The 113,359-nt window shown below is 63.6% G+C and carries 102 protein-coding genes and 1 pseudogene (1 of these 103 cut by a window edge); 35 read left to right on the top strand and 68 right to left on the bottom strand.

All coding sequences use genetic code 11. The annotated features are described in order from the left end of the window. A protein-coding gene (locus tag J2X54_RS21590; RefSeq protein WP_310183533.1) for a threo-3-hydroxy-L-aspartate ammonia-lyase crosses the window boundary here: on the bottom strand, positions 1-961 show its 5' portion. The gene continues 8 nt to the left of window position 1, outside the view; 961 of the gene's 969 nt are visible here — the first part of the coding sequence; its start codon is at positions 959-961; its stop codon lies off the left edge, out of view. 234 nt (positions 962-1,195) lie between these two features. After that, a complete protein-coding gene (locus J2X54_RS21585) occupies positions 1,196-1,822 on the bottom strand; it encodes a PAS domain-containing protein (RefSeq protein WP_310183530.1) in 627 nt (208 codons plus the stop codon). 160 nt (positions 1,823-1,982) lie between these two features. Here J2X54_RS21585 and J2X54_RS21580 point away from each other — a divergent pair, with 160 nt between their 5' ends. Next, positions 1,983-2,441 (top strand): DUF2147 domain-containing protein, encoded by a 459-nt coding sequence (locus J2X54_RS21580; RefSeq protein ID WP_070249314.1) that lies wholly within the window; start codon positions 1,983-1,985, stop codon positions 2,439-2,441. A 128-nt stretch (positions 2,442-2,569) separates the two neighbouring features. On the opposite strand, the gene J2X54_RS21575 is transcribed toward J2X54_RS21580, so the two are convergent. After that, positions 2,570-3,358 (bottom strand): ThuA domain-containing protein, encoded by a 789-nt coding sequence (locus tag J2X54_RS21575; protein WP_310183528.1) that lies wholly within the window; start codon positions 3,356-3,358, stop codon positions 2,570-2,572. 101 nt (positions 3,359-3,459) lie between these two features. Here J2X54_RS21575 and J2X54_RS21570 point away from each other — a divergent pair, with 101 nt between their 5' ends. After that, positions 3,460-3,837: a YbaN family protein gene (locus tag J2X54_RS21570; protein WP_070249312.1), complete on the top strand. Its 378-nt coding sequence runs from the start codon at positions 3,460-3,462 to the stop codon at positions 3,835-3,837. On the opposite strand, the gene J2X54_RS21565 is transcribed toward J2X54_RS21570, so the two are convergent. The 13 genes from J2X54_RS21565 to tyrS all read right to left on the bottom strand — a co-directional run bounded on the left by J2X54_RS21565 (position 3,834) and on the right by tyrS (position 13,827). Next, positions 3,834-4,292: a YaiI/YqxD family protein gene (locus J2X54_RS21565; RefSeq protein WP_070249311.1), complete on the bottom strand. Its 459-nt coding sequence runs from the start codon at positions 4,290-4,292 to the stop codon at positions 3,834-3,836. The genes J2X54_RS21570 and J2X54_RS21565 overlap by 4 nt on opposite strands. Beyond that, positions 4,292-5,350, bottom strand: coding sequence for a Holliday junction branch migration DNA helicase RuvB (gene ruvB, locus J2X54_RS21560; protein WP_310183525.1), 1,059 nt, complete (start codon positions 5,348-5,350; stop codon positions 4,292-4,294). The genes J2X54_RS21565 and ruvB overlap by 1 nt, the downstream gene beginning before the upstream one ends. 172 nt (positions 5,351-5,522) lie before the next feature. After that, entirely contained in the window at positions 5,523-6,230 is a 708-nt protein-coding gene (locus tag J2X54_RS21555; RefSeq protein WP_070249309.1) for a phosphoribosyltransferase, read from the bottom strand. An 83-nt stretch (positions 6,231-6,313) separates the two neighbouring features. After that, the gene (ruvA, locus tag J2X54_RS21550) at positions 6,314-6,895 is read right to left on the bottom strand and encodes a Holliday junction branch migration protein RuvA (protein ID WP_070249308.1); all 582 of its coding nucleotides are present in this window, start codon (positions 6,893-6,895) and stop codon (positions 6,314-6,316) included. Positions 6,896-6,924: 29 nt separating this feature from the next. Further along, positions 6,925-7,497, bottom strand: a complete 573-nt coding sequence (gene ruvC, locus J2X54_RS21545) for a crossover junction endodeoxyribonuclease RuvC (RefSeq protein WP_310183521.1) — start codon at positions 7,495-7,497, stop codon at positions 6,925-6,927. A gap of 191 nt (positions 7,498-7,688) precedes the next feature. Further along, entirely contained in the window at positions 7,689-9,284 is a 1,596-nt protein-coding gene (gene purH / locus J2X54_RS21540) for a bifunctional phosphoribosylaminoimidazolecarboxamide formyltransferase/IMP cyclohydrolase (protein ID WP_310183518.1), read from the bottom strand. Next, positions 9,277-9,339, bottom strand: a complete 63-nt coding sequence (locus J2X54_RS25770) for a hypothetical protein (protein WP_371851795.1) — start codon at positions 9,337-9,339, stop codon at positions 9,277-9,279. The genes purH and J2X54_RS25770 overlap by 8 nt, the downstream gene beginning before the upstream one ends. Before the next feature lie 32 nt (positions 9,340-9,371). After that, complete coding sequence (locus tag J2X54_RS21535) at positions 9,372-9,605, bottom strand: helix-turn-helix domain-containing protein (RefSeq protein WP_008445162.1); 234 nt, start codon at positions 9,603-9,605, stop codon at positions 9,372-9,374. Positions 9,606-9,719: 114 nt separating this feature from the next. Continuing rightward, positions 9,720-10,736 (bottom strand): tRNA dihydrouridine synthase DusB, encoded by a 1,017-nt coding sequence (gene dusB, locus J2X54_RS21530; protein WP_310183481.1) that lies wholly within the window; start codon positions 10,734-10,736, stop codon positions 9,720-9,722. A gap of 70 nt (positions 10,737-10,806) precedes the next feature. Further along, the gene (locus tag J2X54_RS21525) at positions 10,807-11,454 is read right to left on the bottom strand and encodes a histidine phosphatase family protein (protein WP_310183479.1); all 648 of its coding nucleotides are present in this window, start codon (positions 11,452-11,454) and stop codon (positions 10,807-10,809) included. Beyond that, positions 11,451-12,119, bottom strand: a complete 669-nt coding sequence (locus J2X54_RS21520) for a YbhB/YbcL family Raf kinase inhibitor-like protein (RefSeq protein ID WP_310183476.1) — start codon at positions 12,117-12,119, stop codon at positions 11,451-11,453. Before J2X54_RS21520 ends, J2X54_RS21525 begins: the two co-directional genes overlap by 4 nt. Before the next feature lie 11 nt (positions 12,120-12,130). Then, positions 12,131-12,577, bottom strand: a complete 447-nt coding sequence (gene dtd, locus J2X54_RS21515) for a D-aminoacyl-tRNA deacylase (protein ID WP_310183473.1) — start codon at positions 12,575-12,577, stop codon at positions 12,131-12,133. Further along, the gene (gene tyrS, locus J2X54_RS21510) at positions 12,574-13,827 is read right to left on the bottom strand and encodes a tyrosine--tRNA ligase (protein ID WP_070249302.1); all 1,254 of its coding nucleotides are present in this window, start codon (positions 13,825-13,827) and stop codon (positions 12,574-12,576) included. Before tyrS ends, dtd begins: the two co-directional genes overlap by 4 nt. Before the next feature lie 160 nt (positions 13,828-13,987). On the opposite strand from tyrS, the gene J2X54_RS21505 reads away from it, so the two are divergent. Then, positions 13,988-15,382: a peptidoglycan DD-metalloendopeptidase family protein gene (locus J2X54_RS21505; protein ID WP_070249301.1), complete on the top strand. Its 1,395-nt coding sequence runs from the start codon at positions 13,988-13,990 to the stop codon at positions 15,380-15,382. A gap of 156 nt (positions 15,383-15,538) precedes the next feature. Further along, positions 15,539-16,636, top strand: coding sequence for an anhydro-N-acetylmuramic acid kinase (locus J2X54_RS21500; RefSeq protein WP_310183470.1), 1,098 nt, complete (start codon positions 15,539-15,541; stop codon positions 16,634-16,636). Positions 16,637-16,729: 93 nt separating this feature from the next. Here J2X54_RS21500 and erpA read toward each other — a convergent pair whose 3' ends face one another. The 4 genes from erpA to rplM form a co-directional block, all read right to left on the bottom strand. Beyond that, complete coding sequence (gene erpA / locus J2X54_RS21495) at positions 16,730-17,092, bottom strand: iron-sulfur cluster insertion protein ErpA (RefSeq protein ID WP_310183467.1); 363 nt, start codon at positions 17,090-17,092, stop codon at positions 16,730-16,732. Positions 17,093-17,188: 96 nt separating this feature from the next. Further along, positions 17,189-18,226 carry an N-acetyl-gamma-glutamyl-phosphate reductase gene (argC, locus tag J2X54_RS21490; protein WP_070249299.1) on the bottom strand — a complete coding sequence of 346 codons (1,038 nt, stop codon included), beginning with the start codon at positions 18,224-18,226 and terminating at the stop codon, positions 17,189-17,191. 175 nt (positions 18,227-18,401) lie between these two features. Further along, on the bottom strand, positions 18,402-18,794 hold the full coding sequence (rpsI, locus tag J2X54_RS21485; RefSeq protein WP_019924401.1) for a 30S ribosomal protein S9: 393 nt from the start codon (positions 18,792-18,794) through the stop codon (positions 18,402-18,404). A 9-nt stretch (positions 18,795-18,803) separates the two neighbouring features. Beyond that, complete coding sequence (rplM, locus tag J2X54_RS21480; RefSeq protein ID WP_019924402.1) at positions 18,804-19,232, bottom strand: 50S ribosomal protein L13; 429 nt, start codon at positions 19,230-19,232, stop codon at positions 18,804-18,806. Between the two features lie 213 nt (positions 19,233-19,445). Between rplM and J2X54_RS21475 the strand changes: the two genes are divergently transcribed. Continuing rightward, a complete protein-coding gene (locus J2X54_RS21475) occupies positions 19,446-19,868 on the top strand; it encodes an OsmC family protein (protein ID WP_310183462.1) in 423 nt (140 codons plus the stop codon). Between the two features lie 73 nt (positions 19,869-19,941). Here the strand turns inward: J2X54_RS21475 and coq7 are convergent, their stop codons facing one another. Both coq7 and J2X54_RS21465 read right to left on the bottom strand, forming a co-directional pair. Next, entirely contained in the window at positions 19,942-20,583 is a 642-nt protein-coding gene (gene coq7 / locus J2X54_RS21470) for a 2-polyprenyl-3-methyl-6-methoxy-1,4-benzoquinone monooxygenase (protein ID WP_310183460.1), read from the bottom strand. Between the two features lie 40 nt (positions 20,584-20,623). Further along, positions 20,624-21,031 carry a hypothetical protein gene (locus tag J2X54_RS21465; protein ID WP_310183458.1) on the bottom strand — a complete coding sequence of 136 codons (408 nt, stop codon included), beginning with the start codon at positions 21,029-21,031 and terminating at the stop codon, positions 20,624-20,626. A 168-nt stretch (positions 21,032-21,199) separates the two neighbouring features. Between J2X54_RS21465 and J2X54_RS21460 the strand changes: the two genes are divergently transcribed. From J2X54_RS21460 to J2X54_RS21445, 4 genes are all read left to right on the top strand, one after another. Then, positions 21,200-21,985 (top strand): ATP-binding cassette domain-containing protein, encoded by a 786-nt coding sequence (locus J2X54_RS21460; protein ID WP_070249296.1) that lies wholly within the window; start codon positions 21,200-21,202, stop codon positions 21,983-21,985. A 2-nt stretch (positions 21,986-21,987) separates the two neighbouring features. After that, positions 21,988-23,184, top strand: coding sequence for an ABC transporter permease (locus J2X54_RS21455; RefSeq protein WP_310183455.1), 1,197 nt, complete (start codon positions 21,988-21,990; stop codon positions 23,182-23,184). 170 nt (positions 23,185-23,354) lie between these two features. Further along, positions 23,355-24,251, top strand: coding sequence for an ABC transporter ATP-binding protein (locus J2X54_RS21450; protein WP_070249357.1), 897 nt, complete (start codon positions 23,355-23,357; stop codon positions 24,249-24,251). A gap of 26 nt (positions 24,252-24,277) precedes the next feature. Further along, the gene (locus tag J2X54_RS21445) at positions 24,278-27,841 is read left to right on the top strand and encodes a M1 family aminopeptidase (RefSeq protein WP_310183866.1); all 3,564 of its coding nucleotides are present in this window, start codon (positions 24,278-24,280) and stop codon (positions 27,839-27,841) included. A 333-nt stretch (positions 27,842-28,174) separates the two neighbouring features. On the opposite strand, the gene J2X54_RS21440 is transcribed toward J2X54_RS21445, so the two are convergent. The 5 genes from J2X54_RS21440 to J2X54_RS21420 all read right to left on the bottom strand — a co-directional run bounded on the left by J2X54_RS21440 (position 28,175) and on the right by J2X54_RS21420 (position 34,393). After that, positions 28,175-28,681 carry a hypothetical protein gene (locus tag J2X54_RS21440; RefSeq protein WP_310183454.1) on the bottom strand — a complete coding sequence of 169 codons (507 nt, stop codon included), beginning with the start codon at positions 28,679-28,681 and terminating at the stop codon, positions 28,175-28,177. Positions 28,682-28,749: 68 nt separating this feature from the next. After that, positions 28,750-31,434 carry a DNA topoisomerase III gene (locus tag J2X54_RS21435; protein WP_310183452.1) on the bottom strand — a complete coding sequence of 895 codons (2,685 nt, stop codon included), beginning with the start codon at positions 31,432-31,434 and terminating at the stop codon, positions 28,750-28,752. A gap of 199 nt (positions 31,435-31,633) precedes the next feature. Beyond that, entirely contained in the window at positions 31,634-32,098 is a 465-nt protein-coding gene (locus tag J2X54_RS21430) for a DUF494 family protein (RefSeq protein WP_070249292.1), read from the bottom strand. Between the two features lie 67 nt (positions 32,099-32,165). Beyond that, positions 32,166-33,281 (bottom strand): DNA-processing protein DprA, encoded by a 1,116-nt coding sequence (dprA, locus tag J2X54_RS21425; protein ID WP_310183448.1) that lies wholly within the window; start codon positions 33,279-33,281, stop codon positions 32,166-32,168. A gap of 8 nt (positions 33,282-33,289) precedes the next feature. Next, positions 33,290-34,393 carry a LysM peptidoglycan-binding domain-containing protein gene (locus J2X54_RS21420; protein ID WP_310183446.1) on the bottom strand — a complete coding sequence of 368 codons (1,104 nt, stop codon included), beginning with the start codon at positions 34,391-34,393 and terminating at the stop codon, positions 33,290-33,292. A gap of 144 nt (positions 34,394-34,537) precedes the next feature. On the opposite strand from J2X54_RS21420, the gene def reads away from it, so the two are divergent. The 3 genes from def (at position 34,538) to J2X54_RS21405 (ending at position 36,775) form a co-directional block, all read left to right on the top strand. Then, positions 34,538-35,080: a peptide deformylase gene (def, locus tag J2X54_RS21415; RefSeq protein WP_070251879.1), complete on the top strand. Its 543-nt coding sequence runs from the start codon at positions 34,538-34,540 to the stop codon at positions 35,078-35,080. Positions 35,081-35,094: 14 nt separating this feature from the next. Next, positions 35,095-36,042, top strand: a complete 948-nt coding sequence (gene fmt / locus J2X54_RS21410; RefSeq protein ID WP_070251878.1) for a methionyl-tRNA formyltransferase — start codon at positions 35,095-35,097, stop codon at positions 36,040-36,042. A gap of 94 nt (positions 36,043-36,136) precedes the next feature. Further along, positions 36,137-36,775 carry an NAD(P)H-dependent oxidoreductase gene (locus tag J2X54_RS21405; RefSeq protein ID WP_070251877.1) on the top strand — a complete coding sequence of 213 codons (639 nt, stop codon included), beginning with the start codon at positions 36,137-36,139 and terminating at the stop codon, positions 36,773-36,775. Here J2X54_RS21405 and J2X54_RS21400 read toward each other — a convergent pair. Both J2X54_RS21400 and J2X54_RS21395 read right to left on the bottom strand, forming a co-directional pair. Further along, on the bottom strand, positions 36,772-37,707 hold the full coding sequence (locus J2X54_RS21400) for a DUF2145 domain-containing protein (RefSeq protein ID WP_310183442.1): 936 nt from the start codon (positions 37,705-37,707) through the stop codon (positions 36,772-36,774). The two genes, J2X54_RS21405 and J2X54_RS21400, sit on opposite strands and share 4 nt — an antisense overlap. Before the next feature lie 12 nt (positions 37,708-37,719). After that, positions 37,720-38,199 (bottom strand): hypothetical protein, encoded by a 480-nt coding sequence (locus tag J2X54_RS21395; RefSeq protein WP_310183440.1) that lies wholly within the window; start codon positions 38,197-38,199, stop codon positions 37,720-37,722. A gap of 192 nt (positions 38,200-38,391) precedes the next feature. Here J2X54_RS21395 and metH point away from each other — a divergent pair, with 192 nt between their 5' ends. After that, positions 38,392-42,165 (top strand): methionine synthase, encoded by a 3,774-nt coding sequence (gene metH, locus J2X54_RS21390; protein ID WP_404990947.1) that lies wholly within the window; start codon positions 38,392-38,394, stop codon positions 42,163-42,165. A gap of 21 nt (positions 42,166-42,186) precedes the next feature. Here metH and J2X54_RS21385 read toward each other — a convergent pair whose 3' ends face one another. From J2X54_RS21385 to rsmB, 10 genes are all read right to left on the bottom strand, one after another. Next, complete coding sequence (locus J2X54_RS21385) at positions 42,187-43,509, bottom strand: ABC transporter permease (RefSeq protein WP_310183434.1); 1,323 nt, start codon at positions 43,507-43,509, stop codon at positions 42,187-42,189. A gap of 11 nt (positions 43,510-43,520) precedes the next feature. Continuing rightward, complete coding sequence (locus tag J2X54_RS21380) at positions 43,521-44,471, bottom strand: ABC transporter ATP-binding protein (RefSeq protein ID WP_310183432.1); 951 nt, start codon at positions 44,469-44,471, stop codon at positions 43,521-43,523. Between the two features lie 228 nt (positions 44,472-44,699). Continuing rightward, the gene (locus J2X54_RS21375) at positions 44,700-45,977 is read right to left on the bottom strand and encodes an EAL and HDOD domain-containing protein (protein ID WP_070251873.1); all 1,278 of its coding nucleotides are present in this window, start codon (positions 45,975-45,977) and stop codon (positions 44,700-44,702) included. An 80-nt stretch (positions 45,978-46,057) separates the two neighbouring features. Further along, positions 46,058-46,852 (bottom strand): class II glutamine amidotransferase, encoded by a 795-nt coding sequence (locus tag J2X54_RS21370; RefSeq protein WP_310183431.1) that lies wholly within the window; start codon positions 46,850-46,852, stop codon positions 46,058-46,060. Positions 46,853-46,954: 102 nt separating this feature from the next. Then, positions 46,955-47,212, bottom strand: a complete 258-nt coding sequence (locus J2X54_RS21365) for a DUF3567 domain-containing protein (RefSeq protein ID WP_019924426.1) — start codon at positions 47,210-47,212, stop codon at positions 46,955-46,957. Positions 47,213-47,331: 119 nt separating this feature from the next. Further along, positions 47,332-47,751 (bottom strand): GTPase, encoded by a 420-nt coding sequence (locus tag J2X54_RS21360; protein ID WP_310183430.1) that lies wholly within the window; start codon positions 47,749-47,751, stop codon positions 47,332-47,334. Beyond that, entirely contained in the window at positions 47,744-48,469 is a 726-nt protein-coding gene (locus J2X54_RS21355) for a response regulator (protein ID WP_310183428.1), read from the bottom strand. The genes J2X54_RS21360 and J2X54_RS21355 overlap by 8 nt, the downstream gene beginning before the upstream one ends. Before the next feature lie 92 nt (positions 48,470-48,561). Further along, complete coding sequence (locus J2X54_RS21350) at positions 48,562-50,856, bottom strand: ATP-binding protein (protein ID WP_310183426.1); 2,295 nt, start codon at positions 50,854-50,856, stop codon at positions 48,562-48,564. Positions 50,857-50,865: 9 nt separating this feature from the next. Further along, positions 50,866-51,504, bottom strand: coding sequence for a DUF4390 domain-containing protein (locus tag J2X54_RS21345; RefSeq protein ID WP_310183424.1), 639 nt, complete (start codon positions 51,502-51,504; stop codon positions 50,866-50,868). Further along, entirely contained in the window at positions 51,497-52,909 is a 1,413-nt protein-coding gene (rsmB, locus tag J2X54_RS21340; protein WP_310183422.1) for a 16S rRNA (cytosine(967)-C(5))-methyltransferase RsmB, read from the bottom strand. The genes J2X54_RS21345 and rsmB overlap by 8 nt, the downstream gene beginning before the upstream one ends. Before the next feature lie 240 nt (positions 52,910-53,149). Between rsmB and argS the strand changes: the two genes are divergently transcribed. From argS to J2X54_RS21305, 7 genes are read left to right on the top strand one after another with little or no spacing between them, the layout of a single operon-like run. Beyond that, positions 53,150-54,859: an arginine--tRNA ligase gene (gene argS / locus J2X54_RS21335; protein WP_310183419.1), complete on the top strand. Its 1,710-nt coding sequence runs from the start codon at positions 53,150-53,152 to the stop codon at positions 54,857-54,859. A 19-nt stretch (positions 54,860-54,878) separates the two neighbouring features. Then, positions 54,879-55,583, top strand: a complete 705-nt coding sequence (locus J2X54_RS21330; RefSeq protein WP_310183417.1) for an SPOR domain-containing protein — start codon at positions 54,879-54,881, stop codon at positions 55,581-55,583. Positions 55,584-55,612: 29 nt separating this feature from the next. Beyond that, positions 55,613-56,284: a thiol:disulfide interchange protein DsbA/DsbL gene (locus tag J2X54_RS21325; RefSeq protein WP_310183415.1), complete on the top strand. Its 672-nt coding sequence runs from the start codon at positions 55,613-55,615 to the stop codon at positions 56,282-56,284. Positions 56,285-56,320: 36 nt separating this feature from the next. Beyond that, positions 56,321-57,112: an SDR family oxidoreductase gene (locus J2X54_RS21320; protein WP_070251863.1), complete on the top strand. Its 792-nt coding sequence runs from the start codon at positions 56,321-56,323 to the stop codon at positions 57,110-57,112. Continuing rightward, positions 57,109-57,945, top strand: a complete 837-nt coding sequence (locus J2X54_RS21315; RefSeq protein WP_310183412.1) for a biotin--[acetyl-CoA-carboxylase] ligase — start codon at positions 57,109-57,111, stop codon at positions 57,943-57,945. Before J2X54_RS21320 ends, J2X54_RS21315 begins: the two co-directional genes overlap by 4 nt. Beyond that, positions 57,936-58,697 (top strand): type III pantothenate kinase, encoded by a 762-nt coding sequence (locus J2X54_RS21310; protein WP_070251861.1) that lies wholly within the window; start codon positions 57,936-57,938, stop codon positions 58,695-58,697. The genes J2X54_RS21315 and J2X54_RS21310 overlap by 10 nt, the downstream gene beginning before the upstream one ends. A 19-nt stretch (positions 58,698-58,716) precedes the next feature. Beyond that, entirely contained in the window at positions 58,717-59,463 is a 747-nt protein-coding gene (locus tag J2X54_RS21305) for an SPOR domain-containing protein (protein ID WP_310183409.1), read from the top strand. Positions 59,464-59,576: 113 nt separating this feature from the next. Here the strand turns inward: J2X54_RS21305 and J2X54_RS21300 are convergent, their stop codons facing one another. The 8 genes from J2X54_RS21300 to J2X54_RS21265 form a co-directional block, all read right to left on the bottom strand. Continuing rightward, the gene (locus tag J2X54_RS21300; protein WP_310183406.1) at positions 59,577-60,737 is read right to left on the bottom strand and encodes a septal ring lytic transglycosylase RlpA family protein; all 1,161 of its coding nucleotides are present in this window, start codon (positions 60,735-60,737) and stop codon (positions 59,577-59,579) included. A 13-nt stretch (positions 60,738-60,750) separates the two neighbouring features. Continuing rightward, positions 60,751-62,865 carry a penicillin-binding protein 2 gene (gene mrdA, locus J2X54_RS21295; protein ID WP_310183403.1) on the bottom strand — a complete coding sequence of 705 codons (2,115 nt, stop codon included), beginning with the start codon at positions 62,863-62,865 and terminating at the stop codon, positions 60,751-60,753. Then, positions 62,862-64,016 (bottom strand): rod shape-determining protein RodA, encoded by a 1,155-nt coding sequence (gene rodA, locus J2X54_RS21290; RefSeq protein ID WP_070251858.1) that lies wholly within the window; start codon positions 64,014-64,016, stop codon positions 62,862-62,864. Before rodA (J2X54_RS21290) ends, mrdA (J2X54_RS21295) begins: the two co-directional genes overlap by 4 nt. After that, positions 64,016-65,128, bottom strand: coding sequence for a rod shape-determining protein RodA (gene rodA / locus J2X54_RS21285; RefSeq protein ID WP_070251857.1), 1,113 nt, complete (start codon positions 65,126-65,128; stop codon positions 64,016-64,018). Before rodA (J2X54_RS21285) ends, rodA (J2X54_RS21290) begins: the two co-directional genes overlap by 1 nt. A gap of 9 nt (positions 65,129-65,137) precedes the next feature. Then, a complete protein-coding gene (gene mrdA / locus J2X54_RS21280; RefSeq protein ID WP_310183399.1) occupies positions 65,138-67,117 on the bottom strand; it encodes a penicillin-binding protein 2 in 1,980 nt (659 codons plus the stop codon). Between the two features lie 13 nt (positions 67,118-67,130). Continuing rightward, the gene (gene mreD / locus J2X54_RS21275) at positions 67,131-67,643 is read right to left on the bottom strand and encodes a rod shape-determining protein MreD (protein ID WP_070251855.1); all 513 of its coding nucleotides are present in this window, start codon (positions 67,641-67,643) and stop codon (positions 67,131-67,133) included. Next, the gene (mreC, locus tag J2X54_RS21270; protein ID WP_310183396.1) at positions 67,640-68,890 is read right to left on the bottom strand and encodes a rod shape-determining protein MreC; all 1,251 of its coding nucleotides are present in this window, start codon (positions 68,888-68,890) and stop codon (positions 67,640-67,642) included. Before mreC ends, mreD begins: the two co-directional genes overlap by 4 nt. A gap of 93 nt (positions 68,891-68,983) precedes the next feature. Beyond that, a complete protein-coding gene (locus J2X54_RS21265) occupies positions 68,984-70,027 on the bottom strand; it encodes a rod shape-determining protein (protein ID WP_008445008.1) in 1,044 nt (347 codons plus the stop codon). Positions 70,028-70,300: 273 nt separating this feature from the next. Between J2X54_RS21265 and gatC the strand changes: the two genes are divergently transcribed. The 5 genes from gatC to J2X54_RS21240 all read left to right on the top strand — a co-directional run bounded on the left by gatC (position 70,301) and on the right by J2X54_RS21240 (position 75,576). Further along, a complete protein-coding gene (gatC, locus tag J2X54_RS21260) occupies positions 70,301-70,603 on the top strand; it encodes an Asp-tRNA(Asn)/Glu-tRNA(Gln) amidotransferase subunit GatC (protein WP_070250953.1) in 303 nt (100 codons plus the stop codon). A gap of 186 nt (positions 70,604-70,789) precedes the next feature. Continuing rightward, the gene (gatA, locus tag J2X54_RS21255) at positions 70,790-72,274 is read left to right on the top strand and encodes an Asp-tRNA(Asn)/Glu-tRNA(Gln) amidotransferase subunit GatA (protein WP_310183390.1); all 1,485 of its coding nucleotides are present in this window, start codon (positions 70,790-70,792) and stop codon (positions 72,272-72,274) included. A 21-nt stretch (positions 72,275-72,295) separates the two neighbouring features. Next, positions 72,296-73,756 (top strand): Asp-tRNA(Asn)/Glu-tRNA(Gln) amidotransferase subunit GatB, encoded by a 1,461-nt coding sequence (gene gatB / locus J2X54_RS21250; protein WP_310183388.1) that lies wholly within the window; start codon positions 72,296-72,298, stop codon positions 73,754-73,756. A gap of 177 nt (positions 73,757-73,933) precedes the next feature. Beyond that, positions 73,934-74,308, top strand: a complete 375-nt coding sequence (locus J2X54_RS21245) for a BlaI/MecI/CopY family transcriptional regulator (protein WP_070250947.1) — start codon at positions 73,934-73,936, stop codon at positions 74,306-74,308. Beyond that, positions 74,305-75,576, top strand: coding sequence for a M56 family metallopeptidase (locus J2X54_RS21240; RefSeq protein ID WP_310183386.1), 1,272 nt, complete (start codon positions 74,305-74,307; stop codon positions 75,574-75,576). The genes J2X54_RS21245 and J2X54_RS21240 overlap by 4 nt, the downstream gene beginning before the upstream one ends. 15 nt (positions 75,577-75,591) lie before the next feature. Here the strand turns inward: J2X54_RS21240 and J2X54_RS21235 are convergent, their stop codons facing one another. Next, positions 75,592-76,566 carry a LysR family transcriptional regulator gene (locus J2X54_RS21235; RefSeq protein ID WP_310183383.1) on the bottom strand — a complete coding sequence of 325 codons (975 nt, stop codon included), beginning with the start codon at positions 76,564-76,566 and terminating at the stop codon, positions 75,592-75,594. Positions 76,567-76,675: 109 nt separating this feature from the next. On the opposite strand from J2X54_RS21235, the gene J2X54_RS21230 reads away from it, so the two are divergent. Continuing rightward, positions 76,676-77,611, top strand: a complete 936-nt coding sequence (locus J2X54_RS21230; protein WP_070250942.1) for a sodium-dependent bicarbonate transport family permease — start codon at positions 76,676-76,678, stop codon at positions 77,609-77,611. 2 nt (positions 77,612-77,613) lie between these two features. Here J2X54_RS21230 and J2X54_RS21225 read toward each other — a convergent pair whose 3' ends face one another. Continuing rightward, positions 77,614-77,985 carry a hypothetical protein gene (locus J2X54_RS21225; protein ID WP_310183379.1) on the bottom strand — a complete coding sequence of 124 codons (372 nt, stop codon included), beginning with the start codon at positions 77,983-77,985 and terminating at the stop codon, positions 77,614-77,616. 236 nt (positions 77,986-78,221) lie between these two features. Further along, positions 78,222-78,887: an orotate phosphoribosyltransferase gene (pyrE, locus tag J2X54_RS21220; RefSeq protein ID WP_310183375.1), complete on the bottom strand. Its 666-nt coding sequence runs from the start codon at positions 78,885-78,887 to the stop codon at positions 78,222-78,224. Positions 78,888-78,983: 96 nt separating this feature from the next. Here pyrE and J2X54_RS21215 point away from each other — a divergent pair, with 96 nt between their 5' ends. The 3 genes from J2X54_RS21215 to J2X54_RS21205 all read left to right on the top strand — a co-directional run bounded on the left by J2X54_RS21215 (position 78,984) and on the right by J2X54_RS21205 (position 80,944). Then, positions 78,984-79,757, top strand: coding sequence for an exodeoxyribonuclease III (locus tag J2X54_RS21215; protein ID WP_070250938.1), 774 nt, complete (start codon positions 78,984-78,986; stop codon positions 79,755-79,757). 87 nt (positions 79,758-79,844) lie between these two features. Further along, positions 79,845-80,534 carry a DUF433 domain-containing protein gene (locus J2X54_RS21210; RefSeq protein ID WP_310183373.1) on the top strand — a complete coding sequence of 230 codons (690 nt, stop codon included), beginning with the start codon at positions 79,845-79,847 and terminating at the stop codon, positions 80,532-80,534. Continuing rightward, entirely contained in the window at positions 80,531-80,944 is a 414-nt protein-coding gene (locus J2X54_RS21205; RefSeq protein ID WP_310183372.1) for a hypothetical protein, read from the top strand. Before J2X54_RS21210 ends, J2X54_RS21205 begins: the two co-directional genes overlap by 4 nt. A 4-nt stretch (positions 80,945-80,948) precedes the next feature. Here the strand turns inward: J2X54_RS21205 and J2X54_RS21200 are convergent, their stop codons facing one another. From J2X54_RS21200 to J2X54_RS21140, 13 genes are all read right to left on the bottom strand, one after another. Then, positions 80,949-81,857, bottom strand: coding sequence for a pseudouridine synthase (locus J2X54_RS21200; protein WP_310183370.1), 909 nt, complete (start codon positions 81,855-81,857; stop codon positions 80,949-80,951). Beyond that, positions 81,857-82,747, bottom strand: coding sequence for a M48 family metallopeptidase (locus J2X54_RS21195; protein WP_310183368.1), 891 nt, complete (start codon positions 82,745-82,747; stop codon positions 81,857-81,859). The genes J2X54_RS21200 and J2X54_RS21195 overlap by 1 nt, the downstream gene beginning before the upstream one ends. Then, positions 82,734-83,990: an AmpG family muropeptide MFS transporter gene (locus J2X54_RS21190; RefSeq protein ID WP_310183366.1), complete on the bottom strand. Its 1,257-nt coding sequence runs from the start codon at positions 83,988-83,990 to the stop codon at positions 82,734-82,736. The genes J2X54_RS21195 and J2X54_RS21190 overlap by 14 nt, the downstream gene beginning before the upstream one ends. Before the next feature lie 2 nt (positions 83,991-83,992). Further along, entirely contained in the window at positions 83,993-84,598 is a 606-nt protein-coding gene (metW, locus tag J2X54_RS21185) for a methionine biosynthesis protein MetW (RefSeq protein ID WP_070250930.1), read from the bottom strand. Beyond that, entirely contained in the window at positions 84,595-85,770 is a 1,176-nt protein-coding gene (locus J2X54_RS21180; RefSeq protein WP_310183364.1) for a homoserine O-acetyltransferase, read from the bottom strand. The genes metW and J2X54_RS21180 overlap by 4 nt, the downstream gene beginning before the upstream one ends. A 185-nt stretch (positions 85,771-85,955) precedes the next feature. Beyond that, positions 85,956-87,704, bottom strand: a complete 1,749-nt coding sequence (gene ptsP / locus J2X54_RS21175) for a phosphoenolpyruvate--protein phosphotransferase (protein WP_310183362.1) — start codon at positions 87,702-87,704, stop codon at positions 85,956-85,958. A 44-nt stretch (positions 87,705-87,748) separates the two neighbouring features. Further along, positions 87,749-88,018, bottom strand: a complete 270-nt coding sequence (locus J2X54_RS21170) for an HPr family phosphocarrier protein (RefSeq protein WP_070250923.1) — start codon at positions 88,016-88,018, stop codon at positions 87,749-87,751. Positions 88,019-88,087: 69 nt separating this feature from the next. Further along, positions 88,088-88,489 (bottom strand): PTS sugar transporter subunit IIA, encoded by a 402-nt coding sequence (locus J2X54_RS21165; protein ID WP_026637766.1) that lies wholly within the window; start codon positions 88,487-88,489, stop codon positions 88,088-88,090. Positions 88,490-88,560: 71 nt separating this feature from the next. Continuing rightward, on the bottom strand, positions 88,561-89,508 hold the full coding sequence (gshB, locus tag J2X54_RS21160) for a glutathione synthase (RefSeq protein WP_070250921.1): 948 nt from the start codon (positions 89,506-89,508) through the stop codon (positions 88,561-88,563). 235 nt (positions 89,509-89,743) lie between these two features. Then, positions 89,744-91,045, bottom strand: a complete 1,302-nt coding sequence (gene gshA, locus J2X54_RS21155) for a glutamate--cysteine ligase (protein ID WP_070250919.1) — start codon at positions 91,043-91,045, stop codon at positions 89,744-89,746. A gap of 179 nt (positions 91,046-91,224) precedes the next feature. Continuing rightward, positions 91,225-92,754 carry an ammonium transporter gene (locus J2X54_RS21150; RefSeq protein WP_310183355.1) on the bottom strand — a complete coding sequence of 510 codons (1,530 nt, stop codon included), beginning with the start codon at positions 92,752-92,754 and terminating at the stop codon, positions 91,225-91,227. 10 nt (positions 92,755-92,764) lie between these two features. Next, a complete protein-coding gene (locus J2X54_RS21145; RefSeq protein WP_008444920.1) occupies positions 92,765-93,103 on the bottom strand; it encodes a P-II family nitrogen regulator in 339 nt (112 codons plus the stop codon). 11 nt (positions 93,104-93,114) lie between these two features. After that, entirely contained in the window at positions 93,115-93,888 is a 774-nt protein-coding gene (locus J2X54_RS21140) for a TorF family putative porin (protein WP_310183348.1), read from the bottom strand. Positions 93,889-94,181: 293 nt separating this feature from the next. Here J2X54_RS21140 and J2X54_RS21135 point away from each other — a divergent pair. Then, positions 94,182-94,412 (top strand): annotated as a pseudogene (locus J2X54_RS21135) (accessory factor UbiK family protein); the annotation flags it as partial. Between the two features lie 143 nt (positions 94,413-94,555). Here the strand turns inward: J2X54_RS21135 and J2X54_RS21130 are convergent. From J2X54_RS21130 to J2X54_RS21120, 3 genes are all read right to left on the bottom strand, one after another. Continuing rightward, positions 94,556-96,199: a glycoside hydrolase 43 family protein gene (locus J2X54_RS21130; protein ID WP_310183345.1), complete on the bottom strand. Its 1,644-nt coding sequence runs from the start codon at positions 96,197-96,199 to the stop codon at positions 94,556-94,558. Then, positions 96,196-99,366, bottom strand: coding sequence for a glycoside hydrolase family 2 TIM barrel-domain containing protein (locus J2X54_RS21125; protein WP_310183344.1), 3,171 nt, complete (start codon positions 99,364-99,366; stop codon positions 96,196-96,198). Before J2X54_RS21125 ends, J2X54_RS21130 begins: the two co-directional genes overlap by 4 nt. Before the next feature lie 125 nt (positions 99,367-99,491). Next, complete coding sequence (locus J2X54_RS21120) at positions 99,492-101,300, bottom strand: hypothetical protein (protein ID WP_310183342.1); 1,809 nt, start codon at positions 101,298-101,300, stop codon at positions 99,492-99,494. A 149-nt stretch (positions 101,301-101,449) separates the two neighbouring features. On the opposite strand from J2X54_RS21120, the gene J2X54_RS21115 reads away from it, so the two are divergent. Together J2X54_RS21115 and J2X54_RS21110 are read left to right on the top strand one after the other, a co-directional pair. After that, positions 101,450-103,069 (top strand): YifB family Mg chelatase-like AAA ATPase, encoded by a 1,620-nt coding sequence (locus tag J2X54_RS21115; protein ID WP_310183340.1) that lies wholly within the window; start codon positions 101,450-101,452, stop codon positions 103,067-103,069. A 27-nt stretch (positions 103,070-103,096) separates the two neighbouring features. After that, positions 103,097-103,984 carry a DUF6624 domain-containing protein gene (locus J2X54_RS21110; RefSeq protein WP_310183338.1) on the top strand — a complete coding sequence of 296 codons (888 nt, stop codon included), beginning with the start codon at positions 103,097-103,099 and terminating at the stop codon, positions 103,982-103,984. A gap of 1 nt (position 103,985) precedes the next feature. Here the strand turns inward: J2X54_RS21110 and J2X54_RS21105 are convergent, their stop codons facing one another. Continuing rightward, a complete protein-coding gene (locus tag J2X54_RS21105; RefSeq protein WP_310183337.1) occupies positions 103,986-106,265 on the bottom strand; it encodes a hypothetical protein in 2,280 nt (759 codons plus the stop codon). A 215-nt stretch (positions 106,266-106,480) separates the two neighbouring features. Between J2X54_RS21105 and J2X54_RS21100 the strand changes: the two genes are divergently transcribed. From J2X54_RS21100 to J2X54_RS21090, 3 genes are all read left to right on the top strand, one after another. Then, positions 106,481-108,199: a M1 family metallopeptidase gene (locus J2X54_RS21100; protein ID WP_310183336.1), complete on the top strand. Its 1,719-nt coding sequence runs from the start codon at positions 106,481-106,483 to the stop codon at positions 108,197-108,199. Then, the gene (locus J2X54_RS21095; protein ID WP_310183335.1) at positions 108,196-108,738 is read left to right on the top strand and encodes a hypothetical protein; all 543 of its coding nucleotides are present in this window, start codon (positions 108,196-108,198) and stop codon (positions 108,736-108,738) included. The genes J2X54_RS21100 and J2X54_RS21095 overlap by 4 nt, the downstream gene beginning before the upstream one ends. Positions 108,739-108,904: 166 nt before the next feature. Further along, entirely contained in the window at positions 108,905-109,246 is a 342-nt protein-coding gene (locus J2X54_RS21090; protein WP_070250958.1) for a DUF1840 domain-containing protein, read from the top strand. A 16-nt stretch (positions 109,247-109,262) separates the two neighbouring features. On the opposite strand, the gene J2X54_RS21085 is transcribed toward J2X54_RS21090, so the two are convergent. After that, positions 109,263-113,168 (bottom strand): two-component regulator propeller domain-containing protein, encoded by a 3,906-nt coding sequence (locus tag J2X54_RS21085; protein ID WP_310183332.1) that lies wholly within the window; start codon positions 113,166-113,168, stop codon positions 109,263-109,265. Between the last annotated feature and the right edge of the window lie 191 nt (positions 113,169-113,359).

Raw genomic sequence — 113,359 nt, 5'->3', positions numbered from 1 at the left:
CCAGCAGCTCGGCGTAGCGCGCCACGTCGACATTACCGCCGCTGATGATGATGCCCACGCGCTGGCCTTGCAGTTGCGCCTTCATGGCGCGCGCGGCGGCCAGGCCCAGGCAGCCGGTCGGTTCGACCACCAGCTTCATGCGCGCGGCAAAAAAACGCATTTCGGCGCGCAGCTGGGCGTCGCTCACCGTCAGAATATCGTCGACATCGCGGCAGATGATGGGGAACGTCAGGTTGCCCAGGTGCTGGGTCTGAGCGCCGTCGGCAATCGTCTTCGGGGTGTCGATGTGGACGATGCTGCCGCTGCGGAACGATTGCTGACCGTCGTTGCCGGCCTCCGGCTCCACCCCGTAGAGTTTGGTCGCAGGCGACAGCGCGCGCGTGGACAGCGCCGAGCCGCTGAGCAGACCGCCGCCGCCCAGGCACACGAACAGCGCATCGAGCTGGCCGACCTCCTCGAACAATTCCTTGGCGGCCGTGCCCTGGCCAGCGATCACGTCGGCATGGTCGTACGGCGGGATCAGGGTCATGCCGCGCTGCTGGGCCAGGTCGCGGCCGATCTGTTCGCGGTCCTGGGTGTAGCGGTCGTACAGCACCACGTCGGCGCCATAGCCGCGGGTGGCGGCGATTTTCGACGGCGGCGCGTCGTGCGGCATGATGATGGTGGCCGGAATGCCAGCCAGCTGCGCCGACAAGGCGATGCCCTGCGCATGGTTGCCGGACGAAAAAGCGACAACACCGGCACGCCGCTGCGCCTCATCGAATTTGGCCAGCGCATTGTAGGCGCCACGGAACTTGAACGCCCCCATGCGCTGCAAGTTTTCACACTTGAAAAACACCTGCGCACCGAGCTCGCTATCGGCAGTGCGCGACGTCATCACCGGCGTGCGGTGCGCCACCCCGGCAATCCGCTCCGACGCCGCCACCACGTCGGCATAAATGGGCAAAACCTGTTCGTTCATGATTCTTCCTTTAGTTGTAAAGCGTGGTCAGGGCGAGGCGCAGCGCCGCAGACAGTGCGAACGCACGGCAAGGCGCTGCAACGACGCCCTGGCCGCGCTTTTAGCGGGCATCGTTGTAGACGGTGGCGCTGGAGACGTTAAGATACGCGGCAACGGCATTAGGGTCAGGGCAACGGCATTAGGGTCAGTGCCGACATTCAGACACGAGCTCTTCGCTATCTGCAGCCGGCCTTGTCAGCGGGCATCGTTGTAAACGGTGGCGCGGGAGACGTTAAGATACGCGGCAACGATATCCATCGCCCGCCTCACGTCGGACAGCCCACTGTCCTTGAGCTCACCCATCAGCGCGCGGCGCTCGTCGGTCTTGAGCGCGCGCGGGGTGGTGCCGTGGCGGGCGGCGAAGTCGTCGATGCGCAGGCGGATGGCTTCGGCCCCGGTGGGTTGCAGCGTGTCGTTGACGGCAGCGGCCCTATCGACGCTGCCGAATTGCGTGAGCATGGTGTTGAGGCTGCGGAACACGGTGAGATCGACGTTCAGGCACAGCGCGGCCACGTAGCGCCCGTCGCTGTCCTTGATGCCGACCGACGTGCTCTTGGCCAGGCGACCGTCGGGAAAGGTGTTCGGGTAGTTGGCGATCACCTGGTCGACGCCTGGGTCGGCGGCGCGCGCCAGGCCCAGCTCGGTGGCGGGTTCGCCCACGCTACGCCCGGACAGGTTGTTATGGATCGCCAGGATGGCGTGGTCCGGCTCGGTCAGGTCGTGCAGCACCACTTCGCAAAAAGGCGCCAGGGTCTTGCCCAGGCCATCGGCCACCTGCTGCAACTGGGCCAGCAGGTTGTGGTGTTCGGGAGTCTTTTTCATCAAAACATTTTATCTTCTTTTGGACTTTTTGTACAATACCCTTCCCGTGTCGAGGCCCGTGGTGCAGCGTTTCGATGTCATCCTCTAATCCAGCGCGCCGCAGCCCTGTTGCGCAGCACAGTTCGTATAATGGTTGCACAACAACCATTGGAGACCGATCATGAAACTGCTTGCCGCCACCGCTGCCGCCGCTACCGCCCTGTTCGCTTTTGCAGCCCCGCTTGCCCACGCCGCCGACCTGGCCTCGCCGGTGGGACTGTGGCAAAACATCGACGACGAAACCAACAAGCCCAAGGCGCTGATCCGCATCACCGACACCAACGGCGTGCTGCAAGGCCAGATCGAAAAACTGTACCGCGACGCCGGCGAAGACCAGAATCCGCTGTGCGTAAAATGCGAAGGCGCCAAGAAGGACCAGCCGATCACCGGCATGGTGATCCTCACCGGACTGAAGAAAGACGGCGACGAATACACGGGCGGCGAAATTCTCGACCCGGCCAAGGGCAAAACCTACAAGAGCAAGATGCACCTGACCGACGGCGGCAAGAAACTGAGCGTGCGCGGCTACATCGGCACGCCGATGCTGGGCCGCTCGCAGACCTGGGTGCGGCAGGACTAACGCAGGCTGCAGGCGGACCTTCGATGCGCCTGCTGGCGCACGGCAGCGCCAACTACGCGCCGGTGGCCAGCAACCACGCCGAACCGGGCCGCGCGCTCAACCGGCAGGTGGAGCTGGTGGCGCAATAGTTATGGCGCGATGCCCTTGCCGGTGGCGGTCCAGTAAATGCCGCCCAGCAGGTGCGCCAGGTATTGCGGGTCGCGGTACATCTCGCCGTTGTGGCCCAGCGCGGTGACGAATACCCGGCCGCCTTGTTGGGCACCTTCCAGCGTGTGATACCAAGCTACCGGGTGGTCGCGGCCCATGCCCTGGGTGGTCTGGCCGGGCCAGATTTTGGTCGGGTCGTAGGTGCTTTCATCGACGTTCAGTACCGGGTGGATCGCGATATTGTGCGGATTGTCGAAGATGTACCACTCGTCGCTCCAGATCCAGCGCTCGGGTATGCCGAACGTGGCCGGAAACTTTTTATCGACCACGTAGGCCACGCCGGTTTGCAGCATCGGGTGGTTGCCCACCCGGCGACCGATCAGCTTCTCGAACCATGGCCAGGTGTTGGGCGCAATGATCAACGAGCGGTGCACCAGCATGGCGTTGCCGCCGCTGCGCATATAGTCCTCGAATTTTTTACGGCGCGCTTCGCTGAGCTCTTCCCCGGGCGTGTTGAGGAACACGATGGTGGCGTATTGCTTCAAGTCGCCATCGAACAGCTCGGGACGATGCGTGTACACCACCTCGAACGAGTGCAGCTTGCCCAGTTTTTCCAGGCTGTCGCGGGCGATCGGGATGTATTCGTAATGGTATTTGCCGGGCATGGCGAACACCAGGATCTTGTACTGGTTGTCGGCGCGGCTGGGCGCGGCCAGCAGCAAGGCGGCGATGGCCAAAATGGACATGAGGGCCTGCAGGATTTTTCGCATGGTTGTCTCCGTGAATTTTTTACTTAGTTAGCGCTAACATCGGACCGTCCAATATACCCGTTTTCTCTGCGCAAGTGATACAGGTGTTACGATTCGCGACGATGAAAATATTTCTGATCCTGGTGGGATGGATCGCCGTGGCGCTGGGCGTGCTGGGCATCTTCCTGCCGTTGCTGCCCACCACGCCGTTCCTGCTGCTCGCGTCCGCCTGCTTCGCACGCGGTTCCTCGCGCATGCACAACTGGCTGCAAACCAACCGCGTGTTCGGCAAATACCTGCGCGACTACGAAAACGGCCACGGCATGCCGCTGCGCGCCAAGGTCTGGGTGCTGATCTTCATGTGGTGCTCGATGGGGTATTCGCTGTGGCGCCTGCAGCACCTGCCGGCACTGCAAGTGCTGCTGGTGGTGATCGGCGCCGGTGTGACGATTTATCTGACGCGCTTCGTGCCGACCATGGTGCCCAAAAAGCCTGGCTAAGCCGACGGCGTGGCGTGCTTGCGCAAGTGCCGATCCAGGCTGTTGGCAAAGCTCTGGCGGTCGCTCTGGCTGAACGCGGCCGGGCCGCCGGTATCGACGCCGCTGCCGCGCAGCTCGTCCATGAAGGCGCGCATGGTCAGCATCTGGGCGATATTGTCGTTGGTGTAGAACTCGCCGCGCGGATTCAGCGCATAACCGCCCTTCTTCAACACGTCTGACGCCAGTGGAATGTCGCCGGTCACCACCAGGTCGCCGGGCGCCAGGAGGCGCACGATTTCCTGGTCGGCCACGTCGGCGCCGGACGGCACTTGCACCGAGCGGATGAACCGCGACGGTGGCACCCGCAGTAACTGGTTGGCCACCAGCGTGACCTGCAACTGCATGCGGTCGGCCACGCGGTACAGGATGTCCTTGACCACGGCCGGGCAGGCATCGGCATCGACCCAGATCTGCATCACAGGTCCGTCCACAGTTCGCCGTTGGGGCTGGTGCGCGGGGGCGTCACGCCAAAGTGGCGGTACGCGGCAGGCGTGGCCACCCGCCCGCGCGGCGTGCGCTGCAAAAAGCCCTGCTGGATCAAATACGGTTCAAGCACGTCCTCGATGGTGTCGGCCGCTTCGCCGATGGCCGCAGCCAGGTTGCCGACGCCCACCGGGCCGCCACCGAACTTGAACAGCACCGCTTCGAGCAGCTTGCGGTCCATGACGTCGAAGCCGACGGTATCGACGTCGAGCATGACCAGTGCGGCGTCGGCCGTGGCCTTGGTGATGTCGCCATTGCTTTTGACTTCAGCGTAATCGCGCACCCGGCGCAGCAGGCGGTTGGCGATACGCGGCGTGCCACGGGCGCGGCGGGCAATTTCCACCGCGCCGTCGGGGTGGATATTGGCCTTGAGCAGTGCCGCACTGCGGGTGACGATCTTGGTCAGTTCCTCGGTATTGTAGAACTCGAGGCGGGCCACGATGCCGAAACGGTCGCGCAGCGGGTTGGTCAGCATGCCGGCGCGGGTGGTGGCGCCGACCAGCGTGAACGGCTGCAGGTCGAGCTTGACCGAGCGCGCGGCCGGGCCCTCGCCGATCATGATGTCGATCTGGTAGTCCTCGAGCGCCGGGTACAGAATTTCTTCGACCACCGGCGACAGGCGGTGGATCTCGTCGATGAACAGCACGTCGTTGGCTTCGAGGTTGGTGAGTATGGCCGCCAGGTCGCCGGGACGCTCGAGCACCGGGCCCGAGGTCTGGCGCAGGTTCACGCCCATCTCGCGCGCAATGATGTTGGCCAACGTGGTTTTACCGAGACCGGGCGGGCCGAACAGCAACGTGTGATCGAGCGCCTCGTTGCGGTTGCGCGCGGCAGCGATAAAGATCTCGAGCTGGTCGCGGATCTTGGACTGCCCGACGTATTCATCGAGGAGCTTGGGACGCAAGGCCCGTTCGATGGCCTCTTCGTTGGGCGACGTGGGCGCCGCGTCGATAATGCGCTGTTCGGTGAAGCTGTCGGTCTGGATGCTCATTCGTTACTTGGTTGGGGTGGTATTTAATATGCGCTCGACGTACGCGCCTGCCGCTTTCTTGGTGGCGCGTAATTGCTCCTGCTCTAGCGGTGACAGCATGCGTACCGGTTGATTCGGTTGATCCGTATCGGGCGAAGCAGGCAGCTGCACAACCAGCGATTCTACCTTGCCTTCAGCTATCAGCCGCTTCCAGGTTCGTAATGATTCTTTCGCTCGTTGGAGTTCGGCAGAGATATCGGGCTTCGGAGGCGGTAAGGCAGTCGAAACCGAATCCAAAACGTCGATACCACCAGTTTTCGATGTGGCCATGTTTTCTCCTTAACTCATCAATCTGCCCCCGGGCAGGCGTCAGACGCGCAGAATAGTCCTTACCTGTCAGAACGGTCGCGCCTATCACATGCGCGCCCTGCGCCATCATGTGGCCGCGCAAGTTGGCCAACGTGCCGCCCTGACCGATAAAGTCGTCCACCAACACGTAGTGTAGGCCAGATCGAGCGCTGCCACCGAAAAGTGCCTGCCCGCGCAGCCGGGCGAATCCGCTCGCGCCGGTATGGCTGACCTTGTTGATCTGGATGACCTCGCGCTCATAACGCCAATTGAGCTTGGTGGCGATGACGGTGGCCATCGCTTCGCCGATGGCATTCGTGCCTTGCGCTTCTTCCGCATGAACGCTGGCGAGTGCTGGATGATGGTGGTCAAACAAGCGCCATAGCTGTTCCAGCACTTGTAACGATAGCGCCTCCAGCACCAGTTCCACCGCTGCGGCCAAATTGCCTGCCTTGGCTGCCGCATAAGCGCGATGCTTTTTGACGAACAATTCGGGCGCGTGCATCAGCACATCGGGAAAACCGCCCCAGGGATAACGTGTCGGCTTGTCCATGCAGCCCTCCACCCAGGCTCACTAACAACCTTCGAGCGTAGGCTGCGGCTCCAGCACCGACAAGCATGCACATTTGAGCTATGTCACCCCTTCGACAACGCTTTCAACGCCTGCTTGATACCATCCGACACACCGGCACCAGCCGGGACGGTCTTGAGCGCCAGCAGCGCTTCCTTGTCGGAGTAGCCCAGCGCCAGCAGCGCGTTGAGGATGTCCGATTGCGCGTCGGGCACCGAGGGCGCGCCGCCTGCGCTGCCCAGGTCCGGGCCCAGCTTGCCCTTGAGTTCGAGCAGCAGGCGCTCGGCGGTTTTCTTGCCGATGCCGGGCACCTTGATCAGGCGGCCCGATTCCTGCAGCGTGACCGCCTGCGCCAGGTCGGCGATCGACATGCCGGACAGGATCGACAGCGCCGTGCGCGCACCGACGCCGCTGATCTTGATAAGCAGGCGAAACACGGCGCGCTCGTCGGCATGGCCGAAGCCGAACAGCAGATGGGCGTCTTCGCGGATGGCCTGGTGGGTAAACAGCACCACCTTTTCGCCGACGTTGGGCAGGTTATAAAACGTGCTCATCGAGACATCGACTTCGTAGCCGACGCCGCCGCAATCGACCAGCAATTGCGGCGGATTTTTTTCGAGCAAAATACCGGAGAGACGACCGATCATCGTGTGGAGACCTTGTGAGTTTGTGTGGATTAACCGACCAGGCGGCCGCGCTTCATGCGCAGGCCGGCCAGCGGGCCACCAGGCGCGGTAGCACCTGCCGTGGTGGTCTTGATGCCGGCGCTGGCGATCAGGGTCAGCGTTTCACGGCTGTGGGCGTGGCAGATGGCGATGCCGAGCGCATCGGCAGCATCGGTGCCGGGCAGGCCGGGCAGCGACAGCAGGCGCGCCACCATGTCCTGCACCTGCGACTTGACGGCGCGGCCGGTGCCCACGACTGCCTGCTTGATCTGGGTGGGCGAATATTCGGCCACCGCCAGGTTGGCCGACACCAGCGCGCAAATCGCCGCCCCCCGCGCCTGGCCCAGCAGCAGGGTCGATTGCGGATTGACGTTGACGAACACCTGCTCGATGGCCGAGCACTCGGGCTGGTAAATGCGCGCGACTTCAGCCACGCCGTCCAGGATCACCTTGAGACGCGTGGGCAAGTTGCCCTCGCCGCTCTTGATGGTGCCGGAAGCGATGTAGCGCAACTTGGCGCCCTGCTTGTGGATGACGCCAAAGCCGGTGGTGCGCAGGCCGGGGTCGATGCCGAGAATAATCATGCGGGGATTGTACTATGGCAAACGGCGAAAAGCGCGATGGTGAGTCATTCCTGCGAATGCAGGAATGACGAAAAAGCAGTAGCAACATCAGAGGCTGTCGCAAACCGTGTGCAGCGAGGCGCGCCGGTGAAGACAGTGCGTGAGCACGGCGAACCGGCGCAACGACGCTGCGCGCGGTTTACGACAGCCGATCAGTGGCGGAAATGACGGGTGCCGGTATAGACCATCACCACGCCGCGTTCGTCAGCAGCATCAATCACCTCCTGGTCACGCATCGAACCGCCCGGGTGAATCACGCAGGTCGCGCCGGCATCGACCACCACGTCGAGACCATCGCGGAACGGGAAGAACGCGTCCGACGCCACCACCGAACCGGCGAGCGACAGGCCGGCGTTTTGCGCCTTGATCGAGGCGATGCGGGCCGAGTCGATGCGGCTCATCTGGCCGGCGCCCACGCCCAGCGTCATGTTGTTGCCGCAGAAGACGATGGCGTTCGATTTGACGTACTTGGCCACGCGCCAGGCAAACATCATGTCCTGCAATTGCTGCGGGGTTGGCTGCAGCTTCGAGACCACTTTCAGGTCCGACACCAGCACGTTTTTCGCATCGGCCGACTGCACCAGCAAGCCGCCACCGACGCGCTTGAAGTCCATCGCGTTGACGCCCGCATTGGCTGCATCCAAAGGAATTTCCAGCAGCCGCACGTTCTGCTTGGCCGACAGGATTTGCTTGGCTTCGGCCGAGAAGGTCGGCGCGATCAGCACTTCGACGAACAGCTTGGCCAGTTCCACGGCAGCGGCCGCATCGACTTCCACGTTGAAAGCGATGATGCCGCCAAACGCCGAGGTCGGGTCGGTTTGCAGCGCGCGCTTGTAAGCGTCGGCAGCATCGCTACCGAGCGCCACGCCGCACGGGTTGGCGTGCTTGACGATCACGCAGGCAGCGCTCTGGTCGAAGCCACCCATGCTCTTCACGCATTCCCACGCCGCATCGGCGTCCGCGATATTGTTGAACGACAGTTCCTTGCCTTGCAGCTGGCGGTAATTGGCCAGCGCGCCTGGCGTTGCCACCACGTCGCGGTAGAACGCGGCCGACTGGTGCGGATTTTCGCCGTAACGCATGTCCTGCACTTTTTCAAACGCCACGTTCAGGTTCTTCGGATACGCGCCACGGGTAGCGTGGGCGCGGTCCGGGCCCAGGCTGGTCAGGTAGTTGGCGATGGCGCCGTCGTACTGGGCAGTGTGGGCGTAGACCTTGGTGGCCAGGCGGAAGCGGGTTTCGTAGCTGACGAAACCGGGAGTGTTGTCGGTGGTTTTCATTTCCGCCAGCACCACGCCGTAGTCGGCCGGATCGCAGATCACGACCACGTCCTTGTGGTTCTTGGCCGACGAGCGCAGCATGGCCGGGCCGCCGATGTCGATGTTTTCGATGGCGTCGTCGAGCGAACAGTCATCCTTGGCGACCGTGGCCTGGAACGGGTACAGGTTAACCACCACCATGTCGATGGTCGGAATGCCGTGTTCGGCCAACTTGGCCATGTGCTCCGGAAAATCGCGACGGGCCAGGATGCCGCCGTGTACTTTCGGGTGCAGGGTCTTGACGCGGCCATCGAGCATTTCCGGGAAACCGGTGTAGTCGGCCACTTCGGTCACGGCCAGGCCGTTGTCGGCCAGCATTTTGGCAGTGCCGCCGGTGGACAGGAGCTGAACGCCCATGGCGGACAACGCGCGGGCGAAGTCCAGCACACCGGTTTTGTCGGAAACGGAGATGAGAGCTGATTTAATCATGGCTGTGAAGGCTAGGTGGGTAATAAAGGTGGGAACAGTCGGCACAACGGCCGATTCCCAGCCGTCCACGCCGGAAAACGCAGGCCGTTACAGCAGGCCGTGCTCTTGCAATTTCTTGCGCAAAGTATTGCGGTTGATGCCCAGCATCTGCGCCGCGTGCGACTGGTTGCCGTCAGCGCGCGTCATGACCACTTCCAGTATCGGCTTCTCGACGGTCAGCACGACCATGTCGTAGATATTCGACGCCTGCTGCTCGCCCAGGTCGTTGAAGTAGTCTTCAAGGCTTTTCTGCACTACTTCCTGGATACTTTCTTTGCTCATTTTGTACGTTCTCAATAATCTGTTGAAGCTGGTAAATCGCCACCAGGCTTGTGGCCCGGACGCTTACCCTTTTGATATGACTTTTTTGATGCTGCGCTGGCTGTTTGCGATGGGCTAAGCGGCCTGCAAATCTTCGGAGAGGCGGTATTGTAACCGCTCGCCCCACTGTCGCTGAGATTCGAAGAACTGGTCCACCGCGTCGAGCTGCGTCTCGGTCGATTCCAGCAAGTTCATCCGTTGCCGGAATTCCTCGCCACCGGGCAGGTCGCGCACGTACCAGCCGATGTGCCTGCGCGCGGTGCGCACGCCCAGGTAGTCACCGTAAAAACCGTAGTGGGCGCGCAGGTGTTCGTCCATCAGCGCGCGCACCTCGGCAATGTAAGGCGCCGGCAAGTGCGTGCCGGTTTGCAGGAAATGGTCGATCTCGCGGAAGATCCACGGTCGGCCCTGCGCTGCACGCCCCACCATCACCGCGTCCGCACCGGTGTAGTCGAGCACGAACTTGGCTTTTTCGGGCGTGGTGATGTCGCCGTTGGCCACCACCGGGATCAATACCGACTGCTTGACGGCGGCAATGGTGTCGTACTCGGCGTCGCCGGTGTAACCGTCGGTGCGGGTGCGGCCGTGCAGGGTCAGCATGGCGATGCCGGCGTCTTCCGCAATGCGGGCAATTTGCAGGGCGTTCTTGTTTTCGCGGTTCCAGCCGGTACGGAATTTCAGCGTGACCGGCACGTCCACCGCGCCGACCACGGCAGCGAGGATCTCGCGCACCAGCGGCACGTTTTGCAGCAAGGCCGAACCGCACCAGTTGTTGCACACCTTCTTGACCGGGCAACCCATGTTGATGTCGATGATCTGGGCGCCGCGCTCGACGTTGAAGCGCGCGCAGTCGGCCAGGTCTTGCGGATCGGCGCCGGCAATTTGCACCGCTTTTGGCTCCATTTCACCGGCGTGGTCGGTACGGCGCGAGCTTTTTTCGGTGGCCCACAGGCGCGGATTGGACGCCGCCATCTCGGACACCGCGTAGCCCGCTCCCAGCTGCTTGCACAGTTGGCGGAACGGCCGATCGGTCACTCCCGCCATGGGGGCGACAAATACGTTGTTACGCAGCAGGTGGGGGCCGATTTGCACAGAAGTTACCTGGTTGGAAAGGAGGAACCTTCTATTTTACCCCAAGGTCTGCTCAAATAATAAGCACTATTTAGACTATGTCGTCGAGTGCTATTGCCAAGTGGGCAACGTCACCCCAGCTGTCGAGCGCCAGCTTGCCATCGGCATAGTGAAAACGGTTGATGCTGGCGTTCTTGACCTGGAAGTCGCGCGGACTGTCCAGTTGCATGCCCACCGCCTCGCGGTACGCGCATTCGAGCACGCCGCCATGGGCCACGATGGCAATCGTCTTGCCCCGATGCTCAACCGCCCAGCGGCCGATGGCACCGATGGCGCGCTCGTAGAACTGGCGGAAACTTTCGGCCACGCGGTCGCCCGCCGGCATCACGGCGTCGATATCGCGCGCCTGCCACAGCACGAAATCGTGCGGGTATTGCTGCTCGATCTCGCTGTACAACATGCCTTCGAAAACGCCGTAGCCGCGTTCGCGCAGGGCGGCGTCGGTGTGCACGGTGGCGTGGTCGTAGTGCACGGCCACGGCCTGGGCGGTTTGCAGCGCCCGTTGCAAGTCGCTCGAGACGACCAGGTCCAGCCCCTCACCTGCCAGCGCGTCGGCCAGGGCGCGGGCCTGGCGCTCTCCTTCGGCGTTGAGTGGAATGTCGATGTGGCCTTGCAGGCGACGCACGGCGTTCCACGCCGTCTCGCCATGGCGTATCAGTACTATCTTGGTAGTGTTCATGCAGTCTTCGGTTTGCCCTTGGCGGCCTTGGGCGCCAGGGCGGGATTGAGGGTATAGGTGGCGATCAGCTGGGCTTCGTCGATGATGTGGCCATGGATGGCATTTAACACGTCGGCGCAGGTGAAGCGCGCAGGCAAGTCCAGGCGCGGCACGTCGAGCGCGTACAGGCGAAAGATGTAATGGTGCACGCGCTCGTCGTTCCAGGGCGGATACGGGCCGTCGTAGCCGTGGTAGTCGCCAGCCATGGCCGGGTCATGCGCGAACCAGCCCGTGTAATCGTTGAGGCCCTGGCGCAGCGCCAGGTCGTCCAGCATCACTTCCGGTCCCGGCTTGCCGTGGGGCGTTACGCCGTTCGCTAGCGCGCCAGCCGGCAGTTCGCCGCGCGACGGCGGGAGATCGACCAGGCTCCAGTGGAAAAAGTCGCCGCGCGCCTCGACGGCCGCTACCGGCACATCGGCGCGGTTGGCATTGGAGGCATCGACCGGCGCATCGCCATCGATGCACAGCAGTACCAATGATTCGGTCCCGGCCGGCACGTCGGTCCACGCCAGGTGCGGGTTGCGGTTGCTTGATAGCACCACCTTGCCGTCCTGGTCCAGCACGCCCAGCGCGAACTCGGCCGGCAAGGGACGGCCGTTACGCACATTGTCACTCACCAGCTTCATTGCCACGTCCTTTACTTTGGATTGACTTGCAACCAGAACGTCACCGGTCCATCGTTGGTGAGCGTCACCTTCATGTCGGCGCCGAACTGGCCGGTTTGCACGACCGGGTGTTTCAGTTTGGCCTGGGCCACGAAATGGCTAAACAAACGCAAGCCGTCCGCTGGTGCGGCAGCCGGCGTCAACGACGGTCGGGTACCGGAGCGGGTGTCCGCTGCCAGCGTAAATTGCGGCACCAGCAGCAGACCGCCAGCGACATCGGCGACGCTGCGGTTCATTTTGCCGGCATCGTCGCCGAACACGCGGTAGCCGAGCAGCTTGGCCAGCAAGATGTCGGCTTCCTTTTCTGTGTCGCCGCGCTCGGCGCACACCAGCACCATCAGGCCGGCCTCGATGGCGCCGATGTTGGCGCCATCGACCACCACGCTGGCGCTACTGACCCGTTGCAGCAGCGCGATCATGCTGTCAGCGTGACGCGGGCGAACTTGCGCTTGCCCACTTGCAGCACGAAGGTGCCGGCTTCGACCTTCAGCGCTTTGTCGCTGAGCACGGTGCCGTCGAGGCGCACGCCGCCCTGGTCGACCATGCGCATCGCTTCCGACGTCGACGGGCACAGGCCGGCCTGCTTGAGCAGTTGCGGCAGGCCCAGCGGTGCGCCGGTGAGCGCCACGTCGGGCACGTCGTCGGGAATGCCACCCTTGGAGCGGTTGACGAAGTCGTTCAGCGCTTCTTCGGCAGCGGCCTGCGAGTGGAACCGGGCCACGATTTCCTGGGCAATCGCCACCTTGGCGTCGCGCGGGTTGGCGCCGCCGGCCACGGTCGCTTTCAGGGCGGCGATGTCGGCGATCGAGCGGAACGACAGCAAATCATAGTATTTCCACATCATCTCGTCGGAAACGCTCATGATCTTGGCGAACATGGTGTTGCCCGGCTCGGTGATGCCGATGTAGTTGTTCTTCGACTTAGACATTTTTTCCACGCCGTCCAAACCTTCGAGCAGCGGCATGGTCAAAATGCATTGCGGCTCTTGCGCGTAGTCTTTTTGCAGTTCGCGGCCCACCAGCAGGTTGAACTTCTGGTCGGTGCCGCCCAGCTCCAGGTCGGCCTTGAGCGCGACCGAATCGTAACCCTGCATCAGGGGATACAGGAACTCGTGGACCGCAATCGGTGTCCCACTCTTGAAACGCTTGGTAAAGTCGTCGCGCTCCATCATGCGCGCCACCGTGTAGCGCGAGGCCAGCTGGATCAGGCCGCGCGCGCCCAGCGGGTCGCACCATTCGGAGTTGTAGCGGATTTCGGTCTTGGCGGCGTCCAGTACCAGCGAGGCCTGCTTGAAGTAGGTCATGGCGTTTTGCTCGACCTGTTCCTTGGTCAGCGGTGGACGGGTGGCGTTGCGGCCGGACGGGTCGCCGATCATCGAGGTGAAGTCGCCGATCAGGAAGATCACCTGGTGGCCCAGGTCTTGCAGCTGGCGCATCTTGTTGAGCACCACGGTATGGCCCAGGTGCAGGTCGGGCGCGGTGGGATCGAGGCCCAGCTTGATGCGCAGCGGCACGCCCGATTGCTCGGAGCGGGCCAGTTTTTGGGCGAATTCGGTTTCGATCAGCAACTCGTCGACACCGCGCTTGGTGATCGCGAGTGCCTCCTGTACATTGTCGCTCAATGGCAGAGCTTTTGAGGGAACCGGCGGCGTCGAAGAAGAGGTAGTCATAACTTTTGAGAGGTTTTTTTTCAGAAAAAGGTAGCAGTTGCCAGGACTTTGTTATAATCCGTGATCCCATCAATCTTGCTCTACGAAAACGAACAACGATTAGAATTAGAAGAAAATAAACGTTCCTGAATAGTTCAAGCGGTAAATTCTAACTGATTGCATGAACCAAATACATAAATTCACGAGCTCACGCTTATATAAACTGGTCGGTTCCACGCCGAAGAAGCGCATCATTTCCGCTTCGGCTTTTGCCCTCACAGTCTGTGCTTTTGGCGCTGCCGCAGTAGCGCCGCTTGCTCCCGACGCGTCTGATTTGCCAGTGACCTCGATTCAGGAAACCGTTGCGATGCCGGATCTCGGCAAGCAGATTTCCGCACTCGAGCAGCAATCCTCCACCGAACAGTTCGTCCATGAAGAACGCGTACGCTCCGGCGATACGCTGGCCACGCTGTTGACCCGCCTTGGCGTGGACGACAACGATGCCGAGTCCTTCATCAAGAAGGACAAGATCGCCAAAGGCGTCATGCAGCTGAAAACCGGCAAGCGCGTACAAGCGCAAACCGATGAAATCGGCAATCTGCAATGGCTGCGGGCGACGGTGGTTGACGGCAAGGACATGCCAGTGAAAAACATCACGGTTACCCGCAAGGGCGACAGTTTTGTTGCACAGGAAGAAGCTGCGAAGCTGGAACGCCGCGTGGAAATGCACGCGCGCACCATCTCGAGCAACCTGTACGCGGCCACCGATTCGGACAAGGATGGCGCCAAGCTGCCCGACGCGATCGTCAAGCAGATCATTGAAATGTTCTCCACCAACATCGACTTCCGCGGCGATGTGAAACGTGGCGACCGTTTTAATGTTGTGTACGAGACCTTCTGGCAAGACGGCGAATTCGTCAAGGCAGGCCGCATCCTGGCTGGCGAATTCACCAACCGTGGCACGACCTACCAGTCGGTGTGGTACGAAGATCCGCAAAGCAAGCAAGGCGGCGGTTACTACAGCTTCGACGGCAAGTCGCTGAAAAAGGCGTTCCTGAAGTCGCCGGTGGAGTTCACCCGCATTTCGTCGGGCTTCTCGATGCGCGTGCACCCGGTATCGGGCCAGTGGAAAGCCCACAAGGGCATCGATTTCCCGGCGCCGATCGGCACGCCGATCCGCGCTGCTGGCGATGGCACCATCGAATTTGCCGGCACCCAGAACGGTTACGGCAACCTGGTCACCATCAAGCACTGGAATAACTACAGCACCGCCTATGCCCACATGAGCCGTTTCGGTTCGGGCATCAAAAAGGGGGGCAAAGTAAGCCAGGGCGACATCATCGGCTACGTGGGCAACACTGGCTGGTCCACCGGCGCCCACCTGCACTACGAATTCCGTGTGGGCGGCGAAGCCCGCGATCCGAACAAGATGAACGTGCAAGCCCAGGCACCGTTGACCGCTGCAGAAATGTCGCGTTTCAAGGTCTACGCTTCGGACATGACGCACCGCATCGCCCTGCTGCAATCGGGCCAGTCCGGCTTCAACGGTGGCACCACCCGCATGGCTGCCAAGTAACAACTTCCCGCTTTAAATCTTCACTCTAAAAACAGGCCGCCGCATCGGCCTGTTTTTTTATTATCATGCGCTTCGACAGCGTTCGCTTCCGTGCGACACCACACGCAAGGTCAGGCAAAATACATTTTTCCCAAAAAACAACGACGAGGACGCCACATGGCTCTGTATATCGGTTTGATGTCGGGCACCAGCCTCGACGGTGTTGACGGTGCGCTGGCCGACTTTTCGGGCGACGACATCACCACGCGCGGCGCCGCCTATATCGCTTTTCCGCCCGCGCTGCGCGCCGAACTGATGGCGCTGCAAGCGCCAGGCGACAACGAGATCGAACGCGAGGCCGCTGCCGCCATCCAACTGGCGCAGCACTATGCCGACTGCGTGGCAGCCCTGCTGGTCGATGCAGACCTCGCTGCCGAGGATATCGCAGCCGTTGCCGTGCACGGCCAGACCATCCGCCACCGCCCCGAACTGGGCTTTACGCGCCAGGTCAACCACCCTGCCCTGCTGGCAGAATTGTGCGGCATCGACGTGATCGCCGACTTCCGCAGCCGCGACGTGGCTGCCGGCGGCCAGGGCGCACCGCTGGTGCCGGCGTTTCACCAGGCGCTGTTCGGCAAAGCCGGCAGCACCCGCGTGGTGGCCAATATCGGCGGCATTGCCAATATCAGCGTGCTGGGCGGCGATGGCGCCGTGACCGGTTTCGATACCGGCCCCGGCAACGTGTTGATGGATGCCTGGATCGGCCGCCACCAGGACAGGGAATACGACGCCGACGGCGCCTGGGCCGCCAGCGGCGCGGTGCTGCCGGAGCTGCTCGATGAGCTGATGCGCACGCCGTACCTGGCGCTGCCGCCGCCGAAAAGCACGGGCCGCGACCTGTTCCACCTCGACTGGCTCGATGCGCGCCTGGCCGTGTACCGCGAGGCCGCGCCCGAGGACGTGCAGTGCACGCTGACGCGCTTTACGGCCTTATCGCTGGCGCAGGCCATCGCCGCCCACGGCGAAGGCGCCGAGGCCGTCTACGTGTGCGGTGGCGGCGCCTACAACAGCGTATTGATGAGCGAACTGGGCGCGGCGCTGGGCAAGCAGGTGGTCGTGGCGTCCACCCAGGCGCTGGGCGTAGCGCCGAACCGGGTGGAGGCGCTGGCGTTTGCCTGGCTCGGGTATCGGCTCACGGAGCGGCTGGCTGGGAATTTGCCAGCGGTGACGGGCGCACTGGGAGAGCGGGTGCTGGGGGCGTTGTACCCGCGCTGACGGTTTTAGGTTCAGGCATGAAAAAAGGCGGCACAACCGAGGTTGTACCGCCTTTTTTTACATGGCGCGAGGCGCCGCGTGCTTACGCAGGTTTTAGACCGAGAACGACGAACCGCAACCGCAGGTCGAGGTGGCCGACGGGTTCTTGATCACGAACTGGGCGCCTTCGAGGTCGTCCTTGTAATCGATTTCCGCGCCGACCAGGTACTGGTAGCTCATCGAATCGATCAACAGCTCGACGCCGTTCTTGACCATGGTGGTGTCGTCTTCGTTGACGATTTCATCGAACGTGAAACCGTACTGGAAGCCGGAGCAACCGCCACCCTGCACGAATACGCGCAATTTCAGGTCGGGATTGCCCTCTTCCTCGATCAGTTGGGCGACTTTTTCGGCAGCGCTATCGGTAAACACGATAGGAGCTGGGATCACGTCCAGGCTTTCAGCAACAGCATTCATTTGGGACTCCTACGAGTTAAACATTAGCGGCCATTATAGACCCCTACCGGGTTTCCTGCTCCGACACCCTCAGATTTGGTGACGGAACCCAACATATCAAGGCAACAGCGCGATTTGTTTCAGGCCGGTCGTTTCTTCAAAGCCAAACATCAGGTTCATGCACTGCACGGCCTGGCCCGATGCGCCCTTGACCAGGTTGTCCTGCACCACCAGCACGATCACCGTGTTGCCGTTGTCCGGGCGATGCAGCGCCAGGCGCAGCATGTTCGAGCCACGGGTGGAACGGGTTTCCGGGTGCGAGCCGAATGGCATCACGTCGACGAACGGGCTGTCCTTGTACTGCTCTTCGAACAATGCTTGCAGTTCCTCGTTGGTGACATCTCTGGTGAGGCGACCGTACAGCGTGGAGTGCATGCCACGGATCATCGGCACCAGGTGCGGCGTGAAGACCAGGCTGACCTTGTCTTCAGTGAACTTTTGCAGCTGGGCCGAGGTTTCCGGCGTGTGGCGGTGGCCGGCCACGCCGTAGGCCTTGAAGTTGTCGCTCGACTCAGAGAACAGGGTGCCGATTTCGGCCTTGCGGCCGGCGCCGGACACGCCCGACTTGCAGTCGGCGATCAGGCCGCCAGCGTCGATCAGGCCGGCCTTGAGCAGCGGGTAGTAGCCCAGTTGCATGGTGGTCGGGTAGCAGCCGGGGTTGGCCACCAGGCGCGCGCCCTGGATCGCTTCGCGGTTCAGTTCGGCCAGGCCGTAGGCGGCTTCGTCGAGCAGTTCCGGGCAGGTGTGCTCGATCTTGTACCACTTCTCGAAGACGGCCTTGTCCTTGATCCGGAAGTCGGCCGCCAGGTCGATCACCTTGACGCCGGCAGCGAGCAGCGCCGGCGCCTGGGCCATGGCCACGCCGTGCGGGGTGGCGAAGAACACCACGTCGCACTGGGTCAGGTCGGCCTTGTCCGGCGACGAGAAGGCGATATCGACGCTGCCGCGCAGCGAAGGGAACATATCGGCAACCGGCAAACCATCTTCCTTGCGCGACGTAATGGCCGTCAACTGCACGTCAGGGTGGACTGCCAACAGTCGCAGCAATTCCACGCCGGTGTATCCGGTGCCGCCGACGATGCCAACTTTGATCATGTTCTAATCCTTGAGTAATGATGCGTGAAGATGCGTGAAGAAATATTCGAGTGCCATTTTATCAGGCATGTACGACAGGCGTATTACGCCTGCCAGATAGCAAAAAAGCCGCCCGACACAAGGCCGGCGGCTTTTTGTACAGCATGCAGGCAAGCCCGCATGCCGGAAGCGAAAATTAACGCTTCGAGAATTGCTTTGCGCGACGTGCTTTGCGCAGACCAACTTTTTTACGTTCAACTTCACGTGCATCGCGGGTCACGAAGCCGGCTTTGGCCAGATCCGGTTTCAGCGCTGCATCGTAGTCGATCAGGGCGCGGGTGATGCCGTGACGCACAGCACCTGCCTGGCCGGACTCGCCGCCGCCGTGCACGTTGACTTTGATGTCAAAACGCTCGACGTTGCCGGTCAGTTCCAGTGGTTGACGAATAACCATCAGGCCGGTTTCGCGCGAGAAGTACTCAGCAGCTGGCTTGCCGTTAACGATGATTTGGCCAGTGCCAACTTTGATGAACACACGAGCTACTGCACTCTTGCGACGGCCGGTGCCGTAATTGTAGTTACCGATCATGTCAGTTCCTTAGATTTCGAGTGCTTTAGGTTGCTGGGCAGCGTGCGGGTGCGAACCTTCGGCGTACACTTTCAGCTTCTTGATCATGGCGTAGCCCAGTGGGCCTTTTGGCAGCATGCCTTTGACGGCTTTTTCCAGAGCACGGCCTGGGAAACGCTGTTGCATTTTCAGGAAGTTGGTCTCGTAGATGCCACCTGGGTAACCGGAGTGACGGTAGTACGTCTTCTCGGTTGCCTTGGTGCCGGTCACGCGCAGTTTGCCTGCGTTGATGATGACGATGTAATCGCCGGTATCGACGTGAGGAGTAAATTCTGGCTTGTGTTTGCCGCGCAGTCGGAGTGCCACTTCGCTGGCAACACGTCCGAGGACTTTGTCCGTCGCGTCAATCACGAACCAATCGCGCTGGACTTCGTGGCCCTTAGCGGAAAAAGTTTTCATGTTGACTTCCTAAATATTAAAACACGCTCAAATGGTGGTTCCGCCATGGTTTCAGCGGACTCGGCCTTCTTATTGTCTTTCCTGAGCGAACGGAAAGCCGGCTAGTATAAGCGGCGATGACCGGCCGCGTCAAGCACCGTGTAGCCTTCAAGCCCTGAAAACACAGGCGTTGCGCAGCCCATTACAATATGGAAAACACACTTGGAGAATGCGATGGAATGCAAAGTCAGCTGGAATGGCCCGTCGGGCATGAGTTTCCTGGCCCAGACCGGTTCTGGCCACCTGGTCAACATGGACGGCGCGCCCGAGGGCGGCGGCAACAACCTGGCGCCACGGCCGATGGAAATGGTGTTGCTCGGTACCGGTGGCTGCACCGCTTATGACGTGGTGCTGATCCTGAAAAAAGGCCGCGCCGACATCCGTGGCTGCGAATGCACGCTCAAGGCCGACCGCGCCGAGACCGACCCGAAGGTGTTCACCAAGATCAATTTCCACTTCACGGTGACTGGCAAGGGCCTGAAGCCGGAGGCGGTGGAACGGGCGATCGCGCTGTCGCATGACAAGTACTGCTCGGCGTCCATCATGATCGGCAAGACTGCCGAGATCACCCACTCCTTCGAAATCATCGAGATTTAACCCGCAGTGCAGACACTGGGGTCGGACCCTGTACAGGGTCCGACCCCATCGGTTTCGGGTTGTGGTCGGCTTTTTAAACGTAATACGCGGTATTGGTCATGACGCTACCCATCACGGTCATCACCGCTTTCACCGGCGCCGGCATCTCTGCCGCGCCCAGCGCCTGCGCTGCCGCGCCGTGCTCGATTTCGTCGAGCCGCATCTGGTCCACGATGGCGCGCGACTTGACGTCTTGCGGCGGCAGTTTTTCCAGGTGGCTTTGCAGGTGGGCTTCCACCTGGCGCTCGGTTTCCACCACAAATCCCAGGCTTTTCGCGTCGCCCAGCAAGGCCGCCACCGTGCCCAGCGCGTACGAACCGGCGTAGAACAGCGGATTGAGCACGCTGGTGTGCGAGCCCAGTTCGCCCAGGCGCTGCGCGGTCCAGGCCAGGTGGTCTTCTTCTTCGCGGCTCGAATGTTCGAATTGCTGGCGGATCTGCGCGGTGCGGGCAAACCGTGACTGCGAATTGTAGAGCGCCTGCGCGCACACTTCGCCCACGTGGTTGACGCGCATCAGGCCGGCCGCGTGGCGGCGTTCCTGCTCGCTGAGGTCGGCGTCGGGCGCGAACTGGCCCGGGGTCGGGCGCGACGCCGTAGCCACGCCGGCAATCACGCGCAGAGCCTTGTCGGCGCCGGTAATCAATCTGTCGAGGGGGGTGTGAAAATGGGCGGCCATGGTCAACTCGCTTGGTCAAAGCAGCATTATAAGACGGCAGTTACGATTCGGCCTCTTCGCGCAGTTGCCGCTGGCGCTCGATGTAGTCTGCCACCGGGCCGCGCACGTCGATTTTCGAGATGTCCTTGGCCACGCCCAGGTTCAGTCCCAGCAAAAACGGAATGCTCTCGACCGGCACCTCGGTGCACAGCTGGCCGAATGACTTGAGAAAGCGTTTCGATTCCACCACCGGCACCACCTTGGCCCCGCTCATGTATTGCAGGATGCTGGTGATGGTGTGGCCCTTGCCGAGCGCGTGGTAAATAAAGCGGTTGTAGTCGCGGTCGATCTGCTTGAAATCCAGGGTGTCCTTGGTCATCAGGCTCGACAGGTAGAACAATCCCAGCGCGGTACGGAAAAAGCCCGTCGCTTCGGTGCGGTCCACGCCGGCCTGCATTACCGCCAACATTTTGTCTTTTATTTCGGGAGTCAACATGAGCGCCTCGCTTTTGCAATCACTATAGCAAGCGTCGGATTCGATTTGTGGGCTCGCAGCCAACAAGGTGTGGCTAATTCCGAGGTTTTTTGCATGTCACGCATGTTACTCTTGAGAACATTTTAAAAAAAGGACAAGTTGATGATCGAGGTGAAAGGCCTGGCGAAGCGTTTCCGCTTGCCCAAGCGCGCTGCATCCACCAGCGACACCACAGCGCGCGACGTGCGCGAACAGGACGGCTGGTTCCACGCGGTGCGCGATGTCAGTTTCAGCTGTGCGCCCGGCGAAGTGCTGGGCCTGCTCGGTCCCAACGGCGCCGGCAAGACCACCACCTTGCGCCTGCTGTCCACCGCCTTGACACCCGACGCCGGCAGCATCCACGCCCATGGCGTCGATCTGCTGCGCGACCCGCTGGTGGCGCGCCAGCGCATCGGCTTCCTGTCCGGCAGCACCGGCCTGTACGGCCGCCTGACCGCGCGCGAAAATGTCGAATACTTCGGCAAGCTGCACGGCATGCGGCCCGACCACCTGAAACGCCGCTGCGACGAATTGTTCGCGCTGCTGGGCATGAACGAGTACGGCAACAAGCGCGCCGACCAGCTCTCCACCGGCATGAAGCAGAAATGCGCGATTGCCCGCACCGTGGTGCACGAGCCGCAAATCGTCATCCTCGACGAACCCACCACGGGCCTCGACGTGATGTCGGCCAAGATCCTGCTCGACTTTATCGCCAGCTACAAGGCGCTGAGGGTGCCGCTGATCTTTTCCACCCACCACCTGCACGAGGTGGAAAAAGTGTGCGACCGCGTGTGCATCGTCAACCACGGCGCCACCGCCTTCCACGGCACCGTGGACCAGTTGCGCCACCTGGGCGGCAGCGCCGACCTGTACGACGCCTTCGTTGGCGTCATTCATCGCGGAGCTTAACTATGTGGACCATCTACCTGAAAGAATTGCTGGAGCTGATCCGCGACCGCAAAACTTTTATTTTTACCATCGTCATCCCGGTGTTTGCCATGCCGCTGATCTTTGCCGCCTTCGGCATGCTGTCGTCGTCGATGTTCAAGCAGGCGCGCGAGGCCGAGATGGCGTATGCGCTGTTCGGCCAGGAGCACGCGCCGGCGCTGGCGCAGCGCTTCGCCGCCGAGCCGAGCTTCAAGCGCGTGGCGCTGGCCAATCCGGCCGACATCCGCGCCGCCATCGCGGACGACCGCATCAAGTTCGCGCTGGTGATACCGCCAGCGGCGCGGGATACGCTGGCGCGCCGCGAGCAAACCCTGATCGAACTTCATTACAACAGTGCCGCCACCGTGGACGTCACGCGCAAGCGCGTGATGGCGGTACTGGCACTGGAAAACAACGCCTTGCGCCAGCAGGCGCTGGCCGACATGGGGCTCTCGGCGCCGCAGCAGCGCTACGTGCTCGATCCGGTCGCCCTGCTCGACCGCTCCACCGCCAACAAGCGCGAGCAAATGGGCGCGGTGGTGGGCGGCATGGTACCGTACCTGCTGCTGATGGTGTGCCTGCTGGCGGCGATGTACCCAGCGATCGACACCGGCGCCGGCGAGAAGGAACGGGGCACGCTGGAAACATTGCTGCTTGCGCCAGTGTCGCGCACGGCCATCGTGCTGGCCAAGTTCCTGATGCTGTTTACGGTGGGACTGACCTCGGCGCTCTTGATGATCGCCAGCCTGGGCGCGGTGCTGGCCTTTGGCGGCCACCTGTTCAGCGGTGACCTGGCCCAGGTGGTGCGCTCGATCAACCTGCTCGACCTGGCGCTGCTGGCGCTGATGCTGGTGCCCACGGCAGCCATCTTCGCCTCGATCCTGCTGGCCATTTCGATCTACGCCAAGAGCTACAAGGAGGCGGCCGGCATGATTTCGCCGCTGATCATCGTCATCATCCTGCCCACCATGGTGGCACTGCTGCCCGGCGTGGAAATGAACTGGGGCTGGGCCATGGTGCCGCTGACCAACGTGGCGCTGGCCATGAAGGAACTGGTCAAGGGCACCATGGAATATCGCATGTTGTCGGCCATCATGCTGTCGTCCACCATTACTGCCGGGCTGCTGCTGGGCCTGTGCCGCTGGTGGTTCAACCGCGAGCAGGTGCTGTTCAGAAGTTAAACCTCGAGAAGCCCCGTTCCGGGGCGTCGTTTGCGCAATCTGGCTGGCGGTTTCGGCTGCCTGTCGCAAGCGGCCCCCAAGTATGGAACAAATTCAATACAATGCCATCATGTGAAAAGTGTATGGCCTTGCAGAAACAGGGCCTGCGCCGGCAGAATCGGGGAATCAATATGGAATTACGCATCAGCAACTTGTCCAAGACCTACGCCAATGGCGTGGTGGCACTGGACAATATTTCGCTCACCATCCCGGCCGGGATGTTCGGCTTGCTCGGCCCCAACGGCGCCGGCAAATCGACGCTGATGCGCACCCTGGCCACCTTGCAGGAATGCGATGCCGGTTCGGTCTTCCTCGACGACATCGACGTGCTCGACGAAAAAGACGCGGTGCGCCGCGTGCTCGGCTACCTGCCGCAGGACTTCGGCCTGTATCCGAAAGTGACTGCGTACGAAATGCTCGACCATTTCGCCCTGCTCAAAGGCCTGTCCAACCGCAACCGCCGGCGCGAGGTGGTCGATGGCCTGCTGCAGCAAACCAACCTGTTCGAAGTACGGCACCAGCGCCTCGGCGGTTTTTCGGGCGGCATGCGCCAGCGCTTCGGCATCGCCCAGGCGCTGCTGGGCGACCCCAAGCTGATCATCGTCGATGAACCGACGGCCGGACTCGATCCGCAGGAGCGGGTACGCTTCCACAACCTGCTGTCCGACATCGGCGACGACAAGACCGTCATCCTGTCCACCCACATCGTCAGCGACGTGGCGGACCTGTGCGCCAACATGGCCATCATCAACCAGGGCCACCTGCTGCTGTGCGGCCCCACCCAGGAACTGATCCACGATGTGAGCGACAAGATCTGGGCCCGCTTCATCGACAAGCGCGACCTGCCGTCGTTCCAGATCCGCCACCCGGTGATTTCCTCGCGCCTGCTGTCGGGCCGCACGCTGATCCACGTGTACAGCGAGACCGATCCCGGCGACGGCTTCGAGGAAGCGCTGGGCGACCTGGAAGACGTATACTTCGCCACCATCGCCGGGCGCCACCGCGCCGACGCCAGCTGCGACGCCTGAGCTTTACCATGTCCACCATGCCGACCATGTTTGCCATTGCCCGGTTCGAAGCGCGCCAGCGCCTCAAGCTGCTCTCCACCTGGGTGTACTTCGGCGGCTTCCTGGCGCTCACCCTGCTGTGGATGGCCACTGCCGGCGGCTACTTCAAGGGCTCGAGCATTGCCTTCGGCGCCAGCGCGATCAACTCGCCGCGCTCGCTGATGTTTACCGTCAGCGCGCTCGGCTCGCTGGGGGTGATCGTGATCGCGGCCATGATGGGGCGCTCGGTGCAGCAGGACTTCGAGCACGACATGCAGCACTTTTTCTTCAGCGCGCCCATCAAGAAATACCAGTACATGTTCGGCCGCTTTCTCGGCGCCTACCTCACCCTGGCCGTGATTTTCACCAGCATCATCCTCGGCACCTGGCTCGGCAGCCTGCTGCCCGGCATCGACCCCGAGCGGCTCGGCCAGCCTGGCGCGCTCGGCTACCTGGTCCCGTACCTGGTCGTGATCCTGCCAAACATCTTCATCTTCGGCGCCGTCTTCTTCATGCTGGCCGCACTGACCCGGCGCATGCTGCCGGTGTATATCAGCAGCGTGGTCATGCTGATCGGCTACATCATCGCCCCCAGCCTGGCGCGCGACCTCGACTTCAAAACCCTGGCCGCGCTGATCGATCCGTTCGGCACCACGGCAGTGATCCGCCTGACCGAATACTGGCCCATCGTCGAGCGCAACACGCGCATGTTCTGGCCCGAGGGCGTGTACCTGGTCAACCGCGCGTTGTGGTCGTCGTTTGCGCTGGCAGGTTTGCTGCTCGGTTACTGGCGCTTCCACTTCATCGCCACCAGCGACAGCGGCCGCCAGGGCAGCGCGGAAGCACCACGCGTGCTCACCGCTGCCGCCACCAATACCGCCGAGCCGCCCGACTTCGCCTCGCGCAGCCTGGGCCTGCTGCTGGTGCGCATGAGCTGGCTGAACCTGCGCGAAACCGTCAAGAACATCTATTTCCTGGTGCTGGTGCTCGCCGGCGTGCTGATGATGCTGGCCAGCGCACTGGAAATGGCGCCGCTGTACGGCACCAGCACCTACCCCGCGACTTACCTGGTGCTAGAGTCGGTGTCGGAAACCTTTGCGCTGTTCATGATGGTGATCACCACGTTCTACGCGGGCGAACTGGTCTGGCGCGAACGCGAAGCGCACATGGGGCAAATGCTCGACGCGCTGCCGGTGCCAGGCTGGCTGCCGCTGCTCTCCAAGCTGTTCGCGCTGGTGGGCCTGCAGGCGCTGCTGATGGTCGTGGTGATGTTGACCGGCATGGCGATCCAGATCGGCAAGGGATACTTCGTGCTGGAACCGGGCCTGTACCTGTACCACCTGTTCCTGCTGCAGCTGCCCGGCTACGCGCTGGGCGCCGTGCTGGCGATTGCGCTGCAAGTGCTGATCAACCAGCGCTACCTGGCGTACTTCGCCATGATCGCGTACTACGTCGCAGTGGTGACCATGTCGTCGCTGGGCATCGGCGACCCGCTGCTGCTGTACGGCGAAATGCCGCGCTTCAGCTATTCGGCCATGAATGGCTACGGCCACTACCTGCCGCGCGAGCGCTGGTTCGAGGCTTACTGGGCCGGCGCGGCCATCGTGCTGATGGTGCTGGCGGTGCTGTTCTGGGCGCGCGGCACCAACGACGGCTGGCGCCAGCGCCTGCAACTGGCGCGCCGCCGCCTGAGCCTGCCGGTGCTCGGTACACTGGCAGTGGGCACGCTGGTGTTCGCCGGCGCTGGCGCAGTGCTGTTCTATAACACCCACGTACTCAATCGTTACCAGTCGGCCTGGCAAAAAGATGTCGATCGCGCCGACTACGAGCGCCGCTATCAGCAATACGCGGTGGTGCCGCAGCCGCGCATCACCGACGTCAAGCTGGGCGTCGCCATCACGCCGGAAACACGCAGCCTGGTCGTGCATGGCCGCTATATCCTGCAGAACAAGACCGCGCAGCCGGTGGCCGACATCATCATCCACCAGGATCCCACCGCCACCGGCTGGCGTGCGCGTTTCAGCCAGGCGGTGCGGCCCGGCGTGCAGGATGCGGGCCTGGGCTTTTACAGCTACAAGCTGGCCACGCCGCTGGCGCCGGGCGCGCGCCTGGCGCTCGAGTTCGATGTCGAGTTCATCCCGCGCGGCATCCTCGGCATGGGCCAGGACACGCCGGTGGTGGGCAACGGCACCTTCTTCAACAACGGCGTGCTGCCGCACATCGGCTACCAGCCAGCGAACGAACTGGCCGACGCGCGCGACCGCCGCAAGCACGGCCTGGGGCCGCGCGAACGGATGCTGGCGCGCGACGACACCGCTGGCCTGGCCAACAACTTCGCCGCCAACGACGCCGACGCCATCACGTTTGACGCCGTGGTCAGCACCAGCGACAGCCAGGTGGCCGTGGCGCCGGGCACCCTGCTGAAAGAATGGAGCGCGCAGGGGCGCCGCTATTACCACTACCGGGTGGCGCAGCCGATGCTCAACTTCTACGCCTTCCAGTCGGCGCGCTACCTGGTCAAGCGCGACTGGTGGCAGGACGTCGGCATCGAGATTTACTATCATCCGGGACACGAATACAACCTCGAGCGCATGAACCGCGGCATCAAGCAGTCGCTCGACTACTACACGCATCACTTCGGTCCTTACCAGCACAAGGTGGTGCGCATCGTCGAATTCCCGCGCTATGCCACGTATGCGCAGGCGTATCCGAACACGATTGCCTATTCGGAATCGCTGGGCTTCATCGCCCGCGTCAACGACAGCAATCCGAAGGATATCGACTACCCGTTCTATGTCACCGCGCACGAAGTGGCGCACCAGTGGTGGGGTCACCAGCTGGTGGGTGGCAACGTGCGCGGCGCCAGCGTGCTGTCCGAAACCCTGGCCGAGTATTCGGCGCTGATGGTGATGAAGCACGCCTACGGCGAAGCGAAGATGCGGCGTTTCCTGCATTTCGATTTGGAGCAGTACCTGCTGGGCCGCGCGTTGGAGCGCAAAAAAGAAATGCCGCTGGCCGACAATGAAAACCAGGACTACATCCACTACCGCAAGGGCAGCCTGGCGATGTACCAGTTGCAGGATATCGTGGGCGAAGACAAGATCAGCGCCACGCTCAAGCAGCTGCTGGCCGAACACGCAACGACAGGCGGCAGCGGCCCGTACCCGGGCGTGACGGTACTGATCGACGCGCTGCGCAAGATCGTCTCGCCCGACCAGGCCTACCTGATCGACGACCTGTTCAACCACATCGTCCTGTACGAAAACCGCGCCGTCTCGAGCACCGCCCGCAAGCTGGCCGACGGCCGCTACGAAGTGAACCTGGTCGTCAGCGCCGCCAAGTCGCGCTCGAACGACCAGGGCGTGGAACGCGACGTGCCGTTAAAAGACTACATCGACATCGGCGTGGACGACGACAATGGCGCGGCGCTGCTGCGCGAGCGCAAGCTGATCTCTCAAAAAGAGAACCGCTACACGGTGATCGTCAACGCCCGCCCCGCCAAAGCCGGCATCGATCCCGACAACAAACTGATCGACCGCAAACCCGACGACAACATGATCAACATCGAATAACTTCGGGGTCAGTGCCTAATGCCGTTAAGTTAAGCTGAAGTTTTAATTTTTTTAGCATCGAAACGTCGTCCCCGCGCAGGCGGGGACCCAATTTGGCGTGCATTTCGACGAATTTCGTAGAACCTGGGTACCCGCCTTCGCGGGTACGACGGGTACGCTGAGCTTAACTTAACGGCATTAGGGTCAGTGCCGACATTCGGACACGAACTCAGCCTTAGGCATTAGGGTCAGTGCCGACATTCGGACACGAACTCAGCCTTATAACTGTTGGGCTCGTGTCTAAATGTCGGCACTGACCCCGAAGTGGGACACGAAGTGGGACAAGCAATGCGCTCAGGCGGTAACGCTGATGGTGCTGATAATGCCCGAGTCGAACGAGCTGCCGACGACGGTGCTGGCATAGGAAGGATCGGATTTCAGGATGTCGGCCCAGTTGCTAGACGCCTGGTCGGACAGGCCGTTGCCGCCACCTGCGGTGTACACGCCCGAGGTGCTGCCGGCAGCAGAATAAGCGGACAATATGCCCTGGTCCAGCGCCTGTTGCGCGGTCTGCGCGGTAGCGGCATTGCTGCCGGGCTTGGGCACCGCGATGGTTTCCTGGCTGACACCGGCCTGCTCCAGGGCGCCCAGCAGCCCGGCGGCGGAATATATGGCCGCGCCACCACCGCTGCCCCCGCCGAGCGTGGCCACCACGGCCGACTCCGCAGAAAGGTCGACCGCTTCCACCGACAGCGCCGCCCCCGCCGCATCGCGCGCAACAGAAGGCTGCGCATACGACGGCGGCGCAGCGGTGACAGCGGAAATCGAGGAAATGGCCATGGTCTTGCCAATATAGACCATCAGTTTCCACTATTCAAGAAAAAAGGGACGCCGCAGCGTCCCTCTTGGCTTACCAGTCAGTTAGCCAATTACTCGGCCGCAGCAGCAGCCTTCTTGGCCGGAGCTTTTTTGGCCGCCGGCTTTTTAGCTGCCGCAGCCTTGGTGGCGGTGGCTTTCTTGGCCGGCGCCTTCTTGGCAGCCGCCTTTTTCGGCGCTACCGCTGCTGCATCGGCGCCGCCGTCGGTTTCCGGCTCGGCCTTGGCAGCCGCTTTACCTTTGGCGGGCGCCTTGGCTTTGCGTTCCTCGAACTCGAAGCTGATCTTGCCGTCCTTGCCTTTGACCAGGAAAGCCTTGAACGGACGCCGCGTGCGCTGCGATACAAAACCTGGCAGCAAATCGGTCTTGCCGTCGTTGAGCAGCTTGGCCATTTGCTCGGGCAGGATTTCCTGTTGCAGGATGATGCGCCCGCTACGGAAATCGCAACCCTTGGGCTTGGCAACGGTCTGCTCGCACACATAGGCCAGGCCCATTTCGTACACGCCGCCATTGCACTTCGGGCAAGGTCCGAGCACCGGTTGGCCGGTGAAATCGACCGGTTCCGCATCTTCAGAATCGTCGTTCTGGCCAAAGTCGAACTCGAGCTTGAAGTTCTTGATCTCTTCGTCACGGACGATGCGCAGGATGGCGGCAAACGGCCGGCCCATCTTCGAGCGGAAGCCTTGCAGCGGGCCGATGGTGCGGTCGCGCAGCAATTGTTCCACTTCCGGGATCTCGAACTGGCGGCTGCCCGGCGTTTTGCTCATCGAGAACTCGCACTTGGTGCAGGCAAAGCGGCGGTAGTTTTCCTTGACCACGTGGTTGCAGTTCGGGCACGGCGTCACCAGGGTGGCGTACTCGCCCGGAATGGTGTCGTTGTCGTATTCCTTGGCGCGCTTGACGATGATTTGCGTCATCTGGGCGATTTCGCGCATGAATTCTTCACGCGAGATCTTGCCCTTTTCCATCTGCGACAGCTTGTATTCCCACTCGCCGGTCAGTTCCGGCGCGGTCAGCTCGTTCACGCCCAGGCCGCGCAGCAAGGTCATCAGCTGGAACGCCTTGGCGGTCGGCATCAGTTCGCGGCCTTCGCGCAGCAGGTATTTCTCGCTGATCAAACCTTCGATGGTGGCCGCGCGCGTCGCTGGGGTGCCGAGGCCCTTGCCAGCCATGGCATCGCGCAACTCGTCGTCTTCCACCAGCTTGCCTGCGCCTTCCATGGCCGACAGCAGGGTCGCCTCGGTGTAGCGCGCTGGCGGCTTGGTGACCAGGCCGTTGGCATCGACCTTGTCGGTCAACACTTTTTCGCCCTTGGCGACCGGCACGATGTTCTTGTTGCCGTTGCTCTTGTCGCCTTTTTCGTCGTCCGAGGTCTCCTTGCCATACACGGCCAGCCAGCCGGGGTTGGTCATGACCTTGCCTTCGGTCTTGAACTGGTGGCCCGACACTTCGGTGTAACGGGTGGTGACCTGGAACTCGGCGGCCGGGAAGAACACGGCCATGAAGCGGCGCGTCACCAGGTCGTAGAGCTTCTGTTCCGGCTCGGACAGGTTCTTGGGCGCAATGGTGGTCGGGATTATCGCGAAGTGATCCGAGATCTTGGTATTGTCGAAAATACGCTTGTTCGGCTTGACCCAGCCCTTGTCGAGGATCTGCTTGGCGAACTGGTGGTAGTTCGAATTTTCCTTCACCGTCTCCAGCGCCTGCTTGACCGTGTCCATGTAGTCTTCGGGCAGGTGGCGCGAATCGGTACGCGGGTAGGTCAGCACCTTGTGCTTTTCGTACAGCGCCTGGGCCAGGCCCAGGGTGTTCTTGGCCGAGAAACCGAAGCGCGAGTTCGCTTCACGCTGCAGGCTGGTCAGGTCGAACAGCGCCGGCGCCATCGAGGTGGTCGGCTTGGCTTCTTCGGTGACCACGCCCTGCTTGCCACGGCAAGCGAGTGCGATCGAATCGGCAGCCGCCTTGCTCCACAGCCGCTCGGCGCGTTTTTCAGGATCGGTGTCGTCCTTCTTGAACCTGGTGTCGAGCCAGCGGCCTTCGTACACACCGGCGGCGCACACGAACTCGGCGCGCACTTCCCAGTAGTCGCGGGCGACGAACTTCTTGATCTTTTCTTCGCGCTCGACCACGATCGACAGGGTCGGCGTTTGCACCCGGCCCACGGTGGTCAGGTAGAAACCGCCCTCTTTCGAGTTGAACGCGGTCATGGCGCGGGTGCCGTTGATACCGATCAGCCAGTCGGCTTCGGAGCGGCAACGGGCGGCGTCGGCCAGCGGCATCATTTCTTCGTCGCTGCGCAGCTGGGTGAAGCCGTCGCGGATCGCGCCCGGCGTCATCGATTGCAGCCACAGGCGCTTGACCGGTTGCTTGGCCTTGGCGTTTTGCGCGATCAGGCGGAAAATCAGCTCCCCTTCGCGCCCGGCATCGCAGGCGTTGATCAGGGCGGAGACGTCTTTACGCTTGATCAGCTTGTTCAGTACCTTGAGGCGCGACTCGGTCTTGGCGATCGGATTGAGTGCGAAGAACGGCGGAATCATCGGCAGGTGGGCGAAGCTCCACTTGCCGCGCTTGACGTCGTACTCTTCCGGCACGGCAATTTCCAGCAGGTGACCGACGGCGGAGGACAGCACGTACTCGTCGGATTCAAAGTACTCATCGTGCTTGGTAAAGCCGCCAAGCGTCTTCGCGATGTCGTTCGCGACAGATGGCTTCTCGGCGATGATGAGGGTTTTGCTCATAATATTTGGTATCTCGTTTTTTAACACTTGGGGTGGTTTAGCATGCGCATCATACATGGATCGCGCCGCAGTCTGCACTTTTGCGGCGCTGATGGCAAGGGGTTGGCGTGACAGTGTTGTCGAAAATGATAGCACGCGAGATTGGATACCCGCCTGCGCGGGTATGACGGCTCAACTGCTGGCGGCGCGGCGGTTTTGCTTAATGAAGCAGGCGGGGAGGCGCGTCGTCGTCGGCGCCGAAGAGGTCGTCGAACATCAGGGCATCGGGTTCCTTGCCCTGGCTCCACAGCAGCATCAGCACGATCACCTTGAGCTGGCCCAGCGACACCGGCGCTTCTTCCAGCGACAAGGCGCGCTCGATAACGATTTCACGCTGCAGCGGCGTGAGGACCTTGGCAGATTCGAGGAACTGGATGAAACCGATGGCATCGGTGCCCAGCACATCGCGCTCTTCCTCGACATAAATCCGCATGCCGGTGGAAGCGGCAGTAAGCGAGTGCTCGACGCCGGCCATGGCCGTGAGATCGTTCAACCAGACCAGTGCCTCGGAGATTTCGACGTCGTCAAAACCGACCGCCGACAGCTTCTTGGCCAATGCCTCCGGTTCCGGGCAGGCATCGGGACGGTAATACGTCTCGTAAAGATAAACTAGGATGTCGAACATGGCTCTACTCTATCAGTTAAAACAGATTGGGCACAAGTAGCGCCCTATTTACGATATGCAACACATTTCACCGACGCAAGCGTTGCATCCAGCCGCCCGGCAGCCGTTCCAGCAACCCGGCGAGCTCGAGCGCCAGCAACTGCCCTTGCAGTTCGGCCGCCGGTTGCTGCAAGTGCGCAGCCAGGGTCTCGGCGCGGATCGGCTCGTCGCCCATGGCAAGCAGCACGCGATCGACAAAACTGTCGTCAAAATGCGACCCTGTTGCCACTGCATCAACGCCCATTTTCAGTTCAGACAACACGTCTTCGGCGGTCTCCACCAGCTTGGCGCCGTCGCGTATCAGCCGGTGGCAGCCTTTCGACAAGGTGGCGTGCACCGAGCCGGGCATGGCGTACACGTCGCGGTCCTGGGCTGCCGCCAGGCGCGCCGTGATCAGCGAACCGGACCGGGCCGCCGCCTCCACCACCAGCACCGCGCGCGCCAGGCCGCTGATGACGCGGTTACGCCTTGGAAAGTTGTCACGCAGCGGCGGCGTGCCCAGCGCATATTCGCTGACGATGCAGCCCTGTTCGGCAATCCGCCGCGCCAGCGCCTCGTTGCTGGCCGGATAAATGCGGTCGGCGCCGGTGCCGATCACGGCCACCGTGCCGCCCGCGCCGGCCAGGCCGCCGGCGTGGGCGGCGGCGTCGATGCCCAGCGCCAGCCCGGAGACGATGGTCACGCCCGCATCCGACAAGGCGCGCGCCATGCGTTCGGCGTTCTGCATGCCCATCAGGCTGGCGTTGCGCGAGCCGACCATGGCGACCGACAGCCGGTGCAGCAGCGCCGGGTTGCCCTTGACGTACAGCATCAACGGCGCGGCAGCGATCTGGCGCAGCAAGGCGGGATAATCGGGATGGTCCCAGGTGAGCAACAGGTTGCCCGGCTGCGCACGCCAGGCTTGGACGGCGTCAACCTGCGCGGCCAGGCTGGCGCACGGCGGCGCCAGCAGGGCGCGCGCCCTGGCCGGCTTGACGACGGCGCGCAGCGCATCGTCGCCAGCCTGGAAAATCGCTTCGGGCGTGCTGAAGCGCGCCAGCAGGTCGTGGGCCGTGATCAGGCCCACGCCGTCGGTCTGCTCGAGGCGCAACCAGGCGGCCAGCGCGGACGCCGTGGGCAGTGGGGAGGTTTCCGTGGCTTGCACGGCAGGTTTTACTCCGGCGAGGTGGCGGTGTCGCCCACGACCACGGGCGCTGTCGCCTGCATGATCAGGCCGTAGGATACGCGGCCGAACACGCGGAAGATAAACAGGCTGCCCACCTGTTCGTCGGGCAACCTGACCTGCTGTTCGCGGCCGAACCAGCCGGTGGGGGCGGTCGAGTCGCGCACAGTTTTCCCCGCATGATACAGACGCAACACGGAGCCGATATCGAGTCCGTCAAGCTTGCCGCGATTAATGCTGACAATCTGGTTGCGCCCGGCGTAAGTGACGCCGCCGTGCACGGACAGCACTTTCGCAGCGATCCTGGTGGCGGGCGCGTGCGGCACGTAGTTTTGCGCTGGCGCCGGCGCCAACGCTATCAGCTGGTCGCCCTTGCCCATTTCCTCCCTGGTACTGGCGGCGCGCACCGTGTGCACGTCGCTGCCCGCACCGGCCCTGGCCTGCACCGTCACCGTGCCTAAATAATAGGCTTCGTGGGCCAGCACCTGGCCGCTGTCCGGATCTTGCAATGGCTTGCCCGGGCGATACACCTGGAACGTGGTGGCGCCGCCGAGGTCGCCGCGCACATAGGCTTTATCGCCCTGGCCGATGAACACGTGGCCGTCCTCGGTGGCGACGATGCGCGGCGCACTGGCCAGTTCGTCGTTTTCGATGATCAATGGCTGCGACAGGAACGGCTCGATCGCCGCCGGCGCAATCGAGGGGATGGCGGCAGCGTCCACGGCCGAGCTGCGCACGGCCGGCGAGCGGCGCTCGGTGGCTACTCCGGGTGCATTGCCGGCGGCAGTGTTGTCACCAATCCGCAGGCGGCCGGCGGCGCGGTCGAACCAGATCACCTGGTCCGGGTAGATCCAGTGCGGGTTGGCAATATCATCACGATTCATGTCCCACACCGTGGGCCAGCACCAGGGCTGCTGGAGGAACTTGCCGGCGATATCCCACAGGGTATCGCCGCGCACGACCACGTGACGGTCGGGGGCATCGGCACGGAACTGGCAGGCGGCAGGGGCGGCAGGGGTGGCAAGTGCCGGTGCGGCTGCGCCAAATAACAGGGCTGCCGCAAAGCATGGGCCGACTGTGATAAAATTTTTCATTCGCGATCCAATCGATGCGGCAGCAAGTGTTGCCCGTGTTGAATCAAATTCTGCCCACAAACCCCTGAACTAGCAAGCAAAACAGCGCCCGCCCCTGCGGCGTGATGGCGCGTTTGCACTACCACTACAGCACCTGATAAAACTATGGCCATCCTGAACATTCTGCGTTACCCCGATCCACGCCTGCACAAGGTTGCCAAGCCGGTCACGGTTTTCGATGAGCGCCTGGAAAAACTGGTGGCCGACATGGCCGAGACCATGTACGACGCGCCCGGCGTCGGCCTGGCCGCGTCGCAGGTGGACGTGCACGAGCAGGTGGTCGTGATCGACATCACCGAAGAGAAAAACGCGCTGGTCGCGTACATCAACCCGGAAATCCTGTGGGCCAGCGACGACAAGCAGGTCTACGACGAAGGCTGCCTGTCGGTGCCGGGCATCTACGACGGCGTCGAGCGGCCGTCGAAGATCAAGGTGCGCGCCTATGACGTCAAGGGCCAGCCGTTCGAAGTGGACGCCGATGGCCTGCTGGCCGTGTGCATCCAGCACGAGATGGACCACCTGAAGGGCAAGGTCTTCGTCGAATACCTGTCGCCACTCAAGCGCAACCGCATCAAGGCCAAGCTGCAAAAGGAAGAACGCGGCATGGAGCGCGAAGCGGCGCTGCGCGCCCAGGGCCGTCGCTACTAATATAGAAAGCGCAGATGAAGATCGTCTTTGCCGGCACCCCGGAGTTTGCCGCCGTCGCCCTGCAGGCCCTGCACGAAGCAGGCTTCGAGATCGCGCTGGTGCTCACCCAGCCCGACCGCCCCGCCGGCCGCGGCATGCAATTGCAGCCGTCGGCGGTGAAGCAGTATGCGCTGGCGCATGGCATGGAAGTGCTGCAGCCGCTGTCGCTGCGCACCGACAGCCGTGATCCGGTGCGCGCCGAGCAGGCGCTGGCCGCGCACGAACGGCTGCTGAATACGCCGTACGAGGTGATGGTGGTGGCCGCCTACGGCCTGATCCTGCCGGTCAGCACGCTCGACATCAAGCCCTGCCTCAACATCCACGGCTCGCTGCTGCCGCGCTGGCGTGGCGCCGCGCCGATCCACCGCGCCATCGAAGCCGGTGACACCGAGACTGGCGTCACCATCATGGAGATGGAAGAAGGCCTCGATACCGGCCCGATGCTGCTGACGGAAAAAATCGCCATCGGCCCGCACGACACCACCGGCATGGTGCACGACAAGCTCGCCGCCCTGGGCGGCAAGATGATTGTCGAAGCGCTGCATAAAATGAAACATGGCGAACTCGACGCCGTGGTTCAGCCCGCGGCAGGCGTCAACTACGCCGCCAAGATCAGCAAGGAAGAAGCGGCGCTCGATTTCAGCCTGCCGGCGATCGAACTCGATCGCAAGATCCGCGCCTTCAACCCGTTCCCCGGCGCCCATGGCGCCGTGAACGGCGTGGTGGTCAAGCTGTGGGGCGCCGAAGTGGTCGATGGCGCCGGCACGCCGGGCCAGGTGCTGGCGGCCGACGCCCACGGCATCGTGGTCGCGTGCGGCGCCGGTGCGCTGCGCCTGACCACGCTGCAAAAGCCGGGCGGCAAGCGCCTGCCAGCCGGCGAGTTCATCAAGGGCTTTGCGCTCGAAGGCCAGACTTTCGTCTGATAGCTCACGCTCGGCCCCCGTCACCTCGGGCGGACTCGTACGTGGATTTGCAAGTTGGCTTACACTGGTCAACCAACATTCCACTGGAGCTACGATGTCCGACCTGATAGCCAAACTGAACTGGCGCTACGCCACCAAGAAATACAATCCCGCCAAAGTCCTGGAACAGGACAAGCTTGACCGCATTTTAGAGGCGATCCGCCTGGCCCCAACCTCGTCCGGCCTGCAGCCGTTCGAAGTGCTGGTCGTGAAAAACCCCGACCTGCGCGCCAAGATCCGCGCCGTGGCATGGAACCAGCAAGGCGTGAGCGAAGCGTCGCACCTGCTGGTGTTCGCGGCGTGGGACGACATCACCGAAGAACGGATCGACATGATGTTCGACATGACCAACGAGCAGCGCGGCTTCATCAATGAAGGCTGGGAAGCCTACCGCAAGCAGTTGAAAGGCATCGTTGCCTCCCGCACCCTCGAACAGAATGCCGAAGCCGCCGCACGCCAGGTATATATCGCGCTGGGCCTGGCCATGGTCGCTGCCGCCTTCGAAGAAGTCGACAGCACCCCGATGGAAGGCTTCGATCCGAAAGCCGTGGACGAGATCCTGGGCCTGGGCGAGCGCAAGCTGAAAAGCGTGGTGATCCTGCCGCTGGGCTACCGCGAAGCCGAAGGCGACTGGCTCGCTGGCCTGAAAAAGGTCCGTCGCCCGATGAACCAGGTCGTCTCCGAAATCGCTTAATCGTTTAGCGAAATCACCCGGTCGCCAGCCTCCGGTACACAGCCGTCGGCGATCGGCGTCCAGCCGTGGCGCACCACCACCTGCTTGTCGTCGTGGCACAGTTCCACCCGCGCGCTGGCGGGAAAGCGATAGCGGATAAACCGCTCGAGCGCCGCCGGCAAGCTGACCAGCAGTTGCCGCGCCGCGCGGTCGTGGTCGGGGTGGTCGTCCAGGTGCAGCAGCGGCACCACACGCCCGGCCTGCATCAGCCACCACGAACCGACCACCACCGGCGCCGGCGTGTAGCGCGCCTGGCGCAGCCAGTCCTGGGCGCGCGCGCGCAAGTCGTTACCGTCGGCCAGGTCGCCCCAGCCGGCGGCCAGCATCTCCACCACCCATTGATTGCAATTCTGGTAGCGCGTGCCGAAGGCATAGGCATTGGCGCTGTACTGCGCGGCCAGCAGGTGGGCCACGCGCGGGCCGTCGAGCAGGGCCGGGCGCAGCGCCAGCACCGCCTCGGGCGGCAGGCGCACGATGCTCAGGTAGCCTAGATTGGGGTCGTCGGTGCCCATCGCAAAACCGGCTAGGCCCTGGTCGAAGATGCGCGGGCGGCGTTCGTCGCAGGCGTAATACAGCTGGCGCGCGGCCCACACGCCGGCGTCGGAGCGCCAGGCCAGCGCCGCGTGCGAATAACGGATGCCGAAGCGCGAGAGGTCGAGGCCCGAGCGGCTGACCAAGGCCACGCTGTGGCCCTCCCCTTCAGGGCCTGGCAACTCTTCGCGCAGCACGCCGGCAAAGCGCAGCAGGCGGCTTTGTTCGGCGGCGGTCAGTTCGTGCGAGCGGTCGCAGAAGCGCGAGACGCCTGCGCCGTCGGACAGGCTGCCAGCGTGGGCACTGCCAACAGTTGCCAACAGCGCCAGCCAAGCCAGCGCCAGCGTGGCAAACAGCTTCAAGGCGTTACAGCGTTACAGCGTGACCGGGCGCGAGGCCAGCTCGCCATACCATTCGTCGGCCAGCACCAGGTAGAACGGCTGGCGGTTGTCGATGCGACCGAACTCGATGCCGTAGACACGGTTCTGCGCATACAGCGCGTCGCCGGCAGCCAGCTTCTGCTGGCTGAACGTCGCCTGCGGCAGGTCCAGCACCACGCGCTGCTGGCCGTCGCCTTCGCGCTGCAGGGTCAGGCGGGTACGATCCGCGCCGCCTTTGACGCCTGGCGTGATGCCGATCTCGAGGATCCGGTAGTTACCGTCCGCCACCTTGCGCTTGTCGCCGCTCGAGCTGTTGCTCGAATCGCCCAGCGAGTCCGACACGCTGCCGCTCGACGCCGAACCGGCGCTGGACGCCGACGAGGCGACACTCTCGGCGCGGGCGGTGCCGGCGGCCACGGCAAAAGCCAGCGCGCCGGCCACGGCGGCCAGGCGGAATACGGAAGAATGGGACATTGGTATCCTTGGAGAGTGGGATGGCAAAGACTTGAGTATAAGCGAAGAGCAACATTGGCAAAACAGGAGATTGTTGCTTCAACGCTGCGGTCGGCTGAAGCTTATTCAGCAATGCCGTATAATTTTAGACCCGCGCTGTCCCTGCCCCATCTCTGAAAGTACCAAATGAATAACAACGTGTTCCGTCCCGTCATGTCCAAGGCCGATGCCCAGCTGCGTGAGATCCTCGCGCGCCGCATCATGATCCTCGACGGCGCGATGGGCACCATCATCCAGCAGTACAAGCTCGATGAGACCGCCTACCGTGGCGGCGCCGCCGGGCGCTTCATCGACTTCGCCGCGCCGGCCGGCAGCGGCGCGCGCGAGCTGTTCGTCAAGGGCAACAACGAGCTGCTCACGCTGACGCAGCCGCAGATCATCCAGGAAATCCACGAGCGCTACCTGGCCGCTGGCGCCGACCTGATCGAAACCAATACCTTCGGCGCCACCACCATCGCCCAGGACGACTATCACATGGCCCACCTGGCCTACGAGATGAACCTGCAGGCCGCCAGGCTGGCGCGCGCCGCGTGCGACAAGTACAGCAGCGCCGACAAGCCGCGCTTCGTCGCCGGCGCGCTCGGCCCCACGCCCAAGACCGCGTCGATCTCGCCGGACGTGAACGACCCCGCCGCGCGCAACGTCACGTTCGACCAATTGGTCGATGCCTACCACGAGCAGACCCGCGCGCTGGTCGCCGGCGGCGTCGATGTGCTGCTGGTCGAAACCATTTTCGATACCTTGAACTGCAAGGCCGCGCTGTTCGCCATCGAAAAATTCTACGACGAGAACCCGTCCCAGGAACGCCTGCCGCTGATGATCTCGGGCACCGTGACCGATGCCTCGGGCCGGATCCTGTCCGGCCAGACCGTGCCGGCGTTCTGGAACTCGGTGCGACACGCGCGCCCGCTCACCATCGGCCTCAATTGCGCGCTGGGCGCAGCGCTGATGCGACCTTACGCCCAGGAGCTGTCGCAGATCGCCGATACTTTTGTGTGCATCTACCCCAACGCCGGCCTGCCCAACCCGATGAGCGACACCGGCTTCGACGAGCTGCCGGCCGATACCTCGGCGCTGCTGCGCGAATTCGCCGAAGCCGGTTTCGTCAACATCGCCGGCGGCTGCTGCGGCACCACGCCCGACCACATTGCCGCCATCGGCGAAATCCTGGCCAGGACCGAACCGCGCGCGGTGCCGCAGGTGCCGGTCGCCCAGCGCCTGTCGGGCCTGGAACCGTTCACCATCGACGAGAGCTCGCTGTTCGTCAACGTCGGCGAGCGTACCAACGTCACCGGCTCGAAAGCGTTCGCGCGCATGATTCTCAACGAGCAGTACGACGAAGCCTTGAGCGTGGCGCGCCAGCAGGTGGAAAACGGCGCCCAGGTCATCGACATCAACATGGACGAAGCGATGCTCGATTCGCTGGCGGCCATGACGCGCTTTCTGAACCTGATTGCCTCCGAGCCCGACATCTCGCGCGTGCCGATCATGATCGACTCGTCGAAATGGTCGGTGATCGAGGCGGGCCTCAAGTGCGTGCAGGGCAAGTCGATCGTCAACTCGATCTCGATGAAGGAAGGTGAGCAAGAATTCATCCGCCAGGCCAAATTGTGCCTGGCCTACGGCGCGGCCGTCATCGTCATGGCCTTCGATGAAAAAGGCCAGGCCGACACCTTCGAGCGCAAGATCGAAATCTGCGAGCGCGCCTACAAACTGCTGACCAACACCGTTGGCTTCCCGCCCGAAGACATCATTTTCGATCCGAACATTTTCGCCATTGCCACCGGCATCGAAGAGCACAACAACTACGCGGTGGACTTCATCAACGCCACGCGCTGGATCAAGGAGAACCTGCCGCACGCGAAGATCTCGGGCGGCGTCTCCAACGTGTCGTTCTCGTTCCGTGGCAACGACCCGGCGCGCGAAGCGATCCACACCGTGTTCCTGTACCACGCCATCAAGGCCGGCATGACCATGGGCATCGTCAACGCCGGCATGGTGGGCGTCTATGACGACCTGCCGGCCGAGCTGCGCGAACGGGTGGAAGACGTGGTGCTCAACCGCCGCGACGACGCCACCGAGCGCATGATCGATATCGCCGGCACCCTGAAGGCAGGCGCCGGCAAGCAGGATGCGCAAAACCTCGAATGGCGCGACGCGCCGGTGGAAAAACGCCTGGCGCACGCGCTGGTGCACGGCATCACCCAGTTCATCACCGACGATACCGAAGAGATGCGCCAGCAGGTGCTCGCTGCCAACGGCCGCCCGATCCACGTGATCGAAGGCCCGCTGATGGATGGCATGAACATCGTCGGCGACCTGTTCGGCCAGGGCAAGATGTTCCTGCCGCAGGTCGTGAAATCGGCGCGCGTGATGAAGCAGGCGGTGGCCCACCTGATTCCGTACATCGAGGAAGAAAAGCTGGCCGAGGAAAAGCGCACCGGCATCGTCGCCAAACCGAAGGGCAAGATCGTCATGGCCACCGTCAAGGGCGACGTGCACGACATCGGCAAGAACATCGTTACCGTGGTCCTGCAGTGTAATAACTTCGAGGTGGTGAACATGGGCGTGATGGTGCCCTGCTCCGAAATCCTGGCGCGCGCCAAGCTGGAAAACGCCGACATCATCGGCCTCTCGGGCCTGATCACGCCGTCGCTCGAAGAGATGGCGTACGTGGCCAAGGAGATGCAGCGCGACGACCACTTCCGCATGTTGAAAATTCCGCTGCTGATCGGCGGCGCCACCACCAGCCGCGCCCACACGGCGGTGAAAATCGCCCATAACTACGAAGGCCCGGTGGTGTACGTGCCCGATGCCTCGCGGTCGGTATCGGTGGCGCAGTCGCTGCTCACGCCCGAGAGCCGCGAGCAGTACATCCAGGAGATCACCGACGACTACCAGCGCATCCGCGAGCAGCACGCCAACAAGAAGGCGCTGCCGATCCTGTCGATCAAGGATGCACGCGCCAACAAGATGAAGCTGTCGTTCGAGGGCGCGTGCGCGCCGGTCAAGCCTAAATTCATCGGCCGCCGCGAGTTCCGCAATATCGACCTGGCGCTGATCGCCAGGTATATCGACTGGGGTCCGTTCTTCCAGACCTGGGACCTGGCCGGCCCGTTCCCCGCCATCCTCACCGACGAGGTGGTAGGCGAAGCGGCCACCAAGGTGTTCGAGGAAGGCCAGGCCATGCTGAAAAAGCTGATCGACGGCCGCTGGCTCACCGCCAACGGCGTGATCTCGCTGCTGCCGGCCAATTCGGTCAACGACGACGATATCGAAGTCTATACCGACGACACCCGCGCCACCGTGGACTTCACCTATTACGGCTTGCGCCAGCAAGGCGTCAAGCCCGTGGTCGATGGCGTGCAGCGGCCGAACCAGTGCCTGTCCGACTTCATCGCGCCGAAAGAGTCAGGCATCAAGGACTACATCGGCATGTTCGCGGTGACGGCTGGTTTGGGCATCGAGAAGTACGAAAAGCGCTTCGAGGATGCCCATGACGACTACTCGTCGATCATGCTCAAGTCGCTGGCCGACCGCCTGGCCGAAGCGTTTGCTGAATACCTGCACGAGCGCGTACGGAAAGACTTGTGGGGCTATGCGTCCGATGAAGCGCTGACCAACGAGGAAATGATAGCCGAGAAATACCTGGGCATCCGCCCGGCGCCCGGTTACCCGGCCAACCCGGAACACACGGTCAAGCGCGAGATGTTCAATACCATGCAGGCCGAGGACATCGGCATGGTGCTGACCGAGTCGTACGCGATGTACCCGGGCGCCGCCGTTTCCGGCTTCTACTTTGCGCACCCGGAATCGAAGTACTTCGTGGTCGGCAAGATCGGCGACGACCAGGTCAGCGACATGGCCAGGCGCCGTGGCGTGGACAAGGTGGAACTGGAGCGCTGGCTGGCGCCTAACTTGAGCTGAGTTGATTTAACCGGCACTAATTTACCCGCGCCCGTCGCGGGTAAATTTTGCCACGGCCAGCCCACCGAACAGCACCGCAAACCCCAGCAGCACAGCAATCGATGGCGCCGCGCCGGCCAGTCCCAGGCCGCGCCAGGTCACGGCATCAAAACCGTCGATCGCCCAGCGCGTGGGCATCACCAGCGTGGCGGTCTGCATCCACTGCGGGAAGATGAACGACGGCACCCAGGCGCCGCCCAGCACCACCATGATCAGGGTCGCAAACACGGCGATGCCGCGCGCCGCTTCCGGCGTCTTGCCGAACGCCGCGATCAACAGTCCGAACGAGGCGGTCACCAGCGCGAAACCGACTGCCACGCCCAAAAAGCCGGTCAGGCTGCCCACCTGCACGCCGAACATCAGCGCCGCGCACAGGAAAATCGCGCACAGCAGGCCGACCGCGATCACGGTGGCCGACACCGCCCGCCCAGCCACCACGGTGGCCAGCGAGATCGGCGCGGCCAGCAGGCGGTTCCAGATGCCGAGCCGGCGCGCGGCCAGCATGGCGATGCCCATCTCGATGCCCATGAACAGGATGAACTGCACGCCCATGCCGCCGAACGAGTGGGCGTAGCCATTGTATTTGGGGCCGCTCGACAGCGCCTCGTCGCGGGTGGCGAACGGCATCGACATGCCGCCGGTCTCCAATTCGGCGCCAGCGGTGGCACCTGTGCGCGCCTTTTCCGCGTCGGCCACCGCACGCTGGTCCTGGAATTTTTTCAGGCTGTCGAGAAAGTCGCCCAGCTGCGCGGCAGCAGGGTCGGTGGGGGCCGCTGCGCGCACTTCGACCAGCTGCTTCTCCGTGGTGGCCGCACCGGCGCTGCCCATCACGGCCGCACTGGTGGTCTGCATCACCTGCTGCGTGAGCAGGCCTTTGACCATGGCCAGTACGGTCGACTGCGACGGGTCGTAGTACAGCGGCAGCTCGGGCTTGTTGCCCTTGGGGCCACCGAACAGCGCACTGTCGGCGGCGTCGCCGAAGCCGACCGGAATCACCACTGCCACAGAAAGCTTACCGGCGCGGACCTTCTCCTGCGCCTGCGCATCCGTTAATTCCGTCACGCGCAGGGTGGGCTCGGCCTTCAGGCCGGCGGCGATCTTCTGTCCCGTGGCCGACTGGTCGAGCACCACCAGGCCGATGTCGATAGTGCCGGTGTTCGACTTCGAACTGCCGCCGAACAGCGAACCGAAAATCGCCGCCAGCAGCACCGGCATCAGCAAGTGCAGCATCAGCGCGCGCTTGTCGTTCACATACAGCAGCAAGTCCTTGCGGACCAAAGCCAGGAATGGCGTAATCGCGGTCATGGTGGTTCCCGTCAGTCGCGCAGGCTGCGACCGGTAAGGTTGAGGAAGATATTTTCCAGCGACGTGCGGGCGGTGGCAAAATGCAGCACCGGCGCATCCTGAATCTGCTGCGCGGCCAGCCAGGCCAGCACTGGCGCCGCATGGACGCTGGCGACCAGGTCGACATCGAGCACCCCGCCCTCCTGGCGCACCGTGGTCACACCCGGCTGCGCGCGCAGCGCGTCCAGCAGCGATGCCGTCGGTGGTACCGCCAGTTCCACATGCAGCGCCGCCTGCGCGGGCAGGCGCTGGTACAGCGCGGCCGGGGTTTCGTCGGCCAATACGCGGCCGCCGTCGATGATGACGATATGGTCGGCCAGCCGCTCGACCTCTTCCATGTAGTGGCTGGTGTAGATCAGCGAGCGGCCTTGCGCCTGCAGGGTTTCCAGCGTATCGAAGATGGCATTGCGGCTCTGCGGATCGACGCCGACGGTGGGCTCGTCGAGGATCAAGAGTTGCGGGTCGTGCAGCAGCGCGGCAGCGATATTGAGGCGGCGCTTCATGCCGCCGGAGAAGGTCGATGGCTTGTCGCGCGCGCGGTCTGCCAGGTTGACCAGCGCCAGCACGTCGTCGCAGCGCTGCTTGAGCTGTGCGCCTTTCAGGCCATACAGGGCGCCGAACAGCTTGAGATTTTCGATGGCGGCCAGGTCTTCGTACAGTGCCAGGTCCTGCGGCACGTAGCCGATGTTCGACTTGGCGGGACTGGCACCCTGCCCGACCGGCGCGCCGCCCAGGAGAATTGCGCCGCTGTCGGGCCGCAGCAGGCCGCAGATCATGCTCACGGTCGTCGATTTGCCGGCGCCGTTGGGGCCGATCAGGCCGACGGTCTGGCCCTGCCGTACCTGGAACGACACGCCGTCCACCGCGCGCCGCTCACCGTACGATTTGCTGATGCCGTCCACCTGGAGCAATACCGAAGCCATGGCCGTCCTTGCTGTTTAATAGCTGACGAGCATAACTTTCTTGACATCCAGGCCGCAAGTTACATATTGGCAATCTCTCGTTTTTCCCCAACATACAACAATCGTCTCGGGTGCCTCGAAAACCGTAGCGAGCGGCTTGCTATCGTCTCGAGTAGCGCAAGCGTACGAAAGTACGCTGAGCAACGCAGAGGCGATAGCAAGCCGCGCAGCAGGTTGACGAGCGCCCCATCACAAAGCATAGCGGACGACGTTATCGCTCCATTCGAACGCGGCCAGTTCCAGCTCCACCAGTTCCTCTGCGCTGATCGCCAGTTCGCGCAGCGCCGGCAGCACCTGGTGGTCGAGTTCCTCGATCCGTTCCAGCGACTCCGCCAGGGTCAGCAGCTCGCCGTAGAAGCCGGTGCGGTCGAGCAAGGCTGCAGCAACGCTGTCGATCACGGGAATCTGGCCCAGGATTTCGTACATGGGCATGCCGAACAGCGTATCCATCAGCGACATGATGCCGACCGTAAAGGCGACATCGGCAGCGTGCGGCTCGCGCGGGCGCAGCTTGGTAGCCAGCAGTTCGAGCAGGCGGCCGCGCGTGGTGGCCAGCATCAGCAGCGGCGTCATGCTGTGGCCGCGCTTGCTCGGTTCGGCGTACAGCATGATTTGCAGCCAGCGCTGCAACTGGCGCCGGCCCAGCAGGGTCAGGGCCTGGCCCAGCGAATCGATACGCTGGCGCGCGCCCACCGCCGGGGTGTTCACCAGGCGCAGCAGGTTCAGCGCCAGCGAGACGTCGCGCTTGATGGCGCGCTCGATTTCCGGGTTGTCGGCGTCGGACGTGACCAGTGTCATCAGCTCCATTACCGCCAGTTGCGACGGCGAGAGCTTCTTGCCGCTCATGATGACCGGCTTGGAAAAATAATAGCCCTGGAAATAGTCGAAGCCGAGGTCGAGCGCGTTCTTGAATTCCTCGCGCGTTTCCACCTTTTCCGCCACCAACTTCTTGCGTTGCTGGTGGAACTGCGGCGCCAGTTGCATCAACGTCGATAGCGGCGTGTGGTGCACATCCATCTTGACGTATTGCACGAGCGGCAACAGTGCCGCATTTTGTCCTTGCGCGTGATCGCCGTGCAAGGCGAACTGGAAGCCGTGGCTGGCCAGTTCCTGCATACGCTGCTGCAACGCCGGGGTGGCCACCACATCGTCGGCGATTTCCAGCACCACGCGCTGCGGCGGCAGGAAGGCGAAGATATCAGTCATCAGCACGTCCGCGTCGACATTGACGAAGCCGCGGGCGTCGCCGATGGTGCGCTCCATGCCCAGTTGCGAGGCGTGAGCGATCACGGCGGCGGTGGCGGACAGTTCGTCTGTGATCAGCGCCGGGCCGACCGGCTCGTTACGAAACAGTAATTCGTAGCCGAACAGCGCCTGGTTGCGGTCCAGGATGGGCTGGCGTCCCAGGTAAAATTCGTGCACGCGCAGCTTGGGCGCGCCGTCGTTGTTGGCAGAGAGATCGATCATGAGCTTGGGTCAGGAGGTGTACGCGGGTCGGCTTCCATTCTGACAGCAATACCTGCCAATGTCGCGGTCGCTTACCTGGTTTAACTGCTTTCGTCGCCGCTTTGCATCGTTTGTTGCGGCGCGCCATCAATAAACAGTTTCAGTTCACCGGGCGCGAAGGCAGTCCAGCGCTCGTTGGTGGTCAACGGCTCGGTCACGATCACCGCCACCCGATCGTCTGGCGTGGTGACTTGGGCAAAGTCGACAGTGACATCCTCGTCCGACAACTTGGCGGTGTCGAACGGATGCTGGCGCACCAGGTAGTGCAGGCTGGTGGAGCAATGGGCAAACAGTTCGCCGCCCGATGACAGCAGCATGTTGAAGGTGCCGTGGGTGGCGATCTCGGCCACGAGTTGCTGGAGCGCCGCGTGCAGGTCGTCGCGGGTAGGCCGCTGTTCGCCGAAACGGGCGCGCAATTGCTGCAAGATATAGCAAAAGGCCCGCTCGCTGTCGGTGGTGCCCACCGGGCGGAAGGCACCGTTGAGCAGCGGATTGAATTCCTTGAGGTCGCCGTTATGGGCGAATACCCAGTATTGGCCCCACAGTTCGCGCACGAACGGGTGGCAATTTTCCAGCGCCACCTGGCCCTGCGTGGCCTTGCGGATGTGGGCAATGACGTTGGTGGACTTGATCGGGTAGTTCTTGATCAGTTCGGCAATCGGCGACGCGACTGCGGCCTGGTGATCGACGAAGTGGCGCACACCGGCGCCCTCGAAAAAGGCGATGCCCCAGCCGTCGTGGTGGTGGTCGGTACGGCCGCCGCGCATGGCGAAGCCGGTAAAACTGAACACAATGTCGGTCGGCACATTGCAGTTCATGCCCAGAAGTTGGCACATGATGATCTCTTAAAATGAAGCTGGCTGCGCATCGTAACCGAATCGGCTACCGATGCGCAGCCATCGAGACCACCTGCGTTCAATTTAGCCCTTGTTTAGTCCCTAATGCAACAACACGGGCTGACTCATGAGCTCGTCGTAACTGCCCAAAAATTCATCGATTTCAGCCATGGTGGGCTCATTGGCGATCAGCTCGTTAACGTCGCGACGGAAGTTTTGCGCCAGGACGCCATTGATGAAGATCTCGCGCTTGCCGCCTTTGTCGACGATTTCGTAGCCGCCAAAGCGCAACGCGTCCAGAGTACGGTCTGCGCCAAACTCGACAACGCTGTACTGCTCGCTGTTATAGATGAGATTCATATTGCTTCCTTTCTCCAGGGGGCCTGCTTGGTTTCACTCTCAGCATGATAGATAGTGCTGAAAGCCTTCAATTCAAGGGCTTGCTGTCGATCAAAGAGCCGATCTGCCGGCTGCTAGGTTCAGGCCGCGATATCGGGTTGCAATGCCAGCAAGGTATCGTACGGCGCCCCGGACAGCCACTCGCGCAGCAATTCCAGGTGCTCGGCCGAGGCCAGGCTGATGTAGAGCCGCGCAGGAGGACGGCGCAGTACACGGTTCAATGTTACCCGTAAAACGAGATTGCCGCTGCAATGAAGGCAGCCGGGTGCGATCCGGATAACATTGGCCGCATATTGTGCGGGGGTGTCCTCAACGCAGTCGTCAAAGACCAGGGCCGATCCGCCATCGGACAGCCCCTCGAGGATGATGGCGCTGGGCACGCCCGGCTCCAGCAGTGCGGCGATGGCAGCCTCGCGCGCGCCGGCGCGGGGGCCGGTGACCAGCCACGTGGGCACCGGCGCCCGGGCGCCGGCGGCCACGGTGGCGTTGAGGTCAGTCACGGGCTGAGGCGGCCTTTTTTGCCAGTTTGCCCGGCTCCACGCCCAGTTGCTTGAGCTTGCGGTACAGGTGGGTACGCTCGAGGCCGGTTTTCTCGGCTACGCGCGTCATGCTGCCGCCTTCGCGCCCCAGGTGGTGCTCGAAGTACATCCGCTCGAAGGCGTCGCGCGCCTCGCGCAGCGGCAGGTCGAACGACAGGCTGAACGAGTGGTTGTCGGCGCCGGCCACGGTGGCGCCGCCGCGCACGGCAATCGCTGCCGCCGGGTTGGGGGCGTTGAACGGGGCGCCAGCCGTGTCCTCGGGCTGGGCCGCCAGCACCGGGCGCGGCGCCACCGCTGGCGCGCGCACGGTTTCCTGGGCGCGCGTCAGGCCCGCTTGCACCGCCTTGAGCAGCTTTTGCAGGGCAATCGGCTTCTCGAGGAAGTTCAGTGCGCCAATGCGGGTGGCCTCGACCGCCGTATCGATGGTCGCGTGGCCCGACATCATGATGACCGGCATGGTCAGCAAGCCGTCGCGTTGCCATTCCTTGAGCAGGGTCACGCCGTCGGTATCGGGCATCCAGATATCGAGCAACACCAGGTCGGGCGCGCCGGCGGCACGCGCCTCGCGCGCCTGCTGGGCATTTTCCGCCAGTTGAATTGCGTGTCCTTCATCGCTGAGGATTTCCGAGAGCAACTCGCGGATGCCCATCTCATCGTCCACTACCAGTATGTTTGCCATCTTCCCTCACCCTCTACATTTCGCCGTTAATGCGGCCTCGTTTTTCTTACTGATTTGATTACTCATTTTGCCTACTGAGTTACTTACTCAGCTTAAACATTTTGCATTGTCGGCGCTAACTTTAACAGCAAAATCAATATGGACGCGCCACTTCTTTCAGTGTGGTTATGGATATCGATCCTGCCGCCATGTTCGTCGATAATCTTCTTCACCATCGCCAGCCCCAGGCCGGTTCCGCGCGCCTTAGAAGTGACATATGGTTCAAACGCGCGCGCCAGGATCTTCGGTGCGAAACCGGGACCATTGTCGCTGATCGACAGCCGCACCGCCATCCGTTCGCCGCCGTCCGCGCCCCGATAATGAATCGCTTCGGTGATCACGTCAATCCGGGGAGCTTCGCCCCCGGGCGGCAACTCGGCCATGGCATCCTGGGCGTTTTGCAGCAGGTTGTGTATGACCTGGCGCAACTGGGTGGCATCCCCCATGACTGGCGGCAAGTTTAGCGCCAGTTGCGGGTGGATGATGTCGCTGCTCTCGCCGCTCAGGTACAGGTCGAGGATTTCCTCCACCAGCGCATTTAAATCGAGCGGATGCAGCACCGCCGGCGGCGTGCGGGCGTAGTCGCGGAAGTCGTCCACCATGCGCTTCATGGCAGCGACCTGGTTGACGATGGTGGTCGTGCTCTTGGCCAGCAGTTCGCTGTCGGGCGATACCAGCTTGCTCTCGAGCTTCATTTGCAGGCGTTCGGCCGACAGCTGGATCGGTGTCAGCGGATTCTTGATCTCGTGGGCCAGGCGGCGCGCCACCTCGCCCCAGGCGATTGAGCGCTGCGCCGAAATCACGTCGGAAATATCGTCGAACACCACCAGGTAGCCGCTGCCGCCCTCGATCGGCAGGCGCGAGCCGCGCGTGAGCAGGGTCAGGTCGTGGTCGTCCAGGCTGGCGCTGCGGCGCGGCACCTCGATCTGGCGCTGCCAGTGGGTGCGCTGGGCGGTACGGCCGGCTGCCGACTGCGCGCTCTGGGCGGCAAAGCCGGCCACGATGGCCGCGCCAAACTCCTGCATGCCATCGACCTCGTCGAGCTTGCGGCCGATCATCGTCATGCCCGGCAGTTGCAGGATGCGCTCGACCGAATCGTTAAAACTGATCAGGTGGAACTCGGCATCGAGCACCATCACCCCGGCCGACATATTGGCCAGCACCGATTCCAGGTGGGCCTTGGCGTTTTGCAGCGCGGTGCGGTTGCGTTCGACCGCGCTGCGGGCGTCCGACAGCTGCCGCGTCATGGTGTTGAACGATTGCGTCAGCGTGCCCAGTTCGTCCGAGGTGGCCACGATCGGCCGCGGCGACAGGTCGCCCTCGGCCACCGCGCGCGTGCCCTCGGCCAGCAGCAACAGCGGCTGGGCCAGGTCGCGGGCAATCAGGAAGGCGCTGGCAATCGCCCCAAACACGGCCAGCAGCAGGGTCAAGGTCAGGGTGACGATGTACATGCGGCGCAAGCCCACGCGCGCGACAAAGCGCTCCTTGTAGTTGGAATAGGCGCTGCGGATGGTCTCGCCATTGGCGGCCAGCTTGGCGGGCGCCAGCTGGATCAGTTGCAAATAGCGCGGCGCCAGGCGAAAGCCGTTGGGACGGACGACTTCGGGGATGGCCATCACCACGCGCAGGCGCAGCTGGCTGGCGGCGTCCTGCGGCCCCACCGGCGCGGACGGCACCTCGACCAGGTTGCTGCGCAGTTCGTTGCCGCCCTCGGGCGCGCCGTAGGCCACTTCGCTCTTGGCGCGCGCCATCATCTCCCTGGTGGGCAGGTCGGCGCTGAGGTTGCCGCTATTGCTGGCGCGGGCGCTGACCACCAGGCCGCCTTCGGCGTCGACGATGATGGCGTTCTGCATGCCCGGGTGGCTCTTGACCAGTTCGGCCAGCATCTGGCGTTCGGTGCCGGACGGTTCTTCGGCCAGCCGCTCGGTGGCGCGGGCGGCGGTGACGGTCAGTTCACCGAGCGCCGCATCGAGCCCGGCCCGGCTCAGGTCGATACCGGCCTCGAGCGCTTCTTCCACCGGCACGTTGAACCAGGAATCGATCGAATGGGAGACGAACTGCACCGACACCAGGAAGATCACCAGCCCCGGCAGCACGCCGATGGCGGCAAACAGCAGTACCAGCCGGGTCATCAGCTTGGCGCCGAACTTGCCTTCCTTGTAACGTGAATACAGGCGGTACAGCGAGATGGCAACGAGCAGCAGCAGCGCGCCGGCCACCGCCGCGTTCAGGCCCAGCAGCCAGGCATAGTAGCGGTCGAAAAAGCCGGAGTTGTCGGAGGCGGACGCCAGCAGGAACAGCAGGATACTGACAAAGGCGCCGCCGATGACGGCAAAATACCGCAGCATCCGGCTCACTTATTCGGCCTTGTAAAGGAAGGATTTCTTGTCGGACGCCAGGCGCCATTCATTATTGTTATTGAGGGCGTTGAGCTGGATCGGTTTGGGCAGGTAGTTGGGATCGAGTCCCATCGAGAGCTTGACGGTATAAGTTTCACCCACCTTGAGCGCGCCGCGCGGCGCCACGATCCAGCGGTTGGGCCGGCGGATCTGGAACAGCGCGTCGTCGAGCGACGAATAGCTTTGCGCCACGCTGCCGGTAATGCCCACCGTGTACTGGCGGGTAAGCACGTTGAACCAGATCTTGGCGGTCTGGCGCGCCACGATGGCTTTTTCGTCGAACCAGTACCAGCGCGGACGGGTGAATTCGATGGTGGTGGTGAAGTACAGCGGCACGCCGTATTGCAGCGCGTCCTCCAGGCCGTGATTGAGGTCGAAGCCGTAGGTGGCCGAGAGGCGGTAACCGTCTTCGGTCGCTTCCACGAAGGCGCGCTTGATCTCGACGCCATCGGCAGCGCGTGCCGCCTGCGGCAAGGCGCAGGCAAGGAGCAGCAGCAAGGGGCCGATCAACAGGCGCAAAAATCGAAGGGTCACGGTGCTCAACAGGTACGGGGTGGTTAAAGCTCGGGCAAAATCGCTGACAGAACGATTACGCATTTTTCTGGAACAGCGCGTAGAACAAACCATCGTGATCCTGCCCGTCGCCACCGGCGGGAAGCAATTGGCCCGGCGCGTCGAGGCGCGCAGCGCCGTGGCGCACGGCAAACGCGGCCGCCTGCGCCTCGGATTCCTGGGGCCACAAGGAACATGTCACGAACAGCAATTTACCACCGGGGGCAAGCATCTGCCAAAGGTTGTCGAGGATTTTGGCCGAAAGTGTTGCAAGTTGGAGCGTGTCGCCCTTGCGGCGCAACCAGCGGATATCGGGATGGCGGCGCACGATGCCCGACGCCGTGCACGGCACGTCGGCCAGGATGCGGTCGAACGGCTGGCCGTCCCACCAGTCCGAGGCTTCGGCCGGGGCGGCCGTCAGTTCGGCGTCCAGCTGCAGCCGCTCGAGGTTTTCGCCCACCCGGGCCAGGCGCTTGGCGTCGGCGTCGAGCGCGGTGACGTGCACCTTGGCCAGCTCGAGGATGTGGCAGGTCTTGCCGCCGGGCGCGGCGCAGGCGTCGAGCACGCGCATGCCGTCGGCCAGGTCGAGCAGCGGCGCGGCCAGCTGGGCGCCGGCATCCTGCACCGACACCACGCCATCGTTAAAGCCGGGGATCAGGCCCACGGCCACCGGTTTGACCAGGCGCACGGCCGATGGGCCGATGCGGGTGGCGGCCATGCCGGCCTGCTCCAGCACCGCCAGGTAGTCTTCCACCGAGCTTTTGCGCACATTGACGCGCAGCGTGAGTGGCGGCGCGGTGTTGCCGGTGGTGAGCACGCCCTGCCAGTCCTGCGGCCAGGCTGCGCGCACGGCATCGATCCACCACTGCGGGTAGTTCCAGCGCGCCAGCGGCTGCAGCGAGGCGGTATCGAGCATGGTCTGGCGCTCGCGCAGGAAGCGGCGCAGCACGGCGTTGACCATGCCCTTGGCGCGGGCGGTGTCCGGGTGTGCCTCGGCGGCGGTCACGGTTTGATCGACCACGGTGAATTCTTCGTACGGCGCCGTTTCGTCCGGGGCGTTGATCAGCGCCAGCGCGCACGCCAGCAAGGCCGCCACCAGCGGTTCGGGCGCCTTCGGCGCCATCAGGCCGACCAGGGTTTCGCTCTGACCCAGCTGGCGCATGCAGCGGTAGCTGATGTCCTGCATGGCGCCGCGCGCCTGCGGCGTGGCGCCAGCGCCGAGGCGGACCCACACCTGCACCAGCGCCTGTGGCAGGTTGGTACCGGTGCGCACCAGCGCCACGGCTTGCGCCGCGCCGATCAGGCTGTAGGCCAGGGAATCGGGCTTGAGGCCGGTATTAAAGCCCGTTTGCAGCGCCGGCTTGAGGTCGCGCGCATGGCTGGCGCGCAGCTTGGGCGCGGCCGGCGTGGCGGGGGACTTCAGGGAGAGTGTCGGACGCTGCTTGTTCATATGCTAATTCCAGATGGCGGCCGGCAGCCGTGATCGCGCAGTATACAGCAGCACCTTTCATATGGCGATCAGTTGCGCGAGGCGCCGATGTAAATCTGCCCCCCGATACCGACACGCGATGACCGGGCCCGGGCAAACCAGTATAATATTTGCAGTTTGGCTCGTGCTTCCGCGCTGGCCTGAAGCGTAACACTTCGCATTTTGATGATTATTTAGCGCGGCCCCGCCGCCACCCTGCTCATGCTCGCCCAACAAAAACAAGATATCACCGCCCTGTTCCGGGCCGCCCTCGCCCCGATCGTCGCTGACACCGGCGTCAGCGCCAACGTCGTGCTCGAGCGTCCGCGCGATCCGTCGCACGGCGACGTCGCCTGCAACATCGCCATGCAGCTGGCCAAGCAGCTCAAGATGAACCCGCGCGAACTGGCTACCCGCGTCGTCGATGCGCTGCGCGCCGATCCGGCCGCCGCCGGCCTGGTGGAGTCGGTCGATATCGCCGGCCCCGGCTTCATCAACCTGCGCGTGACCGCAGCGGCCAAGCAGGCCGTGGTCAAGGCCGTGCTGGCGCAGGGCGCCAGCTATGGCAACAGCGCGTCCGGCAGCGGCCTGCGCGTGATCATCGAATTCGTCTCCGCCAACCCCACCGGCCCGCTGCACGTGGGCCACGGCCGCCAGGCGGCGCTGGGCGACGCGCTGTCCTCGCTGTTCGGCAGCCAGGGCTACGACGTGACCCGCGAGTTCTATTACAACGACGCCGGCGTGCAGATTCAAACCCTGGCCAACTCGGTGCAGGCGCGCCTGCGCGGCCACAAGCCGGGCGACGCCGCCTGGCCCGAGTCGGCCTACAACGGCGACTACATCGCCGACATCGCCGCCGACTTCCTGGCCAAAAAAACCGTGTCGGCGTCCGACGGCTCGCCAGCAACCGCGTCGGGCGACATCGAAGACATCGAATCGATCCGCGCCTTTGCGGTCACGTACCTGCGCAACGAGCAGGACATCGACCTGCAGGCGTTCGGCGTCAAGTTCGACAATTATTACCTCGAGTCGTCGCTGTACCAGGACGGCAAGGTCGACGCAGCCGTGGACATGCTCAACAAGTCGGGCAAGACGTACGAGGAAGAAGGCGCACTGTGGCTGCGCACTGAAGACTACGGCGACGACAAGAACCGCGTGATGCGCAAGACCGACGGCACCTACACGTACTTCGTGCCCGACGTGGCGTACCACATCGTTAAGTTCCAGCGCGGTTACAACCAGGCCATCAACGTGCAGGGTTCCGACCACCACGGCACCATCGCCCGCGTGCGCGCCGGCCTGCAAGCGGTTGGCCTGGGCATTCCGCAAGGCTTCCCGGACTACGTGCTGCACAAAATGGTCACCGTCATGAAGGGCGGCGAAGAAGTCAAAATCTCCAAGCGCGCCGGTTCGTACGTGACCGTGCGCGACCTGATCGAATGGTCGGGCGGCGGCGACATCACCAAGGGCCGCGACGCCGTGCGCTTCTTCCTCATTTCGCGCAAGGCCGACACCGAATTCGTGTTCGACGTCGACGTCGCACTGAAAACCTCGGACGAAAACCCGGTTTATTACGTGCAGTACGCGCACGCGCGCATCTGCCGCATGCTGGAACAATGGAGCGGCGACGAAGCGTCGCTGGCCAATGTCGACCTGGCGCCACTGACCGCTCCCACCGAGGCAACCTTGCTGGCCACCCTGGCCGCGTACCCGGAAACCCTGGCGCGCGCCCAGGCCGAACTGGGCCCGCACCAGATCGCGTTCTACCTGCGCGACCTGGCCGCCAACCTGCACAGCTTCTATTTTGCCGAGCGCGTGCTGGTGGACGACGAGGCACTCAAGGCCGCGCGGATCGCGCTGATGGTCGCCACGCGCCAGGTGCTGCGCAACGGCCTGGCGCTGATCGGCGTCTCGGCTCCCAATAAAATGTAATGACCAGGATCTCCCGCACATGACTTTCCGCCTTTCGCAGTTCCGCAACCCGGCCGCAGCCCAACGTCAACAGGGCAATACCTTTGTCGGCATCGTCATCGGCCTGGTCATCGGCCTGGCCGTGGCGGTGGTCGTGGCGCTGGTGATCAACAAGGGCGCCTCGCCGTTTACCGACAAGGCCCGTAACAGCAAGTCGGCCGAAACCACGGCGGGACAAGCCGCCGATCCAAACAAGCCGATGTACGGCAACAAGGAAGCGGCACGCGCCGCCGCCAAGGACCTGTCGCGCGAAACGCCGCCACCGGCGCCAGCCACGCCCCCTCCTGCGCCAACCCCGGCGCCAGCCAAGGCGGCCGATCAGCTGCAGGCCGTGGTTGATCGCATCCAGGGCACGCCGGCAGAAAAGCCGCGCGCGTCCAATGTCACGCCTACGCCAACCGGCAAGGCGGGTGCTGCGGCTACCCCAGCACCGGCGGCCGGCGACGAGAAATACATCTATTACCTGCAGGCGGGCGCGTTCCGCGAAGTAGCCGACGCCGAAAGCGCGCGCGGCAAGCTGGCCCTGCTCGGCTTCGAAGCCACGCTGTCGGACCGCACCACCGATACCGGTATGCTGCATCGCGTGCGCATCGGCCCGTTCCAGCAGGTGGAGGCGATGAACAAGGTGCGCAGCAAGCTGTCCGAAAACGGCATCGATGTTGCAGTCGTGCGAAATCAGAAATAACTGAGCAAAAGTAAACCCGAGGAGTGAAGATGCGAGTCCTGAAATATGCAGTAAGCGCCATGCTGATGAGCGCCGTGGTCCTGTCGGCATCGGCGTCGCCGACCGATCCTAAAAACGGCGTCGAATACCGCACCCTGCCCACGCCGCAACAGGCGGATGCGAAAAAAGTGGAAGTGATCGAGTTCTTCGACTACGCCTGCCCGCACTGCTACGCGCTCGACCCGTCGCTGCAAGCCTGGATCAAGAAACAAGGCGGCAACATCATCTTCAAGCGCGTGCACATCTCGCGCACCGGCACCGACCTGCCGCAGCAAAAAATGTTCTACACGCTCGAGTCGATGGGCCTGATGAACGACGCGATGAACACCAAGATCTTTACCGAGATGCACGTCAACCGCAACCGCATGAACCGCGACGAGATGGTGTTCGACTTCATCGCCAAGCAGGGCGTCGATCGCCAGAAGTTCATCGACGTCTATCGCGGCATGGGCGTGCAGGGCCATGTGCGCCGCGCATCGTCGCTGATGGATACCTACGGCGTCGATTCGTGGCCGATGTTCGCCATCGATGGCAAATACGTGACCTCGCCGGCCATGTCCGACGAAGCTACCAAGGCTGCCACCACCGAGGCGCAATTGCACGCGCAGGGCTTCCAGGTGATGGACGTGCTGGTCGCCAAGGCGAAAGCGGAAAAGAAGTAAGCATGTCCCACCCGGACGCGCGCGTGGAGCGCCACCATGCAGCCTAAGTGGAGCCACCAGCGCGTGTTCATCACCGGCGCCTCGAGCGGCATCGGCGCCGCGCTGGCCGCGCGCTACGCGGCACTGGGCGCCACGCTGGGCCTGCTGGCACGGCGCGGTCCCGCGCTCGACCAGCTGATCGCCTCCCTGCCCCAGCCTGAACGCCACCGCGCCTACGCGGTCGATGTGCGCGACCATGCGGCCATTGCCGCCGCCGCGCAGGACTTCATCGCGCACACCGGCGGCATCGACGTGGTGATCGCCAATGCCGGCATCTCGGTGGGCACTCTCACCGAATATGCCGACGACTTGCCGGTGTTTGCCGACATTGTCGCCACCAACCTCACCGCCACCGCCGCCACGTTCGCGCCGTTCATCGCCACCATGAAGGCGCAAGGCGCGCCCGCGCGGCTGGTGGGCATCGGCAGCGTGGCCGGCATCCGTGGCCTGCCGGGCGCCGAGGCCTACAGCGCCTCCAAGGCAGCCGTGATCAGCTACTGCGAATCGCTGCGCCTCGAACTCAAACCTTACGGCATCAAGGTCGTCACGCTGTGCCCCGGCTACATCGACACGCCAATGACGCGCGTGAATCCATACCCGATGCCGTTCCTGATGGCGCCCGACAAATTTGCTGCGCGCGCCGCGCAGGTGATCGATGCCGGCAGCAGCTACGCGGTGATTCCGTGGCAGATGGGCGTGGTCGCCAAGGTGCTGCGCCTGCTGCCGAACCCGGTGTACGATTTCGCCTTCGGCAAGGCGCCGCACAAACCGCGCAAACAAGCCTCATGACCAGTCACTCGGCATTCGTCTCCGCACCATCGATCACGGCGCTGTGCGCCGCCAGCGCCAGCCACGTGGCGATCGAAGCTGTGCTTGAAACCGGTTCCACCAACGCCGACCTGCTGGCGCGCCTGAGCGACCTGGGCACCCTGCCCGGCCCGCTGTTGCGCATCGCCGACCAGCAAAGCGCGGGGCGCGGCCGCGCTGGCCGCAGCTGGCTGTCCACGCCCGGTGCAGCGCTGATGTTCTCGCTGGCCTGGCGTTTCAAGGGGCCATTGCATCGCATGACCGGCCTGCCGATGGCAGTGGGCGTGGCGCTGGCCGAAACCATTATCGGCCTGGGCGTGCCGGTGCAGATCAAGTGGCCCAACGACCTGCTGCGGGACGGCGACAAGCTGGCCGGCATCCTGGTCGAAACCTGTGTCGATAAAACCGACGGCGCCATCTGGGCCGTGATCGGCACAGGCATCAACCTCCTGATGCCGGACGCGCTGGAACAGCAGATCGGCCGCAGCGTGGCCGCAGCGCCGTGGCTGGCGCAAATGGACCGCAACGCGCTGGTGGCGGCATTATTGAGCCGGCTGGCGGCGGTGCTGAGCGAATTTGACGACACCGGCTTCGCGCCGTTTGCCGAACGCTGGAACGCGCTGCACGCCTGGCACGGCCGCGAGGTGGTGCTGCTCGATGATGGCCAGGTGCGGCAGCAGGGCCGCGCCGTGGGCGTCGATGCAATTGGCCGCCTGCTGCTCGCCACGCCGGGTGGCCTGGTCGAAGTGCTGTCGGGCGATGTCTCGCTGCGGCTTTCCCCTGACACCCCAACCGGAGACACCGCATGCTCCTGATCGACGCCGGCAACACCCGCGTGAAATGGGCGCTGGCCGCCAACGACGCCGCACCAGGCGAGTGGCTCGAACACGGCGCCGTCACCCATGCCGACCTGCCGCAGCTGGAACTGGCGTGGAGCGAGGCGGTGGCGCGCCACGGCGTGGGCCGCATCGTTGTCGCCAACGTGGCCGGCAATGCGCTGCGGGTGCAGCTCGAATACGTGTTGCAGCGGGCGTTTCCGGCGCTGGTTCCCGCTGAGGCGATTACCTGGTTTGCGTCCGTACCGGCGCTCGCTGGCGTGACCAACGGCTACCGCAATCCGGCCCAGCTGGGATGCGACCGCTTTGCCGCCGCCATCGGCGGCCATGCGCTGGCGCCGGGCCAGCCCATCATCGTCGCCAACTGCGGCACCGCCACCACCATCGACGCCATCACCGCCGACGGCTTTTTCCTGGGCGGAATGATCATGCCGGGACTGGGCCTGATGGCCGGCGCGCTGGCGCGCAACACGGCCCAACTGCCACGCATCGCCCACGACGCCAGACTGCCCGAAGGCTTTGCCGACAATACCGACGACGCCATCTTGAGCGGCTGCATGGTGGCCCAGAGCGGTGCCATCGAACACGCGTTTGCCCAACATGGCGCGGCCATCTGCATCCTGTCCGGTGGCGCCGCGCCGCACATCGCGCCGCTGCTGACGGTACCATACCGCCTGATCGACAACGTCGTGCTGATCGGCCTGCACGCCTCGGCCGCCGCCGACACTTAACCGCCCACAGGAATAGCCCGTGCTGAAATTTCTCTTCTGTTCGCTGTTGGCCGTCAATGCCGCGCTGTTCGCGTACGGCCAGGGCTACCTCGGGCATTTCAGCGGCAGCGAGCGCGAACCGCAGCGCCTGCAGCGCCAGCTCAACCCCAAGGACCTGACGCTGGTGTCGTCCGAGCGCGCGCATGGCACCGAGGCGAGCGCCCCTGCAGTTGCCACGTCTGTTGCCGCCAATGCTGTCACTGATACTGGGATTGCAGCAGCCACTGCCGCGGTCGCCACGCCTGCTGCCAGGCCGGCGGCGCCGCTGGCCTGCGTGGAAATCGGCAGCTTCGTGCTGGCCGAAGCGCGCCGCTTCGAAGCACGCGTAGCCCCCCTGCAACTTGGCGACCGCCAGTCGCGTCGCAACCTGCCCGGCACCGAAATCTCGAGCTACATCGTGCACGTTCCGCCGCAGGGCAGCAAGGAGGCCGCCGACCGCAAGGCCGCCGAGCTGCGCGGCCTGGGCGTCACCAACTACTACGTCATCTCGGACAATTCGCCGCTGCGCTACGGCATCTCGCTGGGCGTCTTCAAGACCGAGACTGCGGCGCAGAACCAGCTGGCGATGCTGGTCAAACAAGGCGTGCGCACCGCACGCGTCACCCCGCGCATGACCGGCAGCCGCCTGCTGGCCTTCCAGTTCCGCGACGTCGGGCCAGCGCTGAAGGCCGACCTCGACAAGATCCGCACCGACTTCCCCAACACAGACATCCACACCTGCCGCTAAAATCACTTCGGGGTCAGTGCCGACATTCGGACACGAGCTCATCGCTATGGTGACCATTATCGCGCGATTAAGTTCAAAAATGTCCGAATGTCGGCACTGACCCCGAAGGTTAGTTAGCGCTGGATCACCAGCGGTTTGAGTTTGAGGGCCGATGGCAGGTTGGCGATGGCGTCTTGTGCCGACTGGCGGCTGGCGAATGGGCCGCTGAACAGGCGGAATACGGGGCCGCTCTGCACCACGTGCAATGCCGCCAGCGCGGCGCCGGCCAGTTGGCCCTGCAGTTCGCGCGCGCCGTCCGGGCGCGAGTAGGCGCCCAGTTGCAGGTAGTAGCCGCCGGTCAGCGCTTCGTCCTGGGTTGCCGGCGTTGCCGGCACTGCAGCCGCAGCGGCCGTGGCGGTCGTGGCGCCGTCGCCCAGCATCAGTGCTTCGATGTCGGGATTGGCCGGTACCGCGCGCGGCGCCAGCACCAATGCCGGTTTCTCGTTGTCGCCCCGGTACGAATTGAGGCGCTTGTCCGGTGATGACTGCGCTGCCTGCGACACCAGGCGCGCCCCGCTGGTGGTCGAAACGCCGCCGCGCGTGGCCAGCATGCGGTCGATTTCGGCCGGCAGGATGCGCTCCACTTTCAACTCGTGGCTGCCCTTGTTGAGCAGGCCAAGCTTGAGCGCGGCCGTGTACGAGACGTCGATCACGCGCTTGGCGTGGAACGGTCCGCGGTCGTTGATGCGCACCACCACGGTGGCGCCGGTCAGCATGTTCGACACCCGCGCATACGACGGGATCGGCAGCGTGGGATGGGCGGCCGTCATCTTGTACATGTCGTACAGCTCACCGGACGACGTGCGCTGGCCATGGAATTTCTTGCCATACCAGGTGCCCATGCCCACCTGGGTGAACGGTTCGTCGTCGGTGATCGGCGTGTAGGTTTTACCGAGCACCACGTACGGGCGGTTGGAGCGCGGCAGCAGCGGGTCATTGCGCACTTCGGCGTCGGGCACGGCCGCCAGGTTCGCGGGTGGATTGTCGCCGGGGCCGTCGTCCTGGTAATAGCCGCCCCGCCCCGAATTGGCCGGTGGCAGGTTCGGCAAACCGGGCTGCGCCTTGCCGGTGGGCGGCGCCTTGATCACCGGACCGCCCACGCGCGAGGTGCGCGGCAAGCGCTCGTCGGGCGTGCTGGCGCAGCCGGCCAGCAGAGCGGCCAGCAGCAGCGGCACGAGCAATGGGGAGTTGCGGCCGCACAGGCGGGTGGGCGTGGTGTTGAAGCCTGGCCTCATGTCGTCATCCTTTTCAGTTCTTGCGCACCGCTGGTGCGGGCTGCGGGGCGGGCGCAGGCGCCGCCGGGACTGGCGCTGGAGCTGGCGTGGGCGCCGGTGCCGGCGTTGGGGCCGGTGCTGGCGCCGGCGCAGACTGCGTCGGTATCAGTCCCGGCGGCGGGGTGCCCAGCGCTTCGAAGCGCGCGGCGGCGGCCTGCTCTTCGAGCGTCTGGCCTTCCACCGGCAGGATCTCTTCGGCATCCTCCTTCTCCACCTTGGTGGTGTCCTTGCCGGCCGGGCGTTTACCCAGCAAATAGTAATCGATGGCCTTGCGCGCGATCGGCGCCGCTTCCAGGCCGCCCTTGCCGGCGTTTTCCACCACCAGCGCCAGCGCGATGCGCGGCTTTTCGGCCGGCGCGAAGGCCACGAACAACGCGTTGTCGCGCAGGCGTTCGGCCAGCCTGGCGGCATTGTACTTCTCGCCCTTCTTGATGGTGATCACCTGTGCGGTACCGGTCTTGCCGCCCACGCGGTACTGGGCGCCGGTAAACGCGCGCACGCCGGTGCCGCCAGCCTCGGTGGTCACACCCACCATGGCGTTCTTGATGAAGTCGATGTTCTCCTGCTTGAGCGGAATCCGGTAACTCTCTTTCGACACCGTGAGCGTGCGCGCGCGGGTGCCGCCGTTTTCCAGGATCTTGACCAGGTGCGGTTTCATCACCACGCCGTTGTTGGCCAGGTTGGCCATGGCATGGGCGATCTGCAGCGGCGTGTAGGCGTTGTAGCCCGAGCCGTTGCTGACCGAGATCGTGTCGCCGCCCACCCAGCGCCCGGCGGCGCCCTTGAAGCGCTTGCGCTTCCAGTCCTGCGACGGCAGCACGCCGATTTTTTCGCCCACCAGGTCGATGCCGGTCTTCTGGCCGAAGCCGAAGGGCTTCATGAAATCGTGGATCATGTCGATGCCCATGTCGTGGCCGAGCTCGTAATAATACGTGTTACACGAGACCACGATCGATTTGTGCATCGGCACCATGCCGTGGCCACCCACCACGTCATCGTTGAAGCGGTGGCCGCCCAGCATGTAAAAGCCCGGATCGTACGTGGCGTAGCTGGTGGTGCGCTTGCCCAGTTCCAGCGCGGCCAGCGCCATGAAGGGCTTGAAGGTCGAACCGGGTGCATAGGTGCCCGACAGCGGTCGGTTGACCATCGGCCGGTCGAGCGAGGTATTGAGTTCGTTCCAGCTCTGGGTGTCGATGCCGTCGACGAACAGGTTGGGGTCAAAACCGGGGCGCGACACGTAAGCCAGGATGTCGCCCGTCTCCGGCTCGATGGCGACCAGCGCGCCACGGCGCTCGCCAAACGCGTCCTCCACCACCTTTTGCAGCTCGATGTCGATCGACAGGATCAGGTTGTCGCCCGACGTGGCGGGCTTGCGCGACAGCGTGCGGATGGCACGACCGCCGGCCGACACTTCCACCTCTTCGTAGCCGGTGCGCCCGTGCAGTTGCCGCTCGTAGCTCTTCTCCAGGCCTTCCTTGCCGATATGGTCGGTACCGCGATAGTTGGCGGTTTCCTCGCGCTCGTCGATGGCGGCAGCGTCGGTGCGGTTGATGCGGCCAATGAAGCCGATCACGTGCGAGGCGGTCTCTCCCAGCGGGTACTGGCGGAACAGGCGCGCCTGCACTTCCACGCCGGGAAAGCGGAAGCGCTGCGCGGCAAAGCGCGCCACTTCCTCGTCGGTCAGGCGGGTGCGCAGCGGCACGCTCTCGAAGCGTTTCGATTCTTCCATCAGCTTCTTGAAGCGGCGCCGGTCCTTCACCTCGATGTTGACCAGCGTGGACAGCTCTTCGATGGTGTCGTCGAGCGAAGCCGTCAGTTTCGACGGCGTGATCTCGAGCGTGTAAGCCGAGTAGTTGTTGGCCAGGACCACGCCGTTGCGGTCGTAGATCAGGCCCCGGTTCGGCGCGATCGGCACGATGGCGATGCGGTTCTCCTCCGCCTTGACGGCGAAGTCGTCGTGCTTGACCACCTGCAGCCACACCAGGCGCGCCAGCAGCAACGAGAAGCACAGGAACACCACGCCGACCAGCACCGCAATACGGGTGCGGAACTCGCGCAGTTCGCGCTCGGTATCCTTGATTTCGATCATGCCGTCACTCCCCAGGCGGGAACACTGCCACCGGCGCCATGGCGCACGGTGCGGGTGAAATGCGAAATGCTCATCAGGATGCCGGCGCCGATGCCGAGGGTAAACAGCGCAGTGCCACCGTAGCTCATGAACGGCAGCGGTACACCGACCACCGGCACGATGCCGCTGACCATGGCCATGTTCACGAAAGCGTAGGTAAAGTAAATCATGGTGATGGCGCCCGCCAGCAGGCGCGTGAAAAAAGTGGGCGCGTTGAGCGCAATCGACGTCGCGCGCCAGATCAGGAGCAGGTAAAGGGTAACCAGCACCAGGTTGCCCACCAGGCCGAACTCCTCGGAGAACACGGCAAAAATGAAATCGGTGGTGCGCTCGGGGATGAACTCCAGGTGGGCCTGGGTACCGTGGGTCCAGCCCTTGCCGCCCGCGCCGCCGGAGCCGATGGCGATCATCGACTGGATGATGTGGAAGCCCTGCCCCAGCGGGTCGTGGTACGGGTCGATCAAGGTGAGCACGCGTTCGCGCTGGTAGTCGTGCAACATGGTCCACAGCACCGGCAGCGCCGCGCATCCGGCCAGCGCCAGCGCAGCGAGCACCTTCCAGGCCAGGCCGGCCAGGTAGATCACGGCGCCGCCGGCAGCCACCACCAGCAGCGCGGTGCCCAGGTCGGGCTGGCGCGCAATCAACAGTACCGGCACCGCCAGCAGGGCCGCTGCCGCCGCGTAAGTGTGCCAGCGAAGGCGCCCGGCCTGCAGCTGGAAATACCACGCCAGCATCAGCGGCATGGCGATTTTCATGAACTCGGACGGCTGGATCTGCACGCCCACCGTGATCCAGCGGCGCGAACCACCCTTGATGGTGCCAAACAGGGCCACCGCCACCAGCAGCAGCACGGCCAGTGCATACACTGGCGCGGCAATGCGCATCAGGGTTTGCGGCGGCGTGTTCGCGGCCAGCCACATGACCACGAACGCGGCGCCGATATTGCGCACCTGGTCGGTGACCTTGCCGGGAATCGCCAGTCCCGCTGAATACAGCGTGACCAGCCCCACCGACAGCAGCAGCAGGATGATCAGCGCGAGCGGCAGGTCGAACACCGCCACATAGGGACGAAGGCGCTGCAACAGCGAGCGGCCGGGATTCAAGGCCGCCATCAGGTCTGCACCAGCTTGCGGTGGCGCTGGATGCTCATCAGGATGCCGCCGGCCAGGCCGAGTGTGAGCAGCGCGGTGCCGCCGTAGCTCATGTACGGCAGCGGCACGCCCACCACCGGCAGGATGCCGCTGACCATGCCCATGTTCACAAACGCGTAGGCGAAATAGATCATGGTCATGGCGCCGGCCAGCAGGCGGCTGAACAGGTTGGCCGCGTTCCCGGCGATCATCAGGCCGCGTCCCACCAGCAGCAGGTAGAGCAGCATCAGCACCAGGTTGCCGATCAGGCCGAACTCCTCGGAGTACACGGCGAAAATGAAGTCGGTGGTGCGCTCGGGAACAAACTCCAGGTGGGCCTGGGTGCCATGGGTCCAGCCCTTGCCGGTCATGCCGCCCGAGCCGACCGCGATGGTGGACTGGATGATGTGGAAGCCTTTGCCAAGTGGGTCGGACGTGGGGTCGATCAGGGTCATCACGCGTTCGCGCTGGTAGTCGTGCAGCAGGGTCCAGATCACCGGCAGGCTGGCGCCGAACAGCACCAGCAGCACGCCGATCGCTTTCCACGCCAGGCCGGCCAGGAAGATCACCGTAAAGCCGGCAGCGACGACCAGCAGCGCCGTGCCCAGGTCGGGCTGGCGCACGATGAACAGCACGGGCGCCATCAGCAGTACGGCCGCCAGCAGATACGAATGCCAGCGCAACTGGCCGGCGCGCTGCTGGAAAAACCACGCCAGCATCATCGGCGTGACGATCTTCATGAACTCCGACGGCTGGATGTCGATACCGACGTGCAGCCAGCGCCGCGCACCGAGCTTGATGATGCCGAACAGCGCCACGCCGACCAGCAATATCATGCCGGCCGCGTACGCCGGCACGGCAATGCGCATCATGGTCTGCGGCGAGATGTTGGCCGCCACCCACATCACCAGGAACGACAGCAGGATATTGCGCACCTGGTCTTCCATCTTGCCGGGGATGCCGATGCTGGCCGAGTACAGCGTGATCATGCTCACCGTGAGCAGGGCCACGATGATCAGCGTGAGCGGACCGTCGAACACGGTGAAGTATGGGCGTAGGCGGCGCCCCAGGGAGCGCCTTTCGTGGATGCGCATTGCGGTTCCTTATTCGGTATTGCCCGGGGTGTCCACACCCGGTTTGGGTTCGACCACGCCATGTTCGGCCTCGATGTCGTCCACCGAGCGCAGCACGGCGTCTTCCTTGGGCACCGGGGTGGTGTCTTTCTGGTTCGGGCGCTTGCCCAGCAGGTAGAAGTCGAGCGCCTTGCGCACGATCGGCGCGGCCACGGCGGCGCCGAAGCCGCCGTTCTCCACCACCACCGCAATCGCAATGCGCGGCTTGTCGGCGGGAGCGAACGCAGTGTAGAGCGCATTGTCGCGCAGGTGGGCGGCGACCAGCTTGGCGTTGTACTTCTCGTTCTTCTTGATGGCGAACAGCTGGGCGGTGCCGGTCTTGCCACCGGAGATATAGCCGGCGTTGGCGAACACCTTGCTGGCAGTGCCGCTGGTGGTCACGCCCACCATGGCGCTCTTGATGAAGTCGACGTTCTGCTGCTTGAGCGGGATGCGGTAGCTTTCGCGCGCCACCGTCAGCTGGCGCGCATGGGTGCCGCCGTCTTCGAGGATTTTTACCAGGTGCGGCTTCATCACCACGCCGTTGTTGGCCAGGTTGGCCACCGCGTGCGCCATCTGCAGCGGCGTGTAGTTGTTGTAGCCGTTGCCGATGCTGATCGAGATGGTGTCGCCCAGCTGCCAGCGCTGCGCGGCGGCGTTCTTTTTAAAGCGGTTGCGCTTCCATTCTTTCGATGGCAGCACGCCCTGCTTTTCATGTTCGAGGTCGATGCCGGTCAACTGGCCGAAGCCGAACGGCTTCATGAACTCGCTGATGGTGTCGATGCCCATCTCGTTGCCGAGGATGTAGTAATAGGTATCGCACGATTCCGAGATCGACTTGAACATGTCCACCGTGCCGTGGCCGCCCGGCTTGTCGTCGCGGAAGCGGTGGCCGCCCAGCGTGAAGAAGCCGGCGTCGTGGATGCTCTGGCCCGGCGTGCGGTAGCCGCGTTCCAGGGCGGCCAGCGCCATGAACGGCTTGAAGGTCGATCCCGGCGGATAAGTGCCCGACAGTGGGCGATTCACCATCGGCCGGTCGAGCGAGGTATTGAGTTCGTTCCAGCTCTGGGTGTCGATGCCGTCGACGAACAGGTTGGGATCGAAACCGGGACGAGAGACGTAGGCCAGGATGTCGCCCGTCTCCGGCTCGATGGCCACCAGGGCGCCGCGCCATTCGCCGAACGCTTCCTCGATCACTTTTTGCAGCTCGATGTCGATCGAGAGAATCAGGTTGCTGCCGGGCGTGGCGTTGCGGCGCGACAGCGTGCGCACGGCGCGCCCGCCTGCCGACACTTCCACCTCTTCGTAGCCGGTGGTGCCGTGCAACTGGCGCTCGTAGCTTTTCTCGATGCCCTCTTTGCCGATATGGTCGGCGCCGTTGTAGTTGGCGCCCTGGTCGCTGTCGGCCAGCGACTTGGCCTCGGCCTGGTTGACGCGGCCGATGAAGCCGATCACGTGAGACGCGGTTTCCCCGAGCGGATACTGGCGAAACAGGCGCGCCTGGATTTCCACGCCGGGAAAGCGGAAATGCTGGGCGGTGAAGCGCGCCACTTCCTCGTCGGTGAGGCGGGTGCGCAACGGCACGCTCTCGAAGCGCTTCGATTCCTCGAGCAGGTGACGAAAACGCTTGCGGTCCTTGATGTCGATCGCCACCAGTTTCGACAGCGCATCGATGGTCTCATCCAGCGTGGCGGTGAGTTTGGACGGCGTGATCTCGAGCGTATAGGCCGAGTAGTTGCGGGCCAGGACCACGCCGTTGCGGTCGACGATCAGGCCGCGATTGGGCTGGATCGGCACGAGCGAAATGCGGTTGTCCTCGGCCTTGACCGCGTAGTCTTCGTGCTTGACCACTTGCAGCCACACCAGGCGCGCCAGCAGCAGGGCAAAGCAGGTGAACACCACGCCGCCCACTACCGTCAGGCGCAGACGGAACTTGTGCAATTCCAGCTGGTTGTCCTTGAGCTCAGTCATGCACTACCAGCCGTCAGATGGGCCGCGTATGGTCGCGGTCCACCGCGCGCCGCTGGGGCGCCAGCAGCAGCCACGACGCCACGGGCCACAGGCACACCGCCACCACGCTCTCCAGGAAGAAATACCACGCCGGCGACTGGCCCGACGCGAAGAACCGCACCAGCAGCTGCACGGCCTGCGCCATCACCAGGAGCGGAAACACGTGCGTGGCCTGGGTAATGAGCGGGAACCACGTCACGCGCCGGTGCAGCATGATGGCGAAGTACGACAGCAGCGTGTACGACAGCGCGTTCTCGCCCAGCAGGGTGGAATCGTGCACGTCCATCAGGAGGCCGAGGAAGAATGCGGTGCCGATGCCCACGCGGCGCGGCTGGTGCACGCCCCAGAACACCAGCGCCAGCGCGACGAAATCGGGCACGCCGATCAGGTGGCCCCACGGCAGCAGGTTCAGTAAAAAGGAGCACAGCAGGCTGAAGGCGATAAACAGCGGGCTGACCGGCAGCAGAATGTAGTGAGGACGGTTCATCGGGCCGGTTCCTTGGTGGGGGTGGCGGCCGGCGCTCTGGAAGGCGTGGCAGCGGCAGGCGCGCCGGTGGCCGGGGTGGTGGCAGCCGGCGCTCTGGTTACTGGCGTCGCTGCGGCCGGCGCTCCGGCGGCCGGCGTTCCGGCGGCCGGCGCTCCGGCGGCCGGCCTGGCGCTCGCGGTAGTCGCCGGCGTGGCAGCAGTTGGCGCACCAGCAGCCGTCGTGGTTGCCGGCGGCGTAGGCGTCGTGATTGCAGGCGGCTTCGGTATCAAATCCGAGCCAGCAGCGGCAGCAGGTGCACCAACAGCGGCACCAGCAGCCGGGGCCTCTTCCTTGGCCGGATCCTTGATCGGCGCCATGCGGTTGTTACCCTTGCGCGGCACGCGTGGTTCTTCCTCGGGCGGGCGCGGGGCGATTTCCGGTGGCGACATCAAGATCAGCAATTGACGGTTGTTCTGGATGCCGGCCAGCGGCTGGCAGATCACGCCGCCAAAAGCGCCGCTGGCGTTGCTGTCGACTTGCGTGACGCGCGCCACGGCCAGTCCGGCCGGGTAGATGCCATCGAGGCCGGACGTGACCACGATGTCGCCGACCTTGATGTCGGCATTGGGCGCGGTGAAGCGCAACTCCAATGAGCCGATCTTGCCGCGGCCGTAAGCCACGCTGCGCAAGCCGTTGCGCAGCAGTTGCACGGGAATGGCCTGGTCCTTGTCGGTCAGCAGCGTGACTTCGGACGTGAACGGGAACACGCGCGTGACCTGGCCGACCACGCCCTGGTTGTCGATCACGGGCAGACCGAGCGAGACGTCGCTGTTGCTGCCGCGGTTGAGGATGATCTTGCGGCTGCTGGCGTCGCGCGCGTCGTACAGCACTTCGGCCAGGATCGACTTGGTGGGCACCTGCTCGCGCGCGCCCATCAGGCGGCGCAGCTGGTTGTTTTCGGCCGTGCGCAACTGCGCCTGCTGCAGCGCCTGGGCATCGGCGATCTGCTGGCGTTTGAGTTCATCGACCTGTTTTTTCATCTCCGCGAGCGAGGAGAAGTAATCGCCGGCGCCATAGATGGCGTCGCGCGGCAGCAGTGCCACCATCTGCAGCGGATGCAGTACGGTGCCGACGACCTGGCGCACGGTGCCCAGCGTGCGCATCTGCGAATCGACCAGCAGCAGCACGATCGATATGCAGGCGAACACCGTCATCTTGACCCGCGCCGAAGCGCCTTGCTTGAAAAGTGGCGGAGGACTGTATTCCATGACTTTCAATAATCCGGCGCTCCCGCGCCAACCAGACTGTCAACTCACCCAATGAACCGGGGCCGCTTAGCGGCCCCGGTTTTATCTATTTGATCACTCGTAGGAGAAGATCGACCCCAGTTGGTCCATGCGCTCGAGCGCCATGCCCGAGCCACGCACCACGCAGGTGAGCGGGTCTTCGGCCACCAGCACCGGCAGACCGGTTTCTTCCATCAAGAGGCGGTCGAGGTCGCGCAGCAGCGCGCCGCCGCCGGTGAGCATCATGCCTTTTTCGGCGATGTCGGCGCCCAGTTCCGGCGGGGTTTGTTCCAGCGCGTTCTTGACGGCGGAAACGATGTTGTTGAGCGGATCGGTCAGCGCTTCGAGGATTTCGTTGGACGAAATGGTAAACGACCGTGGAATGCCTTCGGACAGGTTGCGGCCCTTGACTTCCATTTCCTTCACTTCCGAACCCGGGAAGGCCGAACCGATGGCCTTCTTGATCGCCTCGGCGGTTTGCTCGCCGATCAGCATGCCGTAGTTGCGGCGGATGTAGTTGACGATCGCTTCATCGAACTTGTCGCCGCCGACGCGCACGGAGCCTTTATAGACCATGCCGCCCAGCGAGATGATGCCCACCTCGGTGGTGCCGCCACCGATATCGACCACCATCGAGCCGGTCGCATCCGACACCGGCAGGCCGGCGCCGATGGCTGCCGCCATCGGCTCTTCGATCAGGTACACCTGCGAGGCGCCGGCGCCCAGTGCCGATTCGCGAATGGCCCGGCGTTCCACCTGGGTGGAGCCGCACGGTACGCAAATGATGATGCGCGGCGACGGACGGAAGAACTTGGAATCGTGCACCATGCGGATGAACTGCTTGAGCATTTGCTCGGTGACGGTGAAGTCGGCGATCACGCCGTCTTTCATCGGGCGGATCGCCTCGATATTGCCAGGCACCTTGCCCAGCATCTGTTTTGCTTCCTTACCAACTGCCTGGATCGTCTTCTTGCCGTTCGGGCCGCCTTCCTGGCGGATCGCAACGACCGATGGTTCATCAAGGACGATGCCCTGGCCGCGGACGTAGATCAGAGTGTTGGCCGTGCCCAAGTCGATGGCCAGATCGGTGGAAATATACCTGCGTAAAAAACCAAACATGTGTGTCCTGTGGCGCCACTGGGTGCGCGTAAGCTGTAGAAAGATGTCCTGTGGTGAGCGGCGGTGGCAATGATTCAGCCCCGGCAACGCATCAACCCGCCATTCTACCTTATAATTTGAATGCAATTTGCCGAAAATCAGCCCGAAAGTGTATCAGTCCAGTCCGCAAGTTAAGCGGTAATCGTCGGCTTTTACCAGCGCTTTAGCGGAATTTCAAGTTTTTATCATTGTAACAATTTAAACATTTGCGCGGCTTTCCCCGCGCCCTACGCCATGTCCCTGACCCTATCCGACGTAACACGTATTGCCAAGCTGGCACAACTGGAGATGAGCGAAGCGCAGAGCGCCACCGCCCTCGACCAACTCAACGGTATCTTCGAGATGGCCGGACAGATGCAGGCAGTCAATACCGACGGCGTGGCCCCGCTGAGCCACCCGCTGGCCGCCCACATGAACAACATCGCGCTGCGCCTGCGCGAAGACAACGCCACCGAAACCAACCGCCGCGACGACTACCAGGCCGTGGCGCCGAAGACCCAGGACGGCTTGTACCTGGTGCCGAAGGTGATTGAATAACGCCTTGGCAAGTACGCGCCTTCGAATCCGTCATTCCCGCGACAGCGGGTATCCATACTGAGTTAGCCATGCCAGCGTTCTATGGATTCCCGCCTGCGCGGGAATGACGGAGCAGCGGATAACAAAGCGGTCATCGGTATCTGTACGACTGACAACCACGGCACCACGAATTCTGAATTGAACGCCATGCACACCAAAACCATTAAAGAGCTGTCCGCGCTGCTGCAAAGCAAAGCCATTACCGCCACAGAGCTGGCCACGCATTTCCTCGACCGTATCGAGCAAAGCGACCTGAATGCCTTCCTGCACGTCGACCGCGCCCTCACCCTGGCGCAAGCTGCCGATGCCGATCAACGTATCGCCAACGGCACCGCCACCGCGCTGACCGGCGTGCCGATCGCCCACAAGGATATTTTCGTCACCCGCGACTGGCGCTCGACCGCCGGCTCGAAAATGCTGGCCAACTATGTGAGCCCGTTCGACGCCACCGTGGTGGAAAAGTTCCGCACCGCCGGCATGGTCACGCTGGGCAAACTGAACTGCGACGAATTCGCCATGGGCTCGGCCAATGAAAACTCGGCCTTCGGCGCCGTGAAAAACCCCTGGGACAAGACTGCCGTGCCGGGCGGTTCGTCCGGCGGTTCGGCCGCTGCCGTGGCCGCGCGCCTGGCGCCGGGCGTGACCGGCACCGACACCGGCGGCTCGATCCGCCAGCCGGCCGCCTTCTGCGGCATCACCGGCATCAAGCCGACCTATGGCCGCGTATCGCGCTTCGGCATGATCGCGTTTGCCTCGTCGCTCGACCAGGGCGGCCCGATGGCGCAAACCGCCGAAGACTGCGCGCTGCTGCTCAACGCCATGGCCGGCTTCGACGAACGCGACTCCACCAGCCTGACGCCCGAACTGGGCGGCATCGACGAAGACTTCACGCGTGAACTGGGCCAGCCATTGACCGGCCTGCGCATCGGCGTACCGAAAGAATACTTCGGCGCAGGTTTGGCCAAGGACGTCGAAGACGCCGTGCGCGCCGCACTGGCCAAGTACGTGGAACTGGGCGCCACCCTGGTCGATATCTCGCTGCCCAATACCGCGCTCTCGATTCCAGCCTACTACATGATCGCCCCCGCCGAAGCCTCGTCGAACCTGTCGCGCTTTGACGGCGTGCGCTTCGGCCACCGCGCCGACGGCTACAAGGACTTGGGCGACATGTACCGCAAAACCCGCGCCGAAGGCTTCGGTGCCGAAGTCAAACGCCGCATCATGGTCGGCACCTACGTGCTGTGCCACGGCTACTACGACGCCTATTACCTCAAGGCGCAAAAAATCCGCCGGCTGATCGCCGAGGATTTCGAAGCGGTCTTGAACGGCCCCAACGCCGTGTGCGACGTCATCATGGGACCGGTGGCCCCCACGGTGGCCTGGGACCTCGGCGACAAGTCCGACGACCCGGTTGCCGCCTACCTGGCCGACATCTTTACGCTCTCGACCAGCCTGGCCGGCTTGCCGGGCATGTCGATCCCGGTCGGTTTCGGCCAGGGCGACAAGAACGCCAACCGCCCGGTAGGACTGCAAATCATCGGCAAGCATTTCGGCGAAGCCAAGCTGTTGAACGTCGCCCACGCCTACCAGCAGGCGACCGACTGGCACACCCGCGCACCGAGCGGTATCTAAAGAATCTAAAGCGAGAACAATATGGAATGGGAAGTCGTCATCGGTGTTGAGAACCACGTGCAGCTCACCACCGCATCAAAAATCTTCAGCGGCTCGCCGACCACGTTCGGCGCGGCCCCCAACACCCAGGCCAGCCCGGTGGACCTGGCGCTGCCGGGCGTGCTGCCTGTGATGAATAAGCAAGCCGTCGATCGTGCGATCCGCTTCGGCCTGGCCGTGGGTGCGAAAATCGCGCCAGCCTCGATCTTCGCTCGCAAAAACTATTTTTACCCGGACCTGCCCAAGGGCTACCAGATCAGCCAGTTCGAAGACCCGGTGGTCATTGGCGGCGCGGTCACGTTCGGCTATGAAAAGGACGGCCAGTTCGTTACCAAGACCGTCAACCTCACCCGCGCCCACCTGGAAGAAGACGCCGGCAAGTCGCTGCACGAAGACTACGCCGGCATGTCCGGCATCGACCTGAACCGCGCCGGCACGCCGCTGCTGGAAATCGTCTCCGAGCCGGAAATCCGCAGCGCCGCCGAAGCGGTGGCCTACTGCAAGGCCCTGCACTCGCTGGTGATGTGGCTTGGCGTGTGCGACGGCAATATGCAGGAAGGCTCGTTCCGCTGCGACATCAACGTCTCGGTACGGCCGAAAGGACAAACGGAGTTCGGCACCCGCTGCGAGATCAAGAACCTCAATTCGTTCCGCTTCATCGAAGAAGCCGTGCACGTCGAAGTGCGCCGCCAGATCGAGCTGATCGAAGACGGCGGCAAGGTCGTGCAAGCGACGCGCCTGTACGACCCGGACCGCAAGGAAACCCGCGAAATGCGCAGCAAGGAAGACGCCCAGGACTACCGCTACTTCCCCGACCCCGACCTGCCGCCGCTGGTCATCTCCAACACCTGGATCGAGCAAGTCAAGGCCGCGATGCCGGAACTGCCCGACGCCATGCGCGCCCGCTTCATTTCCGACTACGCGCTGCCCGAATACGACGCGCTGGTACTGACCGCCTCGAAAGCGATGGCGACATATTTTGTTGCTGTGGTCGATGCGGCCGGCAAGGACAACGCCAAGGCTGCCGCCAACTGGCTGATGGGCGACGTCTCGTCCACCGTCAACCGCGAAGGCGTGGACATCGGGGAGGCCCCGGTCAAGCCGGCGCAACTGGCGCTGATGCTCAAGCGCATCGCCGACGGCACCATCAACAACAAGACCGCCAAGGAATTGTTTGCCGACATGTGGGCGGCGAAATCGGACGACGACAACCTGGTCGATGCGCTGATCGAGTCGAAAGGCCTGAAGCAGATTTCGGACACGGGCGCACTGGAAGCGATCGTTGACGAAGTGCTGGCTGCCAACGCCAAGTCGGTCGAGCAGTACCGCGCCGGCAAGGAAGCAGCGATCAACGCCCTGATCGGCCAGGCCATGAAAGCCTCGCGCGGCAAGGCCAACCCGGCCCAGCTGACCGAACTGCTGAAAGCCAAGCTGGCCGGTTGATCCTTCCAACACTCCGATCGCGCCCCGCCAGCTTCAGCTCGCGGGGCGTTTTTTTATGCCAATGTAGACAGTCCTGTCTATAATCTGCCACAGCCTTCAAAGGGCTGTCGAATAAAGTATACATTTTTGTCTAGACAGACTAATCTACAACCACTGACACACCTGACCGACACCACCATGAGCATCCCGAAACCCACCGCCGCCGAACTCGAACTGTTGCAAACCCTGTGGCCGCTTGGCGCATCGACCGCCAAGCAGGTGCACGAAGCGATGCTGGCACACAAGCCCGAGCTCGCTTACGGCACCGTGCTGCGGCTGATGCAGATCATGCACACCAAGGGCATCCTGATTCGCGACGAGAGCCAGCGCTCGCATATTTATGCGCCAGCCCAGGCCCAGGATTCGCTGCAAACCAACCTGCTGCGCGACCTGATCGACAAGGCTTTTTCCGGTTCGGCCAAGGCGCTGGTGCTGGCGGCGCTGCGTTCGGGCATTTCCAAGAAAGAGCGGGCCGAGATTGAAGCCATGCTCAAGGACGATCCAAAGCCATGAGCGCCTTCATCGCCATGCTGGGCGCCACCCTGGTCCACTTCCTGTGGCAGGGCTTGCTGATCGGCTGCGCCACCGCCGTCGTGCTCGCGCTGCTGCGCAACAGCCGCGCCGAATACCGCTACCTGGTGGCGTGCACAGCCTTGCTGGCCTGCCTGGCCTGGCCCGCGCTGGGCCTGGTCGAACGCCTCGGCAACGGCGCGGCAGCACCAGGTGAAGCGGCCGGCATGATGCAGTTCGCGGTCCGCAACATGGTCGGCAACGGTCAACTGATCGACCTCGGCGCTGCGGTCCGGAGCATTGTCAGCGTCTGGGCGCTGTGCGCGGCCGTGCTGTCGGTACGCATGGCGCTGGGGCTGCTGTGGATCGAGCGTACGGTGCGGCGCAACGCCAGCCGCCACGATCCGGTGCAGGCACGCTGGCAGGCACGGCTGTCGCAGATGGCGCAGGCGTTCGGCATCACGCGCCAGGTGCGCCTGAGGATCGTCGAAGTGCTGGCCAGCCCGGTCACGGCCGGCTGGTGGCGGCCGGTGGTGCTGGTGCCGGCTGCGCTGGCCGCCCGCATGCCGCCCGACCTGCTCGAAGCGCTGCTGGCGCACGAATTGGCGCACGTGCGCCGTCACGATTACCTGGTCAACCTGCTGCAGAACGTGATCGAAACGCTGCTGTTCTACCACCCGGCCGTCTGGTGGCTCTCGAACCGCATCCGTGCCGAACGCGAACTGGTTGCAGATGATTTCGCAGCAAGGCAGCTCGGCGAACCGCGGCGTCTGGCACTTGCTTTATCCGAACTGGAACGTCTCCAGTTCTCCACCCACCACCTGGCCCAAGCGGCCAACGGAGGAAATCTGATGGATCGTATTCAACACCTGATGCGCCCTGCCCCGCAGGCCCTGAACTGGAAAGCCGCGATTCCGATGCTGGGACTGGCGCTGGCCTGTGTCACAATTTATGCTGAGGCAACGGCGGCCGAGGCCACCACGGCCAAGAACAAAACAGTCAAGGCCGTAGTTAATTTCGACAGCTGCGCCAAGCCGGAATACCCGGCGGCGGCGGTGGCCCAGCAACGTACCGGCATGGTCACACTCGGCTTTTCCATCGGCGCCGACGGCAAGGTCAAGTCCAGCAAGATCGAAAAGACCAGTGGTCATCCCGACCTCGACCAGGCCGCCCGCACCGGCATCGAGAAGTGCAGTTTCATCCCTGCTACCAAGGCCGGCAAACCGGTCGAGTCGTCGCTGAAGATGGTGTACAACTGGAACCTGGAATAAGCGGGAAGGACTGACTCAAGGACGCGCAGCCGGCATGAAATGCGCGTCCAGCCCGGCAATCCCGGGCGCCACCCAGTGAGCACAGGCCGGCTCCACGCATTCGTGCAGGTGACCGGCAATAAACTTGATCAGGCTGTGCGCCGGCGCCGACAGGCGGCGGTCCTTGCGCGCCACCAGGTACCAGTTGCTCTCGAGCGGAAAGCCGGCCACCGGCAGCACCGCCAGCCTTTCGCGGCCCTCCTGCAAGGTGTGCTCGGAAATCACCGACACACCCAGCCCCGACGCCACGCTCAACCGGATCGCCTCGTTGCTCTCGACCTGCATGGTATTGCCGAGATCCATGCCCTGGGCGCTGAGCCACGACTCGAACATCATCCGCGTGGCCGACCCCGGTTCGCGCACCAGGAAGCGCTCGCCGCGCAACTGCGCCATCGTCACTTGCGGGCCGGCTGCCGCCCAGTGGTCCTGCGGCGCGATCATCTGCAGGGGATTGCGCAAGATGCGCGCAGCCTGCACCTGCGGCCCGCTCGGCGGATGGCTGAACACGTACAGTTCGTCCTCCTGGCGCTCGAAGCGGCCCAGGATGTGCGCGCGGTTGCCCACGCTGAGCGTCATGCCGATAGCGGGAAACTGGCGGTAGAACGCCCCCATGATGCGCGGCAGCACGTATTTCGCGGTGGTGACCACGGCCACGTTGATGTGGCCGGACGAGCCGCCGCGCGCGCGTTCCAGGTAGCCATTGAAATCGTCGAAGCGGCCCAGCACGTCGCACGCGGCGCAAAACAATTCCTCGCCGACGGCGGTGCGCTCGAAGCGCCCTTCGCGTTGCTCGAACAGCGGCGCGCCCACTGCCTCGGCCAGCCGTTTCATTTGCAGCGACACAGTGGGCTGGGTCAGGTGCATGGCGCGGGCGGCGGCGGAAATACTGCCGCTGCGCACCACTTGCACATAGATTTGCAGCAGGCGAAAACTCAGGTGGCGGATGTTCATGTCGGTCCATTCATAGATAATGCTCTATGGCCTATTGCAGAAGGTTTTATTATTCAATATACGCGGTGATCGGCACAATGGCGAGCATTCCAATTAGAAACTTTTCTCCATGCCTGACATCGTTATTGCCTTCTTCGCCCTCGGCCTGTGCGCCGGCCTCGTCAAATCAGACCTGAAACTCCCCTCACCCACCTACGACACGCTGGCCATCCTGCTGATGCTGGTGCTTGGCTTAAAAGGCGGCATGGCGCTGCACGGCCATGTTACCGGCGCCATCGTGGTCGAGCTGCTGGTGGTGGCCGCGCTGGGCGTGGCGCTGCCGCTGCTGTGCTACCCGGTGCTGCGCCGGCTGGTACGGCTCGACCGTCCCAACGCGCTCAGCATCGCCGCCCATTACGGCTCGGTCAGCGCCGGTACCTTTGCCGTGGCCCTGGCGCTGGCCGAGCACGATGGCCTGGCCGTGAGTCCGCAAACCACCTTGTACCTGGTGATGCTGGAACTGCCAGCCATCGTGGTGATGTTGTGGCTGCACCATCGGCGCCAGGGCGGCGCGTCGTCAAGCCACGGCGGCATGGCCATCTGGCGCGAAGCGCTCACCAGCCGTGGCGTGGTGCTGCTCGGTGGCGGCGTGCTGATCGGTGCTTTGTACGGACCGCAAGGCATGGCGCCGATCGCCCCCGTGATGCTGGGCGGCTTCAAGGCCATGCTGGCGATCTTTTTACTTGAAATGGGCTTGTGCACGGCGCGCGTATGCCGGCCGCTGCCGTTGCAGCACTGGCGCCTGATGGTGTTTGCAGCGGTGGCGCCGTTCGTGCTGGCCTGGGCCGGGATAGCCGTGGCCACCGTGCTGGGGCTGCCGCCGGGAACCACGCTGGTGCTGGCCGCCCTGACCGCCAGCGCGTCCTATATCGCCGCGCCGGCCGCGATCCGCGCCGCCATCCCGCAGGCCGATATCGGGCTGGCGATGCTCGCTGCGCTGGGCATCACGTTCCCGGTCAATGTACTACTGGGCTTGCCGTTGTACCGGCACTGGCTGGGCGTCTGAGGTCAGGCGGTAATGCTGAGGTTGATGCCCATCTCGACCAGCAGGGCCAGGTCGGACAGCGAGAAGTCGAGCGTGGGCGTGGCCGCGCCGCGCTCGGAGTTGAACGAGATGCGCAACTCGGCCGCCACGTCGGCGCGCTCGAAGTGGATGCCGCGCGCGGACGACTCGGCCAGGAAGGTACGGATCGCCTTGAGCAGTTCATCGGGATTGTCGTCGGTGGCGATGCGCACGTAGAAACCGGAATCAATGCGTACCCGGCCGTCGGGCTTGACGTCGCCACGGCGCCAGTCGCCATCGGGCTCGACCGGCAAGCCGTCGCGGATATCGGCCAGTCCTTCGTCGCCGCCGTGTACCTTCAATGTTGCTATGTTCATGCCTGCCTCGGTTGGTCTGTACGCCGATCTAAAAGATTACACCAAAGAAACACCGGCGTCCAGAAGACTTGCAGCCTGCCGGACTTGGGGAGTCAAAGCGAAAAATAGCTGATCGAGGACAGATTTTGTCGATTTCGCAGTGCCCATAGTGGGCTATGGGCCGAGAAATTGGCGAAATATGGACCGATCCAGGTATTTTTGCAGCTGACGATCCCAAGTCCGACAGGCTGCTAACATCAAATAATTCCGTAGCGCTCGCGATAGGCCGCCACCGCGTCCTTGTGTTGCAGCAGTTGCGGATCGGCGCCGGCGCCGTTCAGGTAGCCGAACAGGTCGTCGAGGTTGCCGATGGAAATCACCGGGATGTTGTACTGGATCGCCACTTCCTGCACCGCCGAGTTCGGCGATAGTTGACCATCCTTGCCGGCGCGTTCCATGCGGTCGAGTGCGATCAGCACCGCGCATGGCTCGGCGCCGGCGGCGCGTATCATGTCCACCGACTCGCGCACCGAGGTTCCGGCCGAGATCACGTCGTCGATGATGACGACCTTGCCGGCCAGCTTGGCGCCAACCAGGGTGCCGCCCTCGCCGTGGTCCTTGGCTTCCTTGCGGTTGTAGGCGAACGAGGTGTTGCGGCCCTTGCCAGCCAGCGCCATCGCGGTGGCCGAGGCCAGGGTGATGCCCTTGTAGGCGGGGCCGAACAGCATGTCGAATCCCACGCCCGAGTCGAGCAGGGTCTGCGCGTAAAACTGCGACAGCTGGGCCAGCGTGGCGCCGTCATGGAACAGTCCGGCATTAAAGAAGTACGGCGACTGGCGCCCGGCCTTGGTGGTGAACTCGCCAAAGCGCAACACTCCGGTCTTGACCGAAAACTCGATGAAATCCTGACGTAAATTGCTCATGCTGCCTCATTTCTGTTCAATTCTGGAAAGTGCCGGTATTTTACCGCTACACTAGCGCATTCCAAAATTTCGACGCTTTTTCAAGCACTTGCCTTCATGCCAAAAATCATCTCCGCCAACCTGAACGGCATCCGCTCCGCCTCGTCCAAGGGTTTCTTCACCTGGCTGGCCAGGCAGGATGCCGATTTCGTCTGTGTCCAGGAACTCAAGGCGCAAGCGCCGGACATGACGCCGGAATTCCTCAACCCGGGCGGCTACCACGGCCACTTCCACTACGCCGAAAAGAAGGGCTACTCGGGCACCGGCATCTACAGCCGCCTCGAACCGGACCGCGTGGTGATCGGCTTCGGCGCCCCCGAGTTCGACCGCGAAGGCCGCTACGTGCGCTGCGACTTCGGCAACCTGACCGTGATTTCCGTGTACTGCCCGTCCGGCTCGTCCGGCCCCGAGCGCCAGGAAGCCAAGTTCCGCTTCATGGATTTGTTCTTGCCGCACCTGCAACTGCTGCACGCGGAAGGCCGCGAAGTGGTGATCTGCGGCGACTGGAACATCGCCCACAAGGAGATCGACCTCAAGAACTGGAAAGGCAACAAGAAAAACTCTGGCTTCCTGCCCGAAGAGCGCGAATGGATGACCCGCATCTTCGACGAAGTGGGCTACGTCGACGTCCACCGCGGCCTCGACCCGCGCGAGGAGCAGTACACCTGGTGGAGCAACCGTGGCCAGGCCTACGCCAAGAACGTCGGCTGGCGCATCGACTACCACGTCGCCACCCCCGGCATCGCCGCCCGCGCCACCAGCGTGGCCGTGTACAAGGAAGAGAAGTTTTCCGATCATGCGCCGTTGATTATCGATTACGCGCACGAGTGAACGGCACACCGCAGCGCTTAAAGATTGATCAAGGACGCAGGTTCTGATAACGTCAACTACGCGCCCTCAACTCTTTTCCCAGACCTCATGGAACTCATCGGCACCGGCATCTACCCATTGCACCAAGCTGCGCGCTTGGTCGGGGCCGAGCCACGTTCGCTGAGGCGCTGGTTACAGGGCTACACGCGCAAAAACAAGGGCCAGCACGTACGGTCCGAGCCGTTATGGACCACGCAGTTCACGGGCCAGGATTTGCCGGGCGATGTGATCGGCTTCCGCGATCTGCTGGAATTGCGCATGGTAGCGGCGTTTGTCGAACACGGTGTCGACCTGAAGGTTATCCGGGCCACGATTCAAGCAGCCACGCAATACTTTGGCAACGACTATCCCCTGACCAATCGCCAGTTCCGTACCGATGGCAAGCGCATCTTTTTGCAAGCGGTGGAAGCGGCTAGCGGCGATGAAAAGATCGTCGATGTCGTGCACCGGCAATTCGTGTTCTCGGACATAGTCAGCCCGTCCCTGTATGCGGGCATCGAGTACGACGAGGAGAGCGCCGTGCGCTGGTTCCCGCTGGGCAAACGAAAAACCATTGTGCTCGATCCCGCGCTCCAATTCGGCACGCCCATCATCGCCAGCGCGGGCATCCCTACCGATACCATCTACGCCTCGTTCCTGGCCGAAGGCCGCAACAGGGACATGGTTGCAAGAGTCTTCGATATCCCGCCAAAGATGGTCACCGAGGCCATCGAATTCGAAGAAAGCCTCGCAGCTTGAAATTCTTCTTCGATAATAATTTATCACCCCATCTTGCCCACGGCATCAGGGAGTTATCGAAGGTTGCTCCGCAGGTTGAAGACGTCATCCACTTGACCGACCGCTTCGCGCGGGACGCGAAAGATCTCACCTGGATCGGTGATCTCGCCCAGGATGGTCAGTGGTACATCATCTCCATCGACCGGTTCAAGCAGCAACATGGCGCCGAGCGTCAAGCCATCCGGCGGGCAGGACATACTGTATTCATTCTCGACGCGCAGTGGTCCACGCAAGCGTTCTGGGCACAGTCGGAGCGACTGGTCAGATGGTGGCCACAAGTGGTGGCCTATTCGGAACTGGTTTCCGGCGGCGCATATCGGGTGCCATGGCGACACTCCCCGGTGACCAAGTTTCAGGCCATCCCATTTTAAAGTCCTACAAATTGCGCTGGCTCGAAAACTCGCGCCAGTCGCCGCTGAGCGGATCGAGGAAGCAGATGCGGCGCGCCAGCAGTTTTAACGGGCGCTCGTAGTCGTCCGGGCCGCTTGGCAGCGCCAGCGGGTAAAAGGCGTCGTTCCGGATCGGGATGCCCAGCGCAGACAGGTGCAGGCGCAGCTGGTGCTTGCGGCCGGTATGGGGGAACAGGCGATAGCGCGTGCAGTCAGCACCGTGCTCGATGACGTCGATGATGGTCTCCGAGTTCGGCGCGCCCTGTTCCTCTTTCATCAGGAAGAACTTGTCGCCGTCCACCATGCGACTGCGGTACGTGAACGGGAACTGCACGCCATCGAGGCGTGGCGCCAGCGCCTCGTACTCTTTTTCGATCACGCGCTGCTGGAACAGCGACTGGTACGCGCCCCGGCTTTCCTGGCGGCGCGAGAAGATCACCACGCCGGCCGTTTCGCGGTCCAGGCGGTGGATCGGCGTGAGCGCCGGTTCGCCCAGTGATTTTTTCAGCCGCACCAGCAGCGTCTCGTGCAAAAAGCGGCCGGTCGGTGTCATCGGCAGAAAATGCGGTTTATCGACCACCACCAAGTGGTCGTCCATGAACAGGATCTGTTCCTGGAACGGGATCGGCGTCTCGACTTGTTCCAGCTCGCGGTAGTAAAAGATGCGCATGCCACGGCGGTAGGCGCTGTGCGGCGCCAGCGGTGTGCCGTCGCCATCGACCACGTGGCCGCGTGCCATGCGCTCGCGCCAGGTGGACTCCGGCACATCGGCAAAATGCGCGGCCAGGAAGGTGATCATGTCGGGCCACTGGCCCTCCGGCAGCCACAAGTAGCTGGGCGCGACGCCGTCGCGCATCGGCAGCGGATGCCGATCTGCCGGGGACCGCACCGGCATCAGGATTTCGGCAGCGCCAGCGAACGGTATGGCGGCAGCTTGTTGGCGTCGAGCCCCTTGGCGCGGGCGTACACCGGCAGCACCAGGTTCATGTGGTCGTTCATGTTCCTGATGCGGTCGCTGCCGGTCGGGTGGGTGGACAGGAAGCTGATCGGCTGGCTCTTGTTAATCGCCGCCATCTTCTGCCACAGCGCCACGCCGGCGCGCGGATCGTAGCCGGCGCGCGCGGCCAGGTCGAGGCCCACCAGGTCAGCCTCGGATTCGTCGCTGCGCGAGAATTTCAGCGCCGAGACCTGCGCCACGGCACTGCCGCCGGCGTCGCCCAGGCGCGGATCAAGGCCGAAGTAGCCGGCGATCAGCGAGCCGCCCACGCGGGCGACGGTGCTGGTCACCGCGTTCTTGCCGGCCTGCGCGCGCGCGTGTTCGCGCAGCGCGTGGGCAATCTCGTGGCCCATCACCGCCGCCACTTCGTCGTCGGTCAGATTGAGCTTGGTCAGGATGCCGCTGTAGAACGCGATGCGCCCGCCCGGCATGCAGAACGCATTGACGGTCGGCGAATTGAGCAAGTTGACTTCCCACTTCCAGTTGGCCGCATCCGGGTTCCAGCGCTTGGTGAACGGGATCAGGCGGTCGGCAATCGCGCGCAGGCGTATCAACTGCGGGTTGCTGTCGGTGGCAACCTGGTCCTTGTCGTGGGCCTGCTTGAGCATCTGGTCGTACTGCAGCTTCGACTGCTGGTTGACCTGGTCGGCGTCGCCGCCGATGCTGCGCATGCGCGACATTTTTTCGACCGGGATGCCGTCGTTTTGGGCAAACGCCGGCAGCGCCGGCAGCACGCTCATCGCACAGGCCAGCGCCAGTGCGGCGCTGTTGAATTTAAGCTTTTTCATCTCGTTTATTCCATGGGGCGATTTTAGGGAGCATCAGCATGGCCGGGAAAGCCAGCATGAAGCAGACCATAAAGAACCAGAACCAACCGGTTTCCGCGACAATATACCCTACCGATGCGTTGATGAATGTGCGCGGTACCGCAGCCAGGCTGGAAAACAACGCGTACTGCGTGGCCGTGTAGCGCGGGTCGGTGGCGCGCGACATGAACGCCACCAGCGCTGCCGATCCAAGCCCCAGGCTGGCAAACGCCTCGAAGCCGAAGACTGCGCTGAGCAGGAACGGATCGGGCCCCACCTCGGCCAGCCAGGCAAAACCGAGGATGGCAAGCGCCTGCAGCACGCCGAACACCCACAGCGCGCGGTTGATGCCGAGCTTGATCATCCAGATGCCGCCCACCGCGCCGCCGGCCAGGCTGGCCCACCAGCCGGTGGCGTTGGCGGCGAGGCCGATCTGCTTGGTGGTAAAGCCGATATCGAGGAAGAACTTGGTCGATAGGGCGGTGGCCATGGTGTCGCCGATTTTATACAGCAGCACGAACATGATGATGATGATCGCCTGTTTCAAGCCATCGCGCAGGATGAATTCCCTGAACGGCAGCACGATCGCCTCTTGCAGATTTTTCGGCGGCGCGCCATACACGGCCGGCTCTTTCGCCAGCAGGGTGCAGATAAAACCGGGCAGCATGAACGCGGCAACGATCCAGAACACGGACTGCCAGGACATGGTGTCGGCCAGCACCAGCCCCAGCGCGCTGGGGATCAGGCTGGCCGCCTTGTAGGCGTTGACGATGATGGCGGCGCCCAGGCCCTGCTCTTCTTCGGCCAGGATTTCGCGGCGGTAGGCGTCGATCACCACGTCCTGGCTGGCCGACAGGAACGCGATGACCCCCACTGCCAGCACGATCAGGGTCAGCTCCTGTTTTGGGTCGAACATGCCCACGCCGCCGATCACCAGGAACAGGCCGATCTGCGTAACCGCCATCCAGCCCCGGCGCCGGCCCAGCGTACCAATGCTGTAGCGGTCCATCAGCGGCGCCCACAGGAATTTGAACGTGTACGGGAACGTCATCAGGCCGAACAGGCCAAGCGCCTTGACATCGAGTCCGGCCGTGGCCAGCCACGCCTGCATCAGGTAGATCAGCGTGTACAGCGGCAGCCCGGAACTAAAGCCCAGGAACAGGATCGAGATGGTGCGGCCGTTCAGGTAACTGATCCAGCTTTTCTTCTGTTCCGGGGTGGTCATCGCTATGCTTTCTTACGGAGGCGGAATACCGCCAAATCGCCGCGCAGGTTGGGCAGGAAATCGACGCGTTTGCCTTCGGCCAGCGCCACGCAGTCGATCACTTCCACGCCGCAGTCGTGCGCCAGGTCGCGGAAATCGTTGATGGTGGCGCAGCGCAGGTTGGGCGTGTCGTGCCATTCGTACGGCAGCGATTTCGATACCGGCATGCGCCCGCGCAGCAGCGCCACGCGGTGCGGCCAGTAGGCGAAGTTGGGGAACGAGACGATCACCTCCTTGCCCACCCGGACGATGTCGCGCAGCAGCGCTTCCACGTGCTTCATCATCTGCAAGGATGACAGGCACAAGACGGTGTCGAAACTGTTATCGCCAAACAGCGCCAGGCCGTTTTCCATATCCTGCTGCACCACCTGCACGCCACGGCGGGTGCTGGCCAATACCTTGTCGTCGGCGATCTCGATGCCGTAGCCGCTGCAGCGCTTGTCGCTTTGCAGGTAGTCCATCATCACGCCGTCGCCGCAACCGACGTCGAGCACGTGGGCGCTGGGCGGCACCCAGTGGGCGATGAAAGCCAGGTCGGGACGGGCCGCGCTCAAGTCGTTGAAATTCATGCGGCCTCCTTGCTGTTGATGTCGTTCAGCTCGTTCCATACCCGGTCGTAGTACGCGCGCACCAGGTTCAGGTAGCGCGGGTCTTCCAGCAGGAAGGCGTCGTGGCCGTGCGGCGCGTCGATCTCGGCGTAGGTCACCTGGCGGCGGTTGTCGATCAGGGCCTTGACGATTTCCTGGCTGCACTCGGGCGAGAAGCGCCAGTCGGTGGTGAAAGACGCCAGCAGGAACTTGGCGCGGGTGGCTGCCAGGGTCTTCGACAGATCGCCGCCGTGGTGGCGCGCCGGGTCGAAATAATCGAGCGCCTTGGTGATCAACAGGTACGTGTTGGCGTCGAAGTATTCGCTGAACTTGTCGCCCTGGTAGCGCAGGTACGATTCGATCTCGAAGTCCACGCCGAAGTCGAACTTGTAGGTGCCGGTGGCCGCAATGTCGTCGGCGACGCTGCGCAGCTTGCGGCCGAACTTTTCCGCCATGTCGTCGTCCGACAAATACGTGATGTGGCCGACCATGCGCGCCACCCGCAGCCCATTCTTGGGCACTACGCCGTGCTCGTAGAAGTCGCCGCCGTGGTAGTCGGGGTCGGACAGAATCGCCTGGCGCGCAACGTCGTTGAAAGCGATATTTTGCGCCGAGAGCTTGGCGGTGGACGCGATCACCACGCAGTGGCGCAGGCGGTCCGGGTACATGATGCTCCAGGCCAGCGCCTGCATGCCGCCGAGCGAACCGCCCATCACGGCGGCAAACTGCGTAATGCCCAGCCGGTCGGCCAGGCGCGCCTGGGCGCTGACCCAGTCTTCCACGGTGACGACCGGGAACGCGGCGCCGTACGGCTTGCCGGTGACCGGGTTGGTGTGCATGGGGCCCGTGGAGCCGAAGCAGGAGCCGAGGTTGTTGATGCCGATGACGAAGAACTTGTCGGTGTCGAGCGACTTGCCCGGGCCGACCATATTGTCCCACCAGCCGGTGCTTTTCGGTGTGCCTTCGTATTCGCCGGCCACGTGGTGCGAAGCGTTGAGCGCATGGCAGACCAGCACCGCGTTGGATTTGTCGGCGTTCAGGGTGCCGTAGGTTTCGTACATCAGCATGTAGTCGCGCAGCTGTGCGCCGCTTTGCAGCGGCAGCGGTTCGGCGAAATGCATGGTTTGCGGGGTGACGTATCCCAGGGATGACATGGTGGTTTCGATTTTTTTATTGGGGCGGCCCCACGGGCCATCTATCAGGATGGGACCGCGAGGATGGGTCCCACCAACTACTACAGCGTGCTACAAAATGTTCACAGCTAGGCATGGCGACGAAGACAGTACGAATGTACGGCTAGGAGCCAGAACGACGCTGTGGGCATTTTGTAGCACACTGCTTACATCAATTGTAATTGTTCGACCGCGTCTGCAATGACATTGGGTTCCATCGAGCGCATGATCTTGCGGGTTTGCGGCATGATGCGCGCAAGGTCGCTGTTCAGGATTTCCTGCTTGACCGAGAGCAGTTGTGCCGGATGCATGGAGAACTCGCGCAGCCCCAGTCCCAGCAACAGGCGGGTGAGCTTGACGTCGCCCGCCATTTCGCCGCACACGGCGACGTCGATCCCGGCTTTATGCCCGGCCGCAATCGTCATGGCGATCAATTGCAGCACAGCCGGATGCAGCGGATTGTAAAGGTGCGCGACCTCATAATCAACCCGGTCGATCGCCAGCGTGTACTGGATCAGGTCATTGGTGCCGATCGACAGGAAGTTCATGCGCTTGACGAACATGGGCAACGCCAACGCGGCGGCCGGAATTTCGATCATGGCACCGACGTCGACATTTTCGTCGAACTTGACGTGCTCTTCGCGCAGCTCCGCTTTCGCCTGCGCGATCATGGCCAGCGACTGGTCGATCTCGAACGCATGCGCCAGCATCGGGATCAGGATGCGCACCTTGCCGAATGCCGACGCGCGCAAGATCGCACGCAGCTGGATCAGGAAAATCTGCGGCTCGGCCAGGCAGTAGCGGATCGCGCGCAAGCCCAGCGCCGGGTTCAGTGCGGTGTGCTCGGCCTGGTCGAGCGGCTTGTCGGCGCCGATGTCGAGCGTTCGGATCGTCACCGGCCGGCCCTTCATGGCCACCACCGCTTTCTTGTACTGCTCGAACTGCTCGTCCTCGGACGGCATCTTGCCCTTGCGGCCCATGAACAGGAACTCGGAGCGGAACAGCCCCACGCCGTTGGCGCCCGCCTCCATCGCGGCCGGGCAATCGTCGGGCAGTTCGATATTGGCCAGCAGCGTGATCTCGGTGCCGTCCCTGGTAATCGCCGGCGTCTTGCGCAGCTTGCCCAGCTTCTTGCGGGCGCGGATCGCCGCGTTCTGGCGGTCGCGGTACTGCTCGAGCACCACCACGCTGGGATTGGCGATGACCACGCCGGCGTCGCCGTCGATGATCAGCCAGTCGTCCTGCTCGATCAGGGTCGATGCGTCGGACATGCCCACGGCCGCCGGGATGTCGAGGCTGCGGGCGACAATCGCCGTGTGCGAGTTTTGGCCGCCGACGTCGGTGACAAAACCGATGAACGAGCGGTCGCGGAATTGCAGCATGTCGGCCGGCGAAATGTCGTGCGCGACGATGATCATCTGCGGCTGGAATTCGTCGTCGCCGACCTTGACTGGCGGCGGCAGGATCTGCTCGGTGCCCATCAGGACTTTTAATACCCGCTCGGCCACTTGCTGGATGTCGGCCTTGCGCTCGCGCAGGTACGGGTCTTCGATTTCGTCGAACTGCGCCGACAGTTCATCGATCTGGGTCAGCAGCGCCCATTCGGCGTTGTAGTGGCGCGCGCGGATGATGTCGAGCGGCGCCTCGGAAATCATGGGGTCGGACAGGATCAGCGCGTGGACGTCGATGAACGCGCCCAGCTCCGTGGGTGCATCCTTGGGCAGCTCGTTCCACAGGGTTTGCAGTTCCTTGTGAACCTGGGCCAGCGCCTGCTGCAGGCGCAGCACTTCGGCTTCGAGGTGTTCTTCGGCGACCAGGTAATGCTTGACGTCGAGCGCGGCCGGCGCCAGTTTATGCGCGCGGCCAATCGCAATCCCGCGCGACACCGGGATGCCGTGCAGGGTAAACGAAGCCATGGGGGCGCCGGAATAAGGACGGGCGCGGCCGCGATCCGAGGGCATTACTCGCCTTCGCCAAACTTGTCGTTGATCAGTGCAGTGAGGGCAGCCACGCATTCCTTTTCGTCGGCGCCGTCCGCTTCGAGCAGGACCTTGGCGCCCTTGCCGGCGGCCAGCATCATCACGCCCATGATGGACTTGGCGTTGATGCGGCGGGAATTGCGGCTCAGCCAGACATCGCTCTGGAACTTGGCGGCCAGCTGGGTGAATTTGGCGGACGCGCGTGCGTGCAGGCCGAGCTTGTTGATAATCTCAAGTTCTTGTTGAATCATATTTATCTTGTCTCTTCGAGAAAAACTGCGAGAAAGCCGCACTCTAAAAAAACCCGCGCCAGTCGAATTTTATCCGACGCGAATCCGGTTATCGACGCGCACCGCACCACTTTGCGCGCCGGCCAGGGCCATCTCGACGACCACGTCCAGCGTATCGCGGCGGTAAGTAATGGCCCGCAACAGCATCGGCAAGCTGATGCCGGCGATCACTTCCACCCTGCCCGCGTCCGCCAGGCGGTCGCAGCAATTGGACGGCGTACCGCCCTTGACGTCGGTCATCACCAGCACGCCGTCGCCGTCGTCGAGCCGCTTGATCGCCGCCGCCGCCAGTTGCTGGACTTGCCCGAGATCCTGGTCGGCGATCACGTCGATCGCTTCCAGCAGCTCGGTGGGGCCGCGAAACACGTGCGCGCAGGCGGCAATGAATGCCTGTCCCAGCGGCGCGTGCGTCATAAGCAGTATGCCAACCATATTGTTAATCCGCCAGTGAGCGCGGACTAAATTGAGGCCGTCCGGCAAAATTATTTTGAATTTGCATCTTTTTAACCCGCCGACACGGCCGCTTCGACCGCGTCGATGAAGGTGGCCGCCACCGGGAAGCCCGCCTGCTGGGTAATTTCCTGGAAGCATGTTGGGCTGGTGACGTTGACTTCGGTCAGGCAGTCGCCGATCACGTCCAGGCCGACCAGCAGCAGGCCGCGCGCGGCCAGGGTCGGGCCGATGGCGTTGGCGATCTCGAAATCGCGCTCGGTCAATGGCTGGGCCACGCCGAGGCCGCCAGCGGCCAGGTTGCCGCGCACCTCGCCATTTTGCGGAATGCGCGCCAGTGAAAACGGTACCGGTTTGCCGGCGATCACCAGGATCCGTTTGTCGCCCTTGGCGATGTCCGGGATGAAGCGCTGGGCCATGATGGTCGTTGCACCATTTTGGGTCAGCGTCTCGATAATCGCCCCAAGGTTCATGGCGTCGGGCTTGACGCGGAAGATGCCGGTGCCGCCCATGCCGTCCAGAGGCTTCAGAATGATGTCGCCATGTTCGGCCTGGAAGGCGCGGATACGGGCCTCGTCGGCCGTCACCAGCGTGGGCGACGTGTACTGGCTGAACTGTGCAATCGCCAGCTTTTCGCTGTGATCGCGAATGGCCGACGGCTTGTTGAAAACTTTGGCGCCCTGGGCTTCGGCCAGTTCCAGCATGTAGGTGCCGTAGATGTATTCCATGTCGAACGGCGGATCCTTGCGCTGAACGATGGCGTCGAACTCGCCCAGGTTGGTCTCCACCGCCGGGGCGGCGCGGTACCAGTCGGTGGCGTCGCCGGTAAAGCTGATCTGCGACGCCTTGGCTGTCGCGATGCCGCCCAGCACTGCCATATCCTTTTGCTCGAAGGCGTACACGGCATGGCCGCGCTGGTTGGCCTCGACCATCATGGCGTAGGTGGAGTCCTTGTAGGTCTTGAACGTGGACAAGGCATCAGCGAGGAAAGCAATTTTCATGGGTGCATCCGGTGGAGTGAAGCACTGATTTTAGCCGAGATTTGGTGCAGGGATGATTTGGGGGACGCTGACGGACCATGGATCCCCGCGTTCGCGAGGATGACGACACTACGGTCGCCGGCTTTAAAACCGTCATACTCGCGCACACGCGATGGCCGCTCTGCGGCCGCAGGCTTCAAATCCGTCATCCTCGCGCAGGCGGGGATCCAAACCCGCTGATCCGGCGATCTCCTGATTAATAAACCTCCGGATTCGGATCCGTCCGCTCCATCTCCAGCGACGCCGCCAGCAGCGCCAGCCGCGCCACCACGCCGTACACGTAGAACCGGTTGGGCGCCGCCGTGCCCGGCTTGGCTTTCAAATCGGGCACCGCGTGCTGCTGGGCGAACGCCAGCGGCACGTACTGCGAGCCCGGCGCATTGAGGTTCTGGTCGACGCCTTTTTCGGCATGGACGCGGTAAAAGCCACCGACCACGTAACGGTCGATCATGTACACGACCGGCTCGGCGACGTCGTCCTTGATGCTCTCGAAAGTGGGCACGCCTTCCTGGATGATGAAGTCGGTCACCTCTTTACCATCCTTGATGACGATCATCTTGTCGCGCTGGGCTTGGGTCAAGTCCTTGATTTCACTGGAATCCTTGATGGTCAGGATGCTGGTGCCATAGGTGCCGGCGTCGGGCTTGATGATCACGAACGGCTTTTGCTCCTTCATGCCGTACTCCTTGTACTTCTTCTTGATTTTCGACAGCAGCGTATCGACATTGGCGGCCAGGCACTCGTAGCCCTCGCCGGTGCGGAAGTTCACCGCGTCGCACTTGGCGTGCAGCGGGTTGAACATCCACGGATCGACACCGATCAGCTTGCCGAATTTCTTTGCCACTTCGTCATACGCATTCAGGTGGTTGCTCTTGCGGCGCAGCGCCCAGCCCGCGTGCAGCGGCGGCAGCAGGCTTTGCTCATGAATATTTTGCAAGATGTCGGGAATGCCGGCCGACAGGTCGTTATTGAGCAGCACGGTGCACGGATCGAAATCTTTCAGGCCCACGCGGCGGCCATTGGCCGAGCGCACCAAGGGTTCGACCACCAGCATATTGCCGTCCGGCAGAGCGATCGGGGTGGGCTGGGTGACGTCGGGCGACAGGGAACCGAGGCGCACGTGCAGCCCGGTCTGGCGGAAAATCTGCATCAGGCGGGCGATGTTTTGCCAGTAGGTAGGGTGGCGCTGGGTGAGCTCCGGGATCAACAGCAGGTTGCGCGCATCGGGGCAATACTTGTCGATCGCGGCCATGGCGGCCTGCACCGACAATGGCAGCATTTCGGTGGCCAGGTGGTTGAAACCGCCGGGAAACAGGTTGGTGTCCACCGGCGCCAGCTTGTAGCCAGCGTTGCGCATATCGACCGAGCAATAGAACGGCGGCGTGTGCTCTTGCCACTCCAGGCGGAACCAGCGCTCGATGGCGGGAGTGGCGGCCAGGATTTTCTCTTCGAGGTCGTGGAGCGGGCCGGTCAGGGCGGTGGCGAGATGGGGAACCATGATTACTTCCTTAAATGATGCGGGAGGACGACCCTCCAGGCACGCTGAAACACCGAATATTACCTTGTGGATAAGCTACATCGGGGCGATACCCCTATTTTAAAGGCGGGAATGAAAAAAGCCCCCGCACGCGAGTGCGGAGGCCTTCTTGACAAGAATGACAGCAATTACCTGTCGGGTTACATGTGATAGGCGGACTCGCCGTGGGTGGTGATGTCCAGGCCTTCGCGTTCTTCTTCTTCCGGTACGCGCAGGCCGATCACCATGTCCACCAGCTTGAAGGCGATGAATGCCACCACGGCCGACCAGACGATGGTCACGCCCACGCCGGTGGCCTGGATCAGCACCTGGCCGCTGATCGAGTAGTCTGGCGATGGCTTGTTGGCCACGTAGTCGAAAATGCCCTGGCCGCCCAGCGATGGCGCAGCGAACACGCCGGTCAGGATGGCGCCCAGGATGCCGCCCACGCCGTGCACGCCGAAGACGTCCAGCGAGTCGTCGGCGCCCAGCAGGCGTTTCAGGCCGTTCACGCCCCACAGGCAGATCACACCGGCCAGCAGGCCCATGATCAGTGCGCCCATCGGACCGACGAAACCGCAGGCAGGAGTAATCGCCACCAGGCCGGCGACTGCACCCGAAGCGCCACCGAGCATCGATGGTTTGCCTTTGAAGATCCATTCGGCGAAGACCCACGACACGGTGGCGGCAGCGGTTGCCAGCAGGGTGTTGATGAAGGCCAGTGCCGCGATGTCGCCCGCTTCCAGCGGCGAACCGGCGTTGAAACCGAACCAGCCTACCCACAGCAGCGAAGCGCCGATCATGGTCATGGTCACCGAGTGCGGCGCCATCGATTCGCGGCCGTAGCCGACGCGTTTGCCGATCACGTAAGCACCGACCAGGCCGGCAACAGCGGCGTTGATATGCACCACGGTACCGCCGGCGGTGTCGAGCGCGCCGTGCTGGAACAGGTAGCCGGCTTTGGCGGTTTCGGTGGCCAGGGTGGCGGCGTCCTTGATCGCATCAGGGCCGGTCCAGAACCAGACCATGTGGGCGATCGGCAGGTACGAGAAGGTGAACCAGATCACCACGACCAGCAGCACGGCGGTGAACTTGGCGCGTTCGGCAAAGGCGCCGACGATCAGCGCGCAGGTAATCGCTGCAAACGTGGCCTGGAAGGCGACGAACATGAACTCCGGAATCACCACACCCTTGCTGAAGGTGGCGGCGTAGGCGAAGGTGCCCTTGACCGGGTCGTAGATATTGTTGAGGAAGGTGCGGTCATGCAGGTTGCCGAAGAACGCATTGCCTTCGGTGAAAGCCAGCGAGTAACCGTAGATGCACCACAACACGACGATCACGGCGAAGATCATGAAGATCTGCATCAGGATCGACAGCATATTCTTGGAACGGACCAGGCCGCCGTAGAACAGCGCCAGGCCGGGAATCGTCATCATGACCACCAGCAGGGTGGCAACCATCATCCAGGCATTGTCGCCCTTCTGGGGCGTTGGCGCGGCAGCGGGTGCAGCGGCCGGTGCAACTTGGGCAGCCGGCGCGGCGGCGGGCGCGGCTGGTGCAGCTTCCGGTGCGGCAGCGGTGGCGGCAGCCACCGGCGCCTCGGCCGGCTTGGCGTCTTGCGCATGGACAGGTGCGGCAAGCGCGAACAGCAGAGAGACCCCAGCTAACAAGGTTGTTATAGTTTTCTTCATCTAAATCCCCTTAAAGAGCTTCGTTGCCGGTTTCACCGGTACGAATGCGGATCACCTGTTCCAGGTTGTACACAAAGATCTTGCCGTCGCCGATTTTGCCGGTGCGGGCTGCGCCTTCGATCGCCTCGATCGCCTGTTCGACGATGCTGTCGTCCACGGCTGCTTCGATCTTGGTTTTCGGCAGGAAGTCGACCACGTATTCGGCGCCACGATACAGCTCGGTATGCCCTTTTTGCCGGCCGAAACCTTTTACTTCGGTCACCGTGATGCCTTGCACGTTGATGGCCGACAGGGCTTCGCGGACTTCATCAAGCTTGAACGGCTTGATAATGGCGGTAATCATTTTCATGAGAGCCTCGCTTAGAAAGTTTTGGAAATGGTGACGACAGCGCCAGATTTACCAAGGTTTTTGCCGTTGCGGCCAACGTAGGCATCGGTATTGGTCTTGATGCCGGCAACGGCAACAGAGAACACGCCGAAGTCCTTGGTCACGCCAACCTTGTAGTCGCTATAGCTGAGAGCGCCGTTGTTCTTGACGTTCTGGTGGCCGGCATGGAGGTTGAGCACATAGCCGTCATAGACGTCGTAGTTGAACTGGCCGTCGAGGTAGCCGCTGTTCTTGCTGTCGGCGGTGCCAAACAGGTTGCTGGTCGAGTGCGAATATTTCACCGAGAACGGGCCGGCGCTGACTTGGGCATACAATTCGAAGGTATTGGCGCTGGTGGCCAGCTTGTTCGACGGGTAAGCGTAGTACAGCGCGCCGACGTCGTAGGCAAAGGTATCGGTGATCTGGCCGCGCTTGCCCGCGTAGATGTCGAATTCATACGAAGCATCGCCGCCGCCGTCCTTGATCCACTTGATATTGGTGGCCCAGGCCCCAACATACACACCGGTGGGGTTGTTGACATAGTCAACACCGCCCTGCACGGCTGGTTGCAGACGGGTTTGCGAAATGCCGCGATAACGGTAATCGCTGACTGCGGCGACGTTATAGGTGATCTGGTTGTCTGGTACAGGTTCGGCAGCGGCAGGTGCGGCTTCCTGGGCCAGCGCCGAAGCGCTCATGGTGGCGAATGCCAAGGTCAACGCTGCTGCTGTCAGGGTCCGGGTCAGGCTTTTGTTTTGGCTCTTCATCATTTTGTCCTTGTAGTTATCGAAACTGAATACAGATACTTGATGCGATGCGGGTAAAATCCTTGTAAAGCGAAGCGGTAAGCATTCCATGGCTTCTATAGCAGAATGCGTGCCAGCTAACGTTGCCTGGTAGATAGCTGCTTGGGCTGCTTTGTCATGGGCGACCGGGCGCCCCATCTGACAAAAGTGACAATTTGGAAGAAAAGTTGGCCGCGCTGCTTGAATTTGCACCACACCGATACACGGACGCACTCCAATGGTGCATCCGCCCAGCAACCAGATCAAGGAATATTATGGATATGAATACTTTTTTTAACGACTTGCAGAACAAGATCTCCAAGGCCGTCGAAAATTCGCCCGCCAAGGACATCGAGAAAAACGTCAAGTCCATGATGACCCAGGGCTTCTCCAAGCTCGACCTGGTCACCCGCGAAGAGTTCGATATTCAGACCCAGGTACTGGCAAAAACCCGCGCCAAGCTCGAAGCGCTGGAAACGCGCCTGGCGGCGCTCGAAGCCAAGGCCGCACCGGTGTCGCCAGCTGCGGTGTCGCCTGCGGCTGCGGTTCAGGCAGAACCTAAAGTGGAAATCGCCAAGGGCGAGGTACTGTAAGCTCGATGCCGGCGGGTGCACCGCCGGCAAATTTACGATGGCGCGCTCGGTGGCGGCTATTGGCCGACGCGGAAGTAGTCGGCGTCGAGATACGCCGGGGTGGCGTTGGGGTCTGCGTCTGTGTTGATTGCGCCGTTCACGCCCGGCGCCTTGGTCGCCAGCAGCCCCACCTGCGCGCCCACCCAGCGTCCCACGCTGGCCGAGAACGGCTGCCCTGCCAGGGTGTACTGCTTGCCGTCCAGGCTGTAGGCAAAGCGCACCACTGCGCCGTCGCTCACCTGCGCCCGCAGGTACAACGGCTGCTGATCCACGGTTGTTAAAACCTGCACCTGCTCCTTGCAGGCGGCGCCCGGTTGTTCGCAGGTCGCCAGCACCAGCTCCCTGCCGGTTTTTCCCTGCTGTACGCCGATCCACGCATATTTAATTCCCAGCACCACCAGGCCAGCGCGGCTCATCTCGCCCTGCACATTGATGCGGGTATCGACCGTGAAGGCCGGCGCCGGGAATTTTTGCGTCAGCACCGCTGCCACGTCGCGCACGCTGCCCCCAACCGGGGCCGCCTGCGCATTGAGCCTCAGGCTGCCCGGCTTGGCGGCGAGATCGTACCAGCCCGGCGCTTGGTTGGCGTTCCACTGCCATTGCAGCCCCAGTTTGGCGGCATTGAATTCGTCGCCTGCCGGCGGCGCCTTTATGCCGCTGTCCTTACCGGCCGGCTTGGCGTGCACCAGCACCGGTTCACCCGTGCCCTTGCCTGCCTTGTCTACACCGATCACCGGCCAGCCGTCGTGCCAGCGCATTGGCTGCAAGTGCACGATGCGCCCGTAAGCGCGCCGGTCCTGGAAGTGATAGAACCAGTCCTGACCTTTCAGGTCGGTTACCCACGCGCCCTGGTGCGGGCCATTGGTGGCAGAGTCGCCCTGGGCCATCACGATGCGGTCCTGGTACGGGCCGGCGATGGTGCGCGAACGGAACACCGACTGCCAGCCATGTTCCACGCCGCCGGCAGGTGCGAAGATGTAGTAGTAGCCGTCCTTCTTGTAGAACTTGGGCCCTTCCAGCGTGGTATAGCCACCGAGCTTGTTGCCGTCGATGATGTCGCGGCCGCGCTCATCGAGCAGCGTGCGCGCCTCCGGGTCCATCTGGCGCAAGGTCAGTATGTTGTTGAAACCGGCGCGGCTCTTGGCCCACGCATGCACCAGGTAGGCCTTGCCATCGTCGTCCCACAGCGGCGACGGATCGATGATGCCTTTACCGGGCAACAGCAGGTGCGGCTCGCTCCACGGCCCGGCAAAGCTGGTGGCGGTAATGACATAAACGCCGAAATCGGGATCGGGATAGAAGATCCAGAATTTGCCGGCATGGTGACGCAGCGATGGCGCCCACACGCCCTTGCCCGGCTGCGGCGTGGCGAACGCCTGCGCCGGCACCAGCTTGGGCAGCGCATGGCCCACCAGCTCCCAGTTGACCATGTCGGTCGATTGCAGCAGCGGCAGCCCCGGCGCGTTGCTGAAGCTCGACGCGGTCATGTAGAACGTGGAGTCCACCCGAATGGCGTCCGGGTCGGAATAGTCGGCGTACAGGATGGGGTTCTGGTAGCGGCCGTTACCGAGGTCGGCAACCCAGGGACCGCTGGCAGGGCTTTGTGCCACTGCCCATGGCGCGCTGCACAGCAGCGCCAGCGTGGCCATGGTGATTTTCATTTTGCCTCCTGCGGTTTGGCAGCTACCGGCGCGATGGTAAAGCTGTAGCTGGCCGGTTCGAGCTTGATGCGGTACTTGACGTGCGGACGGCCGGTGAGGTTCCAGCCGGTGTCGCCGCCTACGCCCGATTGCGCCAGGTCGATCAGCAGCGAGCCGTCGCCGTGCGGCGCGATCTCCGAGCTTTTCCAGGCGCCGCGCTCGCGCAAATACAGGTCTTCGTACGGGAACGCCAGCACATTGACCGACAGGGGTGCTGCACCCTTGACCGTAATACCCGCCCCCTGCTGGTTCGACAGCGACAGCCAGCGCACGCCGGTCTTGTTGCCGCTTTCCTGCGGGCGGCTGTAGCCGTGGTACTGGTCCGCCACCTTGCCCGTGTAACGGCCGATGGCATAGCCGGTGGCGCGGTCAACGTACGATTCCTGCGGGCCGCGACCGTACCACTGCACCGTGTCGAGCGTGTTGTCGTTGTCGAAGCGCAGCCCCAGGCGCAGCGGATCGGGCAGGTCGTCGCGCAGCGGTGTGAAGGTCGCGGCCACACCGAGTACGCCGTCCGCATCAAGCGTATAAAAGGTTTCCCAGTGGGCGGCGCCGGCGCCAAAGCTGTACAGCACTTTCACGCGGTTGCCGTCCTGCGTGACCGCACGCACGTGGCGCTGCTCGGAGAAGGTTTTCCAGACCTGGTGCGTCTTGTCCACGCCTGCGCCTTCGTCGTTGTCGATCAGCCCGCGCCAGAAGTTGGGCGCGCCGCCCTTGAGCAGGGTCTTGCCGTTCACGGTGTAGTTCACCAGGCCGGTCTTGGCGTCGAGCAGCAGCGAGGCCGGACCGGCGGCCAGGCGGATATTGTCGCCGTCGCGCGCGGGCTTGACCGCCTTGGCGGTGGCCACCGGCTTCGATGCCGGCACGGTGACGAACTGCGACCAGCCCACCACCGTGCCGGCCGCCACGCCCTTGACCGAATCGGTACGGGCCTTGGCGCGCAAGGTCACCAGTTGTTCGCCGCCGGTCGAACGCAGCTTGGGCAGCCTGATCTCGACCTGGCGGCTGGCGCCGGCAGCGACGGCCGGCACCGTCAAGGCACCGCGCGTGACCTCGTTGCCGTCGTTGGTGAGCACCCAGTCGAAATCGAGGTCGGACGTGTCGCGGAAGTCGTAGCGATTGACCACCGTGACCTTGCCGGTTGCGGGATCGCCTTCGAACACCAGGGGCGAATAGACTTTTTGCACCTCGTAGTATTCGGGATCGGGCGTGCGGTCGGAGCGCACCACGCCGTCGCCCACCACGCTGTTGTCGCCCACTTTCGGATTGACGTCGAAGCCGGAGGCATAGTAGCGGCGGCCCTTGTCGTCGGTGGCAAACACGGTCTGGTCTACCCAGTCCCAGATAAAGCCGCCCTGCAGTTTTTTGTGGGCGCGGATCACCTGCCAGTAGTCTTCCATATTACCCAGCGAGTTACCCATCGCGTGCACATATTCACACTGGATCATCGGCTGGGTAAAGCGCGGATCGGCCGCGTAGTCGGCCATCTTTTCGATGTCGTCGTACATCGGCGCGTAGATGTCCACGTAGGCGTTGGGCTTGTGGGTTTCGCCGATGGTGCCGTGACCGAGGTAGCTGATCAGGCGGTTGGGATCGTTGGCGCGGATCCACTGCGCCGCGTGCTCGAAATTGGGGCCGGTGCCGGCCTCGTTCCCCAGTGACCAGAAGATGATCGACGGCGAATTCTTGTCACGCTGGACCATGCGCGAGACGCGGTCGACGTGCGCGGCGCGCCACTGCGGCTTGTAGCCCAGTTGCACCTGCTCGCGGTAGCCGGGCACCTTGGAGTGGTCGCCCAGCTGCATGTACGCATGCGATTCGATGTTCGCTTCGTCCATCACGTACAGGCCGTATTCGTCGGCCAGGTCGTACCAGCGCGGGTCGTTCGGATAATGCGAGGTGCGCACCGCGTTGACGTTCGCCTGCTTCATCATCTCCACGTCCTTGCGCATCAGGTCCAGCGACATCACGCGGTACGTGACCGGATCGTGCTCGTGGCGGTTGGCGCCCTTGATCATGATGCGCTTGCCGTTGACGCGCACTTCGCCATCCTTCATCTCCACCGTGCGGAAACCGATACGGCGCGACGTGGCCGACACCAGCTTGCCGCCGGCATCCATGTATTCGACCACCATGCGGTACAGGTTGGGCGTCTCGGCCGACCAGGGGCGCACCTTGGGCAGCACGCCGTCAATCGTGGCAGCGCTGCCGTCGATGCTGGCCTTGCGGTTGAATACTTCGCGCTCGCCGTCGAACAGCGTGACCGCGATGCTGCCTGCCGCCGGGGCGCCGGCCGCCGGAGCGCCGGCCGCCGGGGTACCCGCAAACTCGGCCTTGAGCTTGAAGACGCCGTCGGTGTAGTCCTTGCCCAGCAGCGCGGTGACGGTATAGTCGCGCAGGTACGCTTTCGGCTCGGCGTACAGGTACACGCTGCGCTCGATGCCGGACAGGCGCCAGAAGTCCTGGTCTTCCAGGTACGAGGCGTCGGCCCAGCGATAGACTTCGATCGCGATATTGTTCTTGCCGGGTTTAAGGTAGCGATTGAGCTTGAATTCGGCGGGCAGCTTGGAGTCCTCCGAGTAGCCGACCTTTTCGCCGTTGACCCAGATGTAGTAGGCCGCACCGGCCGCACCCACGTGCAGCAACACTTCGCGCCCTTCCCAACCGGCCGGCACCACGAAGTCGCGCCGGTACGAGCCCACTTCGTTGAAGGCGTCGGGAATCACCGGTTCGTTGAGCGGGAACGGGTAATCGACGTTGGTGAATATCGGCTTGCCGTAGCCCTGCGCCTGGATCATGCCGGGTACCTCGATAGTGCCCCAGCGGCTGGTGTCGAAATCGTTGCGGTAAAAATCCCTGGGGCGCTCGCCCGGCGTGTTGGAATAGGCGAACTGCCAGGTGCCGTCGAGCGACAGGTAGTACTGCGAGGCGGCCATGTCGCCGGCTACCGCCTTGTCGCGGCTTTCGAAATTGAAGAACGTCGCCTTCATCGGCTCGCGGTTGACCGCCACCACTTCCGGTTGCTGCCACTCGGTGAGCGGCGTTTGGGCGGGCGCTGCGTGCAGCGTTCCGGAGATGGACGCCAGCGCCAGCAGGCATGCGTGGACAGAAGCGGTTTTTTGGGCCATGGGCTGTTCTACCTTTTCATGAAAACGATGACAAAGATGCCAACGCCGAGTATAGGCGATGGAGGACGCCGGAGGTCAGGCCCTCCGGTCAACTGCTTGCGCATTTGGATGCACTGGCACGGCGGTCAGATGCCGCAGGCGTCGTCGGCCACGCCGGGCACGCGCTGCCACTGCCAGACTTTGACGCGTTCGCCGCGCGGCAGGTAAGTGATCGGGAACTGGCGCCCGTCGCGGGTGACGTTGAGCGTGAGCTGCGCCTTCTGGTCGCCCTGGATGGCATCGAGCGCCACGCCGTACGTGACCACGTCGCCGTCGCGCAGGCCGGCCTTGGCGGCCGCGCTACCGTCCTGCAGGCCACGGATGGTTTTCTCGTGGCCCACCAGCGACTTCGGTTCGAACCCCAATTCAAACCGGCGCACGGTTTTTTCGCCGCGCTTGAAGCAGGGGCCGAAGTCGCCGGATTCCGGCTCCATCAGCTCTCCCGCCAGCATGGCCGCGTGCAGCGCCGGGCCGGCCGGACCCAGTTCGCGCGTGAGCAGCTGCTGCCACAGCGCCACCTGCTGTTCCGGCCTGGCGCCGCGCTGGCGGCTCATCTCCAGCACCAGGTTGTCGAGCGAGCGCTTGCCGCCGGAGGCCTTGCGCACGCGCGCATCGACCAGCGCCAGGTACAGCGCGCCGCGATCGTACGGCAAGGTGCGGATGCGCGTGTCCTCCCAGAAGCGCGGCATGATCTCGGCGTCGGGCGTGGTGTTGAGCGCGTCGGCGTAGTAGCGCGCTGCGGTCTGATTGAGGTCGGCGAGGAACTGGTCGGCAGTGAGCAGTCCGGCACGGTACGGCAGGCGCGCCTGGTAGTACACGGCCACGCCCTCCTCGTACCATGCCTGGTCCGGGCCTTCGGTCCAGGTGTGGGTCATTTCGTGCGACAGCGTGATCTTGAGGTCTTCCACGTCGATGCCCTTGCCGTACGTGACCAGGAACGATTGCGCCAGCGCCGTGCCGCCGCCGGCATTGATCGGGTTATAGCGCAGGAACACGCGGTATGGCGTTTCGGCATTGTCGCCAAAGAAGCCGGCCATCGCGCGGTGCAACTGGTCGGCCCAGGTCATCAATGGTTCCGGATCGAATCCCGGCTTGCCCAGCCAGGCCGACGAGAAGCCCTTGGGTTTCACTTCGGCCGGCACGCGATGCATGGCACCGGCCATGAAGACGGTGGACCACAGCCGCGCGGGCGCGCCCACCGGCAGCGTGACATCGCCCTCGCCGTAGCTCGAGGTGGCGCTGGCGTCGTCGCCGAGCTTCGACAGATCCCAGCGCAGCGCCAGCGGATACTGTTTGGCGCCAGACGGCAGCAGCACGAACACGTTGCCAACGCCGGAAAAACCGCCGCCCTCGGTGCGCAGACTGTATGGCGGCGCCGCCCCGCGCTTCGGCGGCGCATTGTCCACCGGCGCCTGGTAATGCACCACCAGGTCGCCCTGCACTTCGCGCGGCGACGTCCACTCGCGCAGCTTGCCGTTCGATCCCTTGATGTCGCGCGTGGCCAGCGGCACGTTGCCGTGGCTATCGCGCACCGTCAGCTCCTTGAGCGTGACGGCGACAGTCTCCACGTTGGCCACCACCAGCGGCAGTTGCAGCAGCGGCGTATCGGCAGCGGCCTGCACATCGGGAATGGTGAGCGTGACATCGACCACGCCGGCGCCCTTGTCGATGTCGTCGGCGTGGTTGAACGGGCCCGGTTGCAGTTTCAGTACCAGCGGGCGCGGTGGTTGCGGCTTTGCCGGCACCGGCGCCGAAGCTGGCTGAGTTGATACCGTCGGTGCTGCGGCCGGCGCTTGCGCTTGCGCCGCAACTGCGCCGGCCGCCAGCAGCAGCGCCAGTGACGCGGTGTGCGTGGCCCGCAGGCCGGTCCGATGAAACACAGTGGCAATGCGCATGTCCGGCTCCTGCAAAAATCAACGATCAACAACTTTACCATCTATCAATGTTTCATTGCGCAACGTAGCACTGCATCTGCCGCAGATCAATGCCCAGCCTGGCCAACCCGCTACACTCGGCGCAGCCCGTAACCACGCAGGGGAAACACATGAGCCTGGCCGTACTCAAGAGCCGCGCCCTCGCGGGCATGGAGGCGCAGCAAGTCAATGTCGAGGTGCACCTGGCCAACGGCTTGCCGGCGTTCACGATTGTCGGCTTGGCCGATACCGAGGTGAAAGAAGCCAAGGACCGCGTGCGCGCAGCCATCCAGAACGGCGGCTTCGAGTTTCCTGCCCAGCGCATCACCGTCAACCTGGCGCCGGCCGACCTGCCCAAGGAATCGGGCCGCTTCGATTTGCCGATCGCGCTCGGCATCCTGGCCGCCTCGCGCCAGATTCCGGCCGACAGCGTGCACCGGTACGAGTTTGCCGGCGAACTGTCGCTGTCGGGCGAATTGCGGCCGATCCGGGGCGCGCTGGCGATGTCGTTGGCCATGGTGCGCGATTCCGGGCCTGATATCGGGCCTGGTATCGGACCTGACATGGGGCCTGATTGCGGGCACGATGGCGAGCACGGTATCGCGGCCACCCAGCGGCGCACGTCGCCAGGCACCAGTGGCCGGCGCGGCTTCATCCTGCCGCAGGCCAATGCCGACGAGGCGGCGCTGGTGACCGGCGCCGCCATCTACCCCGCCGGCTCGCTGCTGCAGGTATGCGCCCACCTGGCCGCCAGTTCCAGCGAGGCCATGTTGGCGCGGCATACGTCGGCGCCGCGGGTCGCCATGACCGAGGTGGCCGACCTGGCCGACGTCAAGGGACAGTTCATGGTCAAGCGCGCGCTCGAAGTAGCGGCGGCCGGAAACCACAGCCTCCTGATGGTGGGGCCGCCGGGCGCCGGCAAGACCATGCTGGCGGCGCGCTTTCCCGGCCTGCTGCCGCAAATGACCGACGACGAAGCGCTGGAAGCGGCAGCGGTGCAGTCGCTCACCGGAGGCTTTCGCATCGAGGACTGGAAGCGCAGGCCCTTTCGCGCACCGCACCATACCGCATCTGGCGTGGCGCTGGTGGGCGGTGGCGGCTATCCGCGCCCCGGCGAGATCTCGCTGGCCCATCGCGGCGTGTTGTTCCTCGACGAGCTGCCCGAGTTCGACCGGCGCGTACTGGACGTGCTGCGCCAGCCGATGGAGTCGGGCCGCATCACCATCTCGCGCGCGGCGCAGCAGGCCGAGTTTCCCGCCCACTTCCAGCTGATCGCCGCGATGAACCCGTGCCCCTGCGGTTACCACGGCCATCCCAGCGGCATGTGCAACTGCACGGTGGACCAGATCTCGCGTTACCAGGGCCGCGTGTCCGGTCCCCTGCTCGACCGCATCGACATGCAGATCGAAGTCTCGGCAGTGGAACCCGACACCCTGGCCGCCGACGCCGACGGCGAGCCGTCCAGCACGATCGCCGCCCGCGTGCAGCGCGCGGCCGAGATCCAGCTGGCGCGCCAGGGCAAGCGCAACCAGTACCTCACCACCCGCGAAATTGACCGCCTGTGCAAGCCCGACAAGGCGGGCAAGGCCAAGCTCAAGCGCAGCATGGAACACTTCCAGTGGTCGGCCCGCGCCTACCACCGCATCCTGCGCGTAGCGCGCACCATCGCCGACCTGGCGGGAGCGGAGAGCATCAGCGAACAGCATATCGGCGAGGCGGTGCAGTATCGGCGGGCGTTGAAGGAGCGGTGAGCGTTCGGGCCGTGAGACAATCGCACCATGAACCCACCCCGCACACACCCGATCACCGCCGCGCTGTTGCTGTTCGCAGCGCTCACCGGCACAGGAGCGACGGCTGGCGCCGACGACACCCCAGCACCAGCACCAGCGCCAGTGACAGCCGCGCCAGCCATCGCCTATACCGGCAAAATCGTCAGCAGCAGCGGCACGCTGCCGGAGAAAGCCGCCATTTCTGCCGAATGCGAAGGCGCGACCGAAGCTATCGCCGGCCGGATCGAGGCCGATACCTACCACCTCGACCTGCCGCCCGCCGTCAGGTGCACCGTGGTGCTCGGCGCCACCGCGTGGGAAGCCGATAGGCAACCGGTGTTCGATGCTGCCACCGCCATCCCGCAAACCATGCTGATATACCCGCTGCCGGTAGCGCTGCCGGACATCGCGCGCGAACTGATCGAGATGGGCGCGCAGGACCGCGCGGCGCGCCAGGCCTGGGCCGCAGGCCAGCGCGACGCCGCGTCGCAGAAAAAAATGGTGGCCGGCGACCGCAAGCGCCAGCGGCGGCTGCGCCAGATCATCACCACCAAGGGCTGGCCGATGATGTCGACGGTGGGCGCCGCAGCGGCCAACGAGGCGTGGCTCCTGGCCCAGCATGCACCGCCGGCGCAGCTCAAGCACTGGTCGGTCTTCATGCGCGTCGCCGCCAACAAGCATGAAATCAGGCTGTCCAACCTGGCCACCACGCTCGACCGCGTCCGCATGATCGAAAAGCGGCCGCAGATCTACGGCACCCAGTACAGCACACGCGAGGACGGCGCGATCCAGTTCTATCCGATCGAAGACATCGCCAGGATCGACCAGCGGCGGCTGGAAATGGGCCTGTCCACCTTTGCCCACTTGAAGACACAATTGGCCCAACCGGCCAACTGAGCTACACCTCCCATTGGAACTTCACCGTCAGCGACTTGTTGGTGGTGTCCGGGTCGCGCGTGCGGTCGCGCGAAAAGCCCACCGACATCGAGCGGCCGTGGCGCCACAGGTGGCGGTACAACAGCGAGCGGTGCATCTGCCGCTCGGCCCACGGTTCCAGTCCAGAGACGCCGTCGTCGCGGCGCGCGGCCGACGTGGTTTGCGCCAGCAGCCGAAGCGAATCGGCTGCCGTAAAATGCAACATGCCCAGCGCGCGCCAGCCGTTGTCCACGAACGCCGGCGTGCCCAGCGTGCCCTGCACCCAGGCGCGGTTGACCCGCAGATCGGTCTCGATCGACCAGCCCTGCGTACCTGGCAGCGGCAAACGCAAGCCCAGGTCCACGATGGCGTTGCCGCCGCTGCCCACGCGGTCCGCGTCGACGTCGAGCTGGCGCCCCAGCGTCACTTCCGCATTGAACTTGGTCATCCACGCCAGCGGTGACGATTCGAAACCGAAGTGCAGCGCCGGCACGTCATGCAACACGCCCAGCCGTCGGCCCCGCTGCTGGTCGAAGCCGAGATTGGCCCACAGGTTGGTCTGCAGTCCCGCGCGGAACCAGATCCCCGGCTGCAGCTTGCGCTCGACGACCTGGTTGGCCTGCTGGTCCAGCCGGCGATCGGCCAGGGTGCGGATCTCGTGCACGCCCAGGTGCGCCTCGAACTCGTAGAGTTCGAGCTCCGCGCTGCCCAGCGCCAGCGTGCGCGCGCCCAGGCGGCGATTGAGATTGATGTCGGTCTTGAGCACGCCCGCCTGCGGCACGAAGCCGTTGTCGTTGACGAAACCGGGCGTGATCGCTTCGAGCTGCAACTCGTTCCACCAGTCGTCGCTGATGCTGGTGAATTTGCCAAGCGCGTAGCCGCCATGGCGCGTGGCGACGCGCACGCTGCGCGCCACCGGTTCTTCCACGAAGCCGGCGCTGGTTTGCGAATGCATCAGCAGCCACAAGGCCTGCTTGCCGTCGCTGCGCCACTGGCCGTCAACACCGGCCACCTCGTTGCTGCCGGCGTCGCCATAGCCGCGCTGCGAGACGAACGCGCCCATCACCGTGCTTTCGCCGTGCCAGCGCGTGCGCACCATGCTGGCCAATGTACGCCGGGTTTGCGCGTATTCGGCCGTTTCGTAGGCGCCGCCGCGCAGCACCACGCCGCCCTCCTGGTCGCGCAAGCTCATGGCGGTGGCGTCGGCGCCCGCATCGCGCCAGGTGGCGCGCAAGCCCCACTCCGGGTCGGCCACGGTGCGCGAATAAAACGCCGACAGCGGCAACCCCAGCACGTCCGAACTCTCGAGGAAAAAACCGCGCTTTTCCGGCAGGCTCAATGCAATGCGGCTGGCGCCCGACGATGTCGGCTCGTCGATTTCAACCTGCGAGAAATCGGGATTGAGGGTGGCGTTGAACACCCAGTCGGCGCGCGGGCGGGCGTTGATCTCGAGGCCCACGCTGGCGCGGTCGCCGTGCTGGCGCCCGGTCTCGTCGCGGTCGCGGTTCGAGCGCATGGTCAGTTCGGGTTTGAGTTCCAGGAAGCTGCGGTCGCGCACCGCCGCCACCGTGTCGCCCATGCCGCCCACGTCCTGCAACAGCGCGATGTGACTGAGCGAGCCGTTTTTTAGCGGGGTACTGGTGAGCAGCAGGCCGTCAGCGTGCGGCACGCTGCGCTCGATCATCACGCGCCAGGTCTTGCCGTCGGCGTAGGGAAAGCGCAGGTTCGACAGCGGCCAGCGGATCTCCATGGTATAGCCGTCGGCCAGGCGCTTGACCGCCGCGTCGATCGGAAAGTCCGGCCCCAGGTCCGATTCGTCGAGGTCCGCGCGGTACATGCCGTCGCTGAACACGCCGGCGATATTGACGCGCACGAACTGCGCCGCGCGACCATGGCCCGTGGGGTCGAGCCACACGCCGATGAAGTCCTGGTCCAGGCTCACCTTGTCGCGCCGCGTGAGGGTGCCGCGCATGCGCTCGGGCGCGTCGTCCCAGGCACGGATGCCGAACACCAGCGCGCCGTCGTCGATCAGCAGTTGCACCGTGGTGCGCAGGTTGGCCGGCGCCGGCTTGCCGTCGGCCGGCAGAAACTGGTGAAAGGCGTCGAACACGGGCGCGGCACGCCAGGCGTCGTCATCGAGCGCGCCATCGATGCGCAAGGTGGCGCTACGGTCGGCCAGCATCGCCGGCAATGGCGGCAATATTGGCACTGGCGCGTGGCGTTCGTCCTGCGCCACGGCAGCCACCTCGCCGGCCGCAAGCATGGCTGCAAAGCCTGCCGTTCTACATACCCTGATAATTGAATGCACTGTCGCCCCTGTTTTGTGCGCAGCAGTTTAACGCAGCAACATGCTTTTTCGAGAACTATTTTTGAAAAGACCGGCCGCCCTAAATTCTGTCGAAGCGCGCGCATAACATCACCTGTTCGCCAACCTAGCTGCTATATTTACCGTTGACTTTTCAACGAGCCGGGAACTGCATGACACGCTTGCCCCTTCTATTTGCCGCCAGCGCCGTGCTGGCCGGCTGCGCCACCGCACCGCCACCGATGACCGACTTCACCGCCAACTCGGGCAGCCCGCGCGCGCCCGAGCAACTGGCGGTCACGTTCGACCATGCCGATGTCTCGCTGCGCGTCGATCCCGCCACGCAAAGCATCAGCGGGGACACCGCGCTGACCTTCACCGCCACCGCGCCGCTTGCCCGCATCGCCGTGGAGCTCGACCGCAATCTGCCGATCGATGGCGCCAGCGTCGATGGCGTGGCGTTGCCAGCAGCGGCCATCAGCAATCCCGAGGGTCGCCTGTACCTGGCCTTGCCCAAGCCACTGCTGGCCGGCGAGCGCACCACCGTGCGCATCCGCTACCACGGCGTGCCGCACGTGGCCAAACGGGCGCCGTGGGATGGCGCCTTCGTCTGGGCGAAGACCGCCGATGGCCAGCCCTGGATTGCCACCACGGTGGAAGGCGAAGGCTGCGACCTGTTCTGGCCCTGCATCGATCACCCGATGGGCAAACCGAAGCTGATCGACCTGCACATCACGGTGCCCGCGCCGCTGGTCGTCGCCGGCAACGGCGTGGCCACCGGCATGGCCGAAAAAGACGGCTGGCGCACCTACGACTGGCGCGCCAAAAACCCCAGTACCTACGGTGTGTCGCTCAACATCGGCCCGTACGAAGTGCTGGCGGGCGACTACGTGAGCCGCTACGGCAATACCATCCCGCTGCGCTACTGGTATCTGAAAGGAGATGCCGAAAGCGGGAAGAAGGCGCAGGAACTGTTCGATGAATTCACGCCCATGCTCGACTTCTTCGAGGCCCGCATCGGCCCCTACCCGTTCGGCGACGAAAAAATGGGGGTGGTCGAAACGCCGCACCTGGGCATGGAGCACCAGACCATCAACGCTTACGGCAACAAGTACCTGAAGTCGCCATACGGTTACGACTGGCTGCTGCACCACGAGCTGTCGCACGAATGGTTCGGCAACCAGATGACCAACGCCGACTGGGACGACATGTGGCTGCACGAAGGCTTCGGCAGCTATATGCAGCCGCTGTACCTGCAGTCGCTGCGCGGCGAGATGGCATTCCAGGCCGAGTTGTTCAAGCAGCGCCAGGCGATCAAGAACCAGGCGCCCATCGTCAGCGGCAAAACCCAACGCATCCAGGATGTGTACGAGTCCGAGCGCGGGGGGCCAGGCAACGACATTTACGTCAAGGGTTCGCTGATCCTGCACACGCTGCGCAACCTGGTCGGCGACGACGCATTCTTTCGCGCCACGCGGCGTATGGTGTATGGCACCGAGACACCGGTGCCGGGCCAGTTCCAGCCGCGCTGGAGCAGCACGAAGGAATTCATCGGCATCGCCAACGAGGCGGCCGGCCGCGACCTGGCGTGGTTCTTCGACGCCTACCTGTACCACGCGGCGCTGCCCGAACTGGTCGAGACGCGCAACGGCGACCAGCTCACCGTGACCTGGAAGCTCAAGGACGGCGGTCCGTTCCCGATGCCGCTCGAGGTGCGCGTAAACGATCGCATCGAAAAGCTGCCGATGACGGACGGCCACGGCGTGCTGACCCTGCCGCCGCGCGCGCTGGTGACCATCGATCCTTACTCGCGCGTACTGCGTCGCGCAGCGCATATTGAGGCATGGCAGGCCGACGAGGCTGCGCGTAAGAAGACCAAGGCTGCCAAATGAAGCCGCGTCGGCTGGCAATTCCGCTGATGGTACTGATGGTACCGCTGCTGGCGCTGCTGCTGAGCGCCTGCGACCCGCACTACAACTGGCGCGACTACCGCAGCAAGGACGCGCCCTACAGCGTGCTCTTTCCCGGCAAACCAGCTACCCATACCCGCGAAGTCCTGCTGGCTGAGCTGCCAGTTGAGCTGCCGGTCAAGATGACGATGACGGCAGCCGAAGTGGACGATGTGCTGTTCGCCGTGGGCAGCGCCGAATTGGCCGATGCGGCGCAGGCGCAGGGGGCGCTGCTGGCCCTGCAGACGGCGCTGGCGCGCAATATCAACGCCACCATCACCAGCCAGGCTACCGCTGCCAGCGGCGTGCAAACGACCGTCAGCATCGAGGCAAAAGGCATGCGCAACGGCCAGCCCGCGCTGCTGATGGGTCGCTTCATCGCCCGTGACCGGCGCGTGTACCAGGTGGTGGTGATGGGCGACCAGCGCCATATCTCGCGCGAGCAGGTAGCGACCTTCCTCGACTCGTTCAAGCTGCAGTAGGCCTGAAACGCTGAAATAGTTTGAAACAATTTGCTCGCTTAGGCCTGACTTAACTGTCCAGTTTGCCTATTGCAAACATTCAGAAATGAATTAAAGTGGGTCTTACGGCGTGCCCGCCACCGAGAGCCGGCGCACCGCACCATCCAACAAAATCAAGAGGCGCATCATGTTAATCACATTCAAAACCCGTTACAGCCCTGAAGTGTTGATGTATCAGGAACATGCCCAGCGCATCCTCGACCTGCTGCACAAGAATCCCACGCGCGGCGTGATCACCGCCACCGAGGCGGCAGAAGCGTTGTCGGTGCTCGAGGACCAGGTGGCCGAGAGCAAACTGCATCCCGAGACCGATATCGAGTACGACATCCACGCCCACGAGCGCGAGGACGGCGAGACGGTCGAACATGCGCTGGCCCAGCGCGTGGGCTTCGCGGCGCGCGCCTATCCGCTGGTGGAAATGCTGCGCCTGGCCAAGCAGGAAAACCAGCCGATCGTCTGGGGCGTCTAGTCTCGTTCAGTCGCGTCTACTCTCCCTTGAGACTGGCCTTCAACGGCAAATCCATGGTGAACCGCGTTCCCACGCCCACGGCGCTGTCGACGCGGATCGTCCCGTCGAGCAGCGAGCTGACGATGTTGTAGGTGATGCTCAAGCCCAGGCCATTGCCGCCCTGCCCCAGCTTGGTGGTGAAGAACGGATCGAAGATCCGGGCCTGGTGTTCGAGCGTGATGCCGCAGCCGTCGTCCTCGAACACGATGCGCACCGCGTCTGTCCCCACCCGCACCGCCCATAACCTGATCAGGCCATCCTCGCGCGCTTCGAACGCGTGCAGCAGCGCGTTGTTGATCAGGTTGATGATCACCTGGCCATACGGGCCGGGGAAGCTGTCCATCTCGATATCGCCGGGCATTTCCAGTTCCAACCGGTGGCCGGCCTTGCGGATCTGGTTCTTCATGGTGGTGACGATTTCAGCGCTGGCCTGGTGCAGGTTGAAGTGCCGGCGCTTGGCGCTGGCCTGGTCCACCGCCACCTGTTTGAAGCTGTTCACCAGTTCGGCCGCGTTGCGCAGGCTGCGCATCAGCAGCGTGGAAGCTTCACGCGATGCTTCGATGTAGTGCGACAGGTCCGAGCGGCGCAGCGCGTTGTCGGTATGGCGCGCTTCGATGTCGGTGGTCTTTGCCTCGAGCGTGCTGGCGATCACCAGGCTGTTGCCGATCGGCGTATTGAGTTCGTGGGCCACGCCGGCCACCAGCGAACCGAGGGCCGCGAGCTTCTCGCGCTCCACCAGCTGCTGCTGCGCGTCCTGCAACTGGCGATACGAATCGGCATTGGCAAACGCCACCGCCACGTACGAGGCCAGCGTGGTGAGCATGTCGAGATCGATGCGCTGGTAAGCGTTGGCGCGGTAGCTGTGCACCGTGATCACGCCACGCACCTGGCCGGCCACCGAGATCGGCACATAGATCAGCGAACGCGGCGCCGATGGCAGCGAGCCGTCCTCCATGGTACCCATGTGCTCCGTGCCCGACACCAGCGTCAGGTTGGTGATGTAGCGCGGGTAGTCCTGTTCGAGGTCGTTGATGAACACCTCCTGCCCATGGTTGATGCACCATACCGCCAGCTGGTTCGGCTCCAACATGCTGCGGGTATAGGGCGTGTAGCGTTTGCCGTTCTCCATGGCGAATGGGTATTCGATCACTTCCAGCTCGGGGCGGTGGATGCCGATGCCGAACACGCTGGCATCCATCAGCGCATGCACCTGCTGGTACAACATGGCCATGATCGCCTCGCTATCGAGGTTCGCGGTGAGCCTACGGCCGATATCGGACAGCAGCGAGATATTGCGGTGCGCCTGTTCCACGCTGTCTTTTTGCCGCTCCACTTCGCGCTTTTCGCGTTCGACCGAATCCTTCTGCTGCACCAGTTCGCGCGTGCGGTGTACCACTTCACTTTCCAGCACCTGCTGTTGCAGCACCAGGCGCCGGATACGCAGGCGGAACAGCAGGTAGCCCAGCCCCACCGCCAGCGCCAGGACCAGCAGCCGGAACCACCATTGCTTCCAGAACGGCGGTGTGATGATCACTTCCAGCGCCACCGGTTCGCGGCTCCAGACGCCATCCTTGTTGGACGCGCGCACGCGGAACACGTACCGGCCGGGATCGAGGTTGGTGTAGGTGGCAAACCGCCGGCTGCTGTCGGTGTCGACCCATTGCGGATCGAAGCCCTCGAGCTGGTAGGCATAGCGGTTGCGCTGCGGGTCGGCAAAATGCAGGCCCGCGAATTCGATCGTGAACATGGCGTCGCGCGGGCCCAGGGTGACCGTCCTGGCCGCGTCCAGCGGTCCCTCGGGCAGCACATCCTCGCGCATGATGGCGGTCAGGATCGACTGGTTGAAAATCGAAAAATCGGTGATCGCCACCTGCGGCGGCATCGGGTTGTCATCGATGCGCAACGGCTGGAACGCGGTTACGCCCCCCGGGCCACCGAAATACATGGTGCCGTCGGCCGCCTGGTAGCCGGCGCCAATGTAATACGAGCCGTCGAGCAAGCCATCCTTGGCGGTGTATTGCTTGAACACGCCCGTCGCAGGATCGAACCTGTCGATGCCGCCGGTGCTGCTGATCCACAGCCGTCCCTTGGCGTCGCCAAGGATGGCACCGACCGGATTGGACGGCTGGCCCTGGCGCACCGGATAAAAGCGGAACCGCAATTCCCCATCAGGTCCGGGCTCGGCCCTGCACAAGCCGGCGCCGGTACCCAGCCACAGTACGCCGCTGGTATCTTCGTGCAGGTACTGCACGCGCTTGTGGCACAGGCTGTCGGGCTGGCGGGGCTGGTGACGGTAATGGCGAAACTTGCCGTTCGAGCGATCGAAACGCTCGAGGCCATTCTCGGTGCCGACCCACAGCATCCCGGCACGGTCTTCCAGCAGCGCCTTGATGAGGCCGTCGATGCTGCCAGGATCAGCAGGATCGTGGCGGTAGGTGGTCACCGCCAGCGTGCGGGGATCGATGCGGTGCAGTCCCGTATGGGTGCCGATCCAGATCAGGCCCCCACGATCGACCAGGATGCGGTGCACCAGCGGCGCTGCACGCTCGGTGTCGAGCTTGAGCCGCGTAAAGCGGGCGCTGACCGGATCGCGCCAGGCGACCCCGGCGTCGGTGATCACCCACAGACGGTCCTGGTGGTCGCTGGCCAGGCCCAGCACCTGGTTGCTGGGCAAGCTGTCCGGATCGTTGGGATCATGGCGCCAGATCTCGCTGGTGCCGCGCACCGGATCGAGCCGGGTCAGGCCGTCGCCCGTGCCCAGCCAGAGCTTGTGGCCGCCTGCACTGGCAATTACGCGCACCTTGTTGCTGCTGACGCCGTTGAGCACGCCCTCATTCTCGGTATAGCGCTCGAAACCGCCGCTCAGCAAGTCCACCTTGTCGAGACCGGTATGCCAGTTGCCGACCCAGAGCGTGCCGGTGCGGTCCTGGTACAGTGCGCTGACCTTGTTGTCGGAGATGCCGTTCTTCTCGACACTGTTGGCGCGGTAGTGGTGCAGCTTGCCCTGGCGGGGATCGCGGCGCAGCAGTCCCCCATCCTGCAGTGCGATCCACAGATGGCCTTCGCTGTCGGGCAACATGGCCACGACCTGGCGGTTGGCCAGCGCCGCGCCGCCCTCCACTGGCAACTGCTCGGCGCTGTCGCCGTCCATGCGCCAGGTTTGCAGCCCGTGCGAGCCGGCAGCCCACACCCGGCCATCGGATCCCAGTGCCAGCATGCTGACGGGGTCGGATGCCATGGTAGAAGTCTCGGTGAGCAGGTGACGGAACTTGCTGGCGCCCGCCGGCAGCACATCGAGCCCGCTTGCCGTTGCCAGCCACAAGTTGCCACGCTCGTCGCTCACCATCGCGTTTACCCGGTCATCGCCGAGCGTACCGACATCGTCCGCCACATGACGCAGCACCCGTATCGCACCGGTCGCAACGTCGAGATGCTGCAAGCCGTCGCTGGTGGTCAGCCACAAGCCGCCCCTGCCGTCTCCCACGATATTGGTGACGGACAGGTTGCCTGGTGCGATTTGCTGGTGGATGAAATTCTGGGTGGCGCGATCATAGCGGTCGAGGCCCCCCTTGGTGCCGATCCAAAGGCGTCCTTTAGCATCCTCGTACAACGCCTGGACGAAATTGTCGATCAAGCTGCCGGCGTCGGCGGGATTGTTCTTGAAGGAGATAATGCGGTAACCATCATAGCGGCTCAGTCCCGCTTGGGTGCCGATCCACAGGTAGCCATGCCGGTCCTGCACGATCCGCGTGACCGACTCCTGCGCGAGTCCGTGCTCCACACCGAGATGATCGAAACGCAGGCTGAGCGGCGCCCCCATGGCGCTGGCCGCCAGCCAAAGCCAGGCACACAATATGGCCAGACGCATCGCGCGATTTAACATTCTTTTCACTCCGATATTAGACTTATTGTAGTACAGAAACATCGGAGCAAATGAAAAAAGCCCCACCAGCGTTGTTTGCTGGTGGGGCTTTTAGGAATAACTAGCCTGACGATAACCTACTTTCACACTGGTTGCAGCACTATCATCGGCGCAAAGTCGTTTCACGGTCCTGTTCGGGATGGGAAGGGGTG

It is taken from the genome of Duganella sp. 3397, from assembly GCF_031456625.1.
Classification (GTDB): domain Bacteria; phylum Pseudomonadota; class Gammaproteobacteria; order Burkholderiales; family Burkholderiaceae_D; genus Rugamonas; species Rugamonas phyllosphaerae.
The sequence above is the reverse complement of the archived record's forward strand: the minus strand, read 5'-3'. Positions and strand labels throughout refer to the sequence as shown.

Coding starts and splice junctions, on each gene's coding strand:
- J2X54_RS21200 (WP_310183370.1), bottom strand. CDS start 81,857: ATGCCGGTGCGGTCCCCGGCAGATCGGCATCCGCTGCCGATGCGCGAC.
- pyrE (WP_310183375.1), bottom strand. CDS start 78,887: ATGAGCAATTTACGTCAGGATTTCATCGAGTTTTCGGTCAAGACCGGA.
- def (WP_070251879.1), top strand. CDS start 34,538: ATGGCCATCCTGAACATTCTGCGTTACCCCGATCCACGCCTGCACAAG.
- erpA (WP_310183467.1), bottom strand. CDS start 17,092: ATGAATGCTGTTGCTGAAAGCCTGGACGTGATCCCAGCTCCTATCGTG.
- J2X54_RS21585 (WP_310183530.1), bottom strand. CDS start 1,822: ATGAAAAAGACTCCCGAACACCACAACCTGCTGGCCCAGTTGCAGCAG.
- J2X54_RS21130 (WP_310183345.1), bottom strand. CDS start 96,199: ATGAAAATCACCATGGCCACGCTGGCGCTGCTGTGCAGCGCGCCATGG.
- mrdA (WP_310183403.1), bottom strand. CDS start 62,865: ATGATCGAAATCAAGGATACCGAGCGCGAACTGCGCGAGTTCCGCACC.
- J2X54_RS21380 (WP_310183432.1), bottom strand. CDS start 44,471: ATGGCTTCGGTATTGCTCCAGGTGGACGGCATCAGCAAATCGTACGGT.
- gatB (WP_310183388.1), top strand. CDS start 72,296: ATGGAATGGGAAGTCGTCATCGGTGTTGAGAACCACGTGCAGCTCACC.
- gatA (WP_310183390.1), top strand. CDS start 70,790: ATGCACACCAAAACCATTAAAGAGCTGTCCGCGCTGCTGCAAAGCAAA.
- J2X54_RS21115 (WP_310183340.1), top strand. CDS start 101,450: ATGAGCCTGGCCGTACTCAAGAGCCGCGCCCTCGCGGGCATGGAGGCG.
- J2X54_RS21310 (WP_070251861.1), top strand. CDS start 57,936: ATGCTCCTGATCGACGCCGGCAACACCCGCGTGAAATGGGCGCTGGCC.
- dtd (WP_310183473.1), bottom strand. CDS start 12,577: ATGATCGCGCTGCTGCAACGGGTCAGTAGCGCCAGCGTGGTGGTCGAT.
- J2X54_RS21475 (WP_310183462.1), top strand. CDS start 19,446: ATGGAATGCAAAGTCAGCTGGAATGGCCCGTCGGGCATGAGTTTCCTG.
- J2X54_RS21375 (WP_070251873.1), bottom strand. CDS start 45,977: ATGATCGATCTCTCTGCCAACAACGACGGCGCGCCCAAGCTGCGCGTG.
- mreC (WP_310183396.1), bottom strand. CDS start 68,890: ATGGAATACAGTCCTCCGCCACTTTTCAAGCAAGGCGCTTCGGCGCGG.
- J2X54_RS21085 (WP_310183332.1), bottom strand. CDS start 113,168: ATGTTAAATCGCGCGATGCGTCTGGCCATATTGTGTGCCTGGCTTTGG.
- gatC (WP_070250953.1), top strand. CDS start 70,301: ATGTCCCTGACCCTATCCGACGTAACACGTATTGCCAAGCTGGCACAA.
- purH (WP_310183518.1), bottom strand. CDS start 9,284: ATGATTAAATCAGCTCTCATCTCCGTTTCCGACAAAACCGGTGTGCTG.
- J2X54_RS21120 (WP_310183342.1), bottom strand. CDS start 101,300: ATGCGCATTGCCACTGTGTTTCATCGGACCGGCCTGCGGGCCACGCAC.
- ruvC (WP_310183521.1), bottom strand. CDS start 7,497: ATGATTATTCTCGGCATCGACCCCGGCCTGCGCACCACCGGCTTTGGC.
- rodA (WP_070251858.1), bottom strand. CDS start 64,016: ATGGCGGCCTTGAATCCCGGCCGCTCGCTGTTGCAGCGCCTTCGTCCC.
- J2X54_RS21350 (WP_310183426.1), bottom strand. CDS start 50,856: ATGCTGCGGTATTTTGCCGTCATCGGCGGCGCCTTTGTCAGTATCCTG.
- J2X54_RS21235 (WP_310183383.1), bottom strand. CDS start 76,566: ATGAACATCCGCCACCTGAGTTTTCGCCTGCTGCAAATCTATGTGCAA.
- J2X54_RS21575 (WP_310183528.1), bottom strand. CDS start 3,358: ATGCGAAAAATCCTGCAGGCCCTCATGTCCATTTTGGCCATCGCCGCC.
- J2X54_RS21365 (WP_019924426.1), bottom strand. CDS start 47,212: ATGAATCTCATCTATAACAGCGAGCAGTACAGCGTTGTCGAGTTTGGC.
- J2X54_RS21345 (WP_310183424.1), bottom strand. CDS start 51,504: ATGCGTAATCGTTCTGTCAGCGATTTTGCCCGAGCTTTAACCACCCCG.
- J2X54_RS21245 (WP_070250947.1), top strand. CDS start 73,934: ATGAGCATCCCGAAACCCACCGCCGCCGAACTCGAACTGTTGCAAACC.
- J2X54_RS21430 (WP_070249292.1), bottom strand. CDS start 32,098: ATGTTCGACATCCTAGTTTATCTTTACGAGACGTATTACCGTCCCGAT.
- J2X54_RS21520 (WP_310183476.1), bottom strand. CDS start 12,119: ATGAAGCTGGTGAGTGACAATGTGCGTAACGGCCGTCCCTTGCCGGCC.
- J2X54_RS21565 (WP_070249311.1), bottom strand. CDS start 4,292: ATGCAGATCTGGGTCGATGCCGATGCCTGCCCGGCCGTGGTCAAGGAC.
- J2X54_RS21095 (WP_310183335.1), top strand. CDS start 108,196: ATGAAGCCGCGTCGGCTGGCAATTCCGCTGATGGTACTGATGGTACCG.
- rodA (WP_070251857.1), bottom strand. CDS start 65,128: ATGCGCATCCACGAAAGGCGCTCCCTGGGGCGCCGCCTACGCCCATAC.
- coq7 (WP_310183460.1), bottom strand. CDS start 20,583: ATGGCCGCCCATTTTCACACCCCCCTCGACAGATTGATTACCGGCGCC.
- J2X54_RS21195 (WP_310183368.1), bottom strand. CDS start 82,747: ATGAAAAAGCTTAAATTCAACAGCGCCGCACTGGCGCTGGCCTGTGCG.
- J2X54_RS21450 (WP_070249357.1), top strand. CDS start 23,355: ATGGAATTACGCATCAGCAACTTGTCCAAGACCTACGCCAATGGCGTG.
- J2X54_RS21140 (WP_310183348.1), bottom strand. CDS start 93,888: ATGAAGAGCCAAAACAAAAGCCTGACCCGGACCCTGACAGCAGCAGCG.
- J2X54_RS21385 (WP_310183434.1), bottom strand. CDS start 43,509: ATGACCGCGATTACGCCATTCCTGGCTTTGGTCCGCAAGGACTTGCTG.
- J2X54_RS21210 (WP_310183373.1), top strand. CDS start 79,845: ATGGAACTCATCGGCACCGGCATCTACCCATTGCACCAAGCTGCGCGC.
- J2X54_RS21370 (WP_310183431.1), bottom strand. CDS start 46,852: ATGTGCCAACTTCTGGGCATGAACTGCAATGTGCCGACCGACATTGTG.
- argC (WP_070249299.1), bottom strand. CDS start 18,226: ATGATCAAAGTTGGCATCGTCGGCGGCACCGGATACACCGGCGTGGAA.
- J2X54_RS21455 (WP_310183455.1), top strand. CDS start 21,988: ATGTGGACCATCTACCTGAAAGAATTGCTGGAGCTGATCCGCGACCGC.
- J2X54_RS21145 (WP_008444920.1), bottom strand. CDS start 93,103: ATGAAAATGATTACCGCCATTATCAAGCCGTTCAAGCTTGATGAAGTC.
- J2X54_RS21555 (WP_070249309.1), bottom strand. CDS start 6,230: ATGGACAAGCCGACACGTTATCCCTGGGGCGGTTTTCCCGATGTGCTG.
- J2X54_RS21110 (WP_310183338.1), top strand. CDS start 103,097: ATGAACCCACCCCGCACACACCCGATCACCGCCGCGCTGTTGCTGTTC.
- J2X54_RS21105 (WP_310183337.1), bottom strand. CDS start 106,265: ATGCTTGCGGCCGGCGAGGTGGCTGCCGTGGCGCAGGACGAACGCCAC.
- J2X54_RS21180 (WP_310183364.1), bottom strand. CDS start 85,770: ATGTCATCCCTGGGATACGTCACCCCGCAAACCATGCATTTCGCCGAA.
- J2X54_RS21150 (WP_310183355.1), bottom strand. CDS start 92,754: ATGAAGAAAACTATAACAACCTTGTTAGCTGGGGTCTCTCTGCTGTTC.
- J2X54_RS21100 (WP_310183336.1), top strand. CDS start 106,481: ATGACACGCTTGCCCCTTCTATTTGCCGCCAGCGCCGTGCTGGCCGGC.
- J2X54_RS21435 (WP_310183452.1), bottom strand. CDS start 31,434: ATGAGCAAAACCCTCATCATCGCCGAGAAGCCATCTGTCGCGAACGAC.
- J2X54_RS21125 (WP_310183344.1), bottom strand. CDS start 99,366: ATGGCCCAAAAAACCGCTTCTGTCCACGCATGCCTGCTGGCGCTGGCG.
- J2X54_RS21465 (WP_310183458.1), bottom strand. CDS start 21,031: ATGTTGGCGGTAATGCAGGCCGGCGTGGACCGCACCGAAGCGACGGGC.
- J2X54_RS21230 (WP_070250942.1), top strand. CDS start 76,676: ATGCCTGACATCGTTATTGCCTTCTTCGCCCTCGGCCTGTGCGCCGGC.
- J2X54_RS21580 (WP_070249314.1), top strand. CDS start 1,983: ATGAAACTGCTTGCCGCCACCGCTGCCGCCGCTACCGCCCTGTTCGCT.
- argS (WP_310183419.1), top strand. CDS start 53,150: ATGCTCGCCCAACAAAAACAAGATATCACCGCCCTGTTCCGGGCCGCC.
- J2X54_RS21395 (WP_310183440.1), bottom strand. CDS start 38,199: ATGTCCCATTCTTCCGTATTCCGCCTGGCCGCCGTGGCCGGCGCGCTG.
- rsmB (WP_310183422.1), bottom strand. CDS start 52,909: ATGAACAAGCAGCGTCCGACACTCTCCCTGAAGTCCCCCGCCACGCCG.
- J2X54_RS21265 (WP_008445008.1), bottom strand. CDS start 70,027: ATGTTTGGTTTTTTACGCAGGTATATTTCCACCGATCTGGCCATCGAC.
- J2X54_RS21300 (WP_310183406.1), bottom strand. CDS start 60,737: ATGAGGCCAGGCTTCAACACCACGCCCACCCGCCTGTGCGGCCGCAAC.
- J2X54_RS21320 (WP_070251863.1), top strand. CDS start 56,321: ATGCAGCCTAAGTGGAGCCACCAGCGCGTGTTCATCACCGGCGCCTCG.
- J2X54_RS21190 (WP_310183366.1), bottom strand. CDS start 83,990: ATGACCACCCCGGAACAGAAGAAAAGCTGGATCAGTTACCTGAACGGC.
- metW (WP_070250930.1), bottom strand. CDS start 84,598: ATGAATTTCAACGACTTGAGCGCGGCCCGTCCCGACCTGGCTTTCATC.
- ruvA (WP_070249308.1), bottom strand. CDS start 6,895: ATGATCGGTCGTCTCTCCGGTATTTTGCTCGAAAAAAATCCGCCGCAA.
- J2X54_RS21225 (WP_310183379.1), bottom strand. CDS start 77,985: ATGAACATAGCAACATTGAAGGTACACGGCGGCGACGAAGGACTGGCC.
- J2X54_RS21405 (WP_070251877.1), top strand. CDS start 36,137: ATGTCCGACCTGATAGCCAAACTGAACTGGCGCTACGCCACCAAGAAA.
- fmt (WP_070251878.1), top strand. CDS start 35,095: ATGAAGATCGTCTTTGCCGGCACCCCGGAGTTTGCCGCCGTCGCCCTG.
- J2X54_RS21165 (WP_026637766.1), bottom strand. CDS start 88,489: ATGGTTGGCATACTGCTTATGACGCACGCGCCGCTGGGACAGGCATTC.
- ruvB (WP_310183525.1), bottom strand. CDS start 5,350: ATGAGCATCCAGACCGACAGCTTCACCGAACAGCGCATTATCGACGCG.
- J2X54_RS21330 (WP_310183417.1), top strand. CDS start 54,879: ATGACTTTCCGCCTTTCGCAGTTCCGCAACCCGGCCGCAGCCCAACGT.
- J2X54_RS21325 (WP_310183415.1), top strand. CDS start 55,613: ATGCGAGTCCTGAAATATGCAGTAAGCGCCATGCTGATGAGCGCCGTG.
- gshA (WP_070250919.1), bottom strand. CDS start 91,045: ATGGTTCCCCATCTCGCCACCGCCCTGACCGGCCCGCTCCACGACCTC.
- tyrS (WP_070249302.1), bottom strand. CDS start 13,827: ATGACTACCTCTTCTTCGACGCCGCCGGTTCCCTCAAAAGCTCTGCCA.
- rplM (WP_019924402.1), bottom strand. CDS start 19,232: ATGAAAACTTTTTCCGCTAAGGGCCACGAAGTCCAGCGCGATTGGTTC.
- mreD (WP_070251855.1), bottom strand. CDS start 67,643: ATGAACCGTCCTCACTACATTCTGCTGCCGGTCAGCCCGCTGTTTATC.
- mrdA (WP_310183399.1), bottom strand. CDS start 67,117: ATGACTGAGCTCAAGGACAACCAGCTGGAATTGCACAAGTTCCGTCTG.
- J2X54_RS21505 (WP_070249301.1), top strand. CDS start 13,988: ATGAACCAAATACATAAATTCACGAGCTCACGCTTATATAAACTGGTC.
- metH (WP_404990947.1), top strand. CDS start 38,392: ATGTCCAAGGCCGATGCCCAGCTGCGTGAGATCCTCGCGCGCCGCATC.
- J2X54_RS21460 (WP_070249296.1), top strand. CDS start 21,200: ATGATCGAGGTGAAAGGCCTGGCGAAGCGTTTCCGCTTGCCCAAGCGC.
- gshB (WP_070250921.1), bottom strand. CDS start 89,508: ATGAAAATTGCTTTCCTCGCTGATGCCTTGTCCACGTTCAAGACCTAC.
- J2X54_RS21170 (WP_070250923.1), bottom strand. CDS start 88,018: ATGATTCAACAAGAACTTGAGATTATCAACAAGCTCGGCCTGCACGCA.
- J2X54_RS21240 (WP_310183386.1), top strand. CDS start 74,305: ATGAGCGCCTTCATCGCCATGCTGGGCGCCACCCTGGTCCACTTCCTG.
- J2X54_RS21420 (WP_310183446.1), bottom strand. CDS start 34,393: ATGAAAAATTTTATCACAGTCGGCCCATGCTTTGCGGCAGCCCTGTTA.
- J2X54_RS21355 (WP_310183428.1), bottom strand. CDS start 48,469: ATGGCAAACATACTGGTAGTGGACGATGAGATGGGCATCCGCGAGTTG.
- J2X54_RS21445 (WP_310183866.1), top strand. CDS start 24,278: ATGTTTGCCATTGCCCGGTTCGAAGCGCGCCAGCGCCTCAAGCTGCTC.
- J2X54_RS21315 (WP_310183412.1), top strand. CDS start 57,109: ATGACCAGTCACTCGGCATTCGTCTCCGCACCATCGATCACGGCGCTG.
- J2X54_RS21215 (WP_070250938.1), top strand. CDS start 78,984: ATGCCAAAAATCATCTCCGCCAACCTGAACGGCATCCGCTCCGCCTCG.
- J2X54_RS21440 (WP_310183454.1), bottom strand. CDS start 28,681: ATGGTCTATATTGGCAAGACCATGGCCATTTCCTCGATTTCCGCTGTC.
- J2X54_RS21570 (WP_070249312.1), top strand. CDS start 3,460: ATGAAAATATTTCTGATCCTGGTGGGATGGATCGCCGTGGCGCTGGGC.
- J2X54_RS21535 (WP_008445162.1), bottom strand. CDS start 9,605: ATGAGCAAAGAAAGTATCCAGGAAGTAGTGCAGAAAAGCCTTGAAGAC.
- ptsP (WP_310183362.1), bottom strand. CDS start 87,704: ATGGCTTCGTTTACCCTGCACGGCATCCCGGTGTCGCGCGGGATTGCG.
- J2X54_RS21500 (WP_310183470.1), top strand. CDS start 15,539: ATGGCTCTGTATATCGGTTTGATGTCGGGCACCAGCCTCGACGGTGTT.
- J2X54_RS21090 (WP_070250958.1), top strand. CDS start 108,905: ATGTTAATCACATTCAAAACCCGTTACAGCCCTGAAGTGTTGATGTAT.
- rpsI (WP_019924401.1), bottom strand. CDS start 18,794: ATGATCGGTAACTACAATTACGGCACCGGCCGTCGCAAGAGTGCAGTA.
- J2X54_RS21525 (WP_310183479.1), bottom strand. CDS start 11,454: ATGAACACTACCAAGATAGTACTGATACGCCATGGCGAGACGGCGTGG.